The organism is Candidatus Scalindua japonica (assembly GCF_002443295.1).
In the GTDB taxonomy this organism is placed as follows: Bacteria; Planctomycetota; Brocadiia; order Brocadiales; family Scalinduaceae; genus Scalindua; species Scalindua japonica.
On record NZ_BAOS01000017.1, the window covers coordinates 1 to 115,343 of the forward strand.

At 39.0% G+C, this 115,343-nt stretch carries 110 protein-coding genes, 1 tRNA gene and 1 pseudogene (1 of these 112 running past the window's edge); 56 read left to right on the top strand and 56 right to left on the bottom strand.

Annotation, left to right across the window (positions count from 1 at the left end):
* A partial coding sequence (locus tag SCALIN_RS10020) for a M16 family metallopeptidase (protein WP_096894364.1) occupies nt 1-899 on the top strand: 899 nt, incomplete at its 5' end.
* Between the two features lie 80 nt (nt 900-979).
* A complete protein-coding gene (locus tag SCALIN_RS10025; protein ID WP_096894365.1) occupies nt 980-1,396 on the top strand; it encodes an RNA recognition motif domain-containing protein in 417 nt (138 codons plus the stop codon).
* 104 nt (nt 1,397-1,500) lie between these two features.
* Here SCALIN_RS10025 and SCALIN_RS10030 read toward each other — a convergent pair whose 3' ends face one another.
* Nucleotides 1,501-1,839: a hypothetical protein gene (locus tag SCALIN_RS10030; RefSeq protein WP_096894366.1), complete on the bottom strand. Its 339-nt coding sequence runs from the start codon at nt 1,837-1,839 to the stop codon at nt 1,501-1,503.
* A 685-nt stretch (nt 1,840-2,524) separates the two neighbouring features.
* On the opposite strand from SCALIN_RS10030, the gene cysD reads away from it, so the two are divergent.
* Nucleotides 2,525-3,430 carry a sulfate adenylyltransferase subunit CysD gene (cysD, locus tag SCALIN_RS10035; protein WP_096894367.1) on the top strand — a complete coding sequence of 302 codons (906 nt, stop codon included), beginning with the start codon at nt 2,525-2,527 and terminating at the stop codon, nt 3,428-3,430.
* Nucleotides 3,431-3,433: 3 nt separating this feature from the next.
* A complete protein-coding gene (gene cysN, locus SCALIN_RS10040; protein WP_096894368.1) occupies nt 3,434-5,395 on the top strand; it encodes a sulfate adenylyltransferase subunit CysN in 1,962 nt (653 codons plus the stop codon).
* Nucleotides 5,396-5,560: 165 nt separating this feature from the next.
* On the opposite strand, the gene SCALIN_RS10045 is transcribed toward cysN, so the two are convergent.
* The 3 genes from SCALIN_RS10045 to SCALIN_RS10055 form a co-directional block, all read right to left on the bottom strand.
* Entirely contained in the window at nt 5,561-7,306 is a 1,746-nt protein-coding gene (locus SCALIN_RS10045; protein ID WP_096894369.1) for an alpha-amylase family glycosyl hydrolase, read from the bottom strand.
* 4 nt (nt 7,307-7,310) lie between these two features.
* Nucleotides 7,311-9,122 (bottom strand): ATP-binding cassette domain-containing protein, encoded by a 1,812-nt coding sequence (locus SCALIN_RS10050; protein ID WP_096894370.1) that lies wholly within the window; start codon nt 9,120-9,122, stop codon nt 7,311-7,313.
* A 299-nt stretch (nt 9,123-9,421) separates the two neighbouring features.
* Nucleotides 9,422-11,986: a hypothetical protein gene (locus SCALIN_RS10055; protein ID WP_096894371.1), complete on the bottom strand. Its 2,565-nt coding sequence runs from the start codon at nt 11,984-11,986 to the stop codon at nt 9,422-9,424.
* 247 nt (nt 11,987-12,233) lie between these two features.
* Between SCALIN_RS10055 and SCALIN_RS10060 the strand changes: the two genes are divergently transcribed.
* The 3 genes from SCALIN_RS10060 to SCALIN_RS10070 are packed head-to-tail and all read left to right on the top strand — an operon-like array spanning nt 12,234 to nt 14,826.
* Entirely contained in the window at nt 12,234-13,019 is a 786-nt protein-coding gene (locus SCALIN_RS10060; protein WP_096894372.1) for a PhzF family phenazine biosynthesis protein, read from the top strand.
* 49 nt (nt 13,020-13,068) lie between these two features.
* Nucleotides 13,069-14,244 carry a BaiN/RdsA family NAD(P)/FAD-dependent oxidoreductase gene (locus SCALIN_RS10065; RefSeq protein ID WP_096894373.1) on the top strand — a complete coding sequence of 392 codons (1,176 nt, stop codon included), beginning with the start codon at nt 13,069-13,071 and terminating at the stop codon, nt 14,242-14,244.
* 36 nt (nt 14,245-14,280) lie between these two features.
* Entirely contained in the window at nt 14,281-14,826 is a 546-nt protein-coding gene (locus SCALIN_RS10070) for a nitroreductase family protein (protein ID WP_096894374.1), read from the top strand.
* 405 nt (nt 14,827-15,231) lie between these two features.
* Here the strand turns inward: SCALIN_RS10070 and SCALIN_RS10075 are convergent, their stop codons facing one another.
* On the bottom strand, nt 15,232-15,456 hold the full coding sequence (locus tag SCALIN_RS10075; RefSeq protein ID WP_096894375.1) for a hypothetical protein: 225 nt from the start codon (nt 15,454-15,456) through the stop codon (nt 15,232-15,234).
* A 282-nt stretch (nt 15,457-15,738) separates the two neighbouring features.
* Here SCALIN_RS10075 and SCALIN_RS23910 point away from each other — a divergent pair, with 282 nt between their 5' ends.
* Complete coding sequence (locus tag SCALIN_RS23910; RefSeq protein ID WP_162532250.1) at nt 15,739-15,900, top strand: helix-turn-helix domain-containing protein; 162 nt, start codon at nt 15,739-15,741, stop codon at nt 15,898-15,900.
* Nucleotides 15,901-15,917: 17 nt separating this feature from the next.
* On the opposite strand, the gene SCALIN_RS10085 is transcribed toward SCALIN_RS23910, so the two are convergent.
* From SCALIN_RS10085 to SCALIN_RS10115, 11 genes are all read right to left on the bottom strand, one after another.
* Nucleotides 15,918-17,963: a TOL_0244 family TonB-dependent receptor gene (locus SCALIN_RS10085; protein WP_096894377.1), complete on the bottom strand. Its 2,046-nt coding sequence runs from the start codon at nt 17,961-17,963 to the stop codon at nt 15,918-15,920.
* Between the two features lie 361 nt (nt 17,964-18,324).
* A complete protein-coding gene (locus SCALIN_RS22680) occupies nt 18,325-18,714 on the bottom strand; it encodes a PDDEXK nuclease domain-containing protein (protein ID WP_203415425.1) in 390 nt (129 codons plus the stop codon).
* A gap of 33 nt (nt 18,715-18,747) precedes the next feature.
* Entirely contained in the window at nt 18,748-18,882 is a 135-nt protein-coding gene (locus SCALIN_RS23915; protein ID WP_420885426.1) for a DUF1016 N-terminal domain-containing protein, read from the bottom strand.
* Nucleotides 18,883-19,165: 283 nt separating this feature from the next.
* Complete coding sequence (locus tag SCALIN_RS23370; protein ID WP_261341018.1) at nt 19,166-19,294, bottom strand: hypothetical protein; 129 nt, start codon at nt 19,292-19,294, stop codon at nt 19,166-19,168.
* A 405-nt stretch (nt 19,295-19,699) separates the two neighbouring features.
* Nucleotides 19,700-19,927 (bottom strand): hypothetical protein, encoded by a 228-nt coding sequence (locus tag SCALIN_RS10095; protein ID WP_096894378.1) that lies wholly within the window; start codon nt 19,925-19,927, stop codon nt 19,700-19,702.
* Between the two features lie 47 nt (nt 19,928-19,974).
* The gene (locus SCALIN_RS10100; protein WP_133111819.1) at nt 19,975-20,280 is read right to left on the bottom strand and encodes a hypothetical protein; all 306 of its coding nucleotides are present in this window, start codon (nt 20,278-20,280) and stop codon (nt 19,975-19,977) included.
* Nucleotides 20,281-20,828: 548 nt separating this feature from the next.
* Nucleotides 20,829-21,032 carry a cold-shock protein gene (locus SCALIN_RS10105; protein ID WP_096894380.1) on the bottom strand — a complete coding sequence of 68 codons (204 nt, stop codon included), beginning with the start codon at nt 21,030-21,032 and terminating at the stop codon, nt 20,829-20,831.
* A 108-nt stretch (nt 21,033-21,140) separates the two neighbouring features.
* On the bottom strand, nt 21,141-21,263 hold the full coding sequence (locus SCALIN_RS23375) for a hypothetical protein (protein WP_261341019.1): 123 nt from the start codon (nt 21,261-21,263) through the stop codon (nt 21,141-21,143).
* Nucleotides 21,264-21,309: 46 nt separating this feature from the next.
* Nucleotides 21,310-21,741 (bottom strand): heavy-metal-associated domain-containing protein, encoded by a 432-nt coding sequence (locus SCALIN_RS10110; protein WP_162532252.1) that lies wholly within the window; start codon nt 21,739-21,741, stop codon nt 21,310-21,312.
* Between the two features lie 94 nt (nt 21,742-21,835).
* Nucleotides 21,836-21,967: a hypothetical protein gene (locus SCALIN_RS23380; RefSeq protein WP_261341020.1), complete on the bottom strand. Its 132-nt coding sequence runs from the start codon at nt 21,965-21,967 to the stop codon at nt 21,836-21,838.
* Nucleotides 21,968-22,193: 226 nt separating this feature from the next.
* A complete protein-coding gene (locus tag SCALIN_RS10115; protein ID WP_096894382.1) occupies nt 22,194-22,817 on the bottom strand; it encodes a DUF2179 domain-containing protein in 624 nt (207 codons plus the stop codon).
* A gap of 752 nt (nt 22,818-23,569) precedes the next feature.
* Between SCALIN_RS10115 and SCALIN_RS10120 the strand changes: the two genes are divergently transcribed.
* Nucleotides 23,570-23,686: a helix-turn-helix domain-containing protein gene (locus SCALIN_RS10120; RefSeq protein WP_096894383.1), complete on the top strand. Its 117-nt coding sequence runs from the start codon at nt 23,570-23,572 to the stop codon at nt 23,684-23,686.
* A gap of 517 nt (nt 23,687-24,203) precedes the next feature.
* On the opposite strand, the gene SCALIN_RS10125 is transcribed toward SCALIN_RS10120, so the two are convergent.
* Nucleotides 24,204-24,707 (bottom strand): glutathione peroxidase, encoded by a 504-nt coding sequence (locus SCALIN_RS10125; RefSeq protein ID WP_096894384.1) that lies wholly within the window; start codon nt 24,705-24,707, stop codon nt 24,204-24,206.
* A gap of 234 nt (nt 24,708-24,941) precedes the next feature.
* Here SCALIN_RS10125 and SCALIN_RS10130 point away from each other — a divergent pair, with 234 nt between their 5' ends.
* The 10 genes from SCALIN_RS10130 to SCALIN_RS10160 all read left to right on the top strand — a co-directional run bounded on the left by SCALIN_RS10130 (nt 24,942) and on the right by SCALIN_RS10160 (nt 30,200).
* Entirely contained in the window at nt 24,942-25,406 is a 465-nt protein-coding gene (locus tag SCALIN_RS10130; protein ID WP_096894385.1) for a cytochrome c, read from the top strand.
* 228 nt (nt 25,407-25,634) lie between these two features.
* Complete coding sequence (locus SCALIN_RS22150; protein WP_162532253.1) at nt 25,635-25,784, top strand: hypothetical protein; 150 nt, start codon at nt 25,635-25,637, stop codon at nt 25,782-25,784.
* A 23-nt stretch (nt 25,785-25,807) separates the two neighbouring features.
* Nucleotides 25,808-26,503 carry a hypothetical protein gene (locus tag SCALIN_RS10135; protein ID WP_096894386.1) on the top strand — a complete coding sequence of 232 codons (696 nt, stop codon included), beginning with the start codon at nt 25,808-25,810 and terminating at the stop codon, nt 26,501-26,503.
* Nucleotides 26,504-26,512: 9 nt separating this feature from the next.
* Nucleotides 26,513-26,998, top strand: coding sequence for a hypothetical protein (locus SCALIN_RS10140; protein ID WP_096894387.1), 486 nt, complete (start codon nt 26,513-26,515; stop codon nt 26,996-26,998).
* Between the two features lie 29 nt (nt 26,999-27,027).
* Nucleotides 27,028-27,204 carry an aspartate--ammonia ligase gene (locus tag SCALIN_RS21680; RefSeq protein WP_133111823.1) on the top strand — a complete coding sequence of 59 codons (177 nt, stop codon included), beginning with the start codon at nt 27,028-27,030 and terminating at the stop codon, nt 27,202-27,204.
* Between the two features lie 235 nt (nt 27,205-27,439).
* The gene (locus tag SCALIN_RS10145) at nt 27,440-28,042 is read left to right on the top strand and encodes a hypothetical protein (RefSeq protein ID WP_096894388.1); all 603 of its coding nucleotides are present in this window, start codon (nt 27,440-27,442) and stop codon (nt 28,040-28,042) included.
* Between the two features lie 150 nt (nt 28,043-28,192).
* Nucleotides 28,193-28,360 carry a hypothetical protein gene (locus SCALIN_RS22155; protein WP_162532254.1) on the top strand — a complete coding sequence of 56 codons (168 nt, stop codon included), beginning with the start codon at nt 28,193-28,195 and terminating at the stop codon, nt 28,358-28,360.
* A 32-nt stretch (nt 28,361-28,392) separates the two neighbouring features.
* Nucleotides 28,393-29,001: a GNAT family N-acetyltransferase gene (locus tag SCALIN_RS10150; protein WP_096894389.1), complete on the top strand. Its 609-nt coding sequence runs from the start codon at nt 28,393-28,395 to the stop codon at nt 28,999-29,001.
* A 61-nt stretch (nt 29,002-29,062) separates the two neighbouring features.
* Entirely contained in the window at nt 29,063-29,743 is a 681-nt protein-coding gene (locus tag SCALIN_RS10155) for a lipid-binding SYLF domain-containing protein (protein WP_096894390.1), read from the top strand.
* Between the two features lie 124 nt (nt 29,744-29,867).
* Nucleotides 29,868-30,200, top strand: a complete 333-nt coding sequence (locus SCALIN_RS10160) for a La RNA-binding domain-containing protein (protein WP_133111825.1) — start codon at nt 29,868-29,870, stop codon at nt 30,198-30,200.
* 58 nt (nt 30,201-30,258) lie between these two features.
* On the opposite strand, the gene SCALIN_RS10165 is transcribed toward SCALIN_RS10160, so the two are convergent.
* The 3 genes from SCALIN_RS10165 to SCALIN_RS10175 all read right to left on the bottom strand — a co-directional run bounded on the left by SCALIN_RS10165 (nt 30,259) and on the right by SCALIN_RS10175 (nt 35,197).
* Nucleotides 30,259-31,533, bottom strand: a complete 1,275-nt coding sequence (locus SCALIN_RS10165) for an argininosuccinate synthase (protein ID WP_096894392.1) — start codon at nt 31,531-31,533, stop codon at nt 30,259-30,261.
* 177 nt (nt 31,534-31,710) lie between these two features.
* Entirely contained in the window at nt 31,711-32,148 is a 438-nt protein-coding gene (locus SCALIN_RS10170; protein WP_096894393.1) for a hypothetical protein, read from the bottom strand.
* A gap of 1,357 nt (nt 32,149-33,505) precedes the next feature.
* Nucleotides 33,506-35,197, bottom strand: coding sequence for a sigma-54 dependent transcriptional regulator (locus SCALIN_RS10175; protein ID WP_096894394.1), 1,692 nt, complete (start codon nt 35,195-35,197; stop codon nt 33,506-33,508).
* Nucleotides 35,198-35,984: 787 nt separating this feature from the next.
* Here SCALIN_RS10175 and SCALIN_RS10180 point away from each other — a divergent pair.
* The 6 genes from SCALIN_RS10180 (at nt 35,985) to SCALIN_RS10205 (ending at nt 42,065) form a co-directional block, all read left to right on the top strand.
* Nucleotides 35,985-36,845, top strand: a complete 861-nt coding sequence (locus SCALIN_RS10180; protein WP_096894395.1) for a site-2 protease family protein — start codon at nt 35,985-35,987, stop codon at nt 36,843-36,845.
* Nucleotides 36,842-37,915, top strand: a complete 1,074-nt coding sequence (gene mnmA / locus SCALIN_RS10185) for a tRNA 2-thiouridine(34) synthase MnmA (RefSeq protein WP_096894396.1) — start codon at nt 36,842-36,844, stop codon at nt 37,913-37,915. The genes SCALIN_RS10180 and mnmA overlap by 4 nt, the downstream gene beginning before the upstream one ends.
* Nucleotides 37,905-39,677 carry an alanine/glycine:cation symporter family protein gene (locus tag SCALIN_RS10190; protein ID WP_203415426.1) on the top strand — a complete coding sequence of 591 codons (1,773 nt, stop codon included), beginning with the start codon at nt 37,905-37,907 and terminating at the stop codon, nt 39,675-39,677. The genes mnmA and SCALIN_RS10190 overlap by 11 nt, the downstream gene beginning before the upstream one ends.
* Before the next feature lie 120 nt (nt 39,678-39,797).
* On the top strand, nt 39,798-40,853 hold the full coding sequence (locus tag SCALIN_RS10195; protein ID WP_096894397.1) for an NAD(P)/FAD-dependent oxidoreductase: 1,056 nt from the start codon (nt 39,798-39,800) through the stop codon (nt 40,851-40,853).
* A gap of 16 nt (nt 40,854-40,869) precedes the next feature.
* The gene (locus tag SCALIN_RS10200; protein WP_096894398.1) at nt 40,870-41,358 is read left to right on the top strand and encodes a DUF456 domain-containing protein; all 489 of its coding nucleotides are present in this window, start codon (nt 40,870-40,872) and stop codon (nt 41,356-41,358) included.
* Nucleotides 41,359-41,369: 11 nt separating this feature from the next.
* Nucleotides 41,370-42,065: an arginyltransferase gene (locus SCALIN_RS10205; protein WP_096894399.1), complete on the top strand. Its 696-nt coding sequence runs from the start codon at nt 41,370-41,372 to the stop codon at nt 42,063-42,065.
* 68 nt (nt 42,066-42,133) lie between these two features.
* On the opposite strand, the gene SCALIN_RS10210 is transcribed toward SCALIN_RS10205, so the two are convergent.
* On the bottom strand, nt 42,134-42,562 hold the full coding sequence (locus SCALIN_RS10210; protein WP_096894400.1) for a response regulator: 429 nt from the start codon (nt 42,560-42,562) through the stop codon (nt 42,134-42,136).
* Between the two features lie 381 nt (nt 42,563-42,943).
* On the opposite strand from SCALIN_RS10210, the gene SCALIN_RS10215 reads away from it, so the two are divergent.
* Nucleotides 42,944-43,453 carry an LEA/WHy family protein gene (locus SCALIN_RS10215; RefSeq protein ID WP_096894401.1) on the top strand — a complete coding sequence of 170 codons (510 nt, stop codon included), beginning with the start codon at nt 42,944-42,946 and terminating at the stop codon, nt 43,451-43,453.
* A gap of 96 nt (nt 43,454-43,549) precedes the next feature.
* Here the strand turns inward: SCALIN_RS10215 and SCALIN_RS10220 are convergent, their stop codons facing one another.
* The 5 genes from SCALIN_RS10220 to nikR all read right to left on the bottom strand — a co-directional run bounded on the left by SCALIN_RS10220 (nt 43,550) and on the right by nikR (nt 48,480).
* Nucleotides 43,550-45,169, bottom strand: coding sequence for a protein adenylyltransferase SelO (locus SCALIN_RS10220; RefSeq protein WP_096894402.1), 1,620 nt, complete (start codon nt 45,167-45,169; stop codon nt 43,550-43,552).
* A 129-nt stretch (nt 45,170-45,298) separates the two neighbouring features.
* The gene (locus SCALIN_RS10225) at nt 45,299-46,279 is read right to left on the bottom strand and encodes a glucokinase (RefSeq protein ID WP_096894403.1); all 981 of its coding nucleotides are present in this window, start codon (nt 46,277-46,279) and stop codon (nt 45,299-45,301) included.
* A gap of 72 nt (nt 46,280-46,351) precedes the next feature.
* On the bottom strand, nt 46,352-46,663 hold the full coding sequence (locus SCALIN_RS10230) for a hypothetical protein (RefSeq protein ID WP_096894404.1): 312 nt from the start codon (nt 46,661-46,663) through the stop codon (nt 46,352-46,354).
* 460 nt (nt 46,664-47,123) lie between these two features.
* Nucleotides 47,124-47,843, bottom strand: a complete 720-nt coding sequence (locus tag SCALIN_RS10235) for a sulfite exporter TauE/SafE family protein (protein WP_203415428.1) — start codon at nt 47,841-47,843, stop codon at nt 47,124-47,126.
* A 217-nt stretch (nt 47,844-48,060) separates the two neighbouring features.
* A complete protein-coding gene (gene nikR, locus SCALIN_RS10245) occupies nt 48,061-48,480 on the bottom strand; it encodes a nickel-responsive transcriptional regulator NikR (RefSeq protein ID WP_096894407.1) in 420 nt (139 codons plus the stop codon).
* Nucleotides 48,481-48,938: 458 nt separating this feature from the next.
* Between nikR and SCALIN_RS10250 the strand changes: the two genes are divergently transcribed.
* Nucleotides 48,939-49,433: a YajQ family cyclic di-GMP-binding protein gene (locus SCALIN_RS10250; RefSeq protein ID WP_096894408.1), complete on the top strand. Its 495-nt coding sequence runs from the start codon at nt 48,939-48,941 to the stop codon at nt 49,431-49,433.
* A gap of 116 nt (nt 49,434-49,549) precedes the next feature.
* On the opposite strand, the gene ahbB is transcribed toward SCALIN_RS10250, so the two are convergent.
* The 7 genes from ahbB to SCALIN_RS10285 all read right to left on the bottom strand — a co-directional run bounded on the left by ahbB (nt 49,550) and on the right by SCALIN_RS10285 (nt 56,015).
* Nucleotides 49,550-50,011: a siroheme decarboxylase subunit beta gene (gene ahbB / locus SCALIN_RS10255; protein ID WP_096894409.1), complete on the bottom strand. Its 462-nt coding sequence runs from the start codon at nt 50,009-50,011 to the stop codon at nt 49,550-49,552.
* A gap of 3 nt (nt 50,012-50,014) precedes the next feature.
* The gene (ahbA, locus tag SCALIN_RS10260; RefSeq protein ID WP_096894410.1) at nt 50,015-50,491 is read right to left on the bottom strand and encodes a siroheme decarboxylase subunit alpha; all 477 of its coding nucleotides are present in this window, start codon (nt 50,489-50,491) and stop codon (nt 50,015-50,017) included.
* A gap of 59 nt (nt 50,492-50,550) precedes the next feature.
* The gene (locus tag SCALIN_RS10265; RefSeq protein WP_096894411.1) at nt 50,551-51,585 is read right to left on the bottom strand and encodes a 4Fe-4S binding protein; all 1,035 of its coding nucleotides are present in this window, start codon (nt 51,583-51,585) and stop codon (nt 50,551-50,553) included.
* Nucleotides 51,586-51,715: 130 nt separating this feature from the next.
* Nucleotides 51,716-52,396 carry a phosphopantothenoylcysteine decarboxylase domain-containing protein gene (locus SCALIN_RS10270; protein ID WP_096894412.1) on the bottom strand — a complete coding sequence of 227 codons (681 nt, stop codon included), beginning with the start codon at nt 52,394-52,396 and terminating at the stop codon, nt 51,716-51,718.
* Between the two features lie 105 nt (nt 52,397-52,501).
* On the bottom strand, nt 52,502-54,019 hold the full coding sequence (locus SCALIN_RS10275) for a M16 family metallopeptidase (protein ID WP_096894413.1): 1,518 nt from the start codon (nt 54,017-54,019) through the stop codon (nt 52,502-52,504).
* Nucleotides 54,000-55,514 carry a M16 family metallopeptidase gene (locus SCALIN_RS10280; RefSeq protein WP_096894414.1) on the bottom strand — a complete coding sequence of 505 codons (1,515 nt, stop codon included), beginning with the start codon at nt 55,512-55,514 and terminating at the stop codon, nt 54,000-54,002. The genes SCALIN_RS10275 and SCALIN_RS10280 overlap by 20 nt, the downstream gene beginning before the upstream one ends.
* Before the next feature lie 201 nt (nt 55,515-55,715).
* The gene (locus tag SCALIN_RS10285) at nt 55,716-56,015 is read right to left on the bottom strand and encodes a hypothetical protein (RefSeq protein WP_096894415.1); all 300 of its coding nucleotides are present in this window, start codon (nt 56,013-56,015) and stop codon (nt 55,716-55,718) included.
* 172 nt (nt 56,016-56,187) lie between these two features.
* On the opposite strand from SCALIN_RS10285, the gene rplM reads away from it, so the two are divergent.
* Nucleotides 56,188-56,619 (top strand): 50S ribosomal protein L13, encoded by a 432-nt coding sequence (gene rplM / locus SCALIN_RS10290; RefSeq protein ID WP_096894416.1) that lies wholly within the window; start codon nt 56,188-56,190, stop codon nt 56,617-56,619.
* Nucleotides 56,620-56,638: 19 nt separating this feature from the next.
* Complete coding sequence (gene rpsI, locus SCALIN_RS10295; protein ID WP_096894417.1) at nt 56,639-57,037, top strand: 30S ribosomal protein S9; 399 nt, start codon at nt 56,639-56,641, stop codon at nt 57,035-57,037.
* A 682-nt stretch (nt 57,038-57,719) separates the two neighbouring features.
* Here the strand turns inward: rpsI and SCALIN_RS10300 are convergent.
* Both SCALIN_RS10300 and SCALIN_RS10305 read right to left on the bottom strand, forming a co-directional pair.
* Complete coding sequence (locus SCALIN_RS10300) at nt 57,720-58,244, bottom strand: hypothetical protein (protein ID WP_096894418.1); 525 nt, start codon at nt 58,242-58,244, stop codon at nt 57,720-57,722.
* Between the two features lie 303 nt (nt 58,245-58,547).
* Nucleotides 58,548-60,314, bottom strand: a complete 1,767-nt coding sequence (locus tag SCALIN_RS10305) for a formate--tetrahydrofolate ligase (RefSeq protein WP_096894419.1) — start codon at nt 60,312-60,314, stop codon at nt 58,548-58,550.
* A gap of 738 nt (nt 60,315-61,052) precedes the next feature.
* Between SCALIN_RS10305 and SCALIN_RS10310 the strand changes: the two genes are divergently transcribed.
* The 3 genes from SCALIN_RS10310 to SCALIN_RS10320 all read left to right on the top strand — a co-directional run bounded on the left by SCALIN_RS10310 (nt 61,053) and on the right by SCALIN_RS10320 (nt 65,066).
* Nucleotides 61,053-62,768 (top strand): putative Na+/H+ antiporter, encoded by a 1,716-nt coding sequence (locus SCALIN_RS10310; protein WP_096894420.1) that lies wholly within the window; start codon nt 61,053-61,055, stop codon nt 62,766-62,768.
* A 193-nt stretch (nt 62,769-62,961) separates the two neighbouring features.
* Nucleotides 62,962-63,627 carry a DNA adenine methylase gene (locus tag SCALIN_RS10315; protein ID WP_096894421.1) on the top strand — a complete coding sequence of 222 codons (666 nt, stop codon included), beginning with the start codon at nt 62,962-62,964 and terminating at the stop codon, nt 63,625-63,627.
* A gap of 125 nt (nt 63,628-63,752) precedes the next feature.
* On the top strand, nt 63,753-65,066 hold the full coding sequence (locus SCALIN_RS10320; protein WP_096894570.1) for an ISKra4 family transposase: 1,314 nt from the start codon (nt 63,753-63,755) through the stop codon (nt 65,064-65,066).
* Between the two features lie 34 nt (nt 65,067-65,100).
* Here SCALIN_RS10320 and SCALIN_RS10325 read toward each other — a convergent pair whose 3' ends face one another.
* Nucleotides 65,101-65,634 carry a hypothetical protein gene (locus SCALIN_RS10325; protein ID WP_096894422.1) on the bottom strand — a complete coding sequence of 178 codons (534 nt, stop codon included), beginning with the start codon at nt 65,632-65,634 and terminating at the stop codon, nt 65,101-65,103.
* An 807-nt stretch (nt 65,635-66,441) separates the two neighbouring features.
* Between SCALIN_RS10325 and SCALIN_RS10330 the strand changes: the two genes are divergently transcribed.
* The gene (locus tag SCALIN_RS10330; protein ID WP_096894423.1) at nt 66,442-66,864 is read left to right on the top strand and encodes a Crp/Fnr family transcriptional regulator; all 423 of its coding nucleotides are present in this window, start codon (nt 66,442-66,444) and stop codon (nt 66,862-66,864) included.
* A 179-nt stretch (nt 66,865-67,043) separates the two neighbouring features.
* Nucleotides 67,044-68,930 (top strand): YgiQ family radical SAM protein, encoded by a 1,887-nt coding sequence (locus SCALIN_RS10335; RefSeq protein ID WP_096894424.1) that lies wholly within the window; start codon nt 67,044-67,046, stop codon nt 68,928-68,930.
* Between the two features lie 22 nt (nt 68,931-68,952).
* Here the strand turns inward: SCALIN_RS10335 and SCALIN_RS10340 are convergent, their stop codons facing one another.
* From SCALIN_RS10340 to SCALIN_RS10365, 6 genes are all read right to left on the bottom strand, one after another.
* The gene (locus SCALIN_RS10340; RefSeq protein WP_096894425.1) at nt 68,953-69,540 is read right to left on the bottom strand and encodes a winged helix-turn-helix transcriptional regulator; all 588 of its coding nucleotides are present in this window, start codon (nt 69,538-69,540) and stop codon (nt 68,953-68,955) included.
* A 497-nt stretch (nt 69,541-70,037) separates the two neighbouring features.
* Nucleotides 70,038-70,346: a hypothetical protein gene (locus tag SCALIN_RS10345; protein ID WP_203415429.1), complete on the bottom strand. Its 309-nt coding sequence runs from the start codon at nt 70,344-70,346 to the stop codon at nt 70,038-70,040.
* Between the two features lie 28 nt (nt 70,347-70,374).
* Nucleotides 70,375-71,238: a TraB/GumN family protein gene (locus SCALIN_RS10350; protein WP_096894426.1), complete on the bottom strand. Its 864-nt coding sequence runs from the start codon at nt 71,236-71,238 to the stop codon at nt 70,375-70,377.
* Between the two features lie 114 nt (nt 71,239-71,352).
* The gene (locus SCALIN_RS10355; protein ID WP_203415430.1) at nt 71,353-72,162 is read right to left on the bottom strand and encodes a uracil-DNA glycosylase; all 810 of its coding nucleotides are present in this window, start codon (nt 72,160-72,162) and stop codon (nt 71,353-71,355) included.
* A gap of 54 nt (nt 72,163-72,216) precedes the next feature.
* A complete protein-coding gene (locus SCALIN_RS10360) occupies nt 72,217-73,053 on the bottom strand; it encodes an MYG1 family protein (protein WP_096894428.1) in 837 nt (278 codons plus the stop codon).
* A gap of 140 nt (nt 73,054-73,193) precedes the next feature.
* Nucleotides 73,194-74,960: a menaquinone biosynthesis decarboxylase gene (locus SCALIN_RS10365; protein WP_096894429.1), complete on the bottom strand. Its 1,767-nt coding sequence runs from the start codon at nt 74,958-74,960 to the stop codon at nt 73,194-73,196.
* Between the two features lie 520 nt (nt 74,961-75,480).
* On the opposite strand from SCALIN_RS10365, the pseudogene SCALIN_RS10370 reads away from it, so the two are divergent.
* Both SCALIN_RS10370 and SCALIN_RS10375 read left to right on the top strand, forming a co-directional pair.
* A pseudogene (locus SCALIN_RS10370) lies at nt 75,481-75,663 on the top strand (WbqC family protein); the annotation flags it as partial.
* A complete protein-coding gene (locus SCALIN_RS10375) occupies nt 75,647-76,873 on the top strand; it encodes a glycosyltransferase (protein WP_096894431.1) in 1,227 nt (408 codons plus the stop codon). The pseudogene SCALIN_RS10370 and the gene SCALIN_RS10375, both read left to right, overlap by 17 nt.
* A 341-nt stretch (nt 76,874-77,214) precedes the next feature.
* Here SCALIN_RS10375 and SCALIN_RS10380 read toward each other — a convergent pair whose 3' ends face one another.
* The 10 genes from SCALIN_RS10380 to SCALIN_RS10425 form a co-directional block, all read right to left on the bottom strand.
* Nucleotides 77,215-79,863 carry a cation:proton antiporter gene (locus SCALIN_RS10380; protein WP_162532255.1) on the bottom strand — a complete coding sequence of 883 codons (2,649 nt, stop codon included), beginning with the start codon at nt 79,861-79,863 and terminating at the stop codon, nt 77,215-77,217.
* Between the two features lie 524 nt (nt 79,864-80,387).
* Nucleotides 80,388-81,245 carry a tetratricopeptide repeat protein gene (locus tag SCALIN_RS10385; protein WP_096894433.1) on the bottom strand — a complete coding sequence of 286 codons (858 nt, stop codon included), beginning with the start codon at nt 81,243-81,245 and terminating at the stop codon, nt 80,388-80,390.
* Nucleotides 81,242-83,080, bottom strand: coding sequence for a BatD family protein (locus SCALIN_RS10390; RefSeq protein WP_096894434.1), 1,839 nt, complete (start codon nt 83,078-83,080; stop codon nt 81,242-81,244). The genes SCALIN_RS10385 and SCALIN_RS10390 overlap by 4 nt, the downstream gene beginning before the upstream one ends.
* 3 nt (nt 83,081-83,083) lie before the next feature.
* On the bottom strand, nt 83,084-83,953 hold the full coding sequence (locus tag SCALIN_RS10395) for a tetratricopeptide repeat protein (protein WP_096894435.1): 870 nt from the start codon (nt 83,951-83,953) through the stop codon (nt 83,084-83,086).
* A 94-nt stretch (nt 83,954-84,047) separates the two neighbouring features.
* On the bottom strand, nt 84,048-85,076 hold the full coding sequence (locus tag SCALIN_RS10400) for a VWA domain-containing protein (RefSeq protein WP_096894436.1): 1,029 nt from the start codon (nt 85,074-85,076) through the stop codon (nt 84,048-84,050).
* A gap of 6 nt (nt 85,077-85,082) precedes the next feature.
* The gene (locus SCALIN_RS10405) at nt 85,083-86,084 is read right to left on the bottom strand and encodes a vWA domain-containing protein (RefSeq protein ID WP_230406596.1); all 1,002 of its coding nucleotides are present in this window, start codon (nt 86,082-86,084) and stop codon (nt 85,083-85,085) included.
* A gap of 92 nt (nt 86,085-86,176) precedes the next feature.
* Complete coding sequence (locus SCALIN_RS10410; RefSeq protein ID WP_133111827.1) at nt 86,177-87,292, bottom strand: BatD family protein; 1,116 nt, start codon at nt 87,290-87,292, stop codon at nt 86,177-86,179.
* 251 nt (nt 87,293-87,543) lie between these two features.
* Complete coding sequence (locus SCALIN_RS23920) at nt 87,544-87,639, bottom strand: hypothetical protein (RefSeq protein WP_230406597.1); 96 nt, start codon at nt 87,637-87,639, stop codon at nt 87,544-87,546.
* A 91-nt stretch (nt 87,640-87,730) separates the two neighbouring features.
* Nucleotides 87,731-87,943, bottom strand: a complete 213-nt coding sequence (locus SCALIN_RS10420; RefSeq protein ID WP_096894439.1) for a type II toxin-antitoxin system HicB family antitoxin — start codon at nt 87,941-87,943, stop codon at nt 87,731-87,733.
* A gap of 577 nt (nt 87,944-88,520) precedes the next feature.
* A complete protein-coding gene (locus SCALIN_RS10425) occupies nt 88,521-89,402 on the bottom strand; it encodes a DUF58 domain-containing protein (protein WP_096894440.1) in 882 nt (293 codons plus the stop codon).
* Nucleotides 89,403-89,727: 325 nt separating this feature from the next.
* On the opposite strand from SCALIN_RS10425, the gene SCALIN_RS10430 reads away from it, so the two are divergent.
* From SCALIN_RS10430 to SCALIN_RS10470, 9 genes are all read left to right on the top strand, one after another.
* Nucleotides 89,728-90,294, top strand: coding sequence for a 4Fe-4S dicluster domain-containing protein (locus tag SCALIN_RS10430; protein WP_096894441.1), 567 nt, complete (start codon nt 89,728-89,730; stop codon nt 90,292-90,294).
* Nucleotides 90,295-90,340: 46 nt separating this feature from the next.
* The gene (locus SCALIN_RS10435; protein WP_261341022.1) at nt 90,341-91,216 is read left to right on the top strand and encodes a CoB--CoM heterodisulfide reductase iron-sulfur subunit B family protein; all 876 of its coding nucleotides are present in this window, start codon (nt 90,341-90,343) and stop codon (nt 91,214-91,216) included.
* 81 nt (nt 91,217-91,297) lie between these two features.
* Nucleotides 91,298-93,346, top strand: coding sequence for a CoB--CoM heterodisulfide reductase iron-sulfur subunit A family protein (locus SCALIN_RS10440; RefSeq protein WP_096894443.1), 2,049 nt, complete (start codon nt 91,298-91,300; stop codon nt 93,344-93,346).
* A 17-nt stretch (nt 93,347-93,363) separates the two neighbouring features.
* Nucleotides 93,364-93,849 carry a hydrogenase iron-sulfur subunit gene (locus SCALIN_RS10445; RefSeq protein ID WP_096894444.1) on the top strand — a complete coding sequence of 162 codons (486 nt, stop codon included), beginning with the start codon at nt 93,364-93,366 and terminating at the stop codon, nt 93,847-93,849.
* Between the two features lie 64 nt (nt 93,850-93,913).
* Nucleotides 93,914-94,759, top strand: a complete 846-nt coding sequence (locus SCALIN_RS10450) for a 4Fe-4S dicluster domain-containing protein (protein ID WP_096894445.1) — start codon at nt 93,914-93,916, stop codon at nt 94,757-94,759.
* Nucleotides 94,760-94,803: 44 nt separating this feature from the next.
* The gene (locus SCALIN_RS10455; RefSeq protein WP_096894446.1) at nt 94,804-95,817 is read left to right on the top strand and encodes a 4Fe-4S dicluster domain-containing protein; all 1,014 of its coding nucleotides are present in this window, start codon (nt 94,804-94,806) and stop codon (nt 95,815-95,817) included.
* Nucleotides 95,818-95,826: 9 nt separating this feature from the next.
* Nucleotides 95,827-96,660, top strand: coding sequence for an FAD/NAD(P)-binding protein (locus SCALIN_RS10460; protein WP_096894447.1), 834 nt, complete (start codon nt 95,827-95,829; stop codon nt 96,658-96,660).
* On the top strand, nt 96,650-97,126 hold the full coding sequence (gene mobB, locus SCALIN_RS10465; protein WP_096894448.1) for a molybdopterin-guanine dinucleotide biosynthesis protein B: 477 nt from the start codon (nt 96,650-96,652) through the stop codon (nt 97,124-97,126). The genes SCALIN_RS10460 and mobB overlap by 11 nt, the downstream gene beginning before the upstream one ends.
* A gap of 142 nt (nt 97,127-97,268) precedes the next feature.
* Nucleotides 97,269-97,595, top strand: a complete 327-nt coding sequence (locus SCALIN_RS10470) for a hypothetical protein (protein ID WP_096894449.1) — start codon at nt 97,269-97,271, stop codon at nt 97,593-97,595.
* A gap of 603 nt (nt 97,596-98,198) precedes the next feature.
* Here SCALIN_RS10470 and SCALIN_RS10480 read toward each other — a convergent pair.
* Nucleotides 98,199-99,134: a hypothetical protein gene (locus SCALIN_RS10480; protein WP_096894451.1), complete on the bottom strand. Its 936-nt coding sequence runs from the start codon at nt 99,132-99,134 to the stop codon at nt 98,199-98,201.
* Between the two features lie 1,107 nt (nt 99,135-100,241).
* Here SCALIN_RS10480 and SCALIN_RS10490 point away from each other — a divergent pair.
* The gene (locus tag SCALIN_RS10490) at nt 100,242-104,360 is read left to right on the top strand and encodes a hypothetical protein (protein WP_203415431.1); all 4,119 of its coding nucleotides are present in this window, start codon (nt 100,242-100,244) and stop codon (nt 104,358-104,360) included.
* Between the two features lie 8 nt (nt 104,361-104,368).
* Here the strand turns inward: SCALIN_RS10490 and SCALIN_RS10495 are convergent, their stop codons facing one another.
* Nucleotides 104,369-105,337, bottom strand: a complete 969-nt coding sequence (locus tag SCALIN_RS10495; protein ID WP_096894452.1) for a DUF362 domain-containing protein — start codon at nt 105,335-105,337, stop codon at nt 104,369-104,371.
* 23 nt (nt 105,338-105,360) lie between these two features.
* Nucleotides 105,361-105,990: a hypothetical protein gene (locus tag SCALIN_RS10500; protein WP_096894453.1), complete on the bottom strand. Its 630-nt coding sequence runs from the start codon at nt 105,988-105,990 to the stop codon at nt 105,361-105,363.
* Between the two features lie 281 nt (nt 105,991-106,271).
* Here SCALIN_RS10500 and mtaB point away from each other — a divergent pair, with 281 nt between their 5' ends.
* The 9 genes from mtaB (at nt 106,272) to SCALIN_RS10545 (ending at nt 113,780) form a co-directional block, all read left to right on the top strand.
* The gene (mtaB, locus tag SCALIN_RS10505; RefSeq protein ID WP_096894454.1) at nt 106,272-107,606 is read left to right on the top strand and encodes a tRNA (N(6)-L-threonylcarbamoyladenosine(37)-C(2))-methylthiotransferase MtaB; all 1,335 of its coding nucleotides are present in this window, start codon (nt 106,272-106,274) and stop codon (nt 107,604-107,606) included.
* A gap of 20 nt (nt 107,607-107,626) precedes the next feature.
* The gene (locus SCALIN_RS10510) at nt 107,627-108,223 is read left to right on the top strand and encodes a phospholipase D-like domain-containing protein (RefSeq protein ID WP_096894455.1); all 597 of its coding nucleotides are present in this window, start codon (nt 107,627-107,629) and stop codon (nt 108,221-108,223) included.
* Between the two features lie 113 nt (nt 108,224-108,336).
* Nucleotides 108,337-109,005: a (d)CMP kinase gene (gene cmk, locus SCALIN_RS10515; protein WP_162532256.1), complete on the top strand. Its 669-nt coding sequence runs from the start codon at nt 108,337-108,339 to the stop codon at nt 109,003-109,005.
* 76 nt (nt 109,006-109,081) lie between these two features.
* Nucleotides 109,082-110,836, top strand: coding sequence for a 30S ribosomal protein S1 (gene rpsA / locus SCALIN_RS10520; protein WP_096894457.1), 1,755 nt, complete (start codon nt 109,082-109,084; stop codon nt 110,834-110,836).
* Nucleotides 110,837-110,895: 59 nt separating this feature from the next.
* Nucleotides 110,896-111,405 carry an adenine phosphoribosyltransferase gene (locus tag SCALIN_RS10525; protein WP_096894458.1) on the top strand — a complete coding sequence of 170 codons (510 nt, stop codon included), beginning with the start codon at nt 110,896-110,898 and terminating at the stop codon, nt 111,403-111,405.
* Nucleotides 111,406-111,486: 81 nt separating this feature from the next.
* Nucleotides 111,487-111,560, top strand: a tRNA-Arg gene (locus tag SCALIN_RS10530).
* A 104-nt stretch (nt 111,561-111,664) separates the two neighbouring features.
* The gene (locus tag SCALIN_RS10535) at nt 111,665-112,315 is read left to right on the top strand and encodes a tetratricopeptide repeat protein (RefSeq protein ID WP_096894459.1); all 651 of its coding nucleotides are present in this window, start codon (nt 111,665-111,667) and stop codon (nt 112,313-112,315) included.
* 5 nt (nt 112,316-112,320) lie between these two features.
* On the top strand, nt 112,321-113,376 hold the full coding sequence (locus SCALIN_RS10540) for an RluA family pseudouridine synthase (protein ID WP_203415432.1): 1,056 nt from the start codon (nt 112,321-112,323) through the stop codon (nt 113,374-113,376).
* Nucleotides 113,377-113,525: 149 nt separating this feature from the next.
* Complete coding sequence (locus tag SCALIN_RS10545; RefSeq protein WP_096894461.1) at nt 113,526-113,780, top strand: Sec-independent protein translocase subunit TatA/TatB; 255 nt, start codon at nt 113,526-113,528, stop codon at nt 113,778-113,780.
* A gap of 249 nt (nt 113,781-114,029) precedes the next feature.
* Here the strand turns inward: SCALIN_RS10545 and SCALIN_RS10550 are convergent, their stop codons facing one another.
* On the bottom strand, nt 114,030-114,578 hold the full coding sequence (locus tag SCALIN_RS10550; RefSeq protein WP_096894462.1) for an O-acetyl-ADP-ribose deacetylase: 549 nt from the start codon (nt 114,576-114,578) through the stop codon (nt 114,030-114,032).
* A 206-nt stretch (nt 114,579-114,784) separates the two neighbouring features.
* Between SCALIN_RS10550 and SCALIN_RS10555 the strand changes: the two genes are divergently transcribed.
* On the top strand, nt 114,785-115,343 hold the 5' portion of the coding sequence (locus tag SCALIN_RS10555; protein WP_133111829.1) for a hypothetical protein. Its footprint extends 512 nt past the window's final position; only the first 559 of its 1,071 coding nucleotides appear in the window; the start codon lies at nt 114,785-114,787; its stop codon lies beyond the right edge, outside the window.

Here is a 115,343-nt window from a genome sequence, read left to right on the forward strand (position 1 = left end):
AAATGGTTTCCCAGCCTTTGTTAACAGAGAAGGCCTTTGAACAGGCGCAGAAAAATGTTGTCTCGTTATCTTCCACAGCAGCTTCAAGCACGCCTGAAATTGCTATCAGGATGTTGTATGATAATCTATTTGTTATAAATCCTGGAATTGGATGGACGCTTGGTAACGCGGAGGTTATAAAACGGTTTAATCTTGAAGAGGTAAAAGAGTTTCATGGTAAACTTTATAATCCCTCAAATCTGGTTTTGACAATTTCAGGTAATCTTCCGATTAGTGATGTTATGGATCTTGTTAAGAGCTGTTTTGGCGGGCAATGGGGAGAAGCCGGATGGCAGCCACCGGCATTTAATCCGCAGCTCGGTATGTTTGACAGAACAGTACACCAGAAAATTGGCAAGTCACAATCATATGTCATCGTGGCAAACGGCTGTGAAGTCGAGGAGAAAGACCAACCGGCCCTGCACATCCTCAGTAATATTTTTTCTGACAGGCTTGCATTCAATCTTCGAGAAAAACAGGGACTTGCTTATTCCATTGGTACGCACTTTCCAAAATATAAAGGCGCACACTGGTATAATATTACAATGGGAACAAGACCGAAAAACATTGCAAAAGCTATTTCCGGTATTAAGGAGGAAATTCGATTAATTCGAGAGGCGTCTTTTGATGAAAAGGAAGTGCAACAGACAATCAACGCCGCTTTAGGACGCCGAGGCATGCGCCGTATGGACCGTGTCAGCCAGGCATATTATATAAGCATGGAGATACTTGACGGCAAATCTCCTGAAACAGACGAACAATACGGTGAAAAGTTGAAAGCTGTTACTCCACAGGATCTGGAACTTCTTGCACCAAAGATATTTGAGAATGACGATCATTTGATCGTAATAGCAGAGTAGTTCGTAAAACAATAATAATAATTTCTAAACATCAAACATTTGAATGTTTGACTACAGTTAACAATTTTAAGGAGGTTAGGATGAAGATCCATGTAGGTAATTTATCCAGTGAGATTACTGAAGATGACATACGGCAGGCTTTTGAAAAAACAGGTAAGGTTGATTCCGTTACTATTACAAAAAACAAGTATAATGGTAAATTAAAAGTGTTCGCATATGTTGTAATGGACTCTAACGAGGAGGGGAAGTCGGCAATTGACAGCCTGAATAACCAGGAGATAAAAGGAAAGATCCTCAAAGTTAGTGAAGCTCTTACTACAGATACAGAAGGTCCCGGTGGTAAAGTTGAAGGCAGCACAAAAGCCGGGTTTGGCGGCGGCAAGAGAGGATCCGGTGCAAAAGGTGAATTTGGCGGCGGCAAAGGATATAACAGCAGCAAAGGTGGCTTTGGAGGCAAAAAAGACTTTAGCGGCGGCAGAGGTGGACGAGGTCGCTGAAATCGAACACAACTTGACTAAACGCTAATAGCCAAAGGGGCTTCTTACTGTCGTTATGGTAATATGTAGCCCCCTAATTACCGGTTTTTTACCAATTTTAAGGACTACTCACTCAAGTTAAGTTCCCCGTCTGATTTAAACATTTCCGGAGAGTCCTTATCCTCTTCTTTAAAGGCCGCTTTCAAATTATCTATTCCATAAACACCATAAATAGCTTTTAACTCTGTTACAATTTCTTCCGTGATCTCATGGTCCTGATAATGGTCAGTAATTCCAAAGGCCAGTGCATGGGCAATACATTTGGGACATTCACACGTTCCAACTGTAGTATACGCAAATTGATTATATTCACCGGTACCGTGTGTTTCAGGAGAATAATGGCTATTAAAATATCCATCGTTAGGAACGTAAGTCAATTTCTTAACCAGGTCTTTGTATTTCATTTTCCTGCTTTCTAAATGATAATTAAATTGTTATTGATATCTTTTTTTAAGAATAAAAAAACCAGAAGCTGATATTTTTCAGTTATTATACACATATGTCAGCAAGTAACCATATCAAAATATTAGTAAAAGCTCATATTTTACCGCGGATACCCTGTGAACAAATATTACATCGGAACGTTAAAAATGTTTTATCAAAAAAGAATACATTGCCTGTATTTACTTTAATCATTCAAAATTTTCCTTCTTAATCTAATATTCTCATTGACACAACGGTCAATAATTCATATAGTTATAAGAGTTTTGGAGATAACCGTTTTAAGGCAAAAGACGTTCTCATATAGGTGTCACGTGGGCAGGAAGATTGAGAGATTGTATGATATTTCTAATCCAGTAATTGTCATCATGGTCAAACCCCTCCCTTTGCTTACCCATAATAGAAAACAGAAACTCTTGGATTCGGTTTTCCAGTTTGTTTCTGTTACTGTGGATTAAACTTTCTGAATTCAGGTTTTATTGGTTAAACCTCCAGATTATTGATCTAACAATATAATATATTGAAAATATAATGAGATCTGTTAATAATGGTTAATATTTTTTCAATTGGCTATTGTGTAAAAATATTTATATCATGGAGTATTTGAATGAATCAGTTATTTAATCTTGTTAGTTGTGGAGAAGTTTTTTGAAAGATATCAATATTTCCTACTTAAAACAACTCGAATCAGAGTCAATCCATATTATTCGTGAAGTGGCTGCTGAGTTTAAAAACCCCGTCATGCTCTATTCCATAGGGAAAGATTCGAGCGTAATGGTACGCCTTGCCCAAAAAGCCTTTTATCCCGGAAAAATCCCATTTCCTCTCATGCATATTGATACCGGATATAAATTTGAAGAGATGATTGAGTTTCGAGACTGGTATGTTAAGGAAATCGGGTGCCGGCTTATCGTTGAAAGAAATGAGCAGGCGATCTCAGAAGGCACACATCCACAAAAAATAGGAGTGGATAAATGTTGTGCTAAATTAAAAACTCAAGGGTTGCTTGGCGGTATAAAAAGACATCAGTTTGACGCAGCCTTTGGCGGAGCGCGCCGAGATGAAGAAAAATCAAGAGCAAAAGAACGTATATTTTCTTTCAGGGATGAATTCGGGCAGTGGGACCCCAAATACCAGAGGCCAGAACTCTGGAATCTCTATAATTGCCATATTAACGAGGAAGAATCAATAAGAGTATTTCCTTTGAGTAACTGGACCGAAATGGATGTCTGGTACTATCTGAAGAATGAAGAGATACCAATTGTTCCAATATATTATGCACAGGAAAGAGAAGTGGTTGACAGAGGTGGAATTTTAATTCCTTACGATGACATGGTCAAACTCAGACCCGGTGAAAAGGTGGAAAAAATTATGTGCAGGTTTAGAAGTCTGGGTTGCAGTCCATGTACAGGAGCCGTCAGGTCAAACGCCAGAACAATTGATGATATAATCAAAGAAGTAGAAGAGGCAAGCAAATCTGAGAGGGAAAATCGTATTATCGATCTGACTACGGATAGTTCTATGGAAGACAAGAAAAAGGAAGGATATTTCTAAACTATGGATTCACACACATCTCCAAATCATGCTAACTTGCTTAGATTCACCACTGTAGGCAGTGTGGATGACGGTAAATCTACGCTTATAGGCAGGCTTCTTTATGACACTCAAAATATTTTTGATGATCAGCTTGAAGCAGTCAGAAAAGTAGCGGAACGCAAAGGTGAAGAGGAAATTGATTTATCTCTTTTAACTGATGGGCTGGCTGCTGAGAGGGAACAGGGTATTACCATTGATGTCGCTTACAGATACTTTCAGACATCTAAACGAAAATTTATCATTGCCGACACTCCCGGGCATGTTCAGTATACGCGGAATATGGTTACCGGCGCCTCTACAGCCAACCTGGCCATTATCCTTATTGACGCGCGCAGAGGAGTCCTTGAACAATCAAGACGGCATGGTTTCATAGCTAGCCTTTTACAGGTTTCTCACATGATAGTTGCTGTCAACAAGATTGATCTGGTAGATTATTCCAAAGAGGTTTTTGACTCAATAGTTGAAGAGTATGATGAATATTCCAGGAAACTTGATATTAAAGATATTACTTACATTCCGGTTTCAGCACTTAAAGGAGACAATGTAGTCAGCAAAAGTGCAAAAACCCCCTGGTATGATGGTCCTACGGTGTTACATACGTTGGAAAATGTCCATATAGGTTCTGATCTTAATGTACGCGACTTCCGATTTCCTGTCCAATATGTTATACGGCCCGATCTTAATTTCAGAGGTTATGCTGGAAAGATTGTTGCCGGTTCGGTTAACCCGGGAGAAGAGATCGCTGTATTGCCATCGGGGCTAGTATCTAAAGTTAAAACTATCACAACAATGGATGGAGACCTTGAAGATGCACACGCTCCACAATCCGTTGTTATCACACTTGAAGACGAAATAGATATCAGTCGTGGAGATATGATTGTTCGACGACACAATCTCCCTCAAGTAGAAAATAATATAGATGTCATTTTATGCTGGATGGGTAATGACCCGCTTGAAATAGGCAAAAACTATTTTATTAAGCATACGACAAGAACAGTGAATGCCTGTATCAGTAAGTTAATATACATGTTTGACGTAAACACTCTACACCGCACTGATGCGACAGAACATAATCTTTTCTGTGAGCTGATAAAGACACCGCATCGTACAGATGTTAACACTTTACTACTGAATGAGATTGGACGTGCAGAGATAAAACTTACTCAGCCAATAATGTTAGATCAATATAATAAGAATCGGGAAACCGGTAGTTTTATTGTAATCGATCCTGATACAAACTTTACTGTTGGAGCAGGGATGATTCGGGGCGCTGTTCGAAGCATCGAAGAGACTATCCATGCCGAAGGAAAAGCGGAAGAGGAACTGCCGGTTAAAGTTGAGATTGAAAGAGCCCCGGTATCTCTAAAAGAAAGAGAAGAACGATATAAACATAAGACCGCAGTTATATGGTTTACCGGCTTATCCGGGGCAGGAAAGTCAACAATAGCCAAAAGCCTTGAACGCCTTCTCTTCAGTACGGGAATTCATACCGCATTATTGGATTGGGACAAACTGCATCATGGCCTGTGTAAGGACCTCAGTTTTTCAGATCAGGACAGAATAGAAAACATCAGAAGGGCCGGAGAAGTCGCCAGGGTTTTTTACGAACACGGTTCAGTTGTACTTTGTACATTTGTATCTCCGTTAAGATGCCAGAGAGATCAAGTCAAAGCCTTAATACCGGAAGGAAGATTTCTTGAGGTTTTTGTCCGTTGCAGTCTCCAGACCTGTGTGCAGAGAGACCCCAGAGGGCTTTATAAGAAAGCCATGGACGGAGAAATCCCACAATTCACCGGAATAAACTCACCATATGAAGAACCTCTGAACCCTGATATTATCCTGGATGCAGAATATAAATCCATCGAGGAGAACCTTAAAGCCTTGCTGGAAATGCTGAAAAGTAAAGGGATCATAAGAAAGTAAGAAATTAAAGTCCAGCACAAGTAATTCTGTAGAATTTAACCTTACCTGTAAGCACATACTTTAAATTTGCCATAATAATTTGTATAAACACGTTGTTATGAAAAAGCAAACCATCCAAGAAAAGTCCGTTTGGTAAACAGACTCTACAAAATAATTTATCTATTTTTAATTTCCCTTGTGCTTCTTCAACCATACTATTTGATATGGCTCCAATGTCAACTCTGTAGAGTTAACTTTTGTGTGTGTAATTATATCAATATAATGATCAGTCTGCTCACCCGGAAGAGTAATTTCTACACTATCTCCGGTAAAGTTAAATAGTGCCAGTATAGACTCGTTATCATCATCGGCATATCGTTTAATCGCGAATACTTTACTTCCCAGATCCGGAAACTCATATTTACCAAAAGGATTGAAGGCTTCTTCGTTTATCCTTATTGATAAGAGTTGTTTATACCTTTTGAAGAGAATCTTTTGTAAACTACCCTCTTCTTCAAGCAACTCTTTCAAATTATCATAATTTAATTTATCTCTGTTAATAGACCTGTTGATCCTCGTTTTTTTTACCGCTTCATGATAGTTCCTGGAGCCAACAAGCGAATGGAAATAGACGCCCGGCACGCCCGGCATTGCCAGCACAACTGCTTGTGAAAGCATCATCCGTTTTACTCTTATATTGTCATCCTCTTCCGGATGTGTCAACAAGTCAATATAACTGCAGTTTAACTCATAAGGAGATTCTTCCTCGTCTCCAATCGCCCTGTAAGAAGCAAACCCTCCATGACCTATAGAAGTACGCACTAAAAAACTCATCTCTTTGTCATCCAATATTCCGTTCACTGCCCTGACTCCAATACCATCATGGCTTGCCGTAAAATTAAAAAAGCAGACCCCATTACTTGGAAGTGTTAACTCTTTTGCCCAATTTGTGAGTTTCTCCGTATTAGATTTCAAAATAGAAAATGCAAGAAGCGGGGGAAGCGCAAAGTTATAAACCATTTGCGCCTCATCATCACCACCCCCAAAATATGAAATATTTTCACCATGAGGCACATTTGTTTCAGTAATAATTATAACTTCAGGCGCGACGGCATGCATTACTTCACGCATAAGCTGGATCAATTCATGCGTCCTGGGAAGATGGACACAAGGTGTTCCCAACTCTTTCCAAATATACGCAATCGCGTCAAGCCTTATAAGTGAAGCACCTTTCGCGATATAAAACAGTAATACGTCTAAAACCCTTAATAATACTTTATAATTCGCGTAATTCAGATCTACCTGGTCACTACCGAATGTTGTCCATATATTTCTGATTTTCCCCTCATCATCAATGAATTCGGTTAAAAGAGGTGAAGTTCTTGGCCTGACAACATTTGATAAATCTGTACTTGGATCAACATCGATAAAAAACTCTTCAAATGCAGAAAAACCTGCCAGGTAATTATTAAACCATCTGCTTAATTGTGACATATGGTTGATAACACCATCAAACATTATCCTATGGTTCTTCTTTATATTTTCTATATCTTTCCATGAGCCTTTGAGAGGACAGACGCCCTTATAGTTTACAATTGAAAAACCGTCATCTGATGAATACGGATAAAACGGTAGTATATGAACGGTATTGATAACATCCTGAACATACTCACCCAAGAATCTATATAAAGTAGCCAGAGCCGTTTCACCATGATGAAAAACCTGATCCCCGTATGTTATGAGAATAATATCTTTTTGAGTTAAATAGTATGGAGCACTTTTTACCTTTTGTTTATACTTATTGATAAGAGCAAGTATCTTCTCATAAGCCATGTCAGAGTCCTCTCTGGAATAAATAAAATCCAAAGACTCCTTAATCAGCTTTAATCTGTTTTCTTTGGTAAGACGAATATAGTGCTCTTTATTTGTCATTACATTAACCCTGAAGTGTCTCCAATGTTTCCCACCGTTGATAGGCGGTATCCAATTCATGGTTCAGTGCGGACAATCTTGTCCTTATAATCTCCGCCTCATCATTCCCCTTCTTATAAAACAGAGGATCACTCACTGCCTCATACAATTGGCGTTGCTCTTCTTCCAATTCCTCTATTCTCTGCGGTAAGGATGTTAATTCACGTTGCTCTTTATAGCTTAGCCTGCGATGACGTTCACTATTTTTATCCGGACTGGCACTCTTTAATCGAGACTGCTTCTTTTTGTTTTCTCCAACTTGTTTTCTCTGCCTGAGCCAATCATCATAACCTCCGACATATTCATTAACCTCACCTTCCCCTTCAAACACAATAGTACTGGTTACTACATTATTGAGAAATGTACGATCGTGGCTTACCAGAAGCAGTGAACCCTTATACTGCAATAGCAATTCCTCCAATAGTTCCAGCGTCTCTATATCCAAATCATTCGTTGGTTCATCCATCACCAGGACATTCGCCGGCCTGGTAAACAGCCTCGCAAGAAGAAGGCGGTTACGTTCTCCACCCGATAGAACACTGACAGTGGTACGTGCTCGCTCTGGAGAAAACAGAAATTTTTGTAAATATCCTATCACATGCAGCCGCTTGCCGTTTAATGCAATAAAGTCATTACCGTCTCCAACATTATAAAACACGGACTTGTCCTCCTGCAATTGTTCGCGAAGCTGATCAAAATAAGCAATCTGAAGATTTGTACCAAGTTGAATTGTTCCCTGTTGGGGGGTCAGCTCGCCAAGTAGTAGACGTATAAGTGTGGACTTACCAGCGCCATTTGATCCGATAATACCAACTTTATCACCCTTTATAATCGTTGTAGAAAAATTGTTTATTATTGGAGTGTTATCATACCCATATCCCAGTCCATCCACATTAATCACCTTTATACCGGAGCGTTCTGCCTCTTGTGTCTGCATTCGTACTGTCCCGGTTTGTGTACGTCGTTCTCTACGGACAGCACGCATCTTTTGCAGATCCTGTACTCGTCCCTCATTTCGAGTACGACGGGCCTTAATACCCTGTCGTAACCATATCTCTTCTTTTGCCAGTTTTTTATCAAAAGTCGCCCATTGTTTTTCCTCTGCATCGAGAACTACTTGCTTACGGGAGAGAAATGTTTCATAATCACACTCCCAATCAATAAGATCCCCCCTGTCCAGCTCAATGATACGGGTGGCTATTTTTTTTAGAAACATACGGTCATGGGTAACAAAGAAGATAGTACCTTCATATCGCAATAAAAACTCTTCCAGCCAATTAATTGATGCAATATCGAGATGGTTAGTTGGTTCATCAAGCAATAATATATCAGGATTACATACCAGACCCCTTGCAAGTAACACTCTGCGTTTTAAACCTGAGGAGAGGATTTTGAATTCAGCGTTAGCATCCAATTGCATCAGCGAAATAATTTTTTCTATCTGATGACTTTCTTTCCAGTCCAGGTCAACATTCTGTTGTGTATGTTCAGAGACCACATTTTTCAGTCCATCATATACTACATCAAATACTGTACCATTAAATCCCCTTGGAATTTCCTGAGGTAGATAAGCAGTACAAAGTCCTTTTTGTCGGGTAATATCACCTGTATCATGTTCCAACTCTCCATTAATCAACCGAAGCAAAGTTGTTTTTCCCTCACCGTTACGACCAATTAGACAAACTCTTTCACTGTTTTCTAATTGCAAACTTACTTTACCTAATAATTTCAGGCCTCCATAGCTGATACTAACTTTTTGCAGACTTAACAGTGCCAAGAATTTGCTCCAAAAAAAAATTTGTAGATTTTTTCAGTAGTGTCAGATTTAGTAGTTTGCGTATACTGTCTTTGTCACAGATTCCCGCTAATGCTTCTCTCTGTATGCCTTAGGCGGCGAACATTCAGGAATGACAGTTTGTGGCAAGGAGCAATAAGTATGTAGTGCAAAAACCTGACCGGAAACTATTGATATTGTTTGAAATTATAACAGAAACAATGTAAATTTACAAAAAAGGACACATCCAGTTAATTTTCAACTGGTATGTGCCACTTTCATCATATAACGTTACTCTTTAATTATTTTTTACTCTTGTATGTCTTGACAATAGCTTTCTTTTCAATTTTTTTCATTAAACGTTCAATATCTCCTTTTTTTGGTTCATTAAAAGTTTCACCAACTTGATATTGAAAAATTGTTTTAATACTTTCGTTATACATATCTTCTGTCAAACTGGTAAAGTCCAGCAACTTTACATCTGTATTACTCAACAAATAGGTAATTTGATCAAAAAGACTACTGGTAGCAACGCCTGAATGAACAAACGAATCTTGACCGAGGAACCCTTTAACTGTCTCAATAAACTCAAATAGCTGTGAAATTTGATATTGTGCGCCAATAATTGTTTTTTCCAGACTCTTCTTTTTAATCATAGAGTTCTTTGTGTAGTCAATAGACTGATCAGACTCTTTAAAAACCGTATTATTATCACTCCTCCTCCTGGATTTTATACGGGCTTCAATGTCATTTGCTTGTTCAATCAATTTATCAAATTCTTTTTCAATTTTTTCAAAATCTGATTGCTTACCATAATAAGTTGTAACTTTCAATTTTTTATTAAACACTATTAACTCTTCCAGAAACCCATCAAGCTCTTTCTGACTAAATGAGAGAAATTCACGGTCATTCTTAAATGTACTGATTTTGCTGATTTCTTCACTCTTCTCAATGATATTCTGAATACCTGTTTTAATATTAAGCACCTTATTAAAAGTTTTGTCCTGATCCATCTCCTGAGCAAGAGATAAAGTTGCACCTTCTTGTTTCATGGATGAGACATCCTTACTGTTTACAAACACTTCCAATTTATTGACATTGTCTATGAATTTGACATATTTATCCTCTTTAAATGGTTTGTCATGAAGGAGCGTCTGTAAATCAGTTAAAATGCCGCATATTTTCTTCTCTTCCTGCTTAGTCTTGAATTTTACCAGCTTACTTAATTTATTAGAAAGAATTACAAATTTGTTCTTTCTGTTAAAGAGGTCCTGGAATTGTTCTTGCACATCTTTATTTTTATTAATGTCTTTGATTAATTTTTTTAGTTGATCTAAAGCCCCTGACAAATTCGTGAGGTAAGGAACATTCTTTCTTGCTTCAATATATGCGTCTACACCTGAATCTGTTTTTAATCTGGATGTTTTACGAAGCCCTTCTTTAACTTGTGACAAAAGAATAAGTATATCTTCTTTCTGTTCAGTGGTTAAGGCATTTTCGTTATGCGAAACCTCATGTGAAACAGATTCTGGAGATGATTCTGCTGGGGAGGACAACAGTGATTTAGCACGTTCTTTTAAGGTTGCAACGAGCCCTCTGGCCGGTTTTTCAAGTACAGGTGCTTTTTTCTGAATATCATCCTGTTTAGTAGGACCTTGCACTGACATAGAGTCAAGATACACCAATAACTTTCTGAAAGCTCCCAGTAACTCAAGGAAATCATTTTTCAGCAATGAATGGTTTGGGATTGAACGAAATTCTTTCAATTCCTGGTAATTTGAGCTTAAATCGTCCTGTTCACTTTGACAGGCAAAATTGTGACCTGATAATTTATATTCCAGCTTTTCTATAAGTAACTCAACGGATTCCGCGCACTTCTGTAATAAGCCATATTCTTCAAGAAATTTAAAGTGAGCATCAAGCTTGTTTGTTGCAGAGTAAACATAACTATCATATGCGGGAAGGACCTTCCAGTTGTCTTTTTCTACAATATGTTCAAGCTTTAATACATCCATGAACAGTTCATTGTTAAATAATAACGGATTACCTTCATTGGTAAGATGATCAAATAGCTCTGTAAAAAGCCCAAGATTATCTATATTATCTTCTACTTCTTTAAGATCTTCTTCCTGCTCCTTAAAGATCCGGTATTGAAAATAGTGCTGTTCCAAATCCAGCATAATAACCAATGTGATAAAATGCAGGTTTAAAAAGACCTCCTTTAAACCAGTGCTGGTAAATACTTTGTTCGACGTTACAATTTCGTTTAATCTTAATTCACTTCCTAATGTTTTAGTTGTCAATGGTAAACCATTATGGATCAAATAACCTTCCAGCCTACCTGTGTATTTCTCCCGGGTTTCGGCAGTAGAAACCTGATTACATCCAATATCATCCGGTTCGAAATCACCCAATAGTTTTTTCTCCTTCTCGTCAATAATCAACATATTACTTGCACCCTTGGGAAGCCCTGTTTTACAATGCAACACTAAATGCTTTTTCATGAGAAATTGAATTAGTTCTTCCACTTCTGTTTCAGTAGCGGTGATATATGCATCTACAACACCACGTTCTTTATCAGTCTTGTAACAGTCAATCTTCCCTTTACGGAAAAGATGTTTAGTTATAATTTTAAGAGTCTTTTCAAAAGAGTTTCCAACAACTTCCCCGTTGAAACTGACGGCAAGAGATTTCAAGGGCTCTTCAATTACCGTTTTCTTAACCCTCTCTTTAATTTCAGCTATTTGTGAACGTACAATATCAGAGCTGTGAAACTTCTTTTCCAGCAATTTATAATAATGGTTATTAGTATCTAAGATTTTTGTAACAGTTTTGGTTTTGGTTTTCGTTTTGGCTTTCGCTTTCATTTTTTTCCCTTTAAATTATTTCTTTTCAACTTTTTGAAGCTGGTAACAAAACAATTATTATGTAGTATAATTTTACTTTATGGTTGCATGTAATCAATAATAATAATTAATAATGTCTACAAATATCATAATCTCTTTGACATAACAACCGATTTTTCTTATTTTTACGATACATATTAATTAATAACGATAAAAGAGTTTTGTTCATTAAACTCAATAACTCAGTTGTATTTATGAAAGGAAATAGTTGGAATTAGATCTTTATCAAATTGACACTTTTACCGACCGGGTTTTCAAGGGAAACCCGGCTGCAGTCATCCCGCTTGAATCGTGGCTTCCGGAAAACACAATGCAGTCTATTGCGCAAGAAAATAATCTTTCAGAAACAACTTTTTTTGTACCGACAGACAATGGATTCCATATTCGCTGGTTTACACCTGAAACTGAAGTTGACTTGTGCGGCCACGCAACACTGGCAGCAGCTTATGTACTATTAAATCTCTTTGATTATAAAAAAGAGAGGGTAGAATTTGAATCAAAGTCTGGTAACTTAACGGTTTTCCAAAAGGATGGCTGGCTTGTGATGGATTTTCCCGCACAATCACCTATCCCATGTAACATACCGGATGCAATAGTAAAGGCTTTTGGCAGGACACCGATTGAGTGTTTACAGGCAGAAGACTACACGGTAGTTTTTGAAAATGAAAGTGAGGTTTTATCAATTAAGCCTGATATGGTTTACCTGAAAAAACTTGATCTGCGCGGCGTTATCATTACTTCACGATCAAAAAAGTATGATTTTGTATCCCGCTTTTTTGCTCCTAACTTTGGAATAGACGAAGACCCTGTAACGGGCTCTGCTCATACCCAGCTCACACCTTACTGGTCAGGAAAACTGGGCAAAACAAAAATGGAGGTAAAACAGATTTCGCGCCGTGGCGGTGAATTAGTGTGTGAATTACATAACGACCGAGTACTGATTTCAGGAAAGGCAGTAAAATTCCTGGAGGGAAAAATAGAACTTAAGAGTTGACAACCACATTGGATTATTTCAATTAGAGTTAACGCTTGATAGAAAAACCATGAAAAATTACGATGTTGTCATCATTGGTGCAGGTGCGGCAGGGTTGATGTGCGCACTGACGGCTGGGCAGAGAGGACGTAATGTAATGATTCTGGATCACGCTGACCATGTGGGCAAAAAAATATTGATTTCAGGCGGAGGGAGTTGTAACTTTACCAATCTTTATCTTGAAGCAGAGCATTATATATCCCATAACCCACACTTCTGCAAATCAGCGTTGAACCGTTTCTGCCAGTACGATTTTATCTCGTTAGTTAAAAAGCATAATGTATCTTATCAACAGAGGCAATTGGGACAACTTTTCTGTAACGGAAACTCAGTCGAGATTTTAAACCTTTTATTGCATGAGTGTCGGCTTTCCGGTGTAAAGATCCAGAAAAGTTGCACAATAAATAACATAGAGAAGAACAACTCTTTTTCCGTTAAGACTAATTCAGAGAACTATACAACCCAATCACTCGTCATAGCAACTGGTGGTTTATCAATGCCAACAATTGGAGCTACCGGTTTCGGATATGATGTGGCAAAAAAGTTTGGACTCAATGTTCAACCCGGCCAACCTGGCTTGGTACCACTTACCTTCAACAACAATGACTTGAAAAGCTTCGGCGATCTATCCGGTATATCCCTAGATGCTGCTGTTTCCAGTAATGGACAATTATTCAGGGAGGCTATTCTGTTTACCCACAGAGGCCTGAGCGGCCCTGCGGTATTGCAGATTTCAAACTACTGGCAACCGGGAGATGAAGTTGCCATTAATCTCCTGCCAGATATCGATCTGACAGAAACTATTAAACAATGGCAGAAAGAACGCCCAAGAATGGAGCTGAAAAATCTGATAGGAGAATTGCTAACCAGGCGTATTGCAAAACGCTGGCTGGAATTATGGTATCATAATAAGCCCGTTAACCAATACAATGAAAAAGAGATCAACCAGATTGCCGATTTATTCCATGTATGGCGTTTCAGACCTGCAGGTACCGAAGGCTATAAGGTAGCGGAAGTTACTCGTGGCGGCGTTGACACGGAAGAGCTGTCATCCAAAACCTTTGAAGCGAGGAGAGTAAAGGGTCTTTACTTTATTGGAGAAGTTGTTGATGTTACCGGCTGGCTGGGTGGATATAATCTCCAATGGGCCTGGTCATCCGGCTACTGTGCCGGCCAATTTGTATAGAATTAGCTTATTTTAAAACATAAGGAGGATTTCCCCATGTTTATGTCTATTATCCAGAAAAGACGGAGTATCAGAAAATTTCTTAATAAGCCTGTTGAGAAAGAAAAGATAGACCTGCTTATTGAGGCCGGACTTCGATCACCTTCCTCAAGAGGATTTAATCCGTGGGAGTTTATGGTCATTACCGATCGTGATTTATTGGAAAAATTATCAGATTCCAAGATGCATGGATCTCAGTTTCTGAAAAATGCTCCTTTGGGAATTGTTGTATGCGCTGATCCCGAAAAATGTGATGTATGGGTCGAAGACTGTTCAATCGCCTCCACCTTTATCTTTCTGGCAGCAGAATCACTTGGGTTGAGAAGCTGCTGGATACAGATCAGGGAGAGGATGCATAACGAAACGATAACCTCCGAAAAATATGTTTCAAACACATTGGAAATTCCATCAAGATTGAATGTGGAATCAATTATCGCCATTGGCTACCCGGATGAAACAAAATCTTTTCATAAGAAGGAAGAACTCCAATTTGCAAAAGTATATTACAATCAATACGGAAAACCTTATTGTAAACAAACATAACACATATGGCGATCTTTGAAGTTATCCCTGCGGCAGAGTTAATTCCAAAGCTAAGTAACGACTGTTTACTTACAAATGAATTTTCTAAAATCTTATTTTTATCAAGTTCAGGATGTCACATTTGATGCCTTTTCACTTTTTCATTCTACTACTGTCCGGACTTTCCACTGACCCCTTTTCCTGTCTGGACTCCTCACGAAAGTGAGGAAAATATTCAAACGGAAAGGCCAGGCGTCACAAACTACAGACCCAGCTCTCGCCGGGATTCCAGTCAGGGTTATTACCATTACATCAATAAGGAAACCAGGAAGGACAGGAAAAATAGTGAATACTTTATTTTTTACCTGGTAGTAACTGCTTAAATACGAGGACTGACATTTTTTCTTTCCCTTTTTACTGCTTGAATCAAGTAGGGTTAGATCTTGAAAGCAGATTGCGCAATGCTGCTTTATTTACTGCACTTGTACATGCTCCAAACATCTCTCCTATTTCTTTATTCTTTAACCCTGTATACATTTTCAATATTCTTATATCTTCCCTGAAAAAGATGTCCACTGCGTTTATGATTGCGATTGTAATAGACGCCAGACAGAGACCCTGTTTAAATGAAAAAACTTCGTAACGCTTCATATTTCTTATGAGTAGACAAATCTTGCCCGTTGTTTTAGATGTGAAAAGAATTTCAATCCTATTGACATGGTAATGACCGTCCACCGATGCGCCTCTATCGAAGCCGTTCGGTTACTTACACCGCTTCTTCCTCCATCCTAAATCTAAAGTCAAATCTACTGGCAAAAGATATCACCAAAATTTTGCGGGGTAAATATATCCTGTTGAGAATGAAATATCCTTTTCGTCTCAGCACAAGGGGGGGGGGGTATCTCAGCGCTATCGGGTGGTCTAAAAACGCTGTTGAGTGATAGCCATCTCGATGAAGATACTTACCAAAGAATTCAAGATATTGTGACTTATTTCTCTAAACAATACAAAATAAAATATAGCGTTCGCGGAATAATCGACTTGCTTCATAGATTAGGCTATACATATAAAAAACCGAAAACCCTTTCGCAATGAGTATAACTCAATTTTCTTCAAAATTGCCACGTTATATTAAAATATACACTACGTTCGACTTCGGTTGCGTCAATGCTATTAACAGCTGCGAACTCAGGGTGTTGATCATCAAGTATATTTTTCATGCCAACACTCATTTCAAGAGAATCGGTTCCATGCCAGCCAAGTCGCGTATCAAGACGAAAATAACTAGGAATATTTCCGGTATCGAGATTGTCAACATAATAAAGTGATGTATCAAACTCCAGTTTAAAAGGAAGATCCAGATAAGAACGAATCTGGGCTTGGCTATTTGGTTTAATGCCTTCATGCTCGATGTCTGCTCCAATACTGTTACTTCCTTTAACTAGTTTTAGCTTCATATGAAGATAGGTATATCCAACATATAACTTCCAACGATCTGTTACATTCCAGTCTGTAGAAATCTCCACACCGTATGTTTCACCCTTCATTTTATTGTCAACAAAGGTTGGAAAGATGGTATTTGTTGGATTATTTGGATTGGGAAAACGTACTCCTGTCTCAGTAGTTTCTAGTGCATCGTAAGAGTTATAAAACGTTGCAATGTCAATTGAAAGACGTTTTGCAGGTTGAATACGGTATCCAAGTTCGGAAGCAATAAGATTTTCTGAGTGAAAATCGTGGCTACCAAGAACTTGAACAGTACCAGTGGTAACGAAACCAGTCGGAAATGTTGTTATACTGTGTACCGAATCATGCTCAAAACGATTAGGCGTCCTTACAGATCGAGAAACAGAAGCCCATACTGCTGTTCGATGTGTAGGTTTCCAGATTAATCTCAAATTGGGCTGGAATTCGAGTCCTGTATAATCATTATGTGAAATCTTTGTTCCAAGGATTAGTCTTAGTTTGTCATCAATAAGTGTAATTTCATCCTGTACAAATGAAGTTAATAAATTGTCATATCTACTACTAGATTTACTGGTATTATCAGTGTCATAAGTAAGCCCCCTGAAGCCATCAATGTCATCAGTTACATAACGGTATCCCAGACCCCACATAAATTCCTGTCTGTCCCCTAATTTAAATCTATGCTGCAAATCAATATCAGATATGTTTCGAACCTCTCTTGTTATAGCATTCTTACGAAAGGTTTGATCTAAGTACATTTGGAGAATAATTTCAGAGCTATCAGATAACATATATTTCCAACGTCCCAAGACGTGACCACCGGATAGTTCGCTATTCCGTCGTGGCTTAGAACTGTTAATAAGCGATTCATTAGAATGACCATCATATATATTTCCCTGAAACATCAATTCACTAGAAGATGATAAATCCCAATCCAGGCGGAAACCGCCTTGTAGCATGTTCCACTTATCATTACCATTTAGACTAGAATCATTAAGAAGATCACCAGAGTCATCATATTTAAAGTACCTTGAATAGAAGCGATAATTTATATCTTTACCTATTTTTCCACCATAGCGGAAACCGCCTATAGCTCTTTCTTCGTTTCCGACTCTCCCAGTTAGGAGACCACCTTGTGTATCTCTGGAATTTTTAGTTATTATATTTATCACCCCATTTATTGCATTGGCGCCCCAGAGGGTACCACCCGGTCCACGGATGACCTCAATACGTTCCAAATCTTCCATTAAATAGTTTTGTACATCCCAATATACACCGGCAAGAAGGGGTGAGTAAACAGTTCTTCCATCTATTAATACCAGAAGTTTAGTTACAAATCTGGCATTAAAACCACGTGAAGTTATTGCCCATTTGTTCGCATCTATTTGTGCCACTTGCAGTCCGGGTACCATTCGAAGTAACTCAGGTATACTTGCAGCTCCAGAACGCCGAATGTTTTCTTTCGTGATTACGTAGATGGCGGCCGGTGAATCAAAAAGTTTTTCGGTTTTTTTTGAGACAGAGCTAACCTCCATAAGAAATGACTCTGCCTTTAACCATCTTATTTCTTCTTGTATGGACGCAGTCTCATCTATATTTTCTGGATGTCCCGCGGGTTCTTCAGAAAAAAGTTGAGTAGAATTAAAGGCAAAAAGAATAAATAAAATGAAATATTTTGCATTATTTAGCATTATTCTTATTTTTTCAATTTAATATGATTATCAAGATAGAATTTGTATTTAGAAAATAGTAAAAAAAATTGATATTTATGTCGAAACTTATATAGCTTACAAAGCAAATGTAGATAACTTAAACGACCTGAAGAACTCTAAAAACAAAGTTTCCAACGCGAAACAACAATTGATTATATTGGATACATTCCAAAGCTTATTAACCGTTTTTTACCGTAGATCCGGTCTGAAGAGTATTTACTTTCCAGTTGTTTTAATGTTCTCAAAACTCCTTAGTATCATGATGGTATTTTCAGGCAATGTCAATTCTACCAAGGCTTCGTTCTTTCTGTGACAGAGAACAATGCCGACTGTAGGGGCTTCATCTTCTGTTTTTTATTAATTTGTCAAAATAATTTACATACATCTGCATCTGCCCAATGTCTTGATGGGTCAGTTTATCACGCTTTAAGTCGATAAGCACATAACATCGTAGTAAGCGATTGTAGAAAACCAAATCCATATAAAAGTGATCATCATCAAAGGTAAAACGTTTTTGCCTGGCTTCAAAGAGGAACCCTTTTCCCAATTCTAAAAGAAAATGTTCCAGTTTGTCGATAATCCCTGTCTCTAACTCATGTTCGGAATATATATGTTTCTCCTGTAGATTTAGAAACTCCAGCACATACGGGTCTTTTATAATATCATCAGCCTTATCAATAATATGTCCTTTTTTAGATAGTTCTTTAATTTCCTCTTTATCCCGGCTCAATGCAAAACATTGATAAAGTGAAGATTCAATTGGTCATTTAAGCTCTCTCACGCTCCAACTATGTTGTATAGCTTCAATCTCATAAAAATTACGCTCTGCATGATTGTCGATGGTAAGAAAGATTACATAATGCGACCAGCCAAGTTTGACGCGTGAAGACAATTGCACAGAAAGCGAATGAGTAATCTTTGTTTGTTTTAAAATTGGCCAATAGTGATTGATCAAAAAGTGTCTGTTGAATATCTATTTCGTTAGCTTCTGGGGCATTTTGAGATTCGACCGACACTGTCGGACGAATTTGTTTATACTTCTGATAAAATGACCTATACAGTTTGAGGCGAGTCGGCGAACTCCCTTTAATCTTGATCTCAGCAAGCTTTTTTGACAAAACTTCAAAGAAGTGACTGCCATATTCTGTCCGGTCACTATCATTCTGTTCATATTCCACAATCTACCAACCAAACAGCCAGTTACGCACCACCAGAGCGATATCTACTGACCGTGATGCCTGTTTCTGTAATTGATTATGCGTTTGCTCAAACAGCCCAATCAACTTACTGAGTTCGAGTTTATCGCTCATATATTTATATCCAATATCTTCTTATCATCAATTCTTTCTGCATAGTAGCGGATTTTAATAGTATATCTGAATTGTTTCAAGTGTATTTTTTCAATCACATAGCGGTATAGTATCTTTTATGTAAAGCTATCCTGGTGCGATAGAATTCTTAATATCAAAACCTTTTACTCTGTGATTAACATTTACGGGGGGATAAGTAGTTAACAAGATATAATGTTTTTTGAGGCATATTGTACACTATGCCTCCAGATATTTTCTTTCTGAAAACAAAAAAAGTGATCTGCTTCCATTTCAAGCCTAGAATCTCTCCACGCCTCTTCGTTGTGTTCGTACTCTCACGATACCGCTTGCCATTAAGCCGGTAATCAATGTAGTACGTCTGACCTCGTTTGTATAAACTGCCATTCATATTTTATTCACCACCTTCTCAACAATATCATTTTTCACGCCTTGGAAAGGTTCAGGTTTGTAGATTGCTGACCATATCTCTATGAGTCCGATTTTTACTGCTCTGAGTGCATACTGTACCAGATCACTATCAACACCCCTCTCTTTAAAGCACTTATCAACAAATTCCTTAATGGTTCCTAACGTTTCATACTGTGCTTCCTCTTTCGGTGTAAGTTCTTCCATCTCTTTAAGGCCATAACAATTGCCAACCTAGACACCATCCGTTTCCCCTAAATATCAACAATAATTTCCTTAAGCCTGGCTTCATCAATATCAAGACCAAACTTCATAGAGTACTGTGAGATCTCTTTTCCGTATCCTTCTGTTACCGGCCTGATATCTGAAATTGTACCAAGACCAACTCTTAAAAGAACATGTTCAAGATCTTTCTTTAGTGGGTCTAGGAAATAGCCATTGTCTGTAAGCTGCATATTCTCAACTTTACGATCAACAGCCAGATCAACCAACATATGAGAGTGGACATGCCAGCCAGTTTCTTCTTTGTACGTAACGGGTCTACTATTAATAATGTACAAGAGACCAATTCGAACCAGAAGAATTAGAGAAGGAGAAGAACAGCATGTATAAAATAGTTGGCATTATTAACGATCATTATATTGTTCAGACTTATAAAGGATTAAAAAAAGCGAAGATTTCTGGTGCTGATAAAAAAATTTATTAGTAAATTATTGACTTGCACAACTTGTGGCCGCTTTAGACTGAAATCATTCTGATATTGTCTCTATAATCCATTGTTGTGACTCTTGCGGGTTGAGTGGGGGGATTTATCTCAGCACAAAGGGGGGAATTTATCTCAGCGCTATCGGTTATAGTATTAGAAGACGATGAAACTGTCCATAATGCCTTTTTTGATAGAACATTTCTGGAGTAAAATAATGAAAGTTAAATATTTTTCAGATACAGACACTGCCCTCGTTGAATTTACGAACAATGAAATTGTTGAATAAAGTAATAGCGAAACAGACATTGAATCAGGCAGTTATGAAAATTGTAAAAATAGCTTTTTTATAATTCTGGTCCAATTTGTCCGGGTTCAAATCATGGTACTCCAGCTCTTTCTTTTTCAAAGACTTACGAAAACTTTTGAGGCCTCATAACCTTTTTTACCTTTTATGATTTCAAACTCTACCTTATTGCCGGCAGAAAGTGTTTTAAAACCTTCACACTGAATCGCCGAATCATGCACAAAAACATCATCTCCTTTGCTCCGGGAAATATACCCAATTCCTTTTGTATCGTTAAACCAGCTAACAGTTCCTTTTATCACGATGCGAGTCATCCATTCTTATACAATAAGTATTTTGAAATTTATTATTTCTTTGTAGAAAGAAACGGGGAGGCATAACACCTCCTCCGTTTCTCAAAAAAAGCCCAACTAGCCATTTTTACCTGTAGCCTTTTGCTTACCAGGTTTAGCCTGCACGGTCTTTCCCTCCGGGTTTTTTTTAGGCCGACCACGTTTCTTAGCCGTCTCTTTTCCAATATTTTTATCCATCATATCCCTCCATATAAATTGTTGTAAATCCTATTACAAAACAAAACCTTCATTCTTCCTCTAAATAAGCAAATCCGGCTTTTTCTATAGCTGCTACAATCTGATCAACATCAATCATATCAGTATCGGCTTCTATAACAGCACTCCCTTCTATGTGACTAACCCAGGCAGTTTTAACACCTGAACACTTCAATAGTGCTCCTTTCACTTTAGTCTCGCAATTAGCGCAAGTCATTCCGTTAATGGATATTTCATACTCCTCTAATCCTTCTAATTCTTCTGCCTCTAAGTCTTCCTTCTCAGTATTTTCTTCAGCTTGTTCATGCTCCTGAGTGGTAGCAAACTCATCATTTATTTTCAGCAATGTAAAGTCGCTGTTGCTTTGCAACGAGGAGTCTGCCTTAACAATTGCCGTGCTCATTGTGATTCCAAAAACGATAGAAATTACTAAAATGTAGCCAAAATTTAATAACTTATTCAAAAACATATTTTTTCTCCTTTTAATTCAAAATTTTATAGATAGTTAGCATAAAACAAAGCCGCTAAAAACATTATCTATTACACCGCAATACGATTTATTTACATCCTTTTTGCACCAGCATGATACCAGAGTCGTATTTCTCTGGCTCTGTCACCCTTTCTTTTTTTGAATCCTTCTTTGCTATAGTTTTGTTTTTAGTACTCTTCTTTCTAAGGGTTTTTTCCATATCTTGACCTCATAAATAAATTAAAATGTTGGTTTCGTGAAACTCCCCTCCCGTCCGGGCAGGAAGTTTCACATCTATTAATTATCACAGCTTGCTAATCTTCCTCGCATTCTTTTTGAGGAGATTATGGCTTCATTTGAATATCAATTATTTCATTAAAGAATTAATATTCAACAGAACCAATAGTTCTTCAGAAGGTGCAAACGGTCTCTCTTTCCACCTTGAATTACCTTACCGTTTCAGTTAAAGGATTTATGAATTGATACACATCTTTGTTTTCATTATATTTATGGTGTTTGTTGATTTTGTATAAAGGATTCAAAAAGTTAGTAATTTTTCTGCTTACGCTTAATACAGGTTCAGTAATGTAAAATGCATCAGAATCAAGTATCCTTACTATTTGAACAGCATTTTTTAATTCTCTTTTCCTGCATACAATATTCAGTTCGGTTATTGCACCACGCTCTCCTTCGCCGTCAAACGTTGTTACAGAAAATCCTCTTTTTCGAATTTCCTCCGCTATCTCTTTCCCATCACCCAGAATAAATATTTTTAACACCAAATGACCTAACGCAATCTTTTTATCCAAAAGGATACCTACTGCATTGCCTGCAGAAAAACCAAGAGCAAAAAATAATCCGAGAAGTGGCTTGTTTGATATTTCATTTAATACCTTTGCTATTATTACCAGCCACAGGCTGACTTCTATAAAACCCAGAAAAAAAGCCAGAAACGTTCTACCCGATACAATAGCCAGCAACCTTATCGTTCCAACTGAGACATCAACAATCCTTGCCGCAAAAATAACAAGTCCTGTTAATAATGTTTCTATATCAAAAATAACTTCCATATAATCAACGACCCCATTAATCAATCAAAAATTATTGTCAAATATGTAATTATTAGGTTTATCTACACAACATTCCATACAGAATCAGTCTAAGTAACATTAACCTTTGTTTAAAATTGTAACCTTTCTGACTTTAACAGCCTCATAATCTTCTGTATACCGTTTACTCTGTTACAAAATCACCACACTCCAAAACCGTATCAGTTACAAATATATATATTGTTTGATTACTAATCCTTAGTCTATACTCCATATTTTCAATGTTCTTTGCCTTCCTCACAACGGTTAATATTTTATTTTTTGTCAACTATATTTTTTATATATAGAATCCCTAAACTACAATGTAATACCAAAAAGGAAAACAACACAAATTACAGCGCTATATATTGCATTAATTCTCGACTCTTTTAATTATATATTTTGGGTATAAAGAAAACTCAAAGAATTTATTTAAAAGAAGTTGGTTTTAATGATTACTTATATCAAAAATCGTGCCAACTGGTATATCTTTATAAGGCATTGCTAAATAGATGCTTATGGAATTGATAATTTATTTTTATTGATTTCAAAGTATATTTTTGCCTAATTATACTATGTCATTATGGCGCAGAATATTTAGTTATATAGTAGTTGGTGGACATAATGGCACATGACTTCAGGGATTTTAAAAAAAGTATTATAATTTCCGTATTTTGTGGAGCAAATAGAATGCAAATTACCATTCTTACGGTTTTTCAAAGAGAAAAGCTGGAATGGAAAAAGATAATCAGTTATTTGAAAAGGAAATAATAAGGTTTACACTGGAGAAAACAAAAGGCAACAAGTCAAAAGCTGCCAGATTACCTGGATTTGGCTTAAGAACACTCTAGAGGAAGATTCTTTGCGCGTAAAATTATTCTTAACCATAGTTAGTTCTATCACCAAGATCATGAAAAATAATTGATCTAATACTTTAAAGCATGATTCCTATTGGTGAGTTACCTGGAAACTCATGTGATGAGATCAGTAAAGTATTGTGTCCTAATCCAATTAAATATCTTGTAAACTCGGCTCTAAGATTTTTAAACAGTAAACCGTAGGAATTATAAAGATCAGATAAGACGTATTGACTTGAATGAAATAATTGTATAGTAAATCGAAATGTAGTATGAAAAGAGTTAAAAATAGAGGCATGGTAATTTGTTTACCAATACCCCTTAAAAATTTTAGTTACAAAATGATCACAAATGCCAAGACTACACCACCTACCGCTTATCATAAGTCCCTGTATGACAATATTGGCGATACTGGACTCGAACCAGTGACCCCCTAGCTTGTCCCTGCCCCAGTCAGGATTCATCTGGGCGGGCGACTGCATCATTCAGGCGAGGAGCAAGGGGTTATGATTTACTCGACATTATCCAGCAGTTGACCGATTTTTTTCCTTACTTTCTTACTGTCAGGTTTGGTCATTGACGAGAAACGGTCCACTATATTTCCGACACGGTCAACAAGGAACTTTGTAAAGTTCCACTTAATAGTACCGGAGAACCCGGGATTTGTCTCCTTTGCTGTTAGAAACGCATAAAAGGGTGATATGTCATCTCCTTTGACAGATACCTTGGAAAACATTGGGAAAGAAACGTCATATTTTAAGGAACAGAACTGTTTTATCTCACTGTCTGTTCCGGGTTCCTGACGTAAAAAGTTGTTTGCGGGAAAAGCAAGGATCAAAAATCCGTCATCCTTGAATTCCTGATATAATTCCTGAAGCCCTTTATATTGAGGCGTGAAGCCACATTTACTTGCAACATTTACAATCAACAAAACCTTGTTTCTGAATTTTTCAAAGGTGACCGCATTACCATCAATATCATTCATCGTAAAATCATAAATCGATCTTTCACTCATTACAGGATATCCAGTCAATTTTCAGTAAAGACAAACCACAAACAGTATATTTTATCTATCTCCATTAATCAACATTAAAGCCTATGCTAAATTGAAGTAATCAGACTTAAACCATAAATTCCAGACCACAAATTTATGAAAGTTAAATATTTACTGTAGAAATAATAAACGGGTTACTATATATTTAAAACTATCTTTATAGTCTGGAAACGAAAAATAGGAAATAGGCATTAAATGAAATCGTCACTGATAATTCTTGTTTTAATTATAGGAACTCTTATCGTCATCGCTTCCTGCAAAAAACCTGAAGAAGTGAAAATTGAAAACGCAATAGTTTACACCCCCCTACAGGATGATCTGGCACGTTCTATGAAAAAAGCCTCTCTGGTAATGAGAAGATTATTTAAAGCCGTGAAAAATAATGACTGGGTTGAAATCGATATGTGGACTCAAGAACTTAAAGACGGTATCGGCTTTACTTGTATAACACAATATATGAGAGAGAAAAATGATATTTCATTAAGATTTATTATGTTAAGCAACCAATTTAACAGCGCTATAAATAAGTTAACGTTAGCCAGTAAAAAACATTATTCTGAAAGAGCAAAGTTAGAATTCAACAATTTAGTCTATTCTTGCGACGCGTGTCATGATAGTTTCAATAAAGACGCTGAGGGCAAGTTGGATTTCAGCGAGTAAAAATTGAGTCAAGTGCTGACAATAATACTAAATTTTGTTGCAAAAGGAGAAACAGGCCCCTTAATCCCCATTTTTAAGGAGGAAGCATATTTTTACAGTAACAGAAATGACAGTTGACAAACTTATGCAACGTTATGAAAAAGTTCCTTATGCCAGCTTGAGTTATCCTCAAACTCATTCTGATAGATTGAGAATGCTGGGTCTGTTTATGGGTATGAATCAAAGGCCATGGATGAATCAATAGTCGAAGATGAAGCAACTACGTTTAAACATGAAAACGGGAACGTAGCCAGTGACGAAACCATATATAAACTATTAATGCAGGAACTGGAAAAAAACCTGCAATGGCTTCGAAAAGTAGCACTGTTGGAAGCCTAAGCATTTATAATAAGGATCTATTTATGATAAACAAGAAGATAGTAGTTCAAATAGTTATTTTTATGCTGATTGTTGGTTTACAAAGTTTTTCATATTCTTCTCCAAAAGAAGTAGAAATGTATACCCAGCAATGCAAAAACTTTTTAAACCGACATTCCATAGAGCTAAAGGATGAATCTTTTGAAAAACTGCTGGGATATATTGGTAACGCGCAGATATGTAAAATAGAAAAAATATATAATAAGCTGACGGAAGAAGAGAAAAACAGATTAAAAAAGGTCTTAATAACCATTGAAGAGATAGAAAAAAGGTTGTCTCAGAAAAAACGGGAAAGGATTAATGAATCAATCGCGGCTATAATGCCGGCAATAGAAAATGAACTTTGGGAAAAGCTGACACAAGAGGAGTTAAAGGAACTGGATATTCTGCTTAGAGAAAAATGGAAAGGCATGTTAAAAGCACTGGAACAGAATGATATTGAAAAAGCATTGAGCTATTTCCATCATACAGTAGGTGAAAAATACAGAAAAATTTTTAAAACTCTCAATCCCTATAGCAGAAAAAAGATAAGTAAAGACCTTGCAAATATTGAAGTTGTAGAAGTAATAACAGATACTGCAATATATGAAATAATCAGTGGTTTAAAAGATGAAAAGACATCCTTTCAACTTGCATTTGTAAAGGATTTACATGGAGAATGGGTGATAAAATCATTTTAGGAATGAAACATGGACAAAGAAGAAATTCTAACTGAAATAATATCTAGTCAATCTCTACCCGATCATGAAGCGGTTGGCGTTATGTGGGCTTCTCTCACAAAGACTGTAGATATGACGAAAGGTGAAGGCGACCACAAACTAAATCGCCTGAGACCAGGATCACTTGTAGAAAAATTTTCTGATGTTGAGATGAGAAGATTATTGAAAAATGTATCTGTAGACTCATTGGCTTTCTTTGACCCGCCACTGGAGACCATTCTTACCGATCCTGAAGGAACACCGGATGAAGATTCGACTATGAGGGCGATTGGAAAGTTGAGATCATCAAGAGACTCTGACCCAAAGGACGCACTTATGAATTTAGTTAGAGTTTTAGAGAGAATATACACCCACGAGTTTAAAGACAGATCAATATCTTATGTCACAGAAATATTATCGTTAACACGCAAAGTACTTTATCTGTTTTGCATACTGGCGGTTTCGAAGTTACCATAAATATTGTATTTAGTGTATATGTGGATTAAATGACGATTCCACTCAGTTTTGGCGGCGGTATAGGACAATCCAGAACCAATATGTATCTGTTCAAGAAAGCACACATTGGAGAGGTTAGTGTAACCGTATGGCCCGAGTTACTTAAGGATATTTGTAAAAAGAAGAATATACATGTCCTGGAGCGAGAAATGTCGAAAAAAACATAACTTTGAAAAGTTTGTTTTAAAAGCCAGAATGACTGATTTGTTTATCCCTTTCAGGGATAATAGAGTTTTAATTATGAGATCAAATCTGGTAGAATTTTATTTAAGATTATATAGTCAATGAATGTAAGTACATGTTGAGGAAATTGAAAGTAGGCGGGGAAACCCGCCTGAATAGCGAAGTCGGGCAGGTTACCCGACATTTCTTGTCTAAGTTTATGTTTGAAAGGTTTTGATAATGGAAAAGGTCCATGAAATGGTAGTTAAATGTATTGAAGTATTAGACCCGGAAATAAAAGTTAAATTTGAAGATGTTCCTGCCGGTCATTCGTTCCCGGATAAAAAGGAAGTCATACTCCCTCAGTATCAATATGATTTTCTGATGATATTCAAGGCCGCTTTACGCGAAACAGCACACGTTCTGTTCAGTACGAAAGTACCTGAAAGCAACCTGGAATATGAAGTTTCCATGTCTCTGGATACTATAGAACAGGCATTTGTCAATTATCAATTTTGCCAGAGATTCCCAAAATTTGAAGTAACGTTAAACAGGTTTTATAAGGAAGGTATTGAAGGCTCTGCAGTAGGAGGAGTTATAGGTGCCGATGACTTCTGGAAGGAACTTGAATATGTCCTGTTTGATGTAGATGTTGCAGAAGGATGCTATAGTGACCGTTGTAAGAAATTATTTGACTGTGGCATAATTCACGAACTCTGGAAATTAATTGAATCAGCCAAATCTACAGAAGATCTCATACCCGGCGCAGAAAGCCTGGTGCAGAGATTCAAAGACATGAACATTGAATTCCCCAGTATAGACAGGAGTCATACTCCACTGTGAAAACAATGTAATTGAATTACGAAGTAGCAAAACATTTTATCGTCCCACAAAAACAGGGTTTGATAAATCAAACCACTACCGTGTATAAAGCCGGTTTTTTTATATAATAAAGAAATTTTTTACAAATTTTTTAAGGAGAGAAAACAGAAGATGGATATGTACGAATTCAGATTAACAGTTAGTTGGCAAGGCGGAGGAGATCAGCTTTTCATTATCAATGTTGAAGCTGGAAACGAAGAAGATGCAAAAGATCAGATAAACTATTTAGTAGAAAACAAATTAGAAGTTCTAGCATTAGCACAAATAAAGGTAGGATAAAGTAAACGTTTATACTGTCTTTCATAAAAAAAATGAATATTGCAGGTCCTATCGAAATACATATCGGCCTTCCTGAAGAATACATTCGGGAAGCAGCCGAAATCTTCTTTGACTCGTTTCAACAGAAATTTTTTCCGATCATGAACACCAGGGAAAATGGGATCTCTTTTCTACAGAAGCACCTGAACCCTAAAGGTACGATGGTGGCAATTAGCGGAAGGCAGTTGCTGGGTATAGCCGGCTTGCAGTATGAAGGTTGCCATTTTTTCAGTCCCTCCTTATCTGGTTTAGCTCACGAATTCGGCTGGCTGAGAGGTATCCTGAAAATAATAAGGATGCGCCTCTTTAATTCACGCGACCGTGAGGGTGAATTATACTTGAAAGCCATTATGGTCAGCTCTTCAATACGGAGCAAAGGGGTAGGCACACACCTGCTAACCGGAGTTTCAGATTTTGCATGGGCGCATGATTTCAGCACAATAAGACTGGACGTCGTAGACACAAATCCTGATGCAAGACGTTTTTACGAACGAAATGGGTTTATTGCTACAAAAGTACGAAGATGCCCTCTACCTTTTCTCTTTTTGTGCCGTGCTATGGGTTTCTCATCAGCAATCACGATGATAAAGAAAATTTCATGAGGGTTCATTTTTTCCATGTAAAAATGATAATTTTTGAAGGAAGAAAAAGGAGGACTTAAATTTGAAAATAAAATTAATCTTATCAGTTGTTTGCTGTTTCTTCCTGGTAGTTACTTCTAGTACATACGCAGTATCAAAAGATAAATTAAATAATAGAATTGACAGGTCTAACTATTTCCTTGAAAAGATAATGGAAATCCCGGAAACATCAGTACCGTTAACTCTTATGAAGAGTTGCCATGGTATCATAATAATGCGACAGTATAAGGCAGGATTTATTTTTGGCGTCAAGGGTGGCATGGGAGTCGCATTGAAGAGAGACGTAGAAACTCGCAAATGGAGCGCACCGTCCTTCGTTACCAGTGGAGAGGCAAGTTTTGGGTTTCAGGCTGGAGGGCAATTAACTGACACGATAATCTTAATAATGAATAAGAGTGGAATTGAGTCATTACTACTTACAAAATTCAAATTAGGTGTCGGCGCAGCTCTTGCCGTAGGTCCTGTTGGGAGAGATACTGAAGCGAAGATTGGGCAGAATACCGCATATCTGGTCTATTCAATGGCGCAAGGTCTATATGGTGGGCTTGTTTTTGAAGGTGGGTTTATCTCACAAGATGACAATGCTAATAGAGAATTCTACGGAAGGAAAATATCTGTAAAAGAGATATTCCAAAACACGGATGATATACCAGATGAAGTAAAGGCACTGATTAGAACATTAGAAAAATATAGTAATTTTTAGTACATATGTGGTTCGGCTTCAGATCTTAAACCACTTTCTTTACCTACAAAAAAATGGTTTCTCCCATTCAATGTGTTATGAGTTTTCATATCATATGATCGCAGTAGCACTGCCACTATTTTGTATGTCCAACAGTAGAACTGTTGTACAGCAGCTGAGGCACCTCTTATCACAAATGGTCATCGTCACAACAACTAAAATTCCAAAACTTAAAATTGATATCTGTATAATTGAATTACTTACCTGTTCAGAAGTAATTCAGGTAAATGAATGCGGAAACATTTTCCTCTCTTTCGAGAGGATTCCAGTACTGGATCCCTCTCGAAAGAGAGGAGTGTCACCATACCAACAGGTTAGATTCTTCATTCCTCTTCGCTGCATTCAGAATGACAAGTCAGCATGTCATTCTGAGGAGAGTACTGCCACTGCACGTCCAGGAGGCGGGGAAGAATTTTAATGTCACCAACTTTGAAATTCATATACATACATTTAATCACATGCAACCTTAAAGTTTCTCATTTTTCCATCACGTCAGTAGGATTAACTTTGGGAGGCATGATTGAAGGGATAACTTCACCTTTTTTGAGTGCCTTAAGTTGAATCTGTGCCTGGGTCTTTGTCGCCAGACCGAAGATCTTAATAAAACCGGTTGCGGCATTATGCTCGAAAGTATCTCCGGCATCATAAGTTGCCAGTGAGTGGTCGTATAACGATAGAGGTGATTTTCTTCCAACAACAGTACAGTTGCCCTTGAATAACTTAAGGCGAACCGTACCAACAACGAATCGTTGATTGCTTAGTATATAAGCTGCCAAGTCCTGATGAAATGTTGAAAACCACAAACCATTATAAACCATATCTGAATACTGAGTAGAAACCATCTCCTTAAACCGGTGAGTCTCTTTAGTCATGACAATTTCTTCAAGAGCCTGATGGGCTTTATAGAGAACTATGGCTGCAGGTGATTCATAAATTTCTCTGGATTTTATTCCAACAATACGGTTCTCAAGATGGTCAATTCTCCCTATACCGTTATCACCGGCCAGCGTATTCAATTTATCAATGAGACTAACCCCATCTACCTCCTGTCCATTCAAAGCCAGAGGAAGACCATTTTCAAAACCTATTTCTATATATGTAGGATCATCAGGAGCATCCTTCGCGTTTTTTGTTATTTTATACACATCTTCCGGTGGTTCAGCCCATGGGTCTTCAAGTATTCCGCATTCAATACTTCTTCCCCATATATTTTCATCTATGCTGTATGGATTCTTTGTACTTACATCAATGGGAATATCATTATCCCGAGCATAAACCATCGATTCATCCCTGGTCATGTTCCACTCTCGAAGCGGTGCAATTATCTGTAAAGAGGGATCCAGTGTATTTATGGCAACGTCAAACCTAACCTGATCATTTCCTTTCCCGGTACAACCGTGCGCAACTGCACAGGCGCCTTCTGCCGCAGCAGTATCAACCAGCAACTTTGCTATCAAAGGCCTGCCCAATGCGGTTGCAAGTGGATATGTTCTCTCGTAAAGAGCCCCTGCCTGGATTGCTGGAAAAAGAAAATAGTAAACAAAGACTTCCCTTGCGTCTATAACCATGGATTTGATAGCACCAGTCTTAATTGCTTTTTCCACTACCGGCTTCAAAGGTTTGTCTGTTCCCAGATCAATGGTCAGAGCAATTACATCCATGTCATATTTTTCCTGTATCCACTTTATGGCGACAGAGGTATCAAGCCCCCCTGAATATGCCAGGACAACTTTCTTTCTATCAGTTCCCATTTTTTCTCCTTATTTAGACACTAATTTCACGAATTATCACTAATTAGCTTTGATTATAAAGTGTATAGTGTTTTTCTAAAAAACATCCGATCCTCTCTCTTGCAAAATGATCCTAATTCTGGACACATCTCAAAAGGTCCCCAGCGCCTTTTGTCCTGAGAAAGAGAGGGTTGATTTCTAATTTTTCATACGCCTTAAAAAAAAATCCCTGTATCGATTGCCCCTGTCAGGCAAAGAACCTGCGGCCTTAAGAGCAGCCATAGCGGGTATCGTCCTGGCAAGTGTTCTGGCTGCCCATATACTGAACGTAAAACGAACTATTGGGCTAATTGATCTGTTTAACAGGAAGTTGTACATAAAATATGCTGCTAACAACCCAAAAAAAACAGTTGCAAAATATAAACAGGTTTTACTTCCGTAGCGGGTACCGTAACCTAACCCGATTATTACACACCCGATAACAATACTATTTATCCCATATCCTCTTGTTGAAAGAGAAGCGATTCCTGAAATAGCAGCAATACTCAGACTTGTGTAAAGAATCCCAAGGAAAATAGTTAAATTTGCTGTCAGTCCAACCCTTTTTTCTGGAGTAAGTTTATCTCTGGACACCATCAAGTTGTCTTATGGCCCTCTTATATTAGTAGACACTAATTTCACGAATTATCACGAATTAGTTTCAGCGACAGAGCACATTTTTCTGTAGTGTTCGTTTCCGAAACCAACCTTTATTTTTTATTTATTAAAGTCTGTTCAGGAAACAAATCATACATTTTTGAATAGGTAGTATCTTGCCGTATCAGAAACTAATTAGCTTTAATTCAATACGACATGTTACCATCGCTATGAACATGAGTCAAAGAGAAATATAAATGAATGGCGAGAATAGACAAACATGAGGTTATATACAAAAAGAGAAAGAAATTCCTGCCCGAATAGGTACAGGCGGGCGGGTATGACAAAAACGGTAGTAACAAAAAAAACCTGACCGGATACTTCTTGATTGTATCGGGGTGGGATTCTTCATCTTAGACAAGCATGAAATTGATCATATTTTCATCCAATAGTTAATCCTATGAAAGTACCAAGACTCGGTCTCAGGTCTCGTAAAAAATAACCAAATCCCCCCCAGAAAACCTCCTTGTGGTGAAGGAGGGAGAGGAGAAATCAGGGGGAACCTGGTTAAAAAAGAATCTCTATTGTTGATGGACACATTACGCACCGTATCGTTCCTCTTTAATTATTTAGAACATTCCTTATGTATTAAGTTACTAATCCTCACGTAAAGATGATATGTTTAAATTTAGATTTTTCACTTTCATACTTGTCGAATTTACAACTTTTGATATACTAGATACACTAGATGTACTAAAGGAAGTAACATGTTTTCTCTAAAGCATGAGCAGAAAAGATTTATGCTTAAATATTATATTTTTATAAGGAATTCATGCTTAACTGATAACAGGCCCAATGTGCATAACTGCTGGTTCAATTTCTATCTTCCTGTATTGATGTGTTGGCCTCCTTGCCATACTCTAAGATTGAACCAGCAGTTTGTAAACACATTAATCTACTCCTTATTCAACTGACCAGCTTGCTAAACACAAACATTTTTTACTAATTGTCCTAATCTACACATTAAGAAAAAGCCAAGTGTATATATTCTAAGACAAACCGCTTATTCAATTCCTAATAACCCTATTACAAGCACTTCCTAAATGCATCAAGACATTTGTATATATCAAAACACATGCCAAATAAACATTTTTATTTGATTTTTATATTTTCGAGCCTTATACCCAAGTTAACTCTTGAAATAAACTCAACTTATAAACAGCCTAAAGAAATTGATCATTGACCCTGGGGATTGAAAAAACTTAAATTACTGGAGAACATATGTGTCATGACACAATAATGAACGGCACAATAATGTGCCATGGCACGACATAAATACCTGATTATTATCTAACGGTTAAAGTTCGATATTATACTCTTTAATCTTTCTGTAAATGTTACGCCTACTAATACCCAGCAACTTGGCAGCCATAGTTTTATTCCCAGCTGCTTTTTCAAGTGCCTGTTCAATTACCAGTTTTTCATCAACTCCCATTTTTTTTAGAAAAGTTCTTTTTGTCGTAAAAAAATTTTCAAAAACAGGAGGCAGATGTTTAAGGGTAATTGTTTTCTGGTGGCACAGGATAAATGCGTGTTCCAGCGCATGTTCCATCTCTCTTATATTACCAGGCCAGGAATAATCCATAAATACTTTCTGGACGTCTGCAGATATACCCAGAATATTATTGTTTATTTTCTCATTAAATTTTTTTACAAAGTGGTCTATGAGAAAAGGAATATCTTCTTTTCTCTCTCTTAAAGGAGGCACACATATTTCTACTACATTAAGGCGATAGTAAAGATCTTCGCGAAATTCACCTTGTTCTATCTTTTCACGAAGGTCCTGATTTGTACAGGCAACAACCCGGACATCAACCGTAATGGACGTTGACTCTCCTACACGTTCAAAGGTTTTTTCCTGTAAAACCCTCAATAATTTCACTTGTATCCTGGGTGGCATATCTCCGATTTCATCAAGAAGAATTGTTCCACCATCCGCCATCTTGAATCTACCAATCCTATCCTTTACAGCGCCGGTAAATGACCCTTTGATGTGCCCAAAGAGTTCACTTTCGAGCAGATTATCAGACAATGCAGAGCAATTTACTTTAATCATCTGTTTATGGTTACGCCCTCCTTTGTAATGCAATGCTTCTGCTACCAACTCTTTACCTGTACCACTTTCACCAGTAATCAGGACGGTACTTTGAACATCGGCAAGATCTTCAATATAAGAGAAAATTGTCTGCATCTTTTCACTCTTACCAATAATATTATGTAAACGCTGGCGTTCTCTCATTTCTTTCTCAAGACCTGCCAGATGAGTTTCATCTCTAACAACCAAGACCGCGCCGGTAAATGTCCCTTTATTATCAATAAGCGGATATGTATTAACGGTTACAACCTGCTGAGGACACAATTCGTGCCTACATTCCAAATGGTATATTTCAATTGGCTTTTTCCTCTTAACCGTTTCTGCAAGAGCGTCTATACATCTACCCTCACAGTGTGACATGAGAGATTCAAATGATTTACCAACAGAATCACGAGAAATGTGACAAATGTTTTTAGCAGCTTCATTGGTCTCTATAACAATCATGTCTTTATCTACCGTTATAATTGAATCCTTAACGCTCTTGAAAATTGCCTCAAGATTTGAACGGTACTTTTCCTTTTCGTCTGCCAACGCTTTATGCTTCATTGCAGTCTTTGTTATGTGCATTAACGAGTCTAGTTGGACTGGTTTAGAAACATAGTCAAAGGCTCCCAATCGAAGTGCATCTGAAGCGGTATCAAAACCAGGCGCTGCAGTAATCATAACAACCGGACAATTTAGCTTTCTTATTTTAACTTCTTTCAAGATGTCGATACCGGATTTGCCCCTCAGATTAATATCTGCCAGGATTAAATCAAAGTCAGACATATCAATCATTTTCAAGGCATCATCATAATCTCTGGCTGTAGCAACCTCGTATCCTTCGTCTATGAAGAAATCTTCAAATGTAAATCTAATATTTTCTTCATCATCTATTATGAGAATTTTCGCCATTGTTTTTTCCTATTTAAATAGCTGGTTTAAAAGATCAAAACTGGTAGAACCAGCCACTAAGAACACTCTCGTGACTAACTCAAATACATGCCGCTGTATAAACCGAAAAGAGATAATTTTTTAGCTATATCCAGTAAGTTCAGTGAAGAGATTTGTTACAAACCTAAAAATTGATACAATTACCAATAGTTAAAATCTTTCTTTACTTCGCAAAATTTACACCAAAAAAATTTAAAATAAATTAATTTGCCAATATAATTTTTCAAAACGGTTTAAAGATATAATTTATCAATACTTACGTTTATCATATCAATATCGCTACTGTTTATTTTTTGCTAATGATAATTTTTGTAAACCTACTAGATATGTGCCATGGCACAAAAGTGTGCGTCGCTGTATTGTAACATGGCACACTATACAATCAACCTTATTACCAAACTGTAGCGGGAAAATACGCACCTTTATCTAATCGAGAAAATAGTCTTTCCCGTCTGGGTGATCACAAAATAAAAGGAGGGTTATCTACATAACTACAGTGAACTTGTCAAACCCGAAGAACTAGTTTATAACTGAAAGTACCAAAAAAAAGAAGCTGGAAAGTCTGAGATAACTTTAAATTATCTAATTTAAATCACCATAATTTTTATACACAATATCACCATCGCCATAAAACCAATACCTCATTTTACCTTGACAATATTTTTATGTAAGGTTATAATTGGCCTGAGTTTATCGAAAAACATAATTCAATAAAACACAATAAAACAATTAACTTTTCAGCTAGATTATGGATCAAAAACACCAATCCGGAGGGATACTTAAGGCAACTTGGCGCATTATAAAGAAATTCCTTTCTACGCCCTCTTTTTTTGAAATTCCAAGGATTAATATCCTCCTCTTTATTGCTACATTTTTCACCACTTATATAATGAATGGCCCAGGTTACGCTATTTCTATAATGGTAATCCTGTTTGCACACGAAATGGGACATTTTATTATGTGCAGAAAGTATAGCGTTGATGCGACATGGCCATATTTTCTTCCATTTCCCTCTTTTTTCGGAACTCTCGGCGCTGTTATCAAGATGAAGGGCCATATACCCAACAAACGTGCTTTATTTGACATAGGAGTTGCAGGCCCGCTAGGAGGCCTGATATTTGCGATCCCAATCACTCTAATTGGGTTGCATCTCTCAGAAGTTCAACCTATCCCAAAGGATGCAGCCAGTTATTTAGGCCTGGGAGAACCGATACTATTCTCATTTTTTTCAAAAATGATGTTAGGTGAGGTGTCGGAGGGATTTGATATTATTTTAAATCCGATTGCATTTGCGGGTTGGGCGGGTTTTTTTGTTACTGCACTTAATCTAATGCCAATTGGACAGCTTGACGGTGGTCATGTCATTTACGCGCTATTGGGAAAACATAGTAAAATTGTATACAGAGTAGGCATAGGAATTTTTTGTCTTTTTGCCGTGTTTGTCTTTAGGGGCTGGATCCTTATTGCCGTGCTGCTATTGTTATTCGGGTTTAAACATCCTCCACCGGCGGACCCATTTACACCACTCGATTTTAAGCGTAAATGTTTAGGTGTATTAATGTTGATTATATTTTTGCTATGTTTCACTCCAATTCCTTTTAAGATATGACAAAAAGAGTAGTAATTGCAATGAGCGGTGGCGTTGACAGCAGCGTCGCCGCTCATTTTTTAATTGAGCAGGGGTATAACGTAATCGGTTTGTTTATGCGTCTTGGAAACACCGCAACTGCACCGGCACCTGACAGGAAAACAGCAACGTGCTGCAGCGCGGAAGATGCCAGAGACGCCAGAAATGTTGCGTCATTTCTCGATATTCCCTTTTATGTCCTTAACTTTGAAGATGAGTTTAATGGTATTATTGAATACTTTTGTGATGAGTATTTAAAAGGGAGGACTCCCAATCCCTGTATAATCTGCAATCAGGATCTCAAGTTTGGTAAATTACTCAGGTTTGCAGATTACCTTAAGGCCGATTATGTCGCTACCGGACACTTTGCAAGAATAGAGAGACTCAAAGAACGATATATTTTGAAAAAAGGAGTTGATGTTAATAAAGACCAGTCTTATGTTCTTTTCTCACTCGATCAGAATCAATTGTCCCGTGCCCTGTTTCCACTCGGAAATATGACTAAAGATGAGGTCCGCAAAAAGGCTTCTGAAGTAAACCTGAAGACTAAAGATAAACCTGAGAGCCAGGATATCTGTTTTGTTACCGGTAAGAGCTACAGTGATTTGATTGTTGAAAAGGTAGGAGCAGAAATTGGTCCCGGTGAATTTAAAGATACAAATGATAACACACTGGGTACACATGATGGCATCCATAATTTTACCATTGGCCAGAGAAAAGGATTGGGAATTGCATTTGGTGAGCCAAGGTATGTAGTTGATATCGACCCCGCGCAGAACACAGTTACCGTTGGGGTTGCGGAAAAACTTTTTAAAGACACGTTTACGGTCGATAATGTAAACTGGATTTCAATTGAAAAGCCGGAAATGGAGTTGTCTGCTTCAGTAAAGATAAGATACAAACATGATGCAGCACCGGCAACAATTTATCCACTTGAACAGAATCGTGTCAGAGTTAAGTTCAAGCAACCTGAACGGGCCATAACACCGGGACAGGCAGCCGTATTTTACGATGGCGATATTGTGATCGGAGGCGGATGGATTGAACGTTAATATACCACTTATAAATATTTCAGCACTGGATGAAGTAACCAAAGTCCTCGGGAAGATTGCGGGCTATGTCTGGAGCATGCCGCTGGTCATCCTGCTTGTTGGTTCCGGTGTCTATTTCAGTATACGGCTTGTTTTCCCACAATTCAGAAGGATTGGCCACGGTATCGCAGTTGCCAGAGGCAAGTACGATAACCCGGACGACCCGGGAGACATTACCCATTTCCAGGCGCTTTGCGCTGCCCTTTCTGCAACCGTAGGTGTTGGTAACATCGCCGGTGTAGCAATCGCCTTACATGCCGGCGGACCGGGAGCCATTTTCTGGATGTGGATAGCCGCACTCTTCGGCATGGTCACCAAATTTGCAGAATGTACTTTAGCGCAGAAATACAGAGTCATTCACAGTGATGGTTCTATAAGCGGCGGACCAATGTATTACATCGAGAAGGGAATGGGAAGCAGGTTCAAGTGGCTGGCCATACTCTTTGCCAGTTGTGGTCTCATCGCTACATTTGGCGGCGGTAATATGGTTCAATCTAATTCCATGGTCATCGCCTTTACCGATCAATTTGCTACTCAAAAGTTTTACAATGACACTCCATTGTCCAGAATGAACAATGGAGAAGAGACCAGTAAGACAGATGACACAGCACTTGTTATAAAAACACATAATGGAAAAACAATCGAGATTGATATCTCTCAGACTAAAACAGTTGGTGGTTTTTTAAATACCATAAATTACCATCCCGACAATATGTCTCATGCCGTCAAGGCAGAAATAGCCACAGACAGAAACAGCATTGAGTTTACAGATTTAACGGATGGTAAGCGTGAGTTTACACTGGTATCTCCGGATGGAGGTAAACTCATAAAGGACCTTGGTTTTTTAAATAACGATGGCAGTATCAATAAGCTAAGTAAAAATAAAATATCTACAGTGATACCAGAAAGAATTATTTTGAAGGCAATTCTAGGTATAATAATCTCCGTAATCGTCGGCATGGTGATTATTGGTGGTATCAAGAGGATTGGAAAGGTTGCAAGCAGGCTTGTACCCGTTATGTCTTCAATATATGTCGCGGGAGCGCTTTTTATAATTTTCTGGAACTATGACAAGATAATAGACTCATTTTATCTGATCTTTAAGCACGCATTTACCCCAACTGCCGCAACCGGAGGCTTTGCCGGGGCAACTGTATTATACGCAATTACATGGGGAGTCAGAAGAGCTGCGTTCTCTAATGAAGCGGGGCTTGGAAGCGCTCCGATAGCCCACGCTGCTGCGAAGACAAAAGAGCCAGTACGCGAAGGTCTTGTCGCAATGATGGGCCCGTTAATTGACACCATTGTTATCTGTACCATGACTGCGCTGGTAATCATTATAACTGGAGAGTGGACTGGTAAAGCAAATTCTTCGGTTTTAACAAAAAATGCCTTCAATGCGGGAATACCGTATTTCGGAGGTGTTATAGTCTCAATAGGGTTGATACTATTTGCAATATCTACAGCCATAAGCTGGTCGTATTATGGAAACCGTTGTGTAGAATACTTATTTGGCAGGAGAGCAATAATGCCTTACCGTTGGATTTACGTAATCGCTCTTTTTGTGGGTGCAGTGGTACGTTTGGAATTTGTCTGGAATTTTTCTGATATCACACTGGGTTTAATGTCACTTCCAAACCTCATTGCCATTATTGCCTTAAGCGGGGTAGTGATAGGTTTGACGAAAGACTACTTTTCACGGAAACATTTACGTACCAACTAAATGACTATTCCCTCTCTTTCGAAAGGAGTCAAATTCTGGAGTCCTCTCGAAAGAGAGACTGATCGTTGTCCACCATTACTGTGTTGCATGTAAGCAGATATAAATAATTTTGGAGAATTAATGCGAAACGAATATGACGTTGTTATAACTGGCTCAGGCCCTTCAGGTTCTGCAGCAGCAAAGGGGCTTGTAAATGAAGGACTGCACGTCCTGGTGCTGGAGAAAAAGAGACTTCCCAGGTATAAGATATGCTCAGGTATTATTTTCAAGAAATCCCAGAATATTACCGAGAAATATTTTGGAGTTATCCCAAAAAAAGCATACGTTACTCCTGAGTATTTAAAGGGAGTCAGATTCTGGTCTGAAAATGAAAATTATAAAGATTATCCTTTCAACAAAGATGGTATTGGAGCTCCGAATGTGTGGCGGTCAGAGTATGACTACTGGCTTGTTAAAAACTCCGGTGCAGAGATTAAGGATTGCTGCGCCTTAATAGACTTTAACGAGTCAAATGATTATCTCCTTCTTAAGATACACGATATTTTAAACGATAAAATAATTGATATCAAGTGTAAGTACTTAATAAGCGCGGAAGGTGGCAAATCTTTAATCAGATCAAAGCTTGATCCGGGATTTGAAAAAGGTCTGAAATGGTTTACTGCTTACCAGAATTACTTTGAGGGAAGTTCAAACCTGAACCCGAATTATTATCACGGTTTTCTGGAACCCCAATACGGTGAGGTCTACGCGTGGTTCAGCGTTAAGGATGGTTTGCTAGTCTTTGGTACTGCGGCAGCGAAAGGAAAAAAGATCAAGCCTTATCTTTTGAAATATACAGAGTTATTGGAGAAAAAATTTGATCTAAAGTGTGGAAAGATGGTTAGAAAATCGGGCTGTATTGGAAATAACATGAGCCCGGAAGGAAGGTTTTATCTGGGCAAAAACAACATCCTGCTTGTGGGCGAAGCAGCAGGGTTTCTTAATGCATTTGGCGAGGGCATTTCATGCGCATTGACTTCCGGCCTGTTTGCTGCTGAAGCTATAAGCAAAAGTATCAAGTCAGACAGCAATACACTTGAACTATATGCAGAATTGACAAAACGGGAGAGAAAACAAACAACTGCATCATGGAAACTAGGCGCAAGACTGGCAGGCAGAGATCTGATGCCGATTTAAAGTTCAGGGTGAAACAATGGATATACTCCACATAACTATTTTAACTCTTTCATTAATGATCATGTTTGGAGGACTTGCGGGAATAGTGCTTCCTATCATTCCAAGCACACCCTTGATATGGGTCGGCGTATTGATATATGCCGTTTGCGATGGATTTAAAAGCATAAGCTGGTCCCTTGTCTTGATCTTTGGAGTTTTAACTATTCTCTCAGTTATCCTTGATTATTTTGGAGGCGTAATAGGGGCAAAAAAATATGGGGCCACAAAATGGGGATTGATTGGGTCTGTTATCGGTGGTATTGCCGGTTTTTTTATGGGTGGAATAATTGGACTGGTTTTTGGTCCTTTCTTTGGCGCTGTCCTGTTTGAACTAATCTTTGGCAAGGATTTCAGGAGTTCGCTTAAATCGGGGATTGGGACCCTGGTCGGTTTTCTTGGTGGTGCAATAGCAAAACTGGTTATTGGCGTCATTATAATAGGCATTTTCATCTGGAAGGTGTTTTAGAGAAACAAACTATGATTCTACATAGAGAACTGGATATAGGAGAGCTTTCTCCCTGTCCATATCTGCCGGACAGGAAAAAGCAGATCAGATATTTTCTTGCAAGCGAGTTGAACGAATCTGATATTTCATTCTTACTTGAAAAAGGATGGAGAAAATTTGGTGTATATTTTTTCCAACCTTCCTGTCCCGATTGTCGCGAGTGTGTTCCTGTCCGAGTACTATCTGATGAATTTCATCCTTCTAAAAGCCAGAAGCGTAATATGAAAAAGAACAGGGACATTGATGTCGTTTTCGGTCCACTTAAATTCAGTGGAAGGGCCTTTGAGATCTACCAGAACCATTCAAAACAACGTTTCTCACAGGAATGCAATCTGGATGAATTTATTACCAGCTTCTTCTCACCCTCCACCCCAAGCCTTCAATCAGAATACTATCTTAACGGAGAGTTGATAGGTCTGGGTTTTCTGGACAAAGGTGAGGATTGCCTGAGCAGTGTCTACTTTATATACGACACAAAATTTTCTCATCTTGGATTGGGGACTTTCAGCATATTAAAAGAGATATACCACACTCAATCGCTTGGATTAAAATACTATTGCCTGGGTTATTATGTCAAAGAGTGCCAGAGAATGGCGTACAAAAATAACTTTAAACCGAGTGAACACTATAACTGGTTAAAGGACAAGTGGGAAGTCACGCTGGTATGAACAATTTCCCAATACCTGATACAAACACCATAATTGAGATCATAAAAACAGATAGTAAACATGTATCATCAATTATAACGCCTTTGCATGTTTGATAATTTATCCCTGTGGTCTAATCTCTCTTCGCATTCATCTAACCACTTTTTAATTTCGTTAACCTTAAATGGTTTGCAGAACGTTTGACAGCCAAGTCTATTAGCGTGTGCAAGGGTTTCGTTTGTCCATCTCCCTGACATGACTGCTACATTTTGAAACTTACACCCCATACTTCTTTGATGTTCTATGAATTCTAACCCTGTCATATTGGGCATATTAATATCAGTAATTACGATAGTAGTACAATACTCTTCCGGGCAGTCACACTCCTGATTTAAATACACGGGGCTGAAAAATGGCTCAGATGAAGCAAAGACTTCATATCCCCGATCTTTCAATATTTCACAGGTTAAACTTCTTATAGAATCATCATCTTCAAGAACAACAGCTTTTATTTTCATTTTCTATATTCCCCCTTTCCTTTCAGGCTTCGTAGCCTCCTCACAAGGTTAAAGTGAATAAAACATATCAACTAATTCTTTCCTTGTTATTTTATGGTTCATTTCTCAACAAGTTCTATCAGCTTAGATTGATTTCTTCATAAATCACGGTAATCTCATACTAATTACATATTATGGTTTTTAGCACAATTTTATGCGCTTTCATTGAACAATTTGAAATGAAAGGTTATGTGGGTAGTACTATCAGAGTAAGATGGTACTACATGTAGTGCAACATGTCAAGTATATTATTTTATTCCAATTGATTTAAAACGATCTAAAATAACATGGTATTTATACACCTCATACTGTAAAATCCTTCTTTAGAAAGGAAGCATAACAGTGGTTATCAATGTAGAACAAATTAAAAAACTGATTTTACCGTTGCTCTTAGCAGTATTTGCCGGCTGCGCCAGCACAATTAAACTTTCAGAACCCCCGTATATAACCCTGTCAAATATTAATATGCTTAATGTGGGTGTTTTTGAACAACGCTATCGTATTTTGATACGCATTCAGAATCCGAATGATGTTGTAATTCCTATTAAGGGTATGAGCTACCGGATATTTATTAACGAAAAAAGTTTCGCACGTGGCGTAAGTAACAAGCCAGTGAACATTCCGGAATTCGGAGAGGAAGTTATTGAGATAGTTGCGGCCAGTGATCTTACCAATATACTCAGACAGTTTCAGGAATTGATGACTGGCGGTACAAAAAAAGTGAGTTATCGTCTGACCGGCAAGGCCAAATTGGCAAATCGGATGCGCAAGCTCCCATTCGAATACAAAGGAGAACTTGATCTGAATCTGGACAAAAAGGATGGAAGCAACTTTTTTTTAAGCAACCCATGATCTCTTAGAAAGTTTTCTCAACTATGAAAAATAAAGCAGCTGGAATATATACCCATTACGAACAAAAGTTAATTGCTTAACCGTTAAATTGGAGCTTCAAGAGCTGCATGAAAGCATCGAACCGCCTGCTCGATGACGCGCCCAGTCAGGACGCTTTTCAGCATAATCTTCTTTGTCTGGTTGTTCATCATAAGGGTGGCGCAGTAACTCCAGCAATTCATTGACCATCGAATTGTCACCCTGCTCTGCCTTGTCGATTGCAAGCTGGGCCAGGTAGTTTCGCAACACATATTTTGGATTGATGGCGTTCATCCTTCTACGTCGTTTATCGTTTAATGTACCGTCTTTACGCACACGCTCTCCGTAACGCCGTATCCAATTACCGATACGCACTACATGATCATCAGTTAACTGATCAGGCACGTAGAAAGCATTCATTAGAGTTTCCGGCAATGTAACATCGCGTACATCACCCATTGGTTTAAGTTCAAAATCGATCTTTGCAAGCTGTCGAAAAAAAATTGTAATGTCTGTTTCAGCTAACTGCAATATCGCCTGTAGCTCCGTTACTAATTCGTCGTCAGTTTCAGAGTCGAAAGCATTCAGCCCCAGTTTTTTGGCCATCATGGATTGCCAACCATATTCGTACTCTTTTATATAACTCTTCAGTACTCCTTTTAATAGTTCTGCCCGCTCGACCAATGGAGAGATGGCATGGGAGAGTTGAGCAAGGTTCCAGTAAGCAATTTGTGGCTGTTTGCCAAAGCAATATCGATGAAGTCCAGCGTCGGTTGTGTTAGGGGTCCAGTCGGGGTCATAGCCTTCCAGCCAGCCATAGGGGCCGTAGTCAATCGTGAGGCCGAGAATCGACATGTTATCAGTGTTCATAACACCATGGACGAACCCCACACGCATCCAGTGTACAACCATCTCTGCTGTTCTGCGGCAGACCTCCTCAAACCACGCCAGATAAATATCAGGAGACGGTTCACCCAAATGGGGAAAATCAGTACGTATGGTGTAATCTAACAGCTGTTGCAATACATCGGTTTCTCGACGCGCTGCAAAAATCTGAAAACTGCCGAAGCGTGTAAATGATTGGGCGACACGGCAGACAACGGCTCCCGGTTCAGGCCTGGAATTGCCATCATAAAACATATCCCTGACAATCTGCTCTCCCGTAGTTACCAGACTTAACGCTCGTGTCGTGGGTATTCCCAAATGATGCATCGCTTCGCTACACAGAAACTCACGTACTGATGAGCGTAAAACAGCAAAACCGTCTGCCATTCGTGCATATGGTGTTGGGCCGGCTCCTTTTAGTTGTAATGTCCACCTCTCTCCATTATGATTAACTATCTCACCAAGATTTATAGCACGACCATCTCCGAGTTGTCCTGCCCAGCTGCCGAACTGATGGCCACCGTAACAGGTGGCATAACAATCCATAGCAGGCAGCAACCGGTTGCCTGAAAATACCTGTACAAAATCATCAGTTTCGCAAATGCCACTTGCAAAACCCAGTTTCTCAGCCACTTCCCTGGCATAGGCAACCATCTGCGGCTGAACAACTTTTGTTGGTTGTACACGAGAGTAACAAGCCCGTTTTACCTGACGGCGATAGTTTTCCGTTTCGGGGTCGGCGGGTAGTTCACGCATAAAGCTATTATCAAACGTTAAGGTATCCAGAGTCTGCGCTTCCAATTGAGTATTCATCTTGAATAATTAAATGGTAAAAATTAATCTACTATTTTCATTATACATTTAACCGTTTTGATTACAAGAATCTGCTAGTATTGAATAATGAGAATTAAAAAAATTTTGGTAGATGTGTATTAGTGTTCGTTATCTCTGACATAGTCTTTGCGCATAGCAGGCTGCACCAAATAACCCGATATCTTCCCGGCAATTTAAATTAACCGGGATCATTTGAAGCAATTTTTCTTGTGTAGGAGAATTACAGAATTCTTGTATAAAATAATTATTGTTAACAACTTCCGGGTTTTTTGCAGCTATACCTCCTGAAATTATAATACCACCTGTTGCATATACGGATAATGCATAACTCCGACACGCTCTGGCATAAAAACGTGTAAACAGTTTAAGAGCAGAGCTGTTTCTTGAATTGTCTCTCATTACGTTTTCCGGAGTTAATCTCTGCCCAGATAAAAACTCGTGAAGTAAGGATATTCCAATTCCACTTACAACCAGATCACCAGACAAATATGGTATATTCAGCTTTTTAGTAGCAAAGTTTTCAAATTCCAACTCTTCTTCCCCAATAAACGGAAATGCTATATGTGCACCTTCCGATGCCACCGGGATATAATCATGTTCTTCTTTCTTTGAACATTTATTATAAACCAGTGCGCAATGTCCAAGACCTGTTCCGGCACCAATAACCGCTTTTGTACCTTCATAATCACTTTCACCACTTTTTATTGGAATCGTTTTTGAATATATCTTTTTCGTTAAGCATGCATACGCTTGAGCGACGAAATCATTTATAATAATACATTTTTTCTCTTTGATAGAGTTCAAATCTATCTCCCACTTAATATTGGGAGGAGTACATTTATTATTTCGGACAGGCCCAGCCACAGCAAAAACCACAATGTTATAGTTACATAATTCACAGAACGAATTCGACTTTAAATCCAGAAAATTCTGGACTAAATCATTAAAAGAAGAAATATTGTGACTTGCAGTATTAAATGATAAGATATCTACCATTTCCAGTGTCTTCCCAAGGCCTGCCTCAAAATGAGCAAACCGACTGGTTGTTCCACCTATATCTGCAGCAAGAATACTGATTGTTGTGTTCATGATTAATTGCTTGTATTAGTTCATAAGTTAATGATTATCAAATATAACTCAAGTACAAATTGATAATAGTTTTTATTTCTTTTCTATTGCACCGGCAAATGTCCAGAACGTGGACGTACCTCCTCTTCGTCTCAGGACAACAATGCTTCCAGTTTCATCCTCTAAATACACCTCTTCACCCTCATCCATAATAAAGATTGTTCCATTATCCAGCATCTCCTGAACAGCAACAACATCGTCAATTCGTTCTGCCAGCAATTCAAAAGATTCTTTGTTGATAGCCCCAAACCACCCTCCTTTAGTAATATACAAATCGGATGCGCAGATTTCTGTTGTAAAAAACAGGGTGATTAAGAATATAATAGAAATAATTGCTCTCTTCATGAGGTCATTCCCCTTTCTATAGTTAATGTTTTAAGAGTGACAGCGGTTAAATACTGTGGTTCTCGTCTCAATAATTTAACCTGTTTGTACAAGTAAGGTAGCTATTCTTCGACTATCCTCGGTATGAAATCACACTATTTTAGTTCTTCGGAATGAAAGAGTCTCAAGAGATCCAATAAGCTTCTCCCCGTGAAAACAAGGAAGCATTCGGGTATGACGTAAGTTCAACATATTCCACATTCCGTTTCAGAAAATTCGTATACGTTGCATGCTTGTATACAGTACATATCAATTTTTTTTTAGTTTAATTTCTGGATCTTATAGCCTAGTAAAAAATCATTGATTTATAACCACCCCTTGCCCCTCCTTCTCAAGGAGGGTGTCAAAAGACTCGATACTTGAGATCCGAGAAATAGGAAATATTTCTCAACATATAAAGCAATTACAAAAATATTTATAATCATAGTCCAAGAAACCGAATTGTTATTCCACAGAGACAAATGGTTGCACCTGCCAGGGCATGAGTGTATCGCTCCAGCCTTCCCAGAGGCAGTAGATTTGCCCCCAGAGAGAGAAGTATAACAATACTCAGCATTGTTGCAATCGTCACAACACCGAAAACACCGGTTACCAGCACCATACCAATAGTACTGCTCTTTGCCGCAGGATATATCAGTAACGGAATCAGGGGCTCACAGGGACCAAATACAAAGATGGTAAATAGTATCCATGGAGTAAGGTTCTTTGCTTTTTCTCCCTTATGAACATGTAATTGCTCTTTACTATCATGCTGATGTTTATGTTTATGAATTGGCATACTTGCGTCTCCGTGCGCATGCCAGTGTACGTGCGGACGGTTCCTTCGTGCCGTGAATACTCCCCAGATAAAATACCCCAGCCCGAAAGCTATGAGAAACCATGCCGCAATTCCACCGCGAAAGGACTCAATTGCACCTAACTTATTTAAAGATATTCCCAGAGCGACGCCTATTATACCTAAAACTACAGAACTCAATACATGGCCTATCCCACATAAAACGGTTATGAAGGTTGTTCTGGTCAACGACCATTTCTTTGCCCGCGCCATTACAATAAAAGGCAGATAGTGGTCAGGCCCGAGCATTGTATGAATCAGGCCTATTGATGCCGCCGTAATTGTGATAACAGTTATTTCGTGCAACTTTTATATTCCTTTCAATATCAGGGTTAGATTCCCTGTCTGTTGCCCAAGTATGTTTTTCCTCGGGAATGACAGCTAAATCGCTTGTTGTTATTTTACCGTCCAGCCCATCTTCCATTCCTGACCCTGATCAGAAATCTATTTTTGTACATATTTCAGTACAGGAATAGCAGGTAGCATAATTTAAATATTTGTAGCACAGATACACAAAAAAACATCAACGAAAGTCTTTACCCAGAGTAGTCGTTGTCAGCTTTCCATGCATTACCCCTTTTGTTCCGATAAGCCTGTCAGCAACTATCTTTATTTCCCTGGCCTTGCCTTTCACCACTAAAACCTCCAGGCAGTTATGGGAGTCAAGATGCACGTGCATGGTGGAAATCATAGAAGCGTGGTATTTGTGCTGAATGTTTGTCAAAGTATCTGTTAATTCACGCTTGTGATGGTTGTAGATAATGGTAATAGTCCCAACAGTCTCTCCTTCACCTGCCTTCCACTCCTCTTCCACCAGGTTGCCTCTTATCAGGTCTCTGATAGCTTCTGATCTGTTTGCATAACCTTTCTGGCTTATATACTTATCAAATTGTTTGAGAAGTCTGGCGTCCATTGAAACCCCAAACCTGACTAAATCATCCATAATGCAAACCTTATCATCGTGTTACCATTTTATATTTTGTACCACTAATAAGCACAAAAGTCAATGTGTAGTTTCAACATCATAACCCAATACGTTGAAAAAAACCTGTAGATTAATGACCTCCCTCTTCCCCGTCCTTCTCAAGGTGGGATCCAAAAAAAAGCGCTTCTCAACGTATTAGATAATTAGATCTCAACCCTATCTCCTTCTTGACGAAATACCATGTTTCATGTATTATGCAGCGGCAAGTATTCAAATAACCTTTGTAAAGTCCACTTGCTGGAGAAAACGAGCTGGATTCCCGCTTTCCCGTCCGAACGGAATTATCCGGGTTGGTGCGGGAATGACAATGTAGAATTTGTCATTCCCAACTTGATTGGGAGTCTAATAAATATTGAGATTCCTAAACATCAAGTTATTTACATAAAATCGCTTTAAATGATACAGGAGACATTAATATGGCAGATACACATTCACTTGACATTGTATGTAAGGTAGAGATACACGAGGTTAAGAACGCGGTAGATCAGGCCAAAAAGCAATTGGCGGTAAGATACGATTTTAAAGGAAGCAAATCGTCAATCACCTTGAATAAAGATGACTCCATAACGTTGATCGCCGATGATGACTATAAACTTAAAAGTTTAACAGATATTTTGACTGAAAAACTTGCAAAGAGAGCAATCCCATCAAAAGCCCTTGTTTTTGGAAAAACAGAAAAAGCCCTGGGAAATACTATAAGGCAGGTTATTACGTTTCAGTCAGGCATTCCTATGGATAAAGCAAAAGAGATTGTAAAACTTATAAAAGGCATGAAGCTGAAAGTACAATCACAAATTCAGGAAGATAAAATCAGGTTATCAGGAAAAAAGATAGATGATCTGCAAACCGTTATGCAGACAATCAAAGACCAGGATTATGATTTTGCAGTGCAATTCGAAAATTATAAATAGAGAATCGAATTATACAAATTAACACAAAAAACAACAGGTGTGGTTTTCGTTCAATTCTGGCAAACTTGAACCGTCACTGAATAACCCGGTGGATTAATGAATATTTTGCACTCTTTCTAGATCCTTACTCCTACCTTCTTGAATTCCTTTTCACTGTATAACATTACGTAATCGTCAAGACCGGTTTTCTCTTTTATGCTGTTTATAACGTTTTCACACTCTTCATCAGTATAACCATGAATCATGGTAAATACGTTATACTCCCAACCTGGAAATGTCGGACGTTCATAACAATGTGTAACCTCTTCAAAAGCCGCCATTATTTTTCCGCACTCATCCACCTTCTCCTGAGGAACCTTCCATACTGTCATGGCATTAGAGTTTATCCCTATCTTCCTGTGAGCTATAGAAGCCGCAAGCCTCCTTATCTTTCCACATTCCAACAGGGACTTTAATCTGTCTATAACTTCTTCCTCAGACATACCTAATGCATCTGCTATATCTTTGTATGGGGTCTTTGTCAGGGGTAAACCCTCCTGAGTATGTTTAATCAGTTTAATATCTAAATCTTCTGTCATAAATTATCCTTTTTTGTATATTTTAAATTTCACACCTATCTTATATTTCTTAGTCGTTGGCAGCATGCGGACATCAAAACCGGTACGAGTCTCTATCTCTTTAATATTTTCTTCAAGCTTTTCCTGTGATGGTGCCGACATCGTAAACCAGATATTAAGAGGAAGCTCTTTGTTTTTCCCTTTTCTTAAATAATTATGAGAAACACCGCTATACCCGTTTATCACCTCAGCTACATCATCAATTCTGTCATCAGGTACCTGCATCGCCGCAAGTGTCGCAGAGTTTCCAACAGCCTGGGTATTTATAATAGGGGCAAGACGTCTGACGTATTTACCCTCAACCATAGCTTTTATTTTTTCAATGACCAAGTCTTCATCAAGATCCAGTTCATTGGCAATATCCAGGAATGGTCTATGTGTCAATGGAAGATTTGATTGAAGCCTTTGTAGTATTTTTTTTTCAGTATCGTTTAATGCCATTTTATTAAATTTCCCACCTTAAAAAATGTACGGAACCTACGCAACGATTTTTGTTACGCCTAATTATGCATTCCCGAATGTACTATCTCTTTATCACTCACCTGTTCACGTGAAAGATCTTTATTTTCATTTAACCTTCTTTTAAACTCTTCAATGCCAATTTTTCTTACTAATTCTCCAAAACGTTTTTCTTTCTTTTCATTCAGTAACGCGTCTACACACACATCCAGAGCCTTGAGTACTTCGGATTCATCTGCAAAGCCTGTAAGGTCGTCCGCAAACCGAGGATGTCTTCCCAGCTTACCTCCAATCATTACGCGAAAGCATTTTTTCTCTGTCTTTATCGTACCGGTAGGACAAACCTCGGCACATAAGCCACAATGTACACAACGATCATAGTTAATGGCAACAACCCTTTTCCGGTTTTCAGGCTGCCCGGTTTGCCCATCTCCTGTTACTTCCGCCTGTTCATTTGACATTCCCGTAATCCTGATAGCACCTTCTTTACAGGCCCTCAAACAATTTCCACAACCGTTACATTCAAAAGCGTCATCCACAATTACTTTAGCCCTGACGTGTACACCAAAATCCCTGATTTGAGGCATGGAACAGCAGTTCGGACAACTGGAAATCGCGATCTTCAGCCTCTGATGAGGAAGGATTTTACCATCTATTCTGTTGATCAGTTTTTTACTGAATTCGATCTCTCTCAGCCGGTTTTTCATTTTCTGACGAAGCCCTTTGACTCCTTCTATCAAAAACGGACATTCAACATCTTCTCCACGGCATATTTCAATAGTGTACATTGCCGGAAGCCCGTCTTCCTCACTATATTCATCTGACCTTTTCAGGATTTCAAATTTATCTTCCCCCATTTTTGAGTCCAGAGAGAAAGGATTTGCGTTCATAACCCCTTTATCGCTTTTAACACTTCCGGTACCCATAAAACCTGCCTTTGCGTCTTCAACATCTTCCAGGGTTACAATGCTCTTCCCCTTTTCACTGGCACGTTTTTCGATCTTTGATCGAGCCATCCTTCTTACAAATATGGGTATTTTTTCAAGCCTTAAACTTGCCTCTTTATCCCATTCCATTAAACTTAACTCCCTTAAAAGCAGAAAACTTTCTAAAACAAAGCCTTAACGGTCATATATATTGAAAATTATAAAAGACTTCATTATATTTTATACTGACTTTTAGTCAAACAAAAACTAGTAGCAGATTTTAATTGAGGATATTCTCAAGGTAGGAAATTATATTTTCTGCAATATCCGATTTGGTTTTTAATGGCCTCGATATTTTACTGTCTTCTGTAACCATGTACGCAATATGGCGGTTGCAGGAGATGTTTTTGTTATCATTTGCTACGATTATGTCAGCCCTGTTCTTTTTTAGAAATCTTCTGGCTGTTTTTATCAGATCGTCTTTTGTTCTGTTTACCTCTAATTTAAAACCAACAAGCTGTGCATCCGGCCATATATCCCTGATAATTGCTATGACCTTTGGTGTTTTTACCAGCTTCAGTAACCATTCTTTCTTTTTTGACGGTGTTTTGTCAGGTTTAACCCTGGCCGGCACATAATCAGCTACCGCCATTGCGTGAACAATAGCATCAAATTTCTTTCTCTTCAATTTTTCCTTAATAACCTTAACCAGATCATCATTCGTTTCAATTTCAATCAACTTAAGCTGTGAAGGATTTATGTCCTTGAGATCTTGAACTAAAGGAAACAGGCTATCTGCACCGTAGACATAGGTAACTATCGCACCTCGGCTCATGGCAACATGTGCTATTTCCCTGCCAAGCTTCCCTGTTGAAGTGTTGGTTATGTATCGAATGGCGTCCAGATAGCCACGAGTTGAACCAGAGGTAATAAGAATATTTTTCTTTTTGAGGAGGGGCATTTAACGTCTTTAATCCTGTAAATGCTTGACATTAAAGAGGGTTTTTAAAGTTGATACCGGGACAACCCTGGTTGCGAGTACCCGGTATCAACAAGTATCTATCAGCTATTCCTTTTTATTTTCCAACTCAATAGTATTTACTTCACCAAATCCAGTTAACGGTTTATCAAATTGCTCCACATCTCCAATAACGAGCAATTTAATATCGTCGGGGCGTAAATACTCTTTTGCCACACGAGCTATATCTTCTTTAGTAATTGCCTTTATATTATCCACATAGGTATCAAGATAATCTAATGGCAAACCTTCGTATTCTATCCCTACCATTTGACCAACGATACTTGCACTCGATGTAAATTTAAAGATAAACTGGTTTATGTAGGTATCTTTTGCCAGTTCTAATTCATCATCACCAACGTGTTCTTCCCTGATCTTCCTTACTTCATCCAGGGCGAAATTTATGGCTTTTACCGTCGATTCACTTTTAGTCTGGCACGATGCGAAGAAGAAACCAAGATCTCTTGGAGTATGAAACCCACTGTACGCCGAATATGCCAACCCTTCATCTGAACGAACTTTACTCGGAATTCTGGAGGTAAAGCTTCCTCCTCCAAGGATAAAGTTCATTATCTTAATTGGGAAATAGTCTTTGTTTAACCTGTTTATGCCTAAATGGCCAAAAACCACGCTGGCCTGGTTCACATCTTTGTAAATATAATTTATTGACCTTTTGAATTTTTTCTCAACTGCTGGCACTTCCGAAAAATGTATTTCTCTCTTTTTCCAATCTGCAAAAACAACCTTTAGCTTTTCTAATATTTCCTGTGTATCAAAATCACCGGAAATACCCATAATAACATTGTTCGGGCAAAAGTACTTTTTATGGAAAGCAATCATGTCATCTCTGGTTATACTTTCTACGGTCTCTTTATACCCTATTATTTTCCTACTATACGGATGGTCCGCCTTATAAAGGATCTTCCTGAACTCCCTGAAAATAATCTTGCTGGGGGTATCATTTTCCCTTCTTATGTTTTCCAGTATCTCATCTTTCTCCTTCCTGATCATATCTTCAGGAAAAGCAGGGTTCATCAACACATCCGCAAAAACATCCAGACCTTTGTCAATATCCTTCTTCATTGTAGAAAGAGATGCGCTACCTGATTCTCTGCTAATGCCGGTCTCAACAGATGCGGCAATAAACTCCAGTTCTTCATTCATCTGTTCCGGCGTTCTTGTCTTTGTACCACCTCTTCTCATTACACTGCCAACCAGATTTGCAAGCCCTGCTTTCTCTTCAGGCTCATAAACGGCTCCTGTCCTGAATTTAGCTGTAATTTTAAAAAGAGGCAATTCGTGGTCTTCAAGAAGGTAAATGACCATGCCATTGTCCAGAACCACTCGTTCAGGCCTTGGCGGAGTAAACTCAATTGGTTCGTATTCAAACTTAGATACTATCTTTGCCCCCTCAGATTGGGGTGCGGTCATAACCGGTTCAATCGCCTGTCCGCTATGTTCATCATACGCATAAAGTGTTTTTGCCTGCCCAATAGAAAAACCTGACAGCATGATAATGAAAATAAAAAAATGTCTTAGTGAAAAATTAACTTCCTTTGTTTTCATGAGCTGCACCGTTTCCTTTCTTTTTATTCACTAAGATTGCTACCGTTCTGTTGGTCTTTGTAAAATATTTGTTTGCAACACGTATAATATCTTCCGGCGTCACAGCCACTGTCTTCTCAACAAGCGTATTAATATATCTCCAATCTGAAATCGCTTCGTATGAAGAGATTTCACTTGCCAACCCTGATGCGGATTCCAGGCTCCTTACAAAACCGGCTTCCAATTGGTTTTTAATTTTTTGTAATTCATGGTCAGTCACAGGAGTCGTCTTCAGCTTTTCCAACTCTTCGTATATTGCTTCTTCAACCTCTTCAGCGGTATGAGGATGTCGAGGCGAAGAGAAGAAGATAAATGTATCTGGATACTTGGATGCTCCACCATACGCGTGGGCCATTACGGCAATACGCTTCTCTTCTATCAAACTTTTATACAGTCTCGAAGTTCTTCCATTTGACAAAATTGCCTCGATAACATCAAATACGTATTGGTCCGGGTGACCGACAGCAGGCTTATGATAGGCAATAGACAGTACCGGATTGGCGTCGTATTCCACATAAACCCTACGTTCTCCTCTTTGCTGCGGCTCTACGGTTGTAACAGAGGGCGGTGCAGGTTGACGCTCAATATCACCAAAGTGCTTCTCAATAAGATCAACAACTATATCAGGATTAATATCCCCTACAACGACGATTACCGCATTGTTAGGCGAATAGTATTGCTCAAAATATTCTGAAACATCCGCCTTTTTCATATTCCGAATATCCGACATCCAACCTATAACAGGCCAGCCATAAGGATGGGCAGTAAAAGTGGCGGCATTCAGCTGCTCTATTAACAGGCCGAACGGACTGTTTTCCGTGCGCATACGTCTCTCTTCCATCACAACGTCCCTTTCAGAGTAGAACTCCCTCAAGACGAGATTTTTCATACGGTCAGACTCCATAAATGCCCACAATTCAAGCCTGTTTGCCGGCAGGTTGCAGTAATAATACGTTGCATCGTTCCCGGTTGAAGCATTAAGCCCTGTAGCACCATTCTTAAGATAAATAGACCACATTTCATCCTTCACGATCAAGTCTTTCTGCTTTTTCCATACATCTTCCAATTCCTCCTGCAGTCGTTTGAGCTTTTCGATGTCTTTATCATTTCCTTTAGACTTTTCAAATACAATATCAGACATGAGCTCATCCTCTTTTGCCAGCAGAGGTTTTTCGCTGTTATAATCTTTAGTCCCGAAAATCTCTGTACCTTTAAACATCATATGTTCAAACAGGTGAGATGCGCCTGTTATTCCCGGACGCTCATTTACTGAACCAACTTTGTAAACGATTCTGAGTGAGACTATTGGAACATCGTGTTTCTCCAACATTAACAATTTAATACCGTTATCCAGTTTGTGCTCTTTTACATCAAGTTTCAGCTTTTGGCCAAAGGCGTTTGCACAAAAAAAGAGTATTACTGAGATAACAATAATTTTTGTTCTGAACTTCTTCATCAAAAAGATCTCCTCTCTTATAATTTATATCCGGCAGTGAATAGGAGTATACATGAATTTACACTTCTTTTATTCTTATCAAGCTGCTAAATACTGCTACAATAGTTTCACAAAGAAAGTTCCAATCAAGTTATGAAAACTACCTGTAATCCTTCATATTGATAAAAAGTAAAGCTGAAAAATACTTGATAACCGGACAAATTAATCATCATACCAGAACCCGCATTTATCCTTAAGATGTGAAAAGTGATCTCTCACGCTGAATGGATATAACTTACACATATGAGGCCTGCGATCATGTTCTTTACATATTGCATAGCCACTTTCGTCAAACAAGAGGCTGGGGCATCGTATTGAAGTATGGCAGCAACCGCCACATCGTTTACACTCTCCTTTTCTTGTCTCTACTGAATGAGCTACTTCTTTTTTGTTAAAGAAGTAATAAAACCTTCGCCATATCTGATGTTTTAAAGACAGAAAAAAGATATCAATTTTTTGCAAAATACACTCCCTCCTTTTTTAAAGTGTTATTTTAATAACTTTATTGATTAAATCAAATAAAAACATTGACAGACACCTGCTCGTGTGATATATCATAATGTTTAAATTCTTTAGATAAAAGAAACAGTATTAATACTTTCATAATCAATTTTTTGACATTTAACTTATAACCATGACTAAAACTTTTCTAGCAAAGAAAGAAGACCTACAAAGAGATTGGCATGTTATTGATGCCACAGATAAAGTCCTGGGAAGAATGGCAAGTCGAATTGCCATGATACTTCAGGGAAAAACAAAGCCTATATACACACCGCATGTTGACACCGGTGATTTTGTTATTGTAACCAATGCGAAGAAAATAAAATTAACAGGTAACAAAATGAATGATAAGGTTTATTACACTCATTCAGGTTACCCCGGAGGGTTCAAGGAGCATCCTATAAAAAAATGGATGGAAAAACATCCTGATAGAATAGTAAATTTAGCAGTAAAAAGAATGTTACCAAAAACAAAGCTCGGAAGTGCCATGTTAAAAAAATTAAAGGTTTATGCCGGCCCTGACCATTCTCACGAGGCCCAGCAGCCAAAAATTCTGGAAATTTAAATTACTATAAGGAAACAAAATGACTGACGAAACAAAATTCATTTGGGGCACTGGCAGACGCAAAACTTCTGTGGCAAGGGCCAGAATAAGAAAAGGTACCGGAAAATTTATTGTAAACCGTAGAGAACTGAGTGATTACTTTGGCAGGGATCGTGATCAATTTGTAGCCCAACAACCATTAAAAACCACAAAAACAGACGGGCAATATGATGTTTTCATAAATGTCCAGGGCGGAGGCTTAACAGGTCAGGCCGGAGCAATTTCGCTGGGCATATCAAGAGCTCTTTTTAAAGCAGATCAGGAACTTGCAGAGAGCCTGAGGGGTGCCAGTCTCTTGACGCGAGACAGCAGGATGAAAGAGCGGAAAAAATACGGCAAGAAAGGTGCAAGAGCAAGCTTCCAGTGGACAAAAAGATAACAGCTTATTTATTTTTATTTAAAGATAGTAGCCAATTTGTTTTCTAATAGAACTTAGTTGTCAGCTTTAAATATTCATTTAGTTCCACGTTATAGAGCATCCAACCATTTTATTGCTGACACGGCGGGCCCCCTCTAATTAACGCTCCTCACAGTATACGGGCTTTATGCAATAGCCGAAAGCACCAACTAACAGCCTCAATGGATTCTACATCTACTACTCTACTTCTTTGCCCCCAACCGAGATTACAAAATTTCCCACTCAAATCTGCTTGTAAAAAATCGCCTCCATATATTTACACCTATTATATTGGCAGCCACAAAGCGGCGGCCAATGTCCAGGATGAGGAATTCACCATTGCCAGGTTTTTCGTTAACTCGAAAGTTGGCAACAGATTGAGCAGATGCAAGAAGAAACACTCCAGATCCTGGACAATGTCATCAGAATAGACATAGCCCCTTGTTTTCGTCAATCACCGAATATAGTTTGAAGCTTGCCATCAAACACCTACTCTGTAAAACCGGCTCCGCCCATGAAGAAATTGTCTGGGGCAGTAAAACATTCGGATACCGCAAAATAATATAAGACATGTCATAGGCTTGCCTGAAAAATTACATTGTCAAGAAGAATTGACACAATAAATCCCATACCAACCACAACCAGTATTTTTACAACTTTTCCTTCAATTGCCACCAGTATTTTTGTCTTTATATATCTTGTCCACTGCCACATCATAATCGGTCGCCACATTCATCCTGTCAAATTCTTTACGGAGAACACGGTGGCAATGACTGCAGGATTGTTTTAACGCTCTTAATCGCGGAACAGTTCCATCAAAATCTTTCTCCTTACACGTTTTAGTAATCCTTGCCAGCTGATCTTTAAACATCTCTTGAAGCTCAAAAAAGTCTTCCGGGATTTCATCACTGGATAGATCCAGCGCACCAAAAGATTTCTCTATATTAGCACACAAAGCCTCAGCATCAGCCCAATCACCTTCACCCATTTTACGTGTAAGTAGAGTTGTATCGCTCTTTATCTGTTTCATATGTTCTTTAAATCCAAGTTTAGTGTACCATTGAGCATTTTCATCACTATCATTCCCGACTATCTGCTCCTCTACCTTTCCACAAGACAGGACAAAGATTAAACCAATTATTGAAAACTTCAAAATATTTCTCGTAAATTTATTGCTATGTATTTCCATGATGTAAATAAATCCTTCCTACTAAAATAATATGTTTGTTAATTATGCGTTGCGAACACACGAAGAACAGGAGAGTTTATCATTATCTCCTGTAACAAAGATATGCCGGAACATTGGATACTGCCATGGTAAATACATTTATCATATAGTTACCAGAAATATATCCATTGTTAATAATACTTTACAAATACCCTTATAACCCATTTTACAAGAAAGGCTACATTTTGTCATAGACAAAATGTAGCCCCTTGCTATTAACAGCTAACTTAATACCGCTTATTAATCAAATACAAACTGTTCAATCTAGAAAAGTCCCTTAACCCTGCCGGTTTCCACATCAACATCCACACGTCTGTAAGCAGGGTCTGAGCAGGTACCCGGCATGAGTTTCACTGTACCGGCAAATGGTACCACAAACCCGGCCCCTTTGAACGTTAGCACCTCCTGGATATTCAATCTCCAACCCTTCGGAGCACCCTTGAGCATTGGGTTATCCGTGAGGGAAAGATGTGTCTTAGCCATACATATTCCAAGCTTGGAAACTTCCGGATCAACGTCCATCGCCTTGATCTTTGCCTGAGCAGTCGGAGAGTAGTCCACTCCATCAGCACCGTAAACCTCTGTGGCAATCATATTTATACGCTCGCTCAATGGGGTTTCCAGCTCATAGAGAAACTTGAAGTTGTTCTCATCGTTACATGCATCTACCACGGCATCAGCCAGTTCCAGTGCCCCTTCTCCTCCTTTTTCCCAATGCTTGGAGAGAGCAACACGTGCTCCGGCATCTTCTACCACCTTTCGTACCGCATTTACCTCATTATCCGTATCGGTATAGAAGTGATTTATACAGACCACAGGGTTTATACCAGCCTTCTTTACCACATTAATAAGGTGGAGTAGATTCGTTTCCGCCCCTTTCACAGCAAATTCAACGTTCTCTTCCTTGTAAACTGGGTCCAGAGGATGTCCAGGAACAGGAATCGGAGCACCACCATGGCTTTTAAGCGCCCTGATAGTGGCAACAAGAACCGCTGCATGAGGCTTGTTTCCTGAGAAACGGCATTTCAGGTTCCAGAATTTTTCAAATCCTATATCTGCTCCAAAACCGGATTCAGTTACATTATAATCACCCAACTTCAGCCCAAGCCTGTCTGCTACAATCGAGGATTGGCCAATGGCAATATTGGCAAATGGCCCTGCATGGACTAATACCGGCTGGCCTTCAATGGTCTGCATCAGGTTTGGATTAAGCGCTTCAACCATCCACGCAGTCATAGCACCATCAACTTCTATATCGGCAGTTGTAACAGGTTTGCCTGATTTATCGTAAGCCAGCACTATTTTACTCATCCTCTCACGCATATCCTTCAGATCTTTTGCAACTGAGAGTATAGCCATAATCTCGGAAGATACAGCAATGGCAAACCCTGACTGCATCATAAACCCATCCATCTTTCCGCCTATACCGATAGTGATATCCCTGAGCGCCTGTGCACAAAAATCTATAATCCACTTGAAATTAATATTATATGGATCAATATTAAGACGTTTCAGATTCCGTTTTGCAAGCTGTTCGTCGTTATAGTTAAACTCATGCTGTATCCTGGATGTAAGCGCCACCATGCCCAGGTTATGCGCGTTCATTATCGCGTTAATATCCCCTGTCAGTCCCAGAGAAAAAGGAGTTAGCGGGATACATTGAGAAAGCCCGCCACCAGCGGCAGAACCCTTAATATTCATAGTAGGTCCGCCTGAAGGTTGACGAATAGCGCCTATAACATTTTTGCCTCTTTTTCCCAAACCCTGTACCAGACCCATAGTGGTAGTAGACTTTCCTTCACCCAGAGGAGTCGGGGTGATTGCAGTCACATCTACATATTTCCCATCCGGTTTACTTTCCAGCCGCTTAATTGCCTTGTTAAAATCAATTTTTGCCACATAGTGCCCGTGAGGAAGCAGTTCATCCTTCTCAATACCCAGCTGCTCAGCTAACTGATAAACAGTCTTCATCCCGGCTTCAGAATCTTCCGCTATTTCCCAATCCGCATGTTTGGTCGGATCCAATGCCATAATAATTTACCCTCCTTTTAGATTATAAACTAATAAACTAATACATTCTGCAAATTATACAACAAACTAACATTTATTAACTAAACGCAATAAATTATTGTTATCATTTTTCAAAATACGACGAAAATGTCAACATTTGCAACTGCAAAGACAATAAACCTTTCAATTATATTGATAAAATTTCCAGGGTCAAGAAATATATATATTACACGACATTTACGAGGTATTGAAAATTGCATAAAACTTACCGCAGACTAATGATAACTATCTACAAGGCAATAATACTTCCAACATAACCCATGGTGATATTACGAACCAGAGGATGAAAACGAATCGAGTCGATTCTAACATTAGCTTATGGCACACTTTAATATAATTAAAAAGTGATTAATTATTTTTCCTGAAAGCCCACTATTCACAGTAGAATTATTGTACAATTATTAGACATTAAACTCTTTGGATAAATTTCTTGTAATATAACAATCCATTTACATCTTTATGTTTGTTATCTAACTACATAGACTTACAGAAACGTAATAAATATCATTAAAAAAAAATTCAATTTGGACCATTTTTTGCTCTTACTCAATTGTACAATTTTCTTATGGAAGTTCATTGTTTTTATAATTTTATCCAAAAGACAATAATATAAACAGGTTTGATGAATCTAAAAGAAGACGAAAAAACGTTAAGACATGCACACATATTTCTAATTCTAATTGATATCCACAATTCACATTGAAAAAAACCAGACCACAGACGATACGAGTTGCAATTTTTCTGCTATTTACAATTACCTTACTTTTACCTGGTGTTTCAATAGCTTCGGAAGTTAGCAAAAATGATCGTAGAATTGTAACTGATTTCTCCATAAAACTTGAAAATTATCATGATGACCACTTGACGGCACTTAGTAATATTTTAAAGTATAGAATTATCACCAATCCCCTTGATCGCATCACAATAGCATCAGCAGTCGGGGATAATATACATAGCCCTCATGCTATTAAAACATCTTTTCCTATGAAACTCGAAAGCTATCATGATGGACATTTGACTAAACTTGGAGATATTTTAAAACACAGGATCAAGGTCAATCCACTAAACCTGGTTGTTTCTGTTTTATTCTTCCTGGGAGTTTTACATACATTTTTTGCAGGTAAGTTTACGAAACTTGCCAAAAAAATTGAGAAGAGACACAGGGAAGAGATAATAAAACAAAAGAATGGTGATAAATACACAGGCGAAGTTGTTGAAGAAGTAAGTTTTATTTCTGAACTTCTTCATTTTCTTGGTGAAGTAGAAGTCATATTTGGGATCTGGGTCATTCCTGTTTTCTGGATAATTGCAATTAATTATGGAATGGAAAATTCTATCCACTATTTTACAAATGCAAATTATACCGAACCTATTTTTGTAGTAGTGATTATGACACTTGCATCCACCAGACCTATTGTCAGGCTTGCAGAAAAGACAATTATCATGATTGCCGGCTTAGGCGGAGGAACGACTGCCGCTGTATGGTTCACCGTTTTAACTGTTGGCCCTATCCTTGGGTCTTTCATTACAGAACCAGGAGCAATGACAGTATCAGCACTTATCCTTGCCAAACAGTTTTACTCAAAAAAGCCTGGCAACAAGCTTGCTTATGCAACTATTGGCTTGCTATTTGTTAATATATCAGTAGGTGGTACCATTACTCATTTTGCCGCACCACCGGTTTTAATGGTTGCAGAAAAATGGCACTGGGACCTTGCCTTCATGTTTACAAATTTTGGATATAAGGCCTTAATCGGAATCGCTTGTGCCAATCTACTTTATTACATAATATTCAAATCTGATCTTAAAAAGATGGGAAAATGGAAAAATGCTGAAGAATCCAATCAAAAGGTGGAAATTGATTGGGACATAAGAGACGATGGTGTTCCTGTTGGAGTAACAATAGCCCATATTTTTTTTATGACTTGGACCGTCTTTTTTGCTCACTATCCGCCGCTATTTCTTGCCGGCTTCCTCTGCTACCTCGGGTTTGCCAAGGCTACTAAACATCATCAAAACCGTACTGATTTAAAACCGGCATTACTGGTAGGATTTTTCCTGGCAGGGCTGGTAATTCACGGAGGATTACAGCAATGGTGGATTGCCCCTGTTCTGGGAAGTTTAAGTGAAGTCCCCCTCATGCTGGGTGCAACCGTATTAACCGCCATAAATGACAATGCAGCAATTACATACTTAAGCTCGCTGGTCCCTGACTTTAATGACAGTATGAAGTATGCAGTAGTCGCCGGCGCCGTTAGCGGTGGAGGATTAACTGTTATCGCCAATGCACCGAACCCGGCAGGGCAGTCTATTCTCCAGAAATTCTTTCCCGATGGCGTTTCTCCAATATGGCTTCTGGCAGGTGCTTTTGTACCAACTATAATTATGGGACTAGTCTTTATGTTGATAGGATAAAAAACTCAGACCAGTAACATTTATCTGTTTCATTAGGATCAACCTTGACATTTCATATGTGACAGCATTTGAGGTGTCCCGCACATGTAACCAGTTAATTTTGTAAGTCTACACCGTTGGGAGTATTCCCATTATTTTGTAAAATATAAAAAAACATCTTGACATCCTCTTTCTTTTCAGCGATACTGCTTTTATGAATTATCCAGGAGGCAAAGGAGGAGTATTCCAAAAGTTAATCAATCTTATGCCACCCCATGATGTCTACATAGAGACACATTTGGGCGGTGGCGCAGTTATGCGGAACAAACGTCCTGCCAGAAGTAATATTGGGATAGAATTAGACCAGGATGTTGTTGAAATGTGGACGAATGTTAAACCACCAGGTTTTGAATTGGTCCATGATGACGCAATTAATTATCTGAATGATTATCCTTTCACTGGCAACGAGCTGATATATTGCGACCCACCGTACCTTCGCGAGACAAGAAGGAAGAGTGGTCGGCTCTATAAATATGAATATAGCCATAAAGACCACACGGTACTTTTGGAATTATTGAAATCACTTCCCTGCATGGTGATGATATCCGGTTATGAGTCGCTTTTATACAGAGAGTCTTTGAAGGGATGGCATACACATAGTTATCAGGCGGCCTGTCACCATGGTGTGGCGACAGAGTGGCTATGGATGAACTATAATATTCCGGTGGAACTACATGAATATCGTTATCTTGGCAATAACTTTCGTGAACGAGAACGGATAAAGAGAAAAACACAAAGGTGGACGGCGAGACTTCAATCAATGCCAATATTAGAGCGCCAGGCGTTACTCTCTGCGATGGATATAGTCAGGGAACAATAGAAATATTTTAAGAGGAGATATTTTTGGGTTTTGCGGCGAGAAAAGCAGAGTCATCAGAGAACTGGAGAACTTTATTTTATGACTTTTTGGACAAGCGACTTGACAAGATTGAGCGAGAGTACCCAATGGAAGATTTAGGAGAAATCTCAAAAGCTGTTTTTCAGGAAAGATCCGAAATATTGGGTCAGATGATCCTTGGATTGATAAAGAGGAAGTTCGGTCATTTATTGAATCAGCAAAATTGTGACTGCCCCGATTGCGGCAAAAGCATGCAAAGGCACGACAAATTATCCAGGACAATCCAGACCCTTGCGGGTCAATTTGAATTGGAGAGACCTTATTTTTATTGCAGAGCGTGCAGTTTTGGAAATTATCCATTAGATGAAGCCCTTGGGTTGTCTCGATCCTCGAAACAGTATGATATACAGGATGTTGAAGCCTGGTTGTCTAGCGAAACCGCTTATGAGACGGCCAGCGAGACCTACGAGAGGATAACTGGTGTAAAGCTAAGCGAACATCATATGCATGAGGCCACGAATACCATAGGTCAGGAAGTGGGGATTTTAGATATCTGTCCGTCTAAAGAAGAGATTCACAAAAAGATAGAAAACATCTCAAAGAATAAGTTTCGTCGTCCCATTATGATGCTCGCCCTGGATGGAGCCCACGGCCCGATGCGTCCAGAGCCCAGCCCTCACCGCCGCAAAGAGAAAAGAGGAAAAGGAGAATGGAAAGAGATTAAAGGTTTTAGGCTTTATCTCATCGATGGTACAAGCATTAATCATTTAATCAGCTGGCATCAGGTCTGCGAAGATCACGAATTAGCTCAAGATCTAGTGAAGATCAAGGAGGCAGGTCTTATCCCCGAAGCGGAGATACGCTTGGGAATCATAGGAGACGGAGCTCACTGGATTTGGAACCGTTGCAAAGAGATATTTCCCTCAGCAAAAGAAATCCTCGACTACTACCATTGCTCAGAGTATGTACATGGTGTGGGTAACGCACATTATGGAAAAGAGACAAGAGAGTCTCGCCAGTGGTGCGAGGCGACTTTGACAAGAATACATTTTGGCGACCACGAAGATGTGCTTGGCGGTCTTGGAAAGATGAAAGCGCAAACTCAAGAGGTTCAGGATAAAATTGATAAGTTTTATACCTACCTTACAAATCATTGCGAAAAGATGCATTACGATACCACCAAGCGAGGAGGGTATCACATTGGTAGCGGTGCGATTGAAAGCGCTAATAAATTCATTAGCCATACAAGGCTTAAACGATCAGGAGCTTGGTGGTATGCCCAAAATGCTAATAACATGCTCAAGATCAGATGTGCGAAATATAACGGTACGTACGATAAAATTATCGAAAAATACAAAAAAGACGACCAAGAAAGAATTAAAAACAAAAAATCTAGGAAAAGTCTCCGACTCGTTAAATAAATTTACAAAAAAATGGGAATACTCCCACACCGTTTTATCCTTCAGGGACAGACTCATTCTCTATTTCTACGTTTTTTATCATAAATATAAATTCATAGTTTTTTAAATAAGAGTCAAACTGGATAGGCAAAATAAGAAAAAAAGTAGAATCTTTAAGAACCTTCCCATCTCCCTCATATGAGTACTCCGGAAGCATACCATGATCCAAATAGTCAATTTCTTGACCTGTAACTGAAGTCCATCCATCACCAAAATCCCCTCCGGGTCCCGGCCAAATATTTATCCATATATTCCCCTCGCTTATTGATTTTGGGCCAACCCTTATTGGATTTATATAGCGGTTGTTGGATATATAATTCCACATCTCAAAAGAGTACCTCCATCCAAATAGAATATTGTTAGATTCTCCCGATGGGCCTATATATTCTGCCTTGTCCGCATCAAAATATATACTGTTTTCTGTCTTGTTATATATAGACACCCAGATGTGTTCGGAAGTGGGGACAAATTGGAATGAAACGTCCTTATCTTCGAATTTGAGATCTTCTACATAAGGATCTATAAGCAAAAAACTATACTGATATGGACGGTAAGTACAACCGGCAAAAGACAATAACAAAGTTATAAAGAAAATTTTTCTTAATATTAAAAACACTTATTTATTAACAGGATTTAAATGTTACCGCATTTGATAACCACTACTCTGCAATCTCTCCCGGTTTTTCACTATTCATAAGGTATACTTCTTTCATCTTCTACTGTTTTTCAATGGCTTATATCAAACCGATACTGTGAAGCGCCCCCCCATATCGATTAATATTTGAGCCAGTGCCGGAGTTTTATTCGCAACCAGTGTGCCTCAGGAATCAGTCTGGTTCGGTGCAGACATTCAGGTTTCGCTTCCTCTCTGTACAGTTTTACTTTGTTTAAATAAAGCCTCCTCAAGACACTCTTTTGTAAAAATCCCATTTAAGACAGAGGTTCACCCAACAATTTTTAGTGCTCCCCTTAGTAGTTGGGATTTATAAAAACCTTATGCAACACCTTAAATCGAAGTAACTTACTACCGTTATTCTAAGCAAAACAACTAAAATATCAATTAAAATAATAAAAGCGACACACATTATTATATTTTCGAAAGAATAGATAAAAGGTTTAGGTAAAATTGCTTAAAATATCCTTTTTTACAACCAGAGTTTTTCTTTTTTTAGCAGACTAAGGATCTACACACTTAAAGATAAAACGGTAAATCTATGTTGACACACTCTGGTTAAATCAATAAAATAACATCACGAAAAGCTCAAATGCAAATTACTTATACAAATGAAGTATAGTGTCTCAATTTTATTTCTGTTCAGAGGTTATTCTAAATATAATGGATACAAAAGGGTTGTTATATACAAGGAAGAAAATACACTTTAAAGAAGGTGATATCATCTTTAAAGAAAATGAAGAAAATTGCAAAGAAATGTATGTCATTGATTCCGGAAGAGTAAATATAGTGAAAAAAGTCGGGGATACCGACATCACTTTAACTACACTGGATGAAGGTGATTTCTTTGGAGAGATGTCTTTAATAACCGGAAGTAAACGAAGTGCCTCGGCAATAGCTCATACAAAGTGCAAGCTTCATACTATGGATAAAGAAACATTTGAATCCAATCTCTCAAAAAATATAATTTTTACGAAACAAATACTTGAAACACTTGCCCATCGACTTGAAGCCACCGACACAAATCTCAAACGCCACATCCAGAGAACTGCAAGACTATCCAAAGTATTTAATGTAACTGGATAAGTATACATAAAACATCTGACTTCATTCTGACAGGGATTGGGATAACGAGTAAATTCAAGCCTTCAACGTTTTTGCCAGGAGGAGGATGAGATACATTCCCTACTTATTGAGAACTTACTATATTCTCATTCTATTTTGTATATAATAAACTTGGAACTATCGTTAGATATTTTTCAATCATGAAAGAACTACAGGATATAACCAAATGGCTTCCTACTACAAAAAAGGAAGTGGAAATGCGTGGATGGAGCGAACTTGATGTTATCCTTATCTCCGGTGATGCGTATGTTGACCATCCGTCATTTGGACCTGCCGTAATTGGCAGGATTATTGAAAATGAAGGATACAGAGTCGCTATTATATCTCAACCCAACTGGCAGGATGATTTGCGCGATTTCAAAAAACTTGGCAAGCCCGGATTTTTCTTTGGAGTAACCGCAGGCTGTATGGACTCCATGGTAAACCATTATACCGCAAACAAAAGGCTTCGTTCTACAGATGCCTATACTCCCGGTGGAAAATCCGGTTTTCGTCCGGATTATGCAGTTAACACATATTCAAAGATCTTAAAATCTATTTATCCTGATGTTCCTGTTATAATTGGGGGCATAGAGGCGTCATTAAGAAGAATCACGCACTATGACTACTGGTCGGATCAACTGATTCCTTCCATTCTCACAACAAGTGGCGCTGACCTGCTGGTATATGGAATGGGAGAAATGCCACTCAAGGAAATCCTCAAACTTCTGTCAAAAGGGGTCCCCTTTCATCAACTGACAATGGTAAAACAAACAGCATATATAAGGGATCAAAGTAAAGGTATTCCAAAGAACAAAAACTGGAAAGATATAGTGATTAATTCACATCAAAACTGTGTTGAAGACAAGAAAGCCTTTGCCGCAAATTTTAAACAGGTAGAACAGGAATCAAATAAGGTTTTTGCAGATAGAATTATCCAGAATATTGCAAAGAGCAGCCTGATAATAAACCCTCCTTTTCAAACTATGACTGAAAAAGAGATAGACACTTTCTTTGACTTGCCTTATACAAGACTCCCTCATCCTAAATACAAAAAACGCGGCGCTATTCCCGCCTACGAGATGATAAAATTCTCGATCAATATGCACCGAGGATGCTTTGGAGGATGCAGTTTCTGCACTATCTCTGCACATCAGGGAAAGTTCATTGCTAGTCGTTCACAAAAATCTATTTTGAATGAAGTTGATCAAGTAGTTAATATGCCTGATTTTAAGGGATATATTTCTGACCTCGGAGGCCCATCTGCCAACATGTACAAAATGAAAGGCGCGGTGCAGGAAATATGCGACAAATGCAGCGCGCCTTCATGTATTCATCCTGTAATCTGTAGTAACCTGGACACTAGCCATTCCCAGATAATCGCAATTTATCGTAAAGTAGATGCGCATCCTAAAGTAAAGAAGGCATTTGTCGGAAGCGGAATCCGGCATGATCTACTGACAAAAAGTTATAACAAAAAAGCAGATGCGTCTATTGATGATTACCTGTTACAGCTCTTAACCCGCCATGTTTCCGGAAGGCTTAAAGTAGCCCCGGAACATACATCTGCCGATACCCTTAAAATCATGAGAAAACCACTTTTTGATCACTTTAAAGCGTTCAAAAAACAATTTGATGATATCGACAGAAAATTCGGGCTTAATCAGCAACTTGTTCCCTACTTTATATCAGGTCACCCCGGCTGCAGAGAAGAAGACATGGCAAACCTCGCAGTGGAAACCAGAGAACTCGGCTTCAAGTTAGAATACGTACAGGATTTTACTCCCACCCCTATGACCGTCGCTACCGTTATGTATTATTCCGACTACCATCCTTACACTTTAAAAAAACACTACACAGCAAAATCAAAGCAGGAAAAGATCACCCAGCATCGATTCTTTTTCTGGTACAAGAAAGAAAACCAGAATTGGATAAGAAAAAGGCTCATTAATGCTAAAAGGCCGAACCTGTTAAAAAGACTCCTCGGTCCTGACAAAAAAGGATTAAACCAACAAACAAGGTCCCGCAATAAGACACTAAGACATTAATAAATCCTAATACCATTTTATTTTAATCATTAAAATAATCCACTACACTCAACGTTTCGATATTCTTTTTCCCTAAATCATCCAGAATATCTTTAGGGCATTTATCGGTAAGCAGCAACAGGCACTTATTATCGCCCTTGAGCTCTCCCACACCTTGAACATTGTAATCGAGTATTTTTTCATCTGGAATTCTTGACTCCTCAAGAAAAAACCCGAGAAAATTCCAGCCCATCTTTGATATTACCATGTACGTTATCTCTGAATGCTCACTCGCACCATAAATCGCTAAACTCACTTCTCTACCTTCAACCGCCTTTAGAATCCGGGCTTCTATGTCACTTCTGACCTCTTTATAATAGTGAATATTTCGGTCGAAGAACTTATACGCCAGATGTGTCTTCTCCCTCAATCCTTCCGGAGTGATATGATATGTAACACGCCTTGGATTTACACCTTCCTTCATGATAAAACCCTTTTGGATCAAGCGCTTCAGGGCAAAATTCACTGATGCGACATTAAGTTCCATTTGAGAAGAAAGTTTTCTTTGCGAGACAGAAGAGTCCGCCTCTACAGTCTTAAGTATTTGAAAATCGTTATGATCTTTTTTCATCGTAACACTCCCTATATAAAAATTTTATATATTACATTAAATAGGTAATTATTTCCCACACAAATTTATTGCATTTGTGATTATACCATTCCCTCAACAGTGCTCAAGAAAACGATTCATAATTACCAGTATGTTTATTATAGTTAGCAAAAAATGTGCCTAAAAACAGAAACGACAGACACTACACCAACTAAACGTTTATATTGTCTAATAAGTGATTATAGTAGAATTAATTATGAAAACAACAATAATTTCTCTATTTTCTATTTATAGTAAAAAAAGAAACAGAAAAACAGGCACAATAGTGTGTCATTGCACACTATTGTGCCGTCACACTATTGTGCAATGACACGCTCTCACGTAGCCACAATAGTGTGCAATGGCATATCAAAGTGGTCCAAAAGCATTTATCAAACAAACTAAAATATAAAAAACACCAATTCATTGTTCCTGAAAACGCTCATGTCCAGAAACAATGAATTAAGCAGGCTAAACACTTACTTGTCATAGATTTCGATTGAACCTTTCTTGCCAAGAGGACCAAGATCCTCGACCAGTTCGTAGAGACCCATTCCTTCAGTACGAAGCTTACCCATTTTCACAAGTTTATCCCATACCTCTTGAGGAAAGTTAGTTGGCGGCCGAATTGCCACAATACCTGATTTTTGACCACCACTTAGAGCACCACTACCCAGTGTTGACTCGGCGTCAAGCCGCGTCAGTCTGAGGCGCTTCCTGAATGTCTTATACGCCTTTTTGAGGTACATCGGATCTATGTAATCCTCAGATGTATCATTTTTCATCATATTTCTCCAACAATAGTTTAATAATCAGTCACATTTTCTTTATCTTGTATCCTCTGGACTTTAATAACTTTATAATGCTGTTTTCACCAACCAGGTGGCCAACACCAACGATTACAAGCGTTTTCTTGCCAGAGCCTATCAAAGTTTCCAGACAAGGAATCCAGCCAATGTTTCGATCCGTTAAAAGCCTTTTATATAATTTCGGAAATTCTTTACGCATATTTTTTGATAAATATTCATCTATCCCGTCCTCATCTCCTGCCTTCCATGATTTAATCAGGTTCTCCATTATAACCCGTACCTCCCCTACTTCCTGAATAAAACTCTCGACAATTGACTCACCAAGCTCTTCCTCAAATAATGAAACTAATTCGATATGTCTATAAACGTCTTCCAGTCCTCCCGTTTGCTTCCTGTCCTTTTTTGCTTTATTACTAAAATACACATCTAAGCCATCTGAGGCAGAGATTCCGTTCTTTTCGAGTTCAAGGGCCAGTAAAGTCATGGTAACCATCCATGGTTTAAATTTCTGAAAAAGATCGAGAGACATGGATCTGTCCCTGCAAAACTTATCTAAAGAGCTGTACGCCTTCTTTGATAATTTTTTCTCCAGAGTATCACTTCCGACATACATCCCTTTGCTTATCAGCAGGAGTTGATTTTCAGGATTCACAAGTGCATCAACATCAGTCTCAAAAACTACCTGTTCAACATCCATATAGGCCAACTCAAACTCCTCCGGTAACGGATAGTCAGACTTTCTTAATACATGGCAGGAACCTGCCAGATAAAAACTGCTGTTATCCATATCTAATTTCCAGACACTCGATTCAGCATATACTGTAGCAGAGAGCCATACTACCGCTATGAAAACAATTATGAGTTTTTTCATGTATATTTTTTATCTCCTACTCAAACTAATGCCACTCCCAGCTTCTTTGAAAACGTATAAGACAATTCACAAACTGACTGTTTCATATGCTTTCAAATCACAATTTACAATTCCTTACTTCTTGATCGCCTGTATGATTTGTTCTCTAAATTTTGATGCACCACCGTTAGCAGGATGCCTTACCATTAAAGCATCAATATCCATTTCTCTTAACTGGACCCTTGACTTCTCACCAACAGCAATGATCTTCGAAACATTTACAGATTTCAGTAATTCTAACATCGCCGGTTTGCCTTTTTCAAATTCAATTTCGGAAGGTGTTCTGTTGGACAAGATCCCTATCTCCGGTTTATAGGGATGCCACGGGAAAGCGTTCCATATAATAAAGTCTCTCATATCAAACCCTGACGTTATTAACCGTTCCCATACAATCGTTGCGGTGGGTTCAGTAAAACCATCCTTTTTAACAGAAGGCATGCTGGTGCGTCTCGGCTCTATTCCTGAGAATACATGCCGTGGCATAATCGATTTATGCCTCATCTTTCCCAGAAGGATTCGTTCAGACATCATTGCAATCCCAGTAAAATGTCCACCCTGATACCCCAAAGCCTCCCCTACCAGAAGATACTTCGCATCCTGCCTCTCTAACAGATATTGCCTGAGCTGAGACAATCTTATAGCCGGAGAACCTGAATCAATATCATTTTCCTTGTCCTGGCAAAACCACGGATTAAATACATTATCTAATTTTACAATCTTTAAGCTTTGAAAAAATCCATCCATGTTTGACAACAATCTTTCAAAAAAAAAGTTAACCCTCCTCTGGCATTCCCGCAGTCTATTGAGCGAAAATATCGAGTTTCCATGCCAGAAAATCCGGATTCTCCTTCCCGGATCTGGGCCAAGGACAGGTTTCACAGGCATGACATATGTCAATATTGAATTTACAATGTATAAATATAAATACAGGAAAAGAAATCACACAATTGCAGCCTTTAAAAGACGAATAATTGCCGGTTTCTCAATCCTTCTGGTCTTTGCAACGAAACCATTTGCATGTACGAAGAGTACGTCATTCGCGCCTTTAATACGCCTGAAGTCAACCCGGGGGTGATCACCAATCCTACTTAGCGACCACCCTCTTTCCCGCATATTAGCAACCACCAGAACAGCCACATTTTTACCTCTCTCCTTTAAATATGCGGCAACGCTCAACTTTGGATCAGGCACATCTTCCATGAAAAATAGTACGTTCAGACCGTTAATTTCAGTAAATTCCGCTTTTTCTCGAATGAGCCCCAGACGCTCTTTCTTGTTTTTGATGTCTGTAACTATGTACGTACCAACTGCACAGAGAAGCTTAATGAGTTCACTATCTGATTCGAGCTTCTTTACCTGCTCGAAACTGGCTAAGACAAATTCGTTTATCGGCCCCCTCACCAAACCTTTAAGCAAAGTGGCGCTACAGTTAAGCTCTTCAGCAGTTTTTATAGGCCCCATTGTATCATCAAGCACAAGCACTCGAAACCAGACCATTTCTTCCAAATCACTCTTGAGGTCAAAATATTCAGCAATAAGGCTTAATGTACATTTTCTTGTACCTGCCGCAAATTGATGATGGTCAAAATTCCTTTTTTCAGGATCATAAACATACCCCTGGTCCAACACCCAGACTGCAGGATCTGCAATCTCTTCAGGTTTTACCGGCCGACGCTCTACACATTTAACATCCTTGTCCATTGCCAGTACAATGCAGACAGAGATCAAATCGTCCATATGAGGGCCGCCGCCATGAGTTACTATTTTTGAAAACAAAATACACACTCCTTTTATTATAACATCAAAAAACTGGGCCTGGTTTCCCTATCAACAGATTGCCTGCCCTAATAGACACCAGATGATGAGAAGGCCTGGGTAAGTCAGGCTATTTGTTTTAATCTTAGAAACAACTTAACCTATCTCCAGTAGCTGTCCCAACTTCTATCGACTTTATTAATTATTTCATCTGTCATTACCAGTGGCGCCGGATAGCCCTTTTTCCATGTAGCATCTATTCCCATCCTACCCTTGAACAAGGGACTTATACCTACCAGTTTTTGCTCGGTAAACATTATATCACGCTCTGCGTCAAATCTTGTGAATATACCCCAGATAGTTTGTTCCTGATTATCAATATCTACATCTGGGCTTACAGCCGCGATTATCTTTGGCCCGGCAAGTTCTTTGGATTTTATTAATTTGCTGACAACGGCTCTTCCACTGTCCTTAACCGTGACCACTAACAGCGTCTCACCCAGGAGTTCAAAATCTAATACTCGATTATCTATTCTCTTTGCCAACTGTCCTATTTCCGCTTTTGTTGGAATCTTCTTTTTATCTTTGGCCCCTGATTTCGTTGCGTCCATTATCATCTTACTTCCCTGGTTCATCTTGTAACTGGTGAAATCAAGGGTGTCCAACGGAACTTTGGGAATGACGATAAAATCGTATGTGGGATTAAAATTTTCACGGATTGCCTTCAGGACGGCATTGAAGTCGCGGGGATTAACATCTTCTGAAACCGTTACAACACACTTTGTTAACGAGAGTTGTCCTTCACCCATAATGGAAATGGCGGTCTTCATCGCCTCTTTCTGATAACGTTCTTCCACTGAAACGACCAGCAGGTTATGGAACCCTGCTTCATAATAAGCCCAGAGATCACGGATTTCCGGATGGATCAGACGAATAAGAGGGCCAAGTACCTGTTGTGTCGCGTTCCCCAGATACTTGTCTTCCATAGGAGGACGGCCTACTACTGTCGCAGGATAAATAGCATTTTTTCTATGTGTGACTTTGCTTATGTGAAAGACTGGAAATTTTGAAGCATGAGAATAGTGCCCAAAGTGATCACCAAACGGACCTTCCATGCGCAACTCTGTAGGATGGACTGTACCTTCAAGAATAAACTCAGCATCAGCAGGCACCTTGATTGGCACACTCCTGCCTTTCACCATCCTTGTTCTTCTGCCGCGAAGAAATCCGCTGAACATGACTTCGTCGATTCCTTCCGGTAACGCGGCGACTGTGGCCAGCAGCAAAGCGGGATCGGTACCCAATGCCACTGCGATCTTGAATTCCCTGCCCATTTTTTTTGACTGATAAAAATGGAACCCACCGCCTTTCTGTATCTGCCAGTGCATTCCTGTCGTCTGACCGTCGAAGACCTGCATACGATACATTCCCAGGTTTCTTTTCCCGTCATGCGGGTCGTAAGTAAAAACCTGAGGTAGGGTGATAAAGGGCCCACCGTCATCCGGCCAGCTGGTTATAACCGGGAGTTCATCCAGATTCGCTTGACAGACTACTTCCTGAGATGTGGGCCTGAATGTCATCCTGGGGATGGCGCTGATAATTCGTCTGGTTGTTCCGGGGTGTTTAAAAAACACCTTTGGATTTGGCGGCAGAGCATCTTCCATAAACGCAATTAGCTCCTCACCTAGCCTGTCCGGGTGTTTGCCCAGCGCCAGTTCAATACGTTTGTCACTGGCAAGAACGTTCATAGCCAGTGGAAACCTAGCTCCTTTTACATTCTCAAAAAGCAAGGCCGGCATTCCCTGCTGTAAAGCTCTGACGGATATTTCAGTAACTTCCAATCTTGCATCCACTTCGGTTTTGATACGAACAAGTTCGCCGTTTGCGTCAAGATATTTGATGAAATCCTGTAGTGAATATATTTTCATTGATATTAATTCTTTTAAGTTAAGTTCATTTTACATTTCATAGTAGCCACCTGCCCAGGTGGACGTTTCTGCCCGGCAGACGGATATATGCAAACCAGACCATAATGAGTTGGAAAGGTAACAATACTCAAGACAGTATACTATAAAATCAGACAAAATAAAACCACTGTAAAAACAGAGTTGATTTATTTAATGGGTTTTTTTGTTTGGCAAAAGCGTTAAAAAATCTACAAGGTATTTAAATAACTGGTAGCTTTAAATAACGGGTAGCTTAATAATGTATTATGTGATATATAAATATAATAATTCTGAATATAAAATTAACAATCTGGAACAAGCCATATTCCAGTAGCGCAAAAAAGAGAAAACTAATGTTCAGAGATATAATAACTTTATAATTTAATGTTTGCTTTTTTTCAATCCAGGGTGGAGTTTTGCACCGCTAAGCGTAGCTTTGCTGACCACGAACTGGTGTATTTAACCCCTTTGGGGTTCTTTAGAATAGTATTCCGGCAATAAATACATGAGCCTGGAACTGTTTGATAAAGAAGGTATTGAGGTTATCTTTCAGGATTTCAAACATCCGGTATATAATCAACTATTTGCGACTTTTGAACTTTACCTGTCAACCCTTGACCTGTTGTTCAACTGTGGCGAAAATGGCCTTGAAATAGTAAGGGGTAATTATGGGAAAAAAACATAGTAATAAATATGACGTTGTTGTAGGCATACCTTCATATAATGAATCTGATACTATTCCTTATGTAACCAAAACCGTAGGAGAAGGTATTGAGGAGTATTTTCCTGAAAAAAAATGCATAATAGTTAATGTAGATAATAATAGTCCGGATAATACTGAAGACGCTTTTCTTGGTACAAAAACCCGTATAGAGAAGAAATACATCAGTACAGCTCATGGTATTCGAGGTAAAGGTAATAATGTATTAAATTTATTTAATTTTTCGAAACAGGCTGGTGCAGAAGTGACTATTCTTGTAGACGCTGACCTTAAATCAATAACAAAAGATTGGATTGAATATCTTGGAAGGCCTATTGCTGATGGATATGACTATGTAATACCCCTATATTCAAGGCACCAGTTTGACGGAACTATTACAAACCACATATGTTATCCTGCCATGTTTGGTATGCTCTCCATGGATATTCGACAGCCGATAGGCGGAGAGTTCGCATTCTCTCCAAGGTTCATAAAGTATCTGCTGAAGCAACCATGGGAAGAAAGTACTAAACAGTATGGAATAGACATTTTTATGTCACTGAATGCTGCCATTGGAGGTTTTAAAATTTGCCAGAGTGGACTTGGAACAAAGATTCATAAGGCAAGTGCTCCTAAATTGGGTATCATGTTTGAACAGGTAATCGAAACCTTACTGACGATACTTGTACAGAACAGAAACGTCTGGATGACCAGAAATAATGGTGATATCTTCGTACCGGATACCTTTGGTTTAAAGGAATTGGCAGAGCCACAAGAGTTGCATATTGATATTCTTGATCTTAAAGAAAAAAGTCAGGCGGAATACAGCAAATATCAGACTGACATCAAAGAGCTCCTGGAACCATACGCGTTCTCAAGAGTACATGAGATGTTTAAAGTGGAGGTTTTTGACCTGACTATACTGCTATGGACTCAGATTTTTTATAGCCTCGTATACCGATATGATATTTCAAAGAGTAATGAAGATAGAAAAAAGATAATTAACAGTCTGAAATCTCTCTATTTTGCACGAAGCATCAGCTTTAACTACCATACATGGAAGTACAATGTTAAATACTCAGAACTCGAAATCAGAAGATCAGCATTAGGATTCGCATCACAAAAGTATTACTTATGGGGATTGTATAGTAATGGAAGTAAGCTGAAACCGGAAAAATCAAAAAATGTCAAATAAACAGATATTCTCAACTGAAATTGATCTGACAACGTGAAAGTAAAAAATATACTTGACTTTTTTTTAAATATTAGTACCATATGCGGTAATAGTCTATTAATTAACTACAACATATAGTAGTTTAGTAAAGGCTTTTATCATAAAATGTGCGGGGCTCTTTCTCACAAATAAAACATACTCATAATAGAGTAACATGGAGATAATCCCCGCCATGTATTTCTTCAATGTGATTCGATATAAACAATCAGGAACTGATTCACTTCAGTCTTCCTGTGCCAATTCCAATGTTTTGCATCCCTCTTTGTCAACACATTTGCTTATTCAATCGCTATGACTGAATCTCATGATTTACTGCTATTATTATCCAGACCGGCAGCACGTTCCTGTCCGGTTTTGTAAACAGCAGCATAAATACTCGGATTTGTGGCAATAATTATCTCGAAATCCTTCCTGGTAAGTTCATAAAGTGCGCATGGTGTAACGGCACGGCACGTTGCTGTTCTGGTACAGCGTTCCAGAAGTGCGATCTCACCAAAGAAATCACCTGCCATCATAGTACCCATGTCCCTCTCCTCGTCCCCATCCTCAAAGGACGTCCGGACTACGCCCCTCACTATAAAATACATGGAATCGCCTGTATCTCCCTGGCGTATTATAGCATTGCCGGCTGGAACGGTACATGAACGCAGACGCTCAGCAATTTTTGCAAAACCCTCCTTATTCACATTCTGAAAGAATTGGACCTTATTTAGCAGTTCGTATGGACTTACTTCCAACTTACCAGTTACTCTCCCCCTTAACTGGTGGATTTCTTCCGCAAGTCTTTTAAGGATAGACTTGGCGACACTATGTGAAAGAGTTCCATTCCGCTCATGTTCCTCAATTGCTTCACGTTCAGCATGGATTAACATACGTTCCGAGAGCCGCTGTTGCATGGAACTGACAAATTCCGGAAACTGCTCTGCAATAGCATCAATCCTCTCCCTTGCAGATTCATTCCAACGATAGTAAGTTTTACATACTTCCTCTATTACCTCAGCACGGCCAGGAGTGTGCTTTATTATTTTATTCAGGCTAATAAGCACACGTATACTGGCCTGATATCGCCCCCATACCAGTTCATATTCCATGGCAGTCCGGGTGGCATGAAGCCTTTCAGAGAGGAACCTCAGGGGCAGTACACTTGTTAATAAACCATTCAAGAACCTTTCTCTTCGTTTTTCTCTCATAAAATGGAGTGACACCTCAGGTAGAGTGCCCTGATACCTTAAGACATCTATTTGAATATCAATAGAGTATGTAAGATTGCGGTAGGCACTCTCAGTCAAGTGTTCTTTGCTGAACATCTCGTAGTAAATTGTCTTTTCTTCCGCAAAACTTCGGAAGAAAATCAGCTGAACCTCTCTCTCTTTATCCAGTTTTTCCAGCCTGAGACCTTCCAGTTCCGATTGGATATCATCCATACCGGATTTACACTTGGTAAATAAACTATCAGCAATGCTGGAGGAAAAGAGTCCTCCGATCCGTAGCTCAGGAATACGAGCCAGGGCGTGTTTCTTTGCCGAGAAGACACTTTCCAGTTGGGCCAGTCGGTCTGCAAGCGAAGGCTTATCCAACCCCAACATTGTCACAAGTTTCTTTATGCTGAGGCCCTGTACAAGGAGAGTGAAAAGTACCACGCCAGTTATTACCGCTACAAATGTCTCAGTATATTTGAACGCCCCAAGACTCAGAAGCATGGCAATTGCTATGCCCCCACGCATACTGCCCCAGTACATGACAGTCTGATAGCGCAAATCTATTTTGAAGGTATTAGGAAGACGACAAACAATTGGTATCAGACCGTAAACTATAACACCTCTGGCCAGTAGCATAGCAGGTATCACCCATACCAGAACAGGCAGAGATTTCACCAGTGAGGGAAGGTTTATCTGTAAACCAAGCAACAGAAAAATAAAAGCGTTGGCAAGATAGGCCAGGTACTCCCATACCTCTTCAAGCAGCTTGCGTACGGAAGGTGATATCTTGGAACGACCCCACCCTCCCATGATTATCCCTGCAGATGCTGTTGCCAGAACCCCACTGACATGAAAATAATGTTCTAAAATAAAGAATGACATATAAGCAAGTACTATTATAAGGGAAAGTTCTATCAGTGGATTGTCATCCACTTTACTCAATATAAACCCGGTAACCAGCGCAACCAACACTCCTACTGAAATTCCACCGGCAGAGACGATAAAGAACTTAACTACTCCGGACAAAACAGATCCTGATGTAATATGCCCCGCAAAAGCCATCCCAAACAGGATATGAGCAGCGACGATAAGAGTAACTTCACTAAACAGGCTCTCCCCCTCCATAAGGATCATCAATCTCTTTGGCGCACCTACCTGCTTCAGGAGAGCACCAACCGCAACATGATCAATAATACTGAGGATTGCTCCTAGAAGCATGGCTGCGGGAAGTTCAATATGTGTTAATGTGGATATGAGCAAACCGATAATGGCAGTGGATAACAGCAATCCCGGAATAGCCAGTGTAGTAATCGGAAATATGTTATCACGCAGTTCACGTGTATCCATATTAAAGGCTGTTTCAAAGATAAGAGTAGGGAGGAAAACGTATAAAAATACTTCAGGTGTAAATTTGTAACCCACAAATGACTGCAGTATATCTGGACCGTAGGGAGCTAGCTGGGCTACGGCAAATCCGGCGAAAACCAGTGCGACTGCAAATGGCACTTTAATTCGTTTTGCTGCGGCCAGGACACCAGCAGCCAGTATCATCAGGACAAGCACTGCACTGACCATAACTACAACCAGACTGGAACCTGAAGGAGATTGGTCACTTAAACTGCTATGGTCACCACCCCATACAGTGCCGCTATAACCGGCAAATAGCAATATAAAGGTAATAATTACAAGGAAATTCAATCTCCGATACCAGCTTGAGAACAGATCAGAGGCACCGGTAATAGTATTTTTCATCTTGATAGACATCGTTTTGTTGATCTTTCAGACAGGACAGTTAAATCATCAGGTAACAATAACATGCCTCCGGTAATAGCTTAAATTGCTTTAAGCAATTTAAGCTTATAACTACCGCCCGGTTCAAGGTATTATAAATGAGAGGGGGTGTTTTGCAATATAAAAGACTATTAACCGGGAAGAACACAATGCAGGATATTGTGAATTAAGAACAATAATAGGCTTATTACAGGTAATAAATAACCAGAAACAACTAACACACTATCAAAACCACAGGTTAAACATTTGGTAAAAAAGTGGAAGACAAAGCAGGAATGCCAGATAAAAACTTAATCATTCTGAAAGGCGTATGTTAGACATAATTGGTGAAAAACCGGAAATGAATATAACTGAATTTGCTATCAGGGCAGGCGTAACCAAGAGGATGATTTCACAGGACAAATCAAAGCTTGAAAAATAAATGAAAACAGCTTGGCCTGGCTTTTTCAGGCAGTTCAGTCTTTTGCAACAAAAGACAAAGCTTATTATATTTTGCCTACTTCAGATTCGGAAATCCAGCCTGTTTTGAACTCAACCTCTTTCTTGCCTTCATCATCATGGACATCTTCAACGTCTACAAAGACAAAGACTTTGTACCACTTATCTCTCTTCTCTTCTATCCTTACCTCAGCGCCTTCATGCACCTTAAACCGGGGTTCATACTCTTCGCCCGGACCGTATCTTATCTTGCTCTCATCCGCAATCACCACTCCCATCTCAACGGAGTTTTGATATGCCTTTATGCCCAGAGATATGACCAGCACAAGAAAACAGGAAGCGAAGATAAGGATAATTTTTCTGATCCATTGTAACCGTAGAAAGATGATAGAGAGTATGGATGCAATAAGTGCCAGATAGATATAAATTGTTATGAATGTAATCTCACTCAGATTCAGGTAGAAATACCAGAAGAACGAAACTTTAAGGATCTCCGGCGCCTCTCCAATTGTCTCTCTATCTACAAAATCACGTTTTAACAGGCTTATGTTTGCCTTTATGTCAGCATCTCTTGGAAGCAGTTCCTCTGCCCTGCGGTAATATATGATCGCCTTCCCCGGCATACCAAGCCGGTAATAGGCGTTTCCCAGGTTGTAGTATAACTGTCCGTTTACAAACCCGGATTCCAGCAGTTGTTCATAAAGAGTGACAGCTCGTTCAAATGCCCCGGCAGCATCTTCTTTTTTCTTTTCAGCCATCGCCTTCTGCCCGGACCCGTATTCCTTATTTGCTTTGAAAAAAGTATCGGAGGCGTTATCACGAGCAAAAGCATCAGCTAAGCAACTACCCACAAAGATAAATACAAAACTGAAAAGAAAAATGATCGGTATGTTTTTTGGTCTCATAATTGTTTTTCCAATTGCACTATAACTTTTTCCGCAGTTTCGAGCGTAGATTCCATCTGCTCCCTGGACAACTGGCCGGAAGAGAATCTGCCGTAATCGCAGGACTCAAGACACTGCCTGAGTCCTTTTATTACTTCATTCGATACACCACGTTTCTCCAGTATATCATAAATATTATCTGACGTAACAGATGCCGAAGTTACATTTAATTTGTCCGCTATATGTTTGAGGATAGTCCCGGCCAGTGTAGCGTAAAACTCGGGTGGATTATCAAGCTGTAAAAGTCCACGCGCATTTGAAAGGTGCTTCTGTGCATGAGCCATAGCGTGTTTCTTCCTTGCATAGCCTACATCATTACTCAGCAACGCTCTCTGTCTCTGCACATAAACACATGCTACCACAATAAGAATTGGTATTAAAAAAATAATGGACAGCAAGACTGGTCTCTTATATATAGCAACACCTTGATTCTTAAATGAGTATAAATCAGTCATCAGGGGCAGTATATCTTTGGTCAATATTTTAACCTTTCCCTTCGCTAACCCGGCACTCTCAAGTGACAAGCGAATGGGGGTTTCAATATCCGAATGTTCAATCTCAATAGGGACCGGCTCATGGGTTAGTGTTTTATATGTCTCAATATCCGGATCAAAGTAACTGAATGATATCCCGGGTATAAAGTCAACATCTTCACTTTGCGGTTCAATTACCTTATGAAAAAGTTTCTCCCCCCTTATACCGTCTCCTCTGTCCGTTATTGTCACCTTGGTTTCGTAATCATAATCTTTAAAGTTATTCATACCATCAGGTGCAAGTAACGGCTCACCTATTGTCTGAATATTTCCCTCTCCTCGAATATTTATCGATAATGTTATCGGATCGCCAATTTTTACTTTTGCAGGTTTCGCCAGAACGTCCATTGTATACTTTCCAACCGCACCGGCAAAATCTTCAGGTTTATCAACTTCCGGAAGCTGTTTTATTAACAGTTTGACTGGTTCCGTGCTCCTTTCAACAGGATATCTCCGTCCACCTCCGCCCATAAATTCTTCAAACATGGAACCTCTATTTCTTTGTTGCCTGATAATTATATTGCATTTAAATTTTGCTGGAGGTATCTCTATTTTGCCGGAAACCAGAGGGAAAAGTGCGGTTCGAAGTTCTATTACATTATACAGTATTCCATCACGCACTTCCTCATAGCGCCTCTCGTCTCCAAGCTTTTCAGCGAGGAAGCTCTTGGTTGAGGCAGCGACATAATCAAGATCATCTATAGGTAATCCTTTCTGGAAGTATAGTTTAAAGGATTGTATAATTTCTTCATAAATATAGGCTTCTGCTTTATCCGTCACAAGCTCAACAAACACCATCTTATTTATATCTACCCGTTTTCCGCTTCTATCGGTTCCTTCGTCTATAGTGCTTTCAAAAGGTGTTCTTTCTACAACCTCAATATTGATCGAGTTTGATGTGTATCTCTTTCCCTTATACTTTAAAGTTACCGGGCCTATCTCAAATTTGCCATTTTCTGATGGACTGAATCCATACATAAATCCGCGAAAAACTTTTACAACATTGTTTATTATCGTTGTTTGTGTCGACACACTCGGCCCATACATCAGAGAAAAACTTTCAGGTACGGATAGTTCCGGAATATCCGTATCAAAAGCACCCTCTACACCGACAGTAAGACGTATATGGTTGCCTATTTCAACCCTGTTCTTGTCCACGCTTATTACGACATTTATTTCCTTATTAACTTTCTTTGCATAAGCAGTAGAAATTATACTAAGCATGAACACAAAAATTATTATTGAAAAAACTTTTCTCATCATATTTTACCAGTTTTTCTCTGTTTCATATTGTGAAGACTCTGTCTCTTTTTCCTTCATTTCCCGTGCGGATTCCTCAGCCTGCCTCAGAGCTTCAAGAATTCTTTCCGCCTCTTCCTTCGTCATCTCTTTTTTCTCTTGAGACTGAGGTTGAGGTTGGGATTGAGGCTCTTTTTTTTCTTCTTCCGGTGGTTGCTCTTTTTGTTGTCCACTCTGATTTTCTTTATTCTCCTTTTCCTCGTCCTGTTTCTGCTTTTGTTGGTCCTTCTTCTGCTCCTGATCTTCAGGATCTTTCTCCTCGGGAGGCTGATCACCCTGTTTCTGCTCTTCCTGATTATCTTCTTCTTCCTGCTCCTGTTTTTCCTGCTCTTCCTGTTCCTGTCTCTCCTGTTGCTCCTGCTTCATCTCTTCTATTTTTTTCTGCACAAATTCATAATTATATTTAGAATCTTCACGAATCTCTTTTATCTCCACGTCCTGCTTGTCAGCTTTATTCTCAGTTAACTCAATTGCCTTTTTATAAAAGTCCAGGGACTCGTTAAGCTTACCCTGCTTAAAGAGAGTGTTACCCATATTATAATTGGCTTTTGCCTTTAAGATTTTATTGTTTGAACGTAAAGCGTTTTTATAGGCTTTTTCTGCTTCAGGAAGTTTGCCTTCCTGATAATGTGTATTTGCAATATTAAACTCCAGTGAACCCGACTTCGGACGATGTAACTGTGCATCGGCAAACTTGCTTATCGCCTCGTCATACGCCTTATCATTATAGAGCCGTATCCCCTCTTCGTTTTTATCTGAAGCGGGGTCTATCCAACCTACAAGCATTGTAAAAGACAACAATGCTATAAAAATCTGTTTTATACTTGAATTATTCATATATTCTATAATCTATTTCTACCGAACGTATCTTAAAGATATCAGGAAAGATACCATCTCAATCGTAAATCTAAAATTCCAGATCGTAATTCTCTTAACCCCCTCTATCAAGTGAAGTTTTACGCGCCCTGGTCCGTTCTCCGATCAATGATTCTAATGTAATAAGGATGAGAGCTATTAACAGTGGAATTTGGAATCGATTCTCATATAACTTTACCTTTCTCCCACCTAACTGTTTCTCCTCCATATTGGCAATTATATTTGTGTAAATATTTGCCAGGCCCCATTGTGTTCCGTATGCGGGCGTATACGCGCCTCCTGTTTCAAGGGCTATCTTATTCAAAAGCACTTCGTCGAGATGTGTTTTGACAACCTGCCCTTCTCTGTCTTTCAGTAATGTCTTATTACCTTTACCATCTTTCAGCTTAATATACGCACCCTCTTTTTTACCAACTCCAACCGTGTAAATAATTATACCCTGTTCCTTCGCCTCTTTTGCCATTTCCATAGCATTTCCCTGATGGTCTTCTCCGTCGGTAATAAGTACGATTGCTTTGTGCTTTTTCAACTTACTGCTGAACGCTGACATACTCTTTTTTATCGCCTCACCGAATGATGTACCGCCAACGGGAATCAGGTTGGTATTAAGATCATCGAGAAAGAGATTGAACGCACCGTAATCAAGAGTTAACGGACACTGAAGAAACGCAGTCCCTGCAAACGCGACTAAACCAATCCTGTCACCGTCAACTATATTTATCAGGTCGTTGATCTCTCTCTTGGCCGCCTGCAATCTATTTGGCTTTATGTCATCTGCCAGCATACTGCGGGATGTATCTACGGCAACTACAATATCAATCCCCCTTCTCTCCACATCTTCCCAATGGTATCCCCATTTTGGCTGCACCAGAGAAAATATAATGAAGAGTAACGCCATAACAACTAAGACCGCCTTTATCTTCTGCTTTCTTCTGCTTACAGACTCTACAATGCGATCCATCAATTCTGCCTTGACAAATTTCTTTATTGCGTTCTGCCTGTTTTTGTAAAATATAAAATAAGCAAACGCCATAATAAAGACAATCGGTAGCAGGTAAAGATAATTAATATTTTCGTATTTCATAGGTTATCAGGGTATCCTCCTGAATTTTGTATTTGCGAGCACTACCTCAAAGAGAAATATCCCTAATGCCGGAATGAGCAAATACATAAAGAGTTCGCTAAACTCAGTGTATTTAGCCTCCTCCATTTTAGTCTTCTCCAGGTTGTCAATCTGTTTATAAACTTCTTTCAGAGAAGCAGTATCCGTTGCCCTGAAGTACTTTCCACCGGTAATCTTTGCTATTTCCGTTAAACCCTCATCATCAATATCAATCTGTATGGACCTGTACGTCTTCAATCCAAAAAGGTTTTTGGAAGGATAAGGTGCAAGCCCTTTTGTACCAGCCCCGACCGTGTATATCTTCATACCAAATGTTTTTGCCAATTCTGCAGCAGTTAACGGATCGATCCCACCGGCATTGTTACGTCCGTCAGTCAGAAGAATCACCACTTTACTTTTTGCTTTGGAAGATTTAAGCCTGCTTACACAAACACCTATGGCAGAACCAATAGCGGTGCCATCCTCAACCATTCCAATCTCTACTTTTTCAAGAAACTGTAGCAGTACGTCATAATCAAGTGTTAGCGGACATTGTGTATAGGACGCTCCGCCAAAAACCACCATTCCTATTCGATCATTTTCACGCCATTCTATAAAGTCTTTTACCACCTCTTTAGCAACATAAAGACGGTTTCTTCTTTTATTATCTAAATTAAAATCTTCCGCCAGCATACTGCCTGAAACATCTAGCGCCAGAATTATGTCGATACCCTCTGTAGTAACCTTTGAATGTGCTTTTCCTGATTGCGGTCTTGCAAGGGCGACCACCAGCAAAATAATTATCAAGACCCTCAATCCGATCAGAATATGTCTATATTTTATGGAACGTCCCTGTTCTATCCTGTGAAAAGAGTTGAGAGATGGAAACCTCAGATTCCCATTATCTTTTCTGAAAATATAATTAGCAAGTATAAGCGGAACAAGAATAATGATTAAACATAGAATTAATGGATCTTTTAATATCAGCATTTTATATTATTATTACGTAGGGTTCGTTTCCCAGACGAACCATCCTTTTTATAAGGGCTATTCAGGGAGTACCCCTACATTCATTTTATTAATTAATCGCGTTTTGCAACAAAAATCTGATTAACATTTGCCTGCACAACAGACTCTTCCTGTACAATCTCTCTGGTTTCATCAACCAGTTTTTTTGCAGAGTTAAATGAATTTTCTATTTCCCGGCTGTCGGGGCCATACGCGGCAAACTTGACCATATCGCAGTGCTCCAGAAAATTTCCAACGAGTTCTTTGTGCTCTCCTGATAACTTCCCGGTCACCGTCATCTCTAACAAAAACTCTTCTGTTGTCCTTTCAGGGGCCATCAGTTTAAATCTGTTCTCAATATAATACCTGACTATATTTGACAGTCGATAATAATACTCCTTTATCTGGCCCTTCGATATCAAATCCATCGCCCTTAAACTCTCAAGGTCATTATAGGCGATCTGATGGGAGGAAAGAGGCTCCGGTATAGATTCAACCTCCCGGTGTTTTCTGTGATATATATAATGCGCAATAACTGCTGCCAGTACCAAGACTCCAAAAATTATTCCAATAATTACATATAACTTGTAATAATTTTTGTGTAGTGCTACTGGAGGTTTAATATCCCTGACATCACTGGCGTCCGCATCCAGAATGGTCACAACCTCAACAAAAATTTCAGTTGTTTTCACCATCTTTACTTCAGACTTAAGCTTCTCTTTGTATTCAATTTCAAAAGAGGGGATTATATAAGAACTTGCTTTGTATGTTTCCAGAATATACTTGTATTCCCTTGTAGTTCTTCCTTCCTCTTCCTCAATATCCTCAGTAGTAAACTCCTTTACTGTAAGCCCTCCAATTTTATCTTTTGTCTCGGGGGGAAAAACTTCTACATCTTCAGGAAAATCTATCGTTATCTTATAATTTATTTTATCTCCAATAGTGACCCTTGCCATATCAACATTAGCATTTACGTTAATAAGTTGTTTAGAACTCTCTTCTGTTAATACTCCTTGTGCCTGGCACGTATCTTCTGCATACGTGAATAGCATTGCTATGAAAATAATTATTTTGTATCTAATGATATTTTTCATACTAACTTTAATCGGTTTAAGAATTTCGAACGGGAGCACTTCTAATTTATTGTAGATAATAAAGACGGTATTCCTGCCTATCGTCAGTAATGTCATTGAATTAAGAGATCCGTTTTTAACAAGTAAAAACAAATCTCTTTTTTGAAGTGCAGCGACCATATCGCTACTTTAAAGTGTGCTTCATCACAGATACTGCACACCTCATTTATTGACTTTCGGCATTTTACGTGCACTTAAGGCACTTCAAGCTTATTTGCGGCGATGCCGCACTATCCATTAAACCCAAAAAGTAAATTTAATGTTCCCAAAAGAATCTATAACACAACGAGTTAATTCATCTGCTATGTCTATTTCATAGGGTTTATCCCAAGGTCTTTGCATATTTTTCTAACCAGATTATCTTTAATTTCAGTATGCCTGGGAACAGCTGATCGTTTATTCATCTCAGAATTAATCCACCATGAATGCTTCCCACCTTCTCTAACAAAATTTACAACTATTTTGCCTTTAGATATTTTATTAATGCATTATGCTTCATAATGCAATTTGTTCTTCATAGTAGCCAGTGCCTGCTGACGTAATTGCGTCTTGTCGATTAAATTTTACAGCCTCCTCCAAAGTAACTTTTAAAGTTTCCATTAATTCTTCTCGTGATTTTTTCTGGCAATTAACTCCCGATATCTCTTCAATCCATCCAATCCAACAATCATCTTCTTGTTTAATTACTGCTGTATATGAATTATTCATATTTATTAATTACCTCAAATTAATTTTATAAATTTCATACAACACAGAAATAAAACCTGTTGCATGACTTTTATGTACCGCCCAGCCAAAATTAGCGAACAACATGAATCGAACTAATCTTTAACTCCAAATCCGTCGAGTGCTTCTCTCTTCAATGGCAGAATACCAGTCCTATGAAGTCCCATTTCTTCTTCACAATTCGCGATATGGATAAATTTGCGCCGTTCCAAATGACGATGCCCTAAAGTAATCATAATTCGGGCTAATGAGGCAATAATAAGTAAAGTTGCGCCACTATTGTTGTAAGTGGAATACCGAATCTAGCGTCTACCATTACAAGTCCAGCGGCGAGCACTGCTTCCATCTGCAACACTTTCCAGGTTTGGTCTCTTGCATGATGATGATCTTTCCAAGCAGCTTGCCTTGAAGCAATTCAAGCATCACTTTCTAGTTTATGCCCATTTGGTTTTCCTGACAAATCAAATCCTCTCTGTTATATAAGTGAATAACGTTAACAAGAAATTGATAAGCGTTTATTAGTCAAAAACATAGACAAGCAAGTTTATCCATACAACCGTTAGTACTGCAGCCTCTTTTCCCTCGTCCTGAAGAATCTCATAATCGGTTCTACATATGAACTGTCAGTCCTCACGTCAACCAGGTCGACACCCATACCTCTAAATAATTTTGCCCTCTCCTCCATGTTTTTGGTATTAAATCTGTTAAACCTTTCCATCATCTTTCTGTCTGATGTATCTATAAGCGTTATCTCACCGGTCTCGGCGTCCTCCAACTCAACAAAACCAACATTTGGTATCTCCAGTTCCCTGGGATCTGTTATGGAAACCGCCACCATATCGTGCCGCTTGTTTGCAATACGTAAAACACGTTCAAATCCTTCGGTTATAAAGTCCGAAAGCAGGAAGCAGACTGTCTTACGCCTGGTAACCTTAAGGAGATATTCAAGGGCTATTGATATATCCGTACCCTTATTTTCCGGTTTGAAATAAAGCACCTCTCTGATCACACGAAGAACATGTGTCTTTCCCTTCTTTGGAGGAACAAATTTTTCAATCTTATCGGTAAAAAGAATAAGGCCGACCTTGTCATTATTCCTTACTGCAGAGAAGGCAAGCACAGCACAAATCTCAGTAGCAATCTCATTTTTCAACTGTGTCATACTCCCAAACTCTCCTGAAAAGCTGAGATCAACCAGAAACATAATGGTCAATTCCCTCTCTTCCGTATACCTCTTTATGTATGGATGGCCCAGGCGCGCCGTAACATTCCAGTCAATTGTACGGATGTCATCTCCCGCCTGATATTCCCTTACCTCGTCAAACTCCATACCACGGCCTTTGAAGACGCTAACATACTCACCGGCCAATACATCATTTACAAGACGGCTTGAGCGAATCTGTATCTGTTTTACCTTTTTTAGTATTTCCTTTGGGATCATGATGAAAATAATAAGGATTCAGGGCCATATAAAATTGGATTACCACCTGCAGGAAAGCAGGAGAAGAAAAATGCCCTCTGTAAATTTACAATATTTATACTATAATAGAAAAAAACAAAATTTCAAGTTAATGTATTTTAAGTGGTTTATACCATTCTCCAGTTTAAGAATACCCTCTCTTTGTCCTCATAATTTATCAAAAAATATTAAATTTTTTGACATTCATTTGTCCTTTATAGTATAATCATGCTTTCTAAATTTTCAGAAGCGATTAAGATCCTGAATAAAAAGGGATCTTTTTTTACATAAATTGTTTTAACTATAAATGAAGATTAAAATTACAACAAAAGAGTTAACATCTGATTTCGCAAAGGAAGTAAAAGAGAGAAGTGGAATAGATGTTAAAAAATGTTATCAATGTGGTAAGTGTACAGCAGGGTGTCCTGTAGCGTATGAGATGGACTACATGCCAAACCAGATAATAAGGTTAGTGCAGATCGGAGCAAGGAAGGAAGCTCTAAGTTCCAGAACAATCTGGCTATGTGCTTCCTGTATTACGTGTAGCACAAGGTGTCCTAAAGAGGTAAAGATCGCAGAATTAATGGACGTTTTAAGGGAAATGGCGCTTGAAGAAGGTGTGGCAAACCCGATGGAAAAGGATATTACCACTTTTCACGAGGCATTTCTTAACTCAGTCAAGAAACACGGTCGAATCTCTGAGTGCGGTATGATAATGGAGTACAAAAGAAAGAGGCCTAAGGCCGCTTTAAAGTCTGCTTTACAAGATCTGTCTGATGGTTCGCAATTGATGCTCAAAGGAAAATTATCACTGGCACCACACAATATTAAAGGCAAGGACAGTATTAAACGAATTTTCGAAAAACTTCAATAAATTTTAAATAAATAATAATAGTGACAGAAGAAACAAAAAAACAAAAATAGGTTATTATCCGGGCTGCGCAATCACAAAGTGCTCTACGTCTGAAGAGTACGGTACCTCCGTTTTGGGTGTTTCCGAAGTTATAGGCCCTGAACTGGAAGAGATCAACGACTGGAACTGCTGTGGAGCCTCTTCAGGCCACGCGACAAATCATAAACTGTCTACCGCCCTGTCAGTGAGAAATATCAGTCTGGCAGATAAGGACGGTTATGATGAAGTCCTCGCACCGTGTCCTATGTGCTCTCAAAGATTGATTATTTCCCAGAACGACGTACAGGAAGATAAAAAGCTGAGAGAGGAAGTAGAAGATGCTATAGAAATGCCAATCAGTAACAATGTCAAGGTTTCAAACTACCTTGAAATTGTAAAAAACTATAGCATGGATGAGATTGCGGAGAAACAGAAGAAGAAACCGGAAGGTTTGAAGGTAGCCAGTTATTACGGATGTCTTCTGGTGCGACCACCTAAAGTACTTAAATTTGACGATCCTGAAAACCCCAAGACTATGGACGAGATTGTAACAGCAATAGGTGCTGAAGCTGTAGATTGGGAATTTAAAACAAGCTGCTGTGGTGGTGGTTTTACGCTCAGCCGGACGGATGTAGTTGTTAAATTAACTAATGATATTCTGGAAGGCGCTGTTGAAGCAGGTGCCAATGCCATAGCCGTAGCCTGCCCTATGTGCCATGCAAATCTGGACATGAAGCAGAGTAACATAGAGAAAGAGTATGGCCGCAGATTCAATATCCCTATCGTGTATATCTCAGAGCTTATTGGTCTTGCACTTGGACTGAAGCCAAAAGACCTCGGAATGGATAAACACTTTATAGATACTGGTTCTGTCATTAATGCATTTTCAAATATAGAAAAATAAATCTCCTGATCCCCTCTTTTTTTTATTGAAAAGAGATTACAAGAGGAGTTTTTATAAAGAGTTAATAAAAGGAGTATGTAAGTGAGTAAAAAGATCGGTGTTTTTGTCTGTCATTGTGGTACGAATATCTCTGCCACTGTTGACGTTGAAAAAGTTGCCGAAGAGGCTAAAAAGAACAACCCGGGCGTTTCATACACAACTACCTACAAATATATGTGTTCAGACCCCGGCCAGAAACTCTTGAGGGACAAAATCAAGGAAGAGGGTCTGGACGGCGTTGTTGTGGCTGCCTGTTCTCCAAAAATGCATGAACATACATTCCGTAATGCTTCCAAAAAAGCAGGTATGAACCCATACCATGTAGAAATCTCAAATCTCAGGGAACAGTGTTCGTGGGTCCATCCGGATAAACCCACAGGAACAGAAAAATCTGTCGATCTCGTAAGGATGATGACCGAAAAGACCAGAAAAGATAAATCCCTGAATCCCATTAAAGTGCCGGTAACAAGACGTGCTCTCGTCATTGGTGGAGGTATTGCCGGAATACAGGCAGCTTTGGATATTGCTGATGCAGGACATGAAGTTATTATGGTTGAGCGAGAGGCCTCGATAGGCGGCCACATGGCCCAACTATCTGAAACTTTCCCCACCCTCGACTGTTCACAATGTATTATGACACCGAAGATGGTGGAGCTTGCACAGCATGAAAATATTACGCTATACACTTGGTCTGAAATAGAAGCGGTTGATGGCTATATTGGCAACTTCGATGTCAAAATACGAAAAAAAGCCAGGTCAGTTGATCTTGACCTGTGTACCGGATGCAGCTCATGCTGGCAAGTGTGCCCCAGTAAAAAGATAAAAAGTGAATTTGACATGGGACTTGGAAACAGAACAGCTATCTATATTCCGTTTCCACAGGCGATCCCCAGTAAACCTGTAATCGACAGGGAACACTGCTTACTGTATAAAGATGCACGCAAAAAAGATATTCCGCCAAATGATTCAAAAGTTTGTAGAAAGTGTTTAGACATTTGTCCTATAGCACCTGTCAAGGCTATCGACTACTCTCAGGTAGATGAATTTGTTTCTGAGAAAGTAGGAGCCATTATTGTTGCAACAGGTTATAAAGAGCTTGATGACACAAGTATGTATGGTGAATATGGCGGTGGTAAATATAAAGATGTAATATCCGGCCTACAATTTGAACGTCTTGCAAGCGCTTCGGGCCCAACCGAAGGTGAAATACAGAGACCCTCTGACGGAAAGGTGCCGGAGATAATCGTATTTATCCAATGTGTGGGATCCAGAGACCCTGCAAAGGGATGTTCATATTGTTCCAAGACCTGTTGTATGTATACGGCCAAGCATACCATGTTGTATAAACACAAAGTGCATCATGGACATGCATACGTCTTCTATATTGATATCAGATGCCCCGGAAAAGACTATGAAGAGTTTTCACTAAGGGCAATAGAAGAAGAAGGCGCAACCTATCTCAGAGGACGTGTATCGAGGATTTATAAAAAAGGCGACAAACTTGTTGTACTTGGAGCGGATACTTTAACCGGTTCAGTGGTAGAGATTGAGGCTGATATGGTTGTACTCGCGTCCGCAATGAAAGCACAGGATGATGCAGAAAAATTTGCGCAAAAGCTGAGCATTCAATATAACAAAGATAAATTTTTCTCAGAGATACACCCAAAGCTGAAACCGGTAGAGAGTAGCAGTGCCGGCATATTCCTGGCAGGAACATGTCAGGGGCCAAAAGACATACCGGAGACAGTCGCACAGGCGGGTGCTGCGGCAAGTAAGGCACTTGCGCTGCTATCGTCCGAAGAGCTGGAACGTGAACCGGTTGTTGCTAAAGTAGACAGACTCCCTGCACCAATATTTTCAACCTGTATTGGATGTTTCTATTGTCAAAGGGTATGTCCATATGGCGCGATTGAGGAAGAAGATATCAAGGCCAGAGACGGTAGTACAATAAAGACCGTTGCAAAGGTAAATGTAGGACTTTGCCAGGGATGCGGTTTGTGCGCGGCAACATGCAGATCCAAGAGCGTTGAGTTGGCTGGTTTTAACGACGAACAAGTCTTCGCGGAGATTAATTCTGTTGAATTTAATTAAGAGTATTAATAAATACAATGTCAGAAACTAAATTTGAACCGAAAATAATTGCCTTTCTCTGTAACTGGTGTACCTACGCCGGGGCTGACCTTGCGGGTACAGGAAGAAAAGAGTACCAGGCGAATGTACGCATCATTAAACTCCCATGCACTGGAGGAATAGACCCACTGTTTTTAATAAAGGCATTTGAGCGGGGAGCAGACGGTATCCTGGTTTCAGGATGTCATCCCGGAGATTGCCACTACAATTCCGGTAATTACCACGCCAGACGTAGATGGAATGTTTTCAGACCGCTGCTTGAATTCTGTGGTATCAATCCGGATCGGATCCAATTCTCATGGATATCCGCAGCAGAAGGTGGAAAATGGGTTGAGACAATAAACGGAATTGTTGATGCAGTAAGAGAACTTGGACCGTTTGAATCGTATCAGAAGCTTAATACAATCGGCCCTGAGGTTTCCGTTTCCGGTGGAGCAACTGCTGCATCAAGTGAAACTGGCTGATTTAATTAGTAAGACATGGCAGGTTTACGTACCTGCATTTATATATGATATGGAGATGAGGTAAATGATTGAGGAGCTGAGAAAAAAAGCCGAGGAACTCCTGAAGAACGACACGGTAAAAGTTGTTTTTGGATATGGTGAAGGAAGCGTACCGGAAAGGACAAGGCCGGTATTTATTACTAAACCCGAAGACGTAAACAAATTAACGTGGAATAAGTATTGTGTCTATAACCTCACCACCTACCTCAAGAGACAGGAAACCAGAAAACTTGGAAAACCGGCATTGATACTTAAGGGATGTGATGCAAGGACAATTATCGTCCTCTTAAAAGAGTGCCAGATAAAACGTGAAGACGTATATATCATTGGTGTCACATGTGATGGTGTAGGAGACCCTCTTGCAGAAAAATGCAAGGCATGCGATGTCCATACTCCACTGATCTACGATGATCTGGTTGGTGAGAAGAGAGAAAACAAGGAAGTCCCGTTTGAAGAGAGATACGCTGAGTTGGACGAATATGAAAAGTTGGGTGAAAAGGAAAAATGGGAATTCTGGCAAAAACAGTTTGAAAAATGTATCAAGTGTTACGCATGCAGCAATATTTGCCCACTCTGTTTCTGTGATCGATGCATTGTTGAGAAGAACCAACCTCAGTGGATAGACCCAAGCGCGCATGCGCGCGGTAATCTCTCATGGAACGTTACAAGAGCATATCATTTGGCCGGTAGATGTATTAATTGTGAGGAGTGCCAGAGAGTGTGTCCGGTAGACATCCCTCTTAACCTTCTTAATAAGAAGCTCGCCAAGGAGGCGGAGAGGAGTTTCAACTACAGACCGGGTTATAATATTGATGATGAACTTGCAATGTCTACCTACAAAGAAGACGACGAGCAGGAATTTTTCAAATAAAACAATTATCATAAAATTTTAATCGTATATTTTCAATATAGATCGTGGAAAAACTCTTAAATAAAAATAAATTTGATTCTTTAATAACAGGGTTAAAAAAACAAGGCTACAAGGCTATTGCTCCTAAAAAAGATAACAAGCTTGTTACATTGGGCGAGATTCAGGATGCAAATGAAATCTCACTTGACCATGTTATTACCAACAATTCTATAAAAGAATATTTCCTTCCAAAGACGGAAAAAATTCTATCTTATACAATAGATAAAAATAAAGTTGAAATGAAAGAACCTGAAGGCTTCGCTGTTAAATCAGTCATCTTTGGGTCAAGACCCTGTGACGCATTCAGCCTGCCAGTTATGGATAAGGTCTTTAACTGGGATTGTGTTGACAAGTTCTGGGTAGAAAGAAGAGAAGCCATAACGATAGTAACTATTTCGTGTGATAAGTGCGATAGCTACTGCTTCTGTACATCTGTAGGGCTGGCTCCGGACGCAAAACAGGGAAGTGATGTACTGCTTACCAAAATCTCTAACGATGAATATCTGGTTGAGACCGTAACCGAAAAGGGCGAAAACCTTGTAAAGGAGTTAGGATCTGTTTTTTCAGACCCGCCGTCAGAAACCCCTGATCGACAGGTTGCAACAGTCGAAAAGAAATTTGACTTAGGTAAAATCAAGCCGTGGCTTGATGATAATTTTGAACACGATGTTTGGGACGATTTTTCAAATAAATGTATTGGCTGTGGAGCATGTACATTTGTTTGTCCCACATGTCACTGCTTCGATATTGTCGATGAATGTACGATGACCAAAGGAGACAGGGTCAAAAACTGGGATGGATGCCAGTTCTCAATGTTTACCATGCATACATCAGGACACAATCCAAGATCGACACAAGGCATGCGATGGAGACAGAGGATTATGCATAAATTTAAATATTATGTAGAAAAATTTGACAGCACCCTCTGTGTTGGATGCGGAAGATGTTCGAGGGTTTGCCCTGCTGATATGAATATTTCTGAAATGCTTGAAATAATTGAAACCGAAGCCGGGAAATAAGGAATAAAGATGGACAATATATACAGACCATATCTTATGACTATCAGTGATATGACAGATGAGGCGCCTGGTGTGAGGACGTTCAAGCTCAACTTCTCAAACGAAGACGAAGGCAGGAATTTCAAATTCCAGACCGGGCAATTCGGGCTTTATTCAGTTTTTGGTGCTGGTGAAAGTACTTTCTGTATTGCTTCATCACCCACAAGAGAAGACTATATTGAGTGCACATTCAGAGAAGCAGGAAGGGTCACCAAGGCGTTAAGAGAGCTGAACATTGGTGACACTTTAGGATTCAGAGGGCCATACGGAAATGTGTTTCCCATAGATAAATGGGAAGGTAAAAACCTTGTGTTTATTGCAGGTGGTATCGCGTTACCTCCATTAAGATCAGTTATCTGGAATTGCCTGGATCTTCGTGATAAATATAAAGATGTCACAATAATCTATGGCGCAAAAACAACTGAAGACCTCGTATACAAACACGAGCTTAAGGAGTGGGACGCGAGAGATGATGTCAATCTGGTAACTACAGTTGATCCCGGTGGAGAAACACCTGAATGGAACGGCAAGGTTGGCTTTGTTCCAACAGTTGTGGAAGAAGCGGCTCCGGAGAGTAAAGACACAATTGCGATCGTATGTGGTCCTCCCATTATGATTAAGTTTACGTTACCTGCTCTGGAGAAACTCGGTTTCAAACAGGATAAAGTTTATACCACTCTGGAGAATAGAATGAAATGCGGGCTTGGTAAATGCGGCAGATGTAATATTGGCTGCACTTATGTATGTAAAGAAGGACCGGTATTTACCGCTGAAGAAGTAAGCAAAATGCCAGATGAATTCTAAAGACGTAACTATCATAACCATCGTAGGAAAACAGAATGCCGGCAAGACAACACTACTCGGCGATCTCATTCCAAAACTGAAAGAGCATGGATATACGGTAGGTACTCTCAAATACAATATCAGAAAGTTTGACATTGATCATGATGGCAAAGACACATACAAGTATTATCACTCAGGCGCAGATTCTGTCGCCCTATCATCACAAAATAAAGTTGCCGTCATCAAAAAGACAGCACGTCCACTTACACTACATGAAATAATAGACACTCACCTTAATGATGTAAGCATTGTTTTAGTAGAAGGATATAGAGAAGGTGATTATCCCCGGATCAGAATAACAGATTCACTGGAAGTTGAATCAGATAATGAACTATTGCTTATAAAGGAAAACCCGGAAACCGGGCGCTTTTCCGAAAAGGACATAAACAGAGCTCTGGACTTTATAAAAAATATTTTAAAAAAATAAATTTAATAAAAAAAATACTTGAAAATCACCTGAAAATACTATATATAGACAATAATATTATTATCGTATCAGATATAGCACTTGGTGATATTATGTAAAATTCTGGTTTACAAATTTCTTTTTATGAAAGCGAGGTGGTAAAATGAGTGCAGTTTTAGAAACATACTTTCAACATGTTGTGGTAGATAAGCTTAATAAAACGCTTTCTAAACAGTTTGAGGAGATGAAAGATGCTCTTCAAATACTGAAAAAACTTCAATCTGATTATACTTTCCTTCGTATTGAAATAGAGAGCCTGAAAAAGCGTGTTTCAGACTCCAGCAATGAAATAAAAGAGATGTTGTCAAAAGATGAAACAAAAGCTACGGCAACAAAGAAACCGACACCTGCAAAAATAACAACTAAAAAACCAACTACACAAAAACTTACAGTTAAGAAAAAAGCGACATCAAAGAAAACCGCGAAATAATAAGTTTTCTCAATAATCCTTGTTAACAAGACCACAAAAAACAATATTCTTTGTTCAGGATTAAATCCAGCCTTTTTAATCATATTAATCAGATTACTGATCATTTCGCCCAGCATGGCCAAACCATAAAGTAAGAACGTTCAGGATTAAGTATAATACCGGTTGATATTAATTACCGCTTTCTCTGGTACTATCCCTGTTCGTCCAACAGTTGGGCACCCTGTAGTCTGACATATCTCAACCCCTCAGATTTGAACAGTGCCCATTTGGGAAACGGGTACTGCCGTTTTAGCCAAAAAAACAAAAAAAAGGATATCTCCTCTCTTTTGAGAGGTCTGTCGCCAAGCCAGAAATTAAATCAAGCCAACAACATGATTAAAATAAACGGATTCCAATATACCCAAACACATTCACTATTTCATGTGGGCCTGCTACTACCAATGTGGTTCCTGACGGAAGGACTGCACGTGTGAGTTTTGGAATGGTAACCTTCGATGATTCCCAGATTAAAATGATGATCAACAAATCCTGGAGCAACCTAAGTACCTTTAAGATTACGTCGCTTTTTCGCTTTATACCTGGGACCTGCCCCATACAACCAAATTATACCGTATTGTTTAAAACTGAAGCTTCTTCGTTTTTAATGTTATTATCTAAATATTTGTCGCGTATGAAGCGGTTTTCTTTTTCATCAGATTTTTTTTTGTAAAAGTCATTTTCAATCATCTTTGAGATTTCCATAACAGGTACCTTGTTGAAATTTCCTGCAGAAAAACTTTTCAGGAATTTCGAGAATGAATTCTGAACAGACTTTACAAGTTTGTCAGGTTTTACATCTGAGTTTTTCAAGACTTCAACCATTTTATCTGAAACGGTGTTGACTCCCCCTTTGATGTCAGGGCTATTATCTTCCGTATCTTCTACTTCATGTCCAAAATGTTCATTTTTCGGGATTATGTTATCTTGATTTACAAAAGTTGGTGAATCATGCGTTGCGGTCACATGAGTATCCTGTTCAATTATGCCAGAGGTGGGATACGCAGTTCTAGTAATAGAGTGCTGTTCATATGAAACGCTGCTTACTTGCTGCATAGCGGCATCAAGGTCTGCAATGGTATCCAGATTCCCTATTTTTGATACATTTTTCAGTACCTTTTTAATATCCCCGGATTGATAACCACTTAAAACATTACTTACAAGCTTTAAAGACTTTTTAATATCTTTAATTTCCTGGCTGCTCAGATCACCTTCTACTGAGAGTGTAAGCATTTTTTCTGCGCTAATCTCTAATTGTCTGTTTTCCTGAAGTGAGATATTACCATTCCCTGAAGTTATGTCCTGGTACGAATAATATCCAGTATGAAATTCCTCTAATGAAGAGATTGTAACAACATCACCTTCACTTGTATTAATAGTGAAATTTTTGCTCTTTTGAAGATCAACTTTAAGAGCCTCTGTCTTTGAGCTACTACTGCTCTTTTCATTTGTATCAGACAATATAGGAATGCTATTATTATTCGTAACCACAGCACTAATCATGGCTTTCCTCCCTTATAAGTTTTTGAAACATATGCCTGAATAAACAACTAAACACACATGATGGATTCAGCGGAACCATCGTAGAATAATCATGAAACTTCCCGCAGTCATATTATCGGCAATTCTAACTTCTACTTTAACCTGCAAAAAAAATTATTTACTACAATACTGATAGTTTATGTTTAAGCAAGTCGCCTCCTCCACTCCTTCTCTACCCAACCGGTCCTTGCGCATACTTCGACACATTACATGATATACTGCTTCGTCATATTCAATCCGTGGCTTCCTTGGAATAAATAAACATATAGCAATATCAAGAGACACTGACAATACTTATTTGAGAAACCTGGCCCTTTTAGGTGGCGGATAAAATAGCGTCAAGATTATAGAGTTTGACGCTTCTTTTGACCTTCCGTCCACATTCATTTTGAACTATTGGGAAATTCCCAACAGTTGAATCCACCTCTAATTCTTCTGTTTGATAAAAATTTTTGAGATGCTCATTGATGGTAGAAATATCTACCCCCAAAGAGTTCGGTCATTCGTTTTTTGTAAGCCAGACGGTTTCATTATAGAAAACTATCTCAACTTTCACATCACCATTTGGAGCAGTGTAGAGCAATAATTCCGTTAATTCGTCTTGTATGGTCAGCTTATTCTCTTTTTTTTTCATATTTAGACACTAATTTCACAAATTTACACTAATTTATATTTTACCTTAATGACCCAAATTCCCTAAAAGCTTCAAGGGGGTGACATACCTATCTTTTTAAGTTTCAATTTCAATAGAGGCGATAAACAATTCCATTGCACATCAGAATTACACAAAGGGCGGCCGTATTAATGTTGTTGAAATGGAAGTTCAATTGATATTTACCAACCTCTGCAACTGGTTAATACCTGGAAAGACTACACAAAAAGAGAATAATCGATCGCTATCCCTATTTAACATAACTATTGACATAACAATTTCATTCATATATAGTTACAACAATTAACTCTCAAATAGCGATGAAATAACACAGTATACAGGTTGTGTTGAGTAAAACAATTCGGGGGTTTTTCAGGCAGTAAAACATCAGCGTAAAGTAAAACTGGAGAAAAGTTGTGAAAACAAACAATAGTGTTTTTAATATGATATTTAGTTTTTTACTATTCCTGTTTGTCTTAACAACTGCTATCCAACCGTCTTTTGCAAAAAAGACCCCGGATATTCCTGGCCCACTGAAACCGTGGGTTGACTGGGTACTGCATAATCAAGAAGAACAACTCCAATGTATTCCATATTATAACGACCCCGAAGCGTTTCTGTGCAGCTGGCCTACAGAACTCAAAATTAATCTCAGCAATAATGGCGGCGAATTCAGACAATCCTGGCACATTCAACTGGAAAGCTGGATTTCGCTGCCAGGAAATAACCAACAGTGGCCAAAAGACGTTAAGGTTGATGAAGGTCCCACTGTTGTCATTAACAGAGATAACTTGCCGGAGATTAAACTGCCACCTGGGGAACATACTGTAACCGGAAGTTTTACGTGGCATCAGCTTCCTGAATATTTACAAATTCCATATGAATCCGCTCTGATCTCCTTAACCGTTAACAACAATGAGATTGACTTCCCGAATATCGATGAATCAGGTCGATTATGGTTAAAGACGGTACAAAAGAAAGAGAAGGTAGAAGACCGAGTTAAGATAGAAATTTTCAGGCTTATTGATGACAAAATTCCTCCACAGATTGTAGTCTATGGAACTCTTGATGTTGCCGGTTCTGCAAGGGAGATTACTCTTGGGCCAATATACTCTCCGAAAAATACAATTCCTGTATCGTTACAAAGTCCACTTCCCGCCAAACTGGAACAAGATGCCAGAATGCGTCTACAAGCCCGGCCCGGTCGTAACCATTTTACGTTAACACTAAGACATTCAGGTCCGCTGCAAACACTCTCTTTTGACCATCCGAATGACGGATTCTGGCCACAACAGGAAATATGGTCATTTCAAGCCCGTTCCAACTTGAGAATTGTAGACCTTGCTGGAGCTCCGCTAATCGACCCCCTGCAAACTTCCATGCCGCACCATTGGCATAAATATCCAGCTTACCGATTGCTTCCAGGTGAAATTTTGCAACTTAAGGAAATCAAGCGTGGTGACCCTAAGCCGGCGCCAGACCAGCTGACGATGGACCGTAATCTGTGGTTAAGGTTCGATGGCAAAGGATATACGATCCAGGACACTATTAGAGGGGAAAAAAATACGAATTGGCGATTAGAAATGGACTCGTCAATCAAGCTGGGAAGGGTTGCTGTTGATGGCACTGAGCGTTTCATTACTAAACGTGAGGGTTCAGGGAAGGCGGGTGTTGAACTACGGAAAGGCATTCTAAATCTTACTGCAGACAGCAGCTATCAGGAAAATATTTCAAGGCTTCCCGCTACAGGTTGGGACCACGATTTTTATCAGGCACAAGGACGTTTACATCTTCCACCTGGATGGAAACTTATAACTGCTGGTGGAATTGACAATATTCCACAAACCTGGCTTAAGCGCTGGACACTCCTCGACTTTTTTATTGTTCTTATTTTCACTCTTGCTGCGGCAAAACTTTTTTCAAAGCGTGTGGCCGGTATCGCTTTTATTACTCTTGTCTTAATTTATCATGAACCGAATGCTCCGCGATATGTCTGGTTAGCTCTTTTGATTGGTTTTGCCTTACTCAAATACTTGCCACAGGGAAAATTCATGCAGGCTGTTAAAATCTATCAGATTATAATTCTCCTGATACTTATTGTTATTGCTATTCCTTACTCTATTCAGGCGCTGAGGATTGGTATTTACCCACAACTGGCAAAGCCCTGGACTTCAATGGCCACATTTTCGCAAAAGCAACAAAGGTCCTCCATTCCTCGTACTATGGATGCAGACGGACTAGCCCTCATGGAACAAGAGGCCACACAACAAGCCACCAGACTTCCGGGGAGTACATCACAAGAAGCTGTTACTTCACTGAAAACAGAGATGTCAAGGACCCGGCCACCATATTATAAAAGTCAGGTTATGCAGTATGATCCTAAAACTAATACTCAAACAGGACCGGGCCTTCCAAAATGGCAGCCTTTTGAGACGATAAATTTCAGTTGGTCAGGCCCGGTGACTCGTGATCAAACAATTTCATTTACATTAATCGGTCCTGTAGCAAACCTTACTCTCTCGTTCTTGCGTGTGTTTCTGATCATTCTTCTGGCACTTGGCATGTTTGGAATAATGTACAGACGTAAGCAGGGTTTCCATGTGCAGAATTTTAAACTTTTTTTAATTATTCCTTTCTTTGTTATTTCTCTTTTCAGTGCAGGCATAGGTAAGGCAGATGAAATTCCATCCCGCGAAATACTTGACGAATTACAGAATCGGTTGCTTGAAAAAGATGATTGCTTCCCTGTCTGTGCTGATATTTCAGATATCAATATAACGATTAGTCCTGAAAATCTTATTATCCTTGCCAATGTTAACACTCAAGTTGATGCGGCAATTCCATTGCCTGGACATGTTAAACATTGGCTGCCTCAGCAGGTTAAAGTAGATGGCAGAGATGTTAGAGGACTCTTTCGGTTGAATGATACTTTATGGGCACTGGTACCATCAGGTATACATACAATAGAACTTAACGGTAAAATCAGAAAACAAAACATCCTGCAACTGCCGTTTCCACTGAAACCTCATAGAGTGGTTATTAAAACAAATGGTTGGGATGTTAAAGGTGTTTACCCGGATGGCAATGTTGATTCACAATTACAATTCAAACGGATTGTAAATCAGGAAGAGAAACAGACGGAGATTCTTGAAACGGGTGTTCTCCCGTCATTTGCTCTGGTTGAGCGAAATATTCTTTTGGGGCTGGTGTGGAAAGTTGAAACTACAATCCGTCGAATAAGTCCTGCCGGCTCAGCGATGGTATTGAACGTTCCTCTCCTGTCAGGAGAATCGGTAACGACTGAAGGAGTTCACGTCGAAGATGGTTTAGTCCAGGTTAACATGAATGCCGGACAATCATATTTAAAATGGGAATCTTTTTTAGAACCTTCTGATTCAATTTTACTTAAACATGCAAAAACAGATGACTGGACCGAAATATGGAAGGTAGATGTCAGTCCGATTTTTCATATGTACAGCGATGGTATTCCCGTAATTCTACATAAAACAGGAAATCGGTGGTATCCAACCTGGCATCCGTGGCCGGGAGAAGAGGTTACGTTAAAAATATTACGCCCCTCCGGAATTGATGGACAGACAATTACCATAGAAAAAAGTCATCTTGAATTGCGGCCAGGGCAACGAACTACAAATTCAAAATTAAGCCTTACAATAAAAAGTGGTCAAGGCGGACAACATACCATTACATTGCCGCTTAAGGCCAAACTGCAGGAAGTAAAAATAGGAGGAAAGATTCAACCAATCCGACAGGAAGGGATGAATGTACTTCTACCTATCACACCAGGCAAGCAGAATATTGAACTTAGATGGAACGAACAGGAAGGGATTAAGAGTCGGTATAAGACTCCTGTGATCAATATTGGCAATTACAGTGTTAATGCGAGCATTGACGTATATTTTCCGTACAACCGATGGGTGTTATTTCTCGGTGGTGAACAATTGGTTGGTCCTGCGATTCTCTTCTGGCCGGTCCTCATTGTAATTGTACTTGCAGCTTTTGGCCTGTCAAAAACCGGCCTGACTCCTCTCAGATTTCATCATTGGTTTTTACTCGGAATAGGTATGTCAATGAGTAATCTGCCTGCCTGTCTTATTATAGTCGGCTGGTTAATGGCTCTTGATTTCAGAAAAAAGTTTACGAATCTCAGCAAAAGAGCATTTAATTCTATGCAAATTGGAATTGGAGTATTGACCTTCTTTGCCATGGTAGCGCTTGTATTTGCAATTTCTAAAGGGCTACTTGGCCACCCGGACATGAACATCGTGGGAAACGGATCGAGCAGTGGACTATTAAGATGGTATCAAGACGTAAGCAACAATACGTTACCTCAAGCATGGATATTTTCAATTCCAATGCTTGCCTACAGGATCATAATGCTTGCTTGGGCGTTGTGGATTTCATTTAGCCTCATCGCGGTCTTAAAATGGGGCTGGAAGCAATTTACACAACCAACTATCTGGCTCAGCTCACCTGCAAAACCCAAACATAAGCCAGACAAAAAAGAGAAAAGATGAGCAAATACTTATACCTGCAGCCTTGGCTTGCCAACAGTCTTAAGCCACAGGTGCTTGATAGTGCTCTTCACTACCCGAATGAAATTAAAACCAATCGGTGTTAGCTCAGGAAGGATAAAGTCATGTACTTTAACAGAAGGCAGACTTTCACCTGCAATTTCTATCTTTGACAGGTCCTGCTCACCTATTCCCAGCCTTTTTGCTGCCCTGAGGATGGGGACGTTTTCCGGGTTATTAACAGAAAGTACTTCTGCAACCACTCTATCTACCGCGATGACGTCTATTCCTCCGACAAGTAAAGAGACGTCTCTGGGGATGCCTCCGGTAGGGCCTTTCTCTTCCATAGCCATTACACCATCAACAATAGTAAATACCGGTTTCACCAATTGGTAATTTGCTATTAACATATCTGTATACCACTCCAGATTATTCTTTGACTGCAGGTGTCTCCATATCTTCTGCTTTCCGCTGACGCATCCATACAGGTTTTTTACCCCTGCGGTAAAGAGGACCTGAACATGGACCTTAAGTTTGGGCAGATTGATTATGGCATCAACATCAAGCGCCTTTCCTGAGACGGTCAGGGAAAAGTCCCGCCCACCACAGTTAATAGATACTTTTCTGGGCTTATCCAATTCGATAATTTCAATGCCATGTTTTTCCGCAAATTTATCCAGTCCAATGCGGCTTGCAATTTTTGTTACGGCGCCAAAGGCGGGGCTGTCTCCTATGATAGGGGTCGCCCCAGCTTCTAGGACCATTTCCGCTACTGTCTCTATAACTACAGGATGAGTAATAATACATTTTCTCGGACTGCTCTCCTTTAAGAAGTTTGGTTTCAGCAACACCTTCTGTCCCTTTTTTACAACATTATTAATCCCGCCAAAAAAAGAGAATGTTTTATCTACCGCCTTGCGAATATCCTCTTTAGAGTAGTTTGTACATTTTACCAGTGAAACTTTATTCAGATTTGTCATATTGTTGTCCTTTATTTATATGATCACATTCCCATAGGAGTAGTGAAGTTAAAGTTACCATCACCTATCTTCATAGATAGCTTTCTTATAATATGTTCTGCGTTATCATTCGGACCGGCTATGTAGAATGGCTTGCCGTCCTTCCCAAATTCCAAATGGGCAGAACTATGCTTTTCAGACCGTTCTTCCAAAATACATCTTGAAAGTTTAAAATCTTTTTGCGGTTCGAAGCCCAATTTTCCAGCAAAGTCAATCGCCCCATAGATTATCTGGTGGGCTAAATCAATGTTGCATTCTATATACGATGTCTGACTATATATTTTTTCTTTAAAAGAGTTTTCATACTCATCCAATGTTATATTCGCGTTACAAAATGTATTCTTCAATCCAAGACAAAATATGTCCACCATAAAAGTGCCAAATACCAACTTGCCGTCTGTCTGTCTACGGGAGATTACTATGGTTGCCAAACCTTCCTCCTTCCACTGTGGGTATATCAGGCACTCATGAACAGGCAACACTCTTGCATTTTTGATAATGCTTTTACTGGACCTGATATCATCAAGCATTTCAGATTTTCGGCTTTTTCTGTTTTTGTCCTTCCTCTTCTTTTTTAGTAATGCTTTTTGTCTTCTTTTCTCATTCTGTGACATTATTTATCCTCTTTCCAACTTTCCTACCTTTTACATTTCCACCAAGATTAAAACAGGTTTTCTTTTCCTTTTTATTAGCTGACTATTATCTTTCATTTATAACAGCCTCATATGATCACGTTTGAGAATTTATTATTGAATTATAGTCTATGCCTGTCGTAATATAGTGTCAAGTATGTTTTGGCCACAAAACTCACAAAATATCACGAAAGGATTTATTTTGTTTTGTACCGCAACTTTAGTTCACTTTAATCTTTAGGCACTTTTAGCTTCGTTATAATATGAAAACATGTAGCTTTATCACTCTTGGATGTAAGGTAAACCAATACGAAACACAGGCTTTAAGGGAGGCTATTATTTCAAGTGGGTATGAAGAGGCCTCCTTGAATACTCCTGTCGATCTGTGTGTTATAAACACGTGTACGGTCACATCCACGAGCGATGATAAGTCTCGTCAGCAGATCAGGAAAGTTATCAGAAACAACCCGGACGCTACCGTTATCGTTACAGGCTGTTATGCTGAATCAGATGCAGAGGCAATTAAGAAGATAGATGGAGTTGGTTATGTCTTTGAAAAGGGCCGAGAGAGCAAAATAATTGATTTTGTAAAAAACGGTTCTATTTCAAACAGTGACTCCGGAACGGTTCCCAGTAAGATAAGAGATTCTAAAACAAAAAAACTTCGTCGTAATTTATCTGCCTTTAACTTGAAGGTCAGTAAGTTTGATGGTCACACAAGGGCGTTTCTCAAGATTGAAGACGGATGTGATATTTTCTGCTCCTACTGTATCATTCCTTATGTCAGAGGCAAAGTCATTAGCAAGAAGATAGATGATATTCTGTTTGAAGCGGAACAACTGGTAAGGAACGGTTATAAGGAGATTGTACTTACCGGTATTCATCTGGGCGCGTATGGCAAGGAAACAGGATATCAACGTAACATTACCGATGTATTAGAACAACTGCAGTCTCTGCAAGGATTAAAGCGGATTAGAATAAGTTCGATAGAGGTGAATGAGGTTACAGACGGCTTAATTGAACTGATTGCAGCTTCAAATAAGGTATGTCCTCACTTTCATCTGCCGCTGCAGAGCGGAGATGATTATATTCTGAAGAGAATGAACAGGAAATATAATACTGCTCAGTTCATCAAAACTTTGGAAAAAATTAGAGAGAAGATAAAGCTGCCATCAATATCGACAGATGTACTGGTTGGATTTCCCGGGGAAGAGAGAAAACATTTTGAGAATACTCTGGGGCTTTGTGAAAAGGCCGGATTCAGCAGAACACACATCTTTCCTTATAGCCCGCGCAAAGACACTCCTGCTGCTAAAATGCCGGACCATTGCAGACCTTCTGATATTAAAACGCGTAAGAAAGAACTTGAATCCCTTACAGCAGGAACTTCCCTGAGTTACAAATACTCATTTACCGGCAAGAACATAAGTATTCTTGTAGAAAATACAAGAGACAAGAAGACAGGAAAATTATGCGGTTATTCAGACAGGTATATAAAGGTCTTATTTGACGGTTCTGACAATTTAATAAACGAAATTGTAGACATTCAAGTTGAAAAAGTTCTGCCTCAATATGTTATGGGCACATATCGTAAGTAACAACTATAAGGAAGCCAGGAATGCAGGAATACAACAAAATAATGACCATTTTAATATGTACTATCTTTTTGAGTGTTTCAGTTTTGTTGTCTGAAACAAAAACTGCCTATTCTCTGCCTGCCGATGACGTAATTCCTCTTATTGACGAAGATTATTATCCGGCAGTCCACAAGGCATTTTCCAATGCGAAAAAATCCATACTATGTGTTATGTATATGGCTAAACTAGACCGGAGGCATAAGGATGGAGATGAATATCAACTGGTTCTTGATCTTATAAACGCACATAAAAGGGGAGTAGAGGTCCTGGTTATTTTTGACCAGAATGTCAAATTCTGGGAAAAAGGCAAAAAAAGAGACAGAATAGAAAGAAGGAGTGAATATGCGTATGATCTACTGTTGCGTGCCGGTGTGCCTGTTTTTTATGACAACAAAAACAGGGTAACCCACAGTAAAGTGATGGTTATTGATACATATATAACGATTGTTGGGAGCACTAACTGGACTTATGGCGCATTGAGGAAAAACCATGAAGCATCGGTAATGATAACATCCCGGGACGTTGCGCTTGTATTCGAGCGAAAATTGAAGCATATAGAGAAAAACATAGCTAAGTAGTGTAATAATAATGGTATATATATAAAAATATCTTGCATTAATAATCATGCTTTGTTATAAAAGAAAGTTTCGATTCTTCAAACGGCTTATTATTATAATATTGGAGGTACCTGTTGATCATAGCGATCGATGGGCCGGCTGGGTCCGGAAAAAGTACTGCGGCAAAAGGATTGGCTGAGCGTCTTGGCTTTACGTATCTGGATAGCGGTGCGATGTATAGGGCCTTTACGTGGAAAGCATGCAGTTCCGGCGCTGATTTCAGCGATAAAGATGGGCTCAGTAAGCTGTTGGCAGATACCAGTATCAGAATAGAATGTTCGGCTGATGGAACAAAAGTATTTGTGGATGATGCCGATGTCACAAAAGAGATAAGGCATCCGTCTATAACAGAAAATATACACCACATATCCAGCCTGGATTTTGTCCGCAGGAAGATGGTTGATCTTCAAAGGGATTTTGCAAAAGACAAAGATATTATTGCAGAAGGCAGAGATATGTGTTCGGTTGTTTTTCCGAATGCGGATAAAAAAGTTTATATGGATGCTGATATTCAGGAAAGGGCAAAAAGGCGGCATTCTGAGCTCCGGGCTTTCAATAATGATGGTAGCATAGATAATGTTACAGAAGACATTGTCCGGAGAGACCAAAGGGACTCGACAAGGCAGTTTGCACCTTTAAAAAGAGAACCTGATGCCCTTTATCTTGATACAACAAATCTGGATGCCAAAGATGTTGTTGATATTTTGATAAAAGAGATTGAAAAAGAGCAGCAAAAAGATTAATCCCGTAACATTTATTTTACATTTAAAACTTTATTTAGCAGTTTTATTAACTTTATTTTTCGGAGATTTTTTTTAAATGGTTAACAAACTTGTATTAGAACAATACGATATCAAGCAAGACGAAATAGAGAAGGAACTTGAAGAGATAATAGGGAGTGACAGCCTTGAAAAAATTGAGGCAGCATTTGATACCTCAATCAAGAATTTCGATTTAGGAACAATTTTGAGTGGTCGGATTTTAGGTGTCATTGGTAATAACGTAATATTAGACACCGGATATAAATCTGAGGGAATCGTACCGCTATCGGAATTTGACAGTCCTGAAGAAGTTGAAGTCGGGACAGATATAGAGGTGATGCTTGAGTCGTTTGAAGACGATACAGGTTTAATACAGATCTCAAAGCGGAAAGCCGACCGTATACGTGGTTGGGAAAAAATAGTTAATAAATACCAGGAAGGTGATGTCGTTAAGGGTAAAGTCGTGCGAAAGATAAAAGGTGGGCTGCTGGTTGATGTAGGTATCCCAATCTTTCTGCCCGCATCGCAAATCGATATCAAACCTCCCGGTGAGATTGCTGAGTATATTGGAAGTGAAGTAACGTGTAAAATTTTAAAGATCGATGAAATCCAGCAGAACATCATCGTTTCAAGAAGGAAGTTGATAGAGGAAGAGCGAAACAAACAGAAGCGCGAATTCCTGGATAGCGTTGAGATAGGTCAGGTCGTAAAAGGCGAAGTTAAAAATATTGCTGATTTTGGTGCGTTTATTGATCTTGGCGGCATAGACGGTTTGTTACACATAACAGATATGAGCTGGGGCAGGATCAGTCATCCTTCTGAAATGCTGGCAATTGGAGATGAGATTGATGTTAAGATACTTGATATTGATGCTGTAAAGGATAAGGTCTCTCTTGGATTAAAACAGAAGACAGAGAATCCGTGGACAAAAGTAGAAGAAAGATATCCAATTGGATCAAAGATAAAAGGCCAGGTGGTGAATATTATGTCATATGGTGCTTTTATCAAGCTGGAAACTGGTATCGAAGGCCTGGTGCATATATCTGAAATGTCCTGGACGAGGCGTATAAATCACCCTTCAGATGTAGTCGCAATCGGAGATTCTGTTGAGGCAGTAGTATTAAATATAAATAAAGATAAGGAAGAAATATCTCTGAGTATTAAACAAGTCGAGCAAAATCCATGGACAAATATAGAAGAAAAATATCCTCCTGGAGTTACGATAAAAGGAAAAGTCAGGAATTTGACTAATTATGGCGCATTTATAGAGATTGATGAAGGTATAGATGGACTCCTTCATATTTCAGATATGTCATGGTCAAAGAAGGTCGCACATCCTTCAGAAATAATTAAGAAGGGTGAAATGATAGAGGTTAAAATATTATCAGTTGATAAGGACAAAAAGAGGGTGTCCCTGGGGATCAAACAACTTTCCGATGATCCATGGAAAAAAGAGATACCGGAGAAATACCATGTTGGTGACATCGTAAAAGGCAAGGTTACCAAAATGACTGATTTTGGAGCATTTATTGACCTCAGTAACGGCTTGGAAGGATTATTGCATATTTCAGAAGTCTCTAAAGAAAAGATTAAAAAACTTGAAAACGTTATCTCTATCGGGCAGGAGTTGGATGTAAAGATTGTAAAGATAGAACCGGAAGCAAGGAAGATAGGCCTGAGCCTGAGAGGCATAGAGAATACTCCAGAGCAGGCACCTGAAAGCGGACAACAAGAAGAGAAAACTGATGTGAACGTTACAGAAAATGTTGCTGAAGAAAAAGCTGACGATGTAAAAGATGAAGATAACACATAGAAGCGTTGAAAAACTGTTCTACGGAAACGGAATAGAATTACAATGAAAGGAAGAATAATTTGCTTAAAGACCTAGTACGTGATATTCCTGATTTTCCCAAAGAGGGAATTGTGTTTAAGGATATAACTCCGTTATTACAAAATCCTTCGAGTTTGAAGGAAATTGTTGATAAATTCACTGAGCGCTATGCAAATCAAAAAGTCGATGTAATCGTCGGCGCGGAAGCGAGGGGATTCCTTTTTGGACCTGCAGTTGCAGTAAACTTAAACGCGGGTTTTGTACCAGTCAGAAAACCTGGGAAACTTCCCTATGAAACAGCAAGCATGACATACGAACTGGAATATGGCACTGATACACTTGAAATACACAAAGATGCCATAAAAGCCGGTGATAATGTTTTGATGCTGGACGATCTTTTAGCAACCGGTGGGACCATGGCTGCGAGTTGTAAATTGGTAGAATCACTCGGCGGTAATATTACGGGATGCGCTTTTTTAATCGAACTGAACTTCCTGAATGGAAAAGACAAGTTAAGCAAATATGATATCTTTTCTCTCATTCAATACTGAAGCTGTGATTTAGAATATTCAATATTGAGGCCGGCATGATGTTGATTGCCGGCCTTTTTCAATTTGATAAATAGTTGAAAAGCGCCCGTAGCTCAGATGGATAGAGCAACGGTTTCCTAAATCGTAGGTCAGAGGTTCGAATCCTCTCGGGCGTATTTTTTATATTTCCTGACAATATAATTTATTTTTTAAACATTTTCGTGAATGTTATGGTTTAATACTTGACACAAGTTTACGACATATAATAAACTAAAATCTTATGGAAAATGCAAAAGAGAGACTTAATAATTTTTTAAAGTTTTTTAATGATAATAAGTTATGGATAGCCATTGGCTTTGCCGTAGCAGTTGCGGCAGGAGTACCGTCATATTTGTACCAGCAGAAAGGCGCTGATGATTTTAATGAAGTCTGGAGTCGGATTTACCGAATGAACTATGAAGTTGCAACTGCACAGCAGGGAGGAAACGAGAAAGAGGCGTTAGAAGGTGCTATAAGTGAATATTCATTTCTAAAGGACAACTTGTCAACAACCGGCGCAACTCCCTGGCTACTGTCAGAACTGGGAAATGCACAGTATAAAGCAAAAAAATACGATGACGCGATTCTTACGTACAGGGAATTCATTAACCGTTTTGGCAACCATCCATTAGCTCCTGTCATAAGACAATCTTTAGGGTACGTTCTGGAAGAAAAAGAGCAGTTTAATGAGGCCGTAGAGCAATTTGAGAAAATTGCGAAAGATCCTGAAGCTACATATCTTAAGGCACAAGTAAGGTTGGACACCGGAAGGTGTTATGAAAAACTTGGACAATTAAATTCAGCTGTGGCTGCATACAAAGAGATAATTAACACTTTTCCTGAAAGCAGCTCGGCAAAAATGGCTGAGTATCGGTTGGAAGACCTTGAATAAATATTATGAATTTAAATAGAATGGCGGTAGTTGGCGAGGATGAGTCTGGCCAAATTAAGTTAGTAGTTAAGAAAAAATACTCTTCCAGAAGAATTGACAAATATCTTGTTTCACGTCTACAGGATTTTTCACGTAGTAATATTCAGAGATTGATAAAGGAAGAAGCGGTCAAGGTAAATAGCGTTTCTGTCAAGAACAGCTATGAAATAAAACAGAATGATATTATTTCTATAGATTTACCGACTGAGAACAGTGACCACATTACCCCGGAAGATATTCCACTTGATATTATTTTCGAAGACGAATATTTAATGGTATTGAATAAATCCACGGATACAGTAGTGCATCCTTCGCGTGGTCATTCAAGTGGCACATTGGTAAATGCTCTGGCTTTTCACTGTAACAATCTCTCTTCGTTTAATGGCCCTTTGAGGCCGGGCATAGTGCATCGTCTGGACAGAGACACAAGTGGCGCAATTTTAGTAGTGAAAGACGAAAAAGTACACAAGCATCTCGCATTACAATTTGAAAACAGGGAGGTAAAGAAAGAATATCTTGCAGTTGTTAAGGGTGAAACCGAGCTTGATTCTGACAGGATTGATTTGCCAATTGGAAAGGACAAGAGGGACAGGAAGAAAATGGCAATTCGCCATGATAACGGTAAAAACGCAGTTACTATTTTTGAAGCACGGGAACGTTATCCGGGTTTTACGTTGGTTAAGGTTTTTCTGGAAACCGGAAGAACCCACCAAATCAGAGTCCACATGAAAACTATTGGCCATCCTGTTGTTGCTGATGCGGAATACGGCAATAGCGAAGCATGTTATTTTGAAGATTTAATGAAACCGTTTTTAAACAAAGATGTACATAATCTTGCAAAGAATACGGAATTGTGTAATAATGTTACTGAACCGATTATTATGAGACAGGCGTTACACGCTTATAAAATCGGGTTTATTCATCCGGTTACTAATGAAGCTCTGGAGTTTACGGCAGATATACCGGAAGATATGCGTAACTTAATTACAACTCTCAGGAAAATTAAGACGCTTTTGAACTAGCTTGTTTGGATTTGAGTAAAATAAAACAAACAAGTTGATTTTTTTTGTCATTCACGCGAAACCGGGAATCTATGGGTATCATAATAATGGTAATTAGATACCTCTCTTCATGGGAATGACAAAACTTTTATACAACGGAGGGCAGAAAAATGTTTGGTATGCCGGGCGGTATTGAATGGATAATAATACTTATTGTGGCTCTACTTATCTTTGGTAAGAGACTACCTGAGGTAATGAAGTCTATGGGAAGAGGTATTGTTGAATTTAAAAAAGGTGTGAAAGGTGTGGAAGATGATGTTGAAGACGCGGTTGAGAAAAACCCGGATAAGCTGGCAGCATCGAATAACAGCAACGAAAAGGTAGAAACAGACAACAAAGAACATTCTAAAGAGATGAAAGGATAAAAAGCTCATGGCACAAAGTAATAAAAGAGGAAAACTCAAGTGGCGTAGTAAGAAAGCGAACCATGGTAGAAAACCAAATAAGGGGAAACAGCGAGGAAAAGTATAAACATTTTGTTTTGGAGTGCAGTGACCGTGCCACTACTTTAATGCGCATCATCACGCCCAACTACCGCAGACGGGGATAATGCACTCCATATTTTCCCCTTAATTCCATGATCTTGTCTATGGTAGGCCGGGAAGAGTCTTTTTTTACGTGACTTCCCTTAACGCTTCTTCATAAACTCGCAAATCCTTCTCGCTAAAAAGTACAAATCGAACTTCTACAAAGTGGTATTCCTCAATAAATTCTTTTACTGTTGTAAGCGCTATCCTTGCAGCTTTTTCTATTGGAAATCGGTACACACCTGTACTGATAGATGGAAATGAGATGGACTTGATTCCATTTTTCTTTGCCAGATTCAAGCTGTTGTAATAAGCGTTACGAAGAAGTTGACTTTCGTTACGGCTCTTATGGCTCCCTCCGGACCAGACCGGGCCAACAGTATGTATAACATATTCTGCCGCCATATTCCCACCAGTGGTAATTACCGCTTCTCCTGTAGGACAACCTCCCTGTTTCGCACGGATTTCCTTACACTCTTCAAGTATTTTCGGCCCACCCGCACGGTGAATAGCGCCATCTACACCACCGCCTCCAAGCAGGCTTGTATTTGCCGCGTTAACTATAGCCTCCGTTTCCTGTAATGTTATATCACCCTGTATAAAACTGAGCTTTGTTTTACCAATTACTTTTTCCATTTTTATAAAACCTCTCTTCCTTCATTTACACGAGGGCAAACTCCTTTCGTACATCTTTCGTACATCTTTCTATTAATCATTTTAACTCTTCCTTCCCAAATCTACAATCCTCAATTATTCAACACAGTGGAGCAAAGAACACAAAGAGAAAACAAAGGCTTTCAACCCCTGATATTCAATTCCGTTTAACACAAGATGGCATTGATTTGTCAGTAAGTACAGTGGAGCGTATTTTAAAACAAACTGGCTTTGGTAAGTTAAAGCGTAGAACAAATAAGGAGCTTGGAAAGACTCGTAATGGAAAGATCATAGCGGAACGCACGCAAGAGTTAAATTTTAGCGAGCTTGAGAAATTCCATGTTGACTGCCCCAGTGTAGGGGTATTCTTTTTTATACCCTATATTTTAGAATCCGGCATACTGGATTTAATAAAAGAGTGTAAACTGCCAGAATCAAGCGATATTGGAGCAACTCAAGCCTGTTTATCAATGTTACTTCTCAAATTAATAGGCGGCAAACGACTCAGACATATTGGCTTTTATGATAAAGAACCGGGATTAGGGGTTTTTGCCGGATTAAACATCCTCCCGAAACCTACGTATATGTGTACCTACTCTTGTCGCTGTTCTGAACAACAGTTAATGGACTTACAACAAAAAGTAGTATCGCTTTTTCAAAAAAAGTATCCTGCCTTTTATGGAAACGGGTTCATTAATCTCGATTTTCACTCAATCCCACATCATGGAGATGAATCAGAAATAGAAA

Bases quoted from the DNA above. Each gene is read 5' to 3' on its own strand.
- SCALIN_RS23380 (WP_261341020.1), bottom strand. From the start codon at position 21,967: ATGGAAAAAACCCTTAGAAAGAAGAGTACTAAAAACAAAACTATAGCA.
- SCALIN_RS10430 (WP_096894441.1), top strand. From the start codon at position 89,728: ATGAAGATTAAAATTACAACAAAAGAGTTAACATCTGATTTCGCAAAG.
- SCALIN_RS10270 (WP_096894412.1), bottom strand. From the start codon at position 52,396: ATGCCCCTCCTCAAAAAGAAAAATATTCTTATTACCTCTGGTTCAACT.
- rplM (WP_096894416.1), top strand. From the start codon at position 56,188: ATGACTAAAACTTTTCTAGCAAAGAAAGAAGACCTACAAAGAGATTGG.
- SCALIN_RS10320 (WP_096894570.1), top strand. From the start codon at position 63,753: ATGGAAGATTTAGGAGAAATCTCAAAAGCTGTTTTTCAGGAAAGATCC.
- SCALIN_RS10375 (WP_096894431.1), top strand. From the start codon at position 75,647: ATGGGAAAAAAACATAGTAATAAATATGACGTTGTTGTAGGCATACCT.
- SCALIN_RS23370 (WP_261341018.1), bottom strand. From the start codon at position 19,294: ATGAGCGATAAACTCGAACTCAGTAAGTTGATTGGGCTGTTTGAGCAA.
- SCALIN_RS10540 (WP_203415432.1), top strand. From the start codon at position 112,321: ATGAATTTAAATAGAATGGCGGTAGTTGGCGAGGATGAGTCTGGCCAA.
- SCALIN_RS10340 (WP_096894425.1), bottom strand. From the start codon at position 69,540: ATGAAAAAAGATCATAACGATTTTCAAATACTTAAGACTGTAGAGGCG.
- SCALIN_RS10085 (WP_096894377.1), bottom strand. From the start codon at position 17,963: ATGCTAAATAATGCAAAATATTTCATTTTATTTATTCTTTTTGCCTTT.
- SCALIN_RS10545 (WP_096894461.1), top strand. From the start codon at position 113,526: ATGTTTGGTATGCCGGGCGGTATTGAATGGATAATAATACTTATTGTG.
- SCALIN_RS10500 (WP_096894453.1), bottom strand. From the start codon at position 105,990: ATGTCACAGAATGAGAAAAGAAGACAAAAAGCATTACTAAAAAAGAAG.
- SCALIN_RS10470 (WP_096894449.1), top strand. From the start codon at position 97,269: ATGAGTGCAGTTTTAGAAACATACTTTCAACATGTTGTGGTAGATAAG.
- SCALIN_RS10220 (WP_096894402.1), bottom strand. From the start codon at position 45,169: ATGAATACTCAATTGGAAGCGCAGACTCTGGATACCTTAACGTTTGAT.
- ahbB (WP_096894409.1), bottom strand. From the start codon at position 50,011: ATGACAGAAGATTTAGATATTAAACTGATTAAACATACTCAGGAGGGT.
- SCALIN_RS10200 (WP_096894398.1), top strand. From the start codon at position 40,870: ATGGATATACTCCACATAACTATTTTAACTCTTTCATTAATGATCATG.
- SCALIN_RS10445 (WP_096894444.1), top strand. From the start codon at position 93,364: ATGTCAGAAACTAAATTTGAACCGAAAATAATTGCCTTTCTCTGTAAC.
- SCALIN_RS10480 (WP_096894451.1), bottom strand. From the start codon at position 99,134: ATGATTAGTGCTGTGGTTACGAATAATAATAGCATTCCTATATTGTCT.
- SCALIN_RS10075 (WP_096894375.1), bottom strand. From the start codon at position 15,456: ATGAAGCGTTACGAAGTTTTTTCATTTAAACAGGGTCTCTGTCTGGCG.
- SCALIN_RS10265 (WP_096894411.1), bottom strand. From the start codon at position 51,585: ATGGAATGGGATAAAGAGGCAAGTTTAAGGCTTGAAAAAATACCCATA.
- SCALIN_RS10280 (WP_096894414.1), bottom strand. From the start codon at position 55,514: ATGAAGAAGTTCAGAACAAAAATTATTGTTATCTCAGTAATACTCTTT.
- SCALIN_RS10180 (WP_096894395.1), top strand. From the start codon at position 35,985: ATGGATCAAAAACACCAATCCGGAGGGATACTTAAGGCAACTTGGCGC.
- SCALIN_RS10355 (WP_203415430.1), bottom strand. From the start codon at position 72,162: ATGCCTGTGAAACCTGTCCTTGGCCCAGATCCGGGAAGGAGAATCCGG.
- SCALIN_RS10535 (WP_096894459.1), top strand. From the start codon at position 111,665: ATGGAAAATGCAAAAGAGAGACTTAATAATTTTTTAAAGTTTTTTAAT.
- SCALIN_RS10065 (WP_096894373.1), top strand. From the start codon at position 13,069: ATGAAAAATTACGATGTTGTCATCATTGGTGCAGGTGCGGCAGGGTTG.
- SCALIN_RS10210 (WP_096894400.1), bottom strand. From the start codon at position 42,562: ATGAAAATAAAAGCTGTTGTTCTTGAAGATGATGATTCTATAAGAAGT.
- SCALIN_RS10425 (WP_096894440.1), bottom strand. From the start codon at position 89,402: ATGATCCCAAAGGAAATACTAAAAAAGGTAAAACAGATACAGATTCGC.
- SCALIN_RS10135 (WP_096894386.1), top strand. From the start codon at position 25,808: ATGATAAACAAGAAGATAGTAGTTCAAATAGTTATTTTTATGCTGATT.
- SCALIN_RS10410 (WP_133111827.1), bottom strand. From the start codon at position 87,292: ATGACATTACTGACGATAGGCAGGAATACCGTCTTTATTATCTACAAT.
- SCALIN_RS10495 (WP_096894452.1), bottom strand. From the start codon at position 105,337: ATGACAAATCTGAATAAAGTTTCACTGGTAAAATGTACAAACTACTCT.
- SCALIN_RS10175 (WP_096894394.1), bottom strand. From the start codon at position 35,197: ATGGCGAAAATTCTCATAATAGATGATGAAGAAAATATTAGATTTACA.
- SCALIN_RS10130 (WP_096894385.1), top strand. From the start codon at position 24,942: ATGAAATCGTCACTGATAATTCTTGTTTTAATTATAGGAACTCTTATC.
- ahbA (WP_096894410.1), bottom strand. From the start codon at position 50,491: ATGGCATTAAACGATACTGAAAAAAAAATACTACAAAGGCTTCAATCA.
- SCALIN_RS10300 (WP_096894418.1), bottom strand. From the start codon at position 58,244: ATGGAAATACATAGCAATAAATTTACGAGAAATATTTTGAAGTTTTCA.
- SCALIN_RS10195 (WP_096894397.1), top strand. From the start codon at position 39,798: ATGCGAAACGAATATGACGTTGTTATAACTGGCTCAGGCCCTTCAGGT.
- SCALIN_RS10550 (WP_096894462.1), bottom strand. From the start codon at position 114,578: ATGGAAAAAGTAATTGGTAAAACAAAGCTCAGTTTTATACAGGGTGAT.
- SCALIN_RS10395 (WP_096894435.1), bottom strand. From the start codon at position 83,953: ATGAATAATTCAAGTATAAAACAGATTTTTATAGCATTGTTGTCTTTT.
- SCALIN_RS21680 (WP_133111823.1), top strand. From the start codon at position 27,028: ATGACGATTCCACTCAGTTTTGGCGGCGGTATAGGACAATCCAGAACC.
- SCALIN_RS10460 (WP_096894447.1), top strand. From the start codon at position 95,827: ATGGACAATATATACAGACCATATCTTATGACTATCAGTGATATGACA.
- SCALIN_RS10330 (WP_096894423.1), top strand. From the start codon at position 66,442: ATGGATACAAAAGGGTTGTTATATACAAGGAAGAAAATACACTTTAAA.
- nikR (WP_096894407.1), bottom strand. From the start codon at position 48,480: ATGGATGATTTAGTCAGGTTTGGGGTTTCAATGGACGCCAGACTTCTC.
- SCALIN_RS10170 (WP_096894393.1), bottom strand. From the start codon at position 32,148: ATGGTGTCCAGAGATAAACTTACTCCAGAAAAAAGGGTTGGACTGACA.
- mtaB (WP_096894454.1), top strand. From the start codon at position 106,272: ATGAAAACATGTAGCTTTATCACTCTTGGATGTAAGGTAAACCAATAC.
- mnmA (WP_096894396.1), top strand. From the start codon at position 36,842: ATGACAAAAAGAGTAGTAATTGCAATGAGCGGTGGCGTTGACAGCAGC.
- SCALIN_RS10315 (WP_096894421.1), top strand. From the start codon at position 62,962: ATGAATTATCCAGGAGGCAAAGGAGGAGTATTCCAAAAGTTAATCAAT.
- SCALIN_RS10205 (WP_096894399.1), top strand. From the start codon at position 41,370: ATGATTCTACATAGAGAACTGGATATAGGAGAGCTTTCTCCCTGTCCA.
- SCALIN_RS23375 (WP_261341019.1), bottom strand. From the start codon at position 21,263: ATGATGGATAAAAATATTGGAAAAGAGACGGCTAAGAAACGTGGTCGG.
- SCALIN_RS10150 (WP_096894389.1), top strand. From the start codon at position 28,393: ATGAATATTGCAGGTCCTATCGAAATACATATCGGCCTTCCTGAAGAA.
- SCALIN_RS10165 (WP_096894392.1), bottom strand. From the start codon at position 31,533: ATGGGAACTGATAGAAAGAAAGTTGTCCTGGCATATTCAGGGGGGCTT.
- SCALIN_RS10045 (WP_096894369.1), bottom strand. From the start codon at position 7,306: ATGACAAATAAAGAGCACTATATTCGTCTTACCAAAGAAAACAGATTA.
- SCALIN_RS10390 (WP_096894434.1), bottom strand. From the start codon at position 83,080: ATGATGAGAAAAGTTTTTTCAATAATAATTTTTGTGTTCATGCTTAGT.
- SCALIN_RS10305 (WP_096894419.1), bottom strand. From the start codon at position 60,314: ATGGCATTGGATCCGACCAAACATGCGGATTGGGAAATAGCGGAAGAT.
- rpsI (WP_096894417.1), top strand. From the start codon at position 56,639: ATGACTGACGAAACAAAATTCATTTGGGGCACTGGCAGACGCAAAACT.
- SCALIN_RS10095 (WP_096894378.1), bottom strand. From the start codon at position 19,927: ATGGAAGAACTTACACCGAAAGAGGAAGCACAGTATGAAACGTTAGGA.
- cysN (WP_096894368.1), top strand. From the start codon at position 3,434: ATGGATTCACACACATCTCCAAATCATGCTAACTTGCTTAGATTCACC.
- SCALIN_RS10230 (WP_096894404.1), bottom strand. From the start codon at position 46,663: ATGAAGAGAGCAATTATTTCTATTATATTCTTAATCACCCTGTTTTTT.
- SCALIN_RS10140 (WP_096894387.1), top strand. From the start codon at position 26,513: ATGGACAAAGAAGAAATTCTAACTGAAATAATATCTAGTCAATCTCTA.
- SCALIN_RS10275 (WP_096894413.1), bottom strand. From the start codon at position 54,019: ATGAAAACAAAGGAAGTTAATTTTTCACTAAGACATTTTTTTATTTTC.
- SCALIN_RS10380 (WP_162532255.1), bottom strand. From the start codon at position 79,863: ATGAAAAATACTATTACCGGTGCCTCTGATCTGTTCTCAAGCTGGTAT.
- SCALIN_RS10450 (WP_096894445.1), top strand. From the start codon at position 93,914: ATGATTGAGGAGCTGAGAAAAAAAGCCGAGGAACTCCTGAAGAACGAC.
- SCALIN_RS10125 (WP_096894384.1), bottom strand. From the start codon at position 24,707: ATGAGTGAAAGATCGATTTATGATTTTACGATGAATGATATTGATGGT.
- SCALIN_RS10400 (WP_096894436.1), bottom strand. From the start codon at position 85,076: ATGAAATACGAAAATATTAATTATCTTTACCTGCTACCGATTGTCTTT.
- SCALIN_RS10030 (WP_096894366.1), bottom strand. From the start codon at position 1,839: ATGAAATACAAAGACCTGGTTAAGAAATTGACTTACGTTCCTAACGAT.
- SCALIN_RS10365 (WP_096894429.1), bottom strand. From the start codon at position 74,960: ATGAAAATATATTCACTACAGGATTTCATCAAATATCTTGACGCAAAC.
- SCALIN_RS10070 (WP_096894374.1), top strand. From the start codon at position 14,281: ATGTTTATGTCTATTATCCAGAAAAGACGGAGTATCAGAAAATTTCTT.
- SCALIN_RS10250 (WP_096894408.1), top strand. From the start codon at position 48,939: ATGGCAGATACACATTCACTTGACATTGTATGTAAGGTAGAGATACAC.
- mobB (WP_096894448.1), top strand. From the start codon at position 96,650: ATGAATTCTAAAGACGTAACTATCATAACCATCGTAGGAAAACAGAAT.
- SCALIN_RS10120 (WP_096894383.1), top strand. From the start codon at position 23,570: ATGGAAAAAGATAATCAGTTATTTGAAAAGGAAATAATAAGGTTTACA.
- SCALIN_RS10145 (WP_096894388.1), top strand. From the start codon at position 27,440: ATGGAAAAGGTCCATGAAATGGTAGTTAAATGTATTGAAGTATTAGAC.
- SCALIN_RS10405 (WP_230406596.1), bottom strand. From the start codon at position 86,084: ATGCTGATATTAAAAGATCCATTAATTCTATGTTTAATCATTATTCTT.
- SCALIN_RS10345 (WP_203415429.1), bottom strand. From the start codon at position 70,346: ATGATGAAAAATGATACATCTGAGGATTACATAGATCCGATGTACCTC.
- SCALIN_RS10420 (WP_096894439.1), bottom strand. From the start codon at position 87,943: ATGAATAATTCATATACAGCAGTAATTAAACAAGAAGATGATTGTTGG.
- SCALIN_RS10225 (WP_096894403.1), bottom strand. From the start codon at position 46,279: ATGAACACAACAATCAGTATTCTTGCTGCAGATATAGGTGGAACAACC.
- SCALIN_RS10025 (WP_096894365.1), top strand. From the start codon at position 980: ATGAAGATCCATGTAGGTAATTTATCCAGTGAGATTACTGAAGATGAC.
- SCALIN_RS10160 (WP_133111825.1), top strand. From the start codon at position 29,868: ATGTCCAACAGTAGAACTGTTGTACAGCAGCTGAGGCACCTCTTATCA.
- rpsA (WP_096894457.1), top strand. From the start codon at position 109,082: ATGGTTAACAAACTTGTATTAGAACAATACGATATCAAGCAAGACGAA.
- SCALIN_RS10335 (WP_096894424.1), top strand. From the start codon at position 67,044: ATGAAAGAACTACAGGATATAACCAAATGGCTTCCTACTACAAAAAAG.
- SCALIN_RS22155 (WP_162532254.1), top strand. From the start codon at position 28,193: ATGGATATGTACGAATTCAGATTAACAGTTAGTTGGCAAGGCGGAGGA.
- SCALIN_RS10350 (WP_096894426.1), bottom strand. From the start codon at position 71,238: ATGAAAAAACTCATAATTGTTTTCATAGCGGTAGTATGGCTCTCTGCT.
- SCALIN_RS10510 (WP_096894455.1), top strand. From the start codon at position 107,627: ATGCAGGAATACAACAAAATAATGACCATTTTAATATGTACTATCTTT.
- SCALIN_RS23920 (WP_230406597.1), bottom strand. From the start codon at position 87,639: ATGAATAAACGATCAGCTGTTCCCAGGCATACTGAAATTAAAGATAAT.
- SCALIN_RS10385 (WP_096894433.1), bottom strand. From the start codon at position 81,245: ATGAGACCAAAAAACATACCGATCATTTTTCTTTTCAGTTTTGTATTT.
- SCALIN_RS10115 (WP_096894382.1), bottom strand. From the start codon at position 22,817: ATGGAAGTTATTTTTGATATAGAAACATTATTAACAGGACTTGTTATT.
- SCALIN_RS10055 (WP_096894371.1), bottom strand. From the start codon at position 11,986: ATGAAAGCGAAAGCCAAAACGAAAACCAAAACCAAAACTGTTACAAAA.
- SCALIN_RS22150 (WP_162532253.1), top strand. From the start codon at position 25,635: ATGGATGAATCAATAGTCGAAGATGAAGCAACTACGTTTAAACATGAA.